We start from the raw sequence: 83,943 nt of genomic DNA, 5'->3' as shown, positions 1-83,943 counted from the left end.
GACCAGTTATGAGGGGTGGAATCCAAATTATTTATGAAAAAACTAGATCAACATATATTGGATTTGCAAGACGGTAGAGAAGCTGCATTAGCATCCCTTATTGATGAGTTTAGTGAGAAACTGCTTTTTTTTGCCTATAAAATTGTAAAAGACAAAAATATTGCAGAGGAAATTATTTCGGATTCATTTATTAAGTTATGGGAACGCAGAGGCAATTTTAGTTCTATCGAATGCATCAAATCTTTTTTGTTCTTAGTGACTAAAAATGCTTGTTTAGATGCTTTAAAACAAAGTAGATCCAAATTTGAGCATAGCGAATCTTTTTTAATGGATCTTAAGACAGATACACAGGATGTTTTAACGAAAATCATTTATTATGAGCTTATTGATTTAATTGCCAAAGAGATCGAAAAATTTCCCAAAAGGCAGGCACAGATCATACAGTTATCTTTAATAGAAGGTAGATCTACAGAAGAGATTTGTGAAGAATTGGAGACTACTCCGAGTACGGTTTATTTTGCCCGGTCAAAAGCTATTTCAACCTTAAAACAAGTGTTCAAACAGAAGAATATTTCATATTATCAAGTTAGCTTTTTGCTTTCCATGCTCTGGCCCTAATAGATCGTAGTTCCTAAAAATGAGGAAATTTTTGGAGAAGAGGGGGGAGGCAACAGTTGTTTGTAAAGCTCTCAGTTTAATAGGGCCCCAACTTTGAAGCTAGCATTGGTTTGATTTGTTGAAAGGAGAAGAGATATAAAAAAAGGCACATCATGTCATGTGCCTTTTTTTTAATATGTTAAAGATTATTTTACTTATCTATTTAGCAGTTGCTGCCGCTCTATCGATGTGGAACTGTACCAGGTCATCGATAGGAGAACGCAAAATCTTGCCCACTTTCATTCCATATTGTTCAGCCTTTTCAGCCAATACATTTCTGAAATTGTAACCTACGGAACCAATGCAATTGAAAGTATAGCTTTGATAATTAGGATATTTACTTACTAAATTTCTGAAGAAAGCTTCAAAAGCTTCATCGACAATATTTCGTGTATATTCGATATTTACATTGTTATCATATACGAATTTACTGAAACTTGCACAGAAACGATTAGGCATAGGTTTGGTATAAACCGCGTCCATGATTTCATCTTTCGTCATTTTATATGTGTTCCAAAACACTTCCTTTACATCTTTAGGCATTAAATTACGAACATAATCTGCAAGTAATTTTTTACCAATGTAACTACCCGATCCTTCATCGCCTAAAATGTAAGCTCCGGAATCAATATTTAATGTAATTTCTTTGCCGTCATAGAGACAAGAATTTGTTCCTGTACCCAAAATCGCAGCAAACCCAGCTTCTGATCCTAGCAATGCTCTTGCTGCAGCAAGTAGATCATGTCCCACTTCCACTTTCGCTGTAGTAAATACGTGTTTTAGTGCATCAACTACGATCTGAGCTTTTTCTTTATTATGGACCCCTGCACCATAATAATTTACTTCCGCGATTTTTTCAAAGGGTAAATCCTGCGGTAATCCTTTTTTTAGGGAGTTTACAATGTATTCACTGTCAACAAAATACGGGTTGTACCCTTCTGTGTTGAAGTAGATTTTTTTATTTGAATCGTCTAACAAACACCAGTTTGTTTTTGTTGATCCCCCGTCAGCAATGATTATCATTATTGAGTAGTTTTAATTGTGTTTATCGTTATAAAATGAGTAATCAATTCATTAATCAATTCCCCGAAAATACATTTTTTAATTTTAAATATCATAATTTATCCGAGTATTTTTGAAAAAATAAATTTTATGAATTTGCTCATAATATAAAAAAACTGGCTTAACAGTGTCGTTAAGCCAGTTTTTGGGTCGTGTAATAAAATTGATTAAATAGTGTACTATTTACAATTAGTTGATGTTTTTAATGTGCTCCTTCAGCCTCGATTTCATCAATATTGATTCCTTGTTTAGTTAAAATTCCTTTGACAAATACAGCAAAGAAAACAATATAACAGAATCCGATCAATGGTAGGATATAGGAGTTGTGTATTCCAATAAGATCGGCCAATTTTCCTTGGATAGGAGGAAGGACGCCACCACCAAGAATCATCATAACTAAGAATGCTGAGCCCTGAGCAGTATATTTTCCAAGACCAACAATTGATAAACTGAAAATAGATGACCACATAATTGAACAAGCAAGTCCTCCTGATAAAAATGCATAAATCGCGATTGTACCTGAAGAGAAAAGGCCGATTAACATAGCGATTATTCCAAATAAACCGAAAATGATCAATGTACGGGCTGGTTTCTCTTTACTTAGATAGAAAGCAACGATTTGCAGAATAATACAGACCACATAGTAATAAAGGTGTGACATTTCGAAGCCCGCAAGGGTGTTCACGCCAATAATAATCGAGAAAGCAATTAAAGGGACAATAATCAGTAGTCCATTTTTAGCCGACTTGCTTAGGTTGAATGCTGTAATAGCCCCTGCCCATCGGCCAATCATCATACTACCCCAATACATGGATACATATGGTGTGATTTGTGAAGACTGTAGGTGGCCAAATTCTTTTAATGTAAGCAACTCACCTAAGTTACTACCAATAGCAACTTCGATACCTACATAGATAAATAATGCAAGCATTCCCAAAGCCAGTTGCGGATATTTCATTGCTCCCCAGCCTTCAGGGTTCTTTTTCGCGCTTCTGTTGGAGAAAAGTAAACCGCCGATAACAACAATTAATGCACCTGCTAACCATAGCATACGTTGTGTTTCAAGTGGTTTGGCAACTTCTTTAATATGTGCTTTTAATTGATCGATTTGTAGCTGATCAGTGAGGCTTGATGCTTGTTGATGTAGCTGTTCGATATGCAATGCAAGGTCACTTTTGTAACTTAGGAATACTGGAGTGAACATACCGAATAGTAGAACTGTCATGATGATCAAGGTACGTAAAGCCTTATTGGCCTTTTCCATGGGTTCATTGCTAATTCCAGCTGGAACTTTTTTACTGAAATTGAACAATGCTGCAGCTAAAAGAAACAACAAACCAACACCAACATATAGGTATACAACCTTATTTAAAGGGAGATTGGCAATTTCAGAATCTGAGATCGGCTCAAATGTTCCAAATAGAGAGAAACCAATAACCAATGGTCCTATTGTTGTTCCGAATGAGTTGATACCACCTCCGAGGTTAACACGTGAAGCTCCCGTCTTTGGGTCACCTAATAAAACAGCGAAAGGATTAGCAGCTGTTTGCTGTAAAGAGAATCCAAGTGCAACCACAAATAGACCCAACAACATTCCAATATATAAATTTACCTCGACCGCCACAATCATTGCTGCTGCTCCCAACGCAGAAAACAGTAGACCATAGACGATACTTTTTTTGTAACCCCATTTTCCAACAAGGTCTTTACCACCAATTGAACTGAAGATAAAGAGGAGTAATGCACCAATGTAGTAGGCCGTGTAAAAAGCAAAGTCAATGAGCTGCGATTGAAATTGATCTAAGTGAAAATAATTCTTGCAGAATGGGATAAATACGCTATTTCCCGCTGCAATGAACCCCCAAAAGAAAAACACAATAATCAATGTGTAGAGTGCGGGGTAATTGGTTTTAGTTTGTTGCTGTTCCATATAAGGGATCTAAAAACTTAAATTTTGAAAGGTACGAACTTATGAAAAAAAATATAAAATTCAATCTAAAAATGTCGTTAAATCGTTTTACTAGCTACAATAGTAAATATTTTTTTTGAAATATTTTGAAATAACAAAATTTGTTTTTTTCTTTGTCTAGGTTCTCAAGATTTAATCCACTTCGGGTTTAAAAGAAATCATTAAGTTCTTCATTCACTTAAGCAAGGAAACATGTTTAGGTGTATAATCAGAATAAAGCTCAAAAGAAAATCCAAAAATCATACACAACACATTAATGGATATTAACGAATTAAACGCTAAACTCGTATCGGAATTGCGCGAGATTGCTAAGTTGATCGGTATCGCGGATGCTGATAAATTGCGTAAGCAAGAATTAATAGAAAGAATTAGCAATACCGGTGGGGAAGAAGAAGCAGCTCCGGCTTCTGTAGAAAAAGTTGCTAAAGTGGAGGAAGATAATCAGGAACAAGGTGAACGCACTCGTAAGCGCGTAAGAACGGTGAAGACCGTCGAGCCTGTGACTGTCAGAAAACGTGAGCCTGTTGAAAGTGAGGAAAGCAGTCCCGCGGTAGAAAGTACTCCTACAACAGATAAAGGTTCCCAACCTGAAAAAACACCTCAAACTCCTAAAGCTGAAAATACTTCTTCTAGTACAGATTTCGACAATGTTATCGTTAATGAGGGTGTGTTAGAAATTATGCCAGATGGCTATGGTTTCTTGCGTTCATCAGACTATAACTATCTGACATCTCCAGATGATATCTATGTATCACAGTCTCAGATCAAATTATTTGGTTTGAAAACAGGAGATACCGTTCGTGGTTGTATTCGCCCTCCAAAAGAAGGTGAGAAATATTTTCCATTGGTTAGAGTAGAGGCCATCAACGGACAGAATCCTGCAGAGGTGCGTGACCGTGTGCCTTTTGACTACTTGACACCTTTATTCCCAGATGAGCGCTTAAATCTGGATATGGGTATGGGTAACTACTCAACTCGTATTATGGATTTGTTTACGCCAATCGGTAAAGGTCAACGTGGATTGATCGTTGCTCAACCAAAAACGGGTAAAACAAATTTATTGAAGGAAGTTGCTAACGCAATTGCGAAGAATCATCCTGAGGTATATCTTATTATCTTGTTGATTGATGAGCGCCCTGAGGAGGTTACGGATATGGCAAGAAGTGTACGTGCCGAGGTTGTATCATCTACTTTTGATGAGCCAGCTGATCGCCATGTGAAAATTGCTAATATTGTATTGGAGAAAGCGAAACGTATGGTAGAGTGCGCTCATGATGTTGTAATCCTATTGGATTCAATCACTCGTCTGGCGCGTGCTTACAATACTGTTGCTCCTGCTTCAGGTAAAATCTTGTCGGGTGGTGTGGATGCAAATGCACTACATAAACCAAAACGTTTCTTTGGTGCGGCTAGAAATATCGAAAACGGCGGTTCATTAACAATCCTTGCAACAGCTTTGACAGATACTGGTTCCAAAATGGATGAGGTGATCTTTGAAGAATTTAAAGGAACGGGTAATATGGAATTGCAGTTGGATCGTAAATTAGCGAATAAGCGTATCTTCCCTGCTATCGACATTACAGCGTCAAGTACGCGTCGTGATGATCTATTGACAGATAAAGAATCATTGCAACGTATTTGGGTACTTCGCAATCACTTGTCAGATATGAATTCTACAGAGGCAATGGAATTCTTGCAAGGGCAAATGCGTGGTACTAAATCAAATGAAGAATTTTTGATCAGTATGAATGGGTAATCCCATCAAATTTTAATATTTTAGCCATCATTTTACTAAAATGATGGCTTTTTTTGTGTCCGATCGTATGATATGGTTAAGTATAACTCAATGTTGAGATATTAAAACGATATTGAGCTGCTAATACATACAAATAAGCCACTTTGAAAATTGCAATAAGTACATAAATATAATATTGATGAAAAAACATATTCCAAATCTGCTGACCTGCCTAAATCTCTTTAGTGGTTGTATTGCTGTACTGATGGCGTTGGATGGCAACATAAAAGCGGTAACTATATGTGTGCTTGCTTCTGGAATATTTGATTTTTTTGATGGTATGGTCGCAAGGCTGCTTCATGTAAAGTCGCCTATTGGAAAAGAGCTGGATTCACTTGCCGATATGGTCAGCTTTGGATTTCTACCAGGGGTAATTATGTTTACACTATTGCAAAAAGTGTTTCCCGGTGGATCTTTATTTCCTTATCTAGGCTTTATTGTTACTGTATTTTCTGCTTTGCGTTTGGCTAAGTTTAATTTGGATGAGCGGCAAACAGCAGATTTTATTGGACTTAATACACCAATGAATACTTTTTATGTACTTTCATTGCCTTATATTGCGGATAAGTATCCTGAACTCATTATAAATCCAATATTTTTGATTTGTAGTGCACTCTTGACCAGTTACTTGTTGATTAGCGAGATTCGACTGTTTTCGATGAAATTCAGTTCAATGGACTGGGCGACGAATAAATATCGCTTTATTTTTCTATTCTTAACTTTGGTTTTATTTGCAATTGGACAGTTTATGGCTTTGCCAATTATTCTACTTTTGTATTTTATACTTTCAGCATTGCATTTTAATAAAAAAACGATCTAACTTAGATCGTTTTTTCATATTGTTCGAGTTCAAATAACAGTTCTTTCATTTCGATGTCCAGCACCTCAAAAGTTGCTCTAAGCCCCTCTAAGGATTCCTGATTTTTGGCACTTAATTCCAAATTCTCAAATTTAGCTTTTAAGTGAAAAGCTCCGATATAATCCATAGTCGGTTTAATATGATGAGCTGCATCTGCAATTTTTTGATGATTACCTGTATTTAGGGCATTTCGCAAGTTGTCTAAGTCTACTGGGGTCTGGATAAGATACATTGATACAAATTGTTTGATCAAATCTGTATTGTCAAACATATTCTGGTTGATCAGGTCAATGTCGATATGATTCATCGTCGCTAATTTTCTTTACGGGTAATTCGTCCTTGCAATTATGCAATAAAGATACATTATTTTTTTTGTAAACGGGGTGTATGTATGTTGGGGCTATTTCTGCTAAGGGCTCCAGTGTAAAGCGTCGTTCTGAAATAAAAGGATGTGGTATAATCAGGTCGGGGTGGCTGATGACTTCGTCGTTGAAATAAAGTAAATCGATGTCTATTGCCCGCTCTCCCCATTTCTTCAGTCGTATTCTTCCCAGGTCTAATTCAATCTGTTGGGTAAGATTTAAACATTCAAGTGCAGATAAATGTGAGCTTATTAGGATAACTTGATTAAGAAATGAAGGTTGATCCTCAACTCCCCAAGCTGCAGTTTCATAAATTGAGGATTCTTGCAAGATCATTCCAATCTGTTGTTCGAGGGATTGTTTTGCTAAAGAGAGTTGTTGTAGGCGATCTCCTAAGTTAGTTCCCAATAATATAAAAATCTTGTTCATGTCGCTAAATTAAGTCTTTATGAAATAAAATACTGGGGGAATAAAAAATATTGCATTACCTTTAGCGTAAAATAAATCATTCCCTTTGCAAGAACTGCATAAACTGGAATTAATTATAAAATATGAAATCATTTTTTAAGTATGTATTGGCAACGATTACAGGGATTGTTATATCTTTTGTGATTTTGTTTATTGTTTTTATGGGTATTATCGGTGCGATTATTAGCTCTGCTTCCTCTGATCAGGAGGTCGTTGTCAAAACCAATTCGGTGCTGTTTCTATCTTTTGACTATGATATTAATGAACGGAATGATAATAATCCTTTTGGAAGCTTAAATCTTCCGGGTTATTCTACCAAGAGTATCGGGTTGGATGATATTCTAGCAAGAATAAGGTATGCCGCAACAGATGCGAATATTAAGGGGATTTATATGGATGCGGGTAGTATTGGTACTGGTTTTGCAAGTTTAAAGGCAGTGCGCGATGAACTGTTAACATTTAAAAAAACAGGGAAATTTGTTGTTGCCTACAATGCAGGGTATAATCAAAAAGCATATTATGTAGCCAGTATTGCAGATAAGGTATATGTCAATCCCCAAGGTACCATAGATTTTAGAGGTCTTTCTAGTTCGACAATGTTTTACAAAGACCTATTGGACAAAGTTGGGGTTGAGATGCAGATTGTGAAAGTAGGGACGTTTAAGAGCGCGGTGGAGCCTTACTTCCTAAATAAGATGAGTGATCCAAACCGTTTGCAGGTAACATCGTATCTGGGAAGTATATATGATACTTTTATCAATGAAATCGCTGCAAGCCGGAATATTCCAGCAGATTCATTACGAGGTATTGCCAATGATTACTTGGTCAGAAATGCCGATGATGCAGTGCGATATAAGCTTGCTGATGCAAAGATATATAAAGATGAGTTATTGTCGGATTTGAGAAAAAGATTGAAGATAGGTGAGAAGGATGAGATATCTTTTGTTTCATTGTTCGATTACAATAAAAAGGTGAAGGATGATGCCAGTGGATCTGAAATAGCTGTACTTTATGCTGTTGGCGAGATTGTGGATGGTGAAGGTACTCGTCCGGGAGAGATCGGAGGGGATAAATTTTCAAGAGAATTACGGAAGCTGCGAGAGGATGATGCAATCAAAGCTGTTGTGTTGCGTGTGAATTCACCTGGGGGTTCGGCACTTGCTTCAGATATTATCTGGAGGGAGGTGATTTTGACTAAAAAAGTTAAACCAGTAATTGTTTCTATGGGAGATGTTGCGGCTTCAGGTGGCTATTATATTGCTGCGGCTGCTGACTCCATATTTGCTGAGCCAACGACCATCACCGGATCAATTGGTGTATTTGGTGTAATACCGAATTTCCAGAATCTGATGAACAATAAAATTGGCGTTCACTACGATGGTGTAAAGACGGGTAAATTTGCAGATTTGATGACTACTTTTGATCGCCCATTGACCGCTGAAGAAAGGGATATTATCCAACGCGAGGTTGACAAAGTATATGCTACTTTTACAAAAGTTGTGTCCGAAGGTAGAAAGATACCATTGACGAATGTTGATAGTATTGGTCAGGGCCGTGTTTGGACGGGTACACAGGGGCTGAGTAACAAATTGGTGGATCGTCTGGGTAATCTTGATGTTGCCATTCAGGCAGCGGCTAAAAAGGCGAATCTAAGCAAGTATAAAGTTTCACAATATCCTGCGAAGGAGGATCCGTTTACCTCGATATTGAACAATTCAAAGGAAAAGGTTCAGGCTTGGGTAGCGAAGGAGCAAATGGGCGAATACTATCGTTATTTTGATGTGATGCGGAAGGCGACAGCACAGAGTGGGGTTCAGGCGAGGTTACCTTATACTGTTGAAATCCATTAATGATAATTTAATCCGATAAAAAGGCATTTATTTGATGAAAATAAATGCCTTTTTTCTATATTTAGCTGTTCGTTTGGCAAACGACAGATCCTAAAACATTAAAGTTACATAATGAAAACAGTAGACGATTTAAATTTTGCAGGTAAAAAAGCCTTGGTTCGCGTAGATTTCAACGTTCCTTTGGATGAAAATTTCAATATTACGGATGATAATCGTATTCAAGGAGCTGCTCCAACAATAAAGAAAATTTTGAACGACGGCGGAAGCGTGATATTGATGTCCCATTTAGGAAGACCAAAAGATGGTCCTACTGATAAGTATTCATTAAAACATATTGTGGCTCATCTATCTAAGGTATTAGGTACAGAAGTTCAATTTGCCGATGATTGTATTGGAAATGAAGCTGTAGAAAAAGCTGCTGCATTGCAGGCTGGCCAAGTTTTATTACTTGAGAATCTACGTTTTTATAAAGAAGAGGAAAAAGGTGATGTAGGATTTGCTGAAAAGCTTTCAAAATTGGGTGATGTTTATGTGAATGATGCCTTCGGTACCGCGCATAGAGCACATGCTTCAACTGCGATTGTCGCACAGTTTTTTCCATCAGCTAAATATAGCGGTTATTTGATGGCTGCCGAGGTAGGGAATGCAGAGAAAGTTTTGAATAATCCGGTTAGACCTTTTACAGCGATTATGGGGGGAGCGAAAGTTTCTGATAAGATCCAATTGATCGAAGCTTTATTGGATAAAGTGGATAACCTACTGATCGGTGGAGGTATGGCTTATACTTTTATCAAAGCAAGAGGTGGTGAAATCGGTAAGTCATTGGTTGAGATGGATAAACTTGATTTGGCTAATGAACTGGTTAAGAAAGCGAAAGAAAAAGGGGTAAATCTTGTTATTCCTACGGATGCTCAAATTGCTGATGCGTTTTCTAATGATGCCAATGTATATGATGGACCAAATGATCAAATTCCTGCAGACCATCAGGGCTTGGATATTGGTCAGGAGTCAGCTGAGAATTTTGCGGCTATTATCAAGGATTCAAAAACAGTTCTTTGGAATGGACCTATGGGTGTTTTTGAATTTGATACTTTTGCAAAGGGTACGAAGGCTGTGGCTGACGCTGTTGTGGAAGCAACAAAAAATGGTGCATTTTCTTTAATCGGCGGTGGAGATTCAGCTGCAGCAGTAAGTAAATTTGGTATGACTGAAGATGTCAGTTATGTCAGTACAGGTGGGGGAGCACTATTGGAATATATGGAAGGTAAAGTTCTTCCTGGTGTAAAAGCACTCGAAGACTAATAAAACAAACAGAATATAGAAAAGGGATAATGCTAAGTTATCCCTTTTTTTATGGGGAAAGACTGCCTTAAATCTATTGCGTTCTTTTATTGACGTTGGTAGGAGCTAATGACTTGTGAAAAAAGCTTTCTATTTATTATAGCTGCGATCCGTTTGTTAATGTCAGATTTAAATCAATTATCTGTTAAATATCTGTATAGTGTTGGTGAGTGTTTACCGTATTTGCTAAATTTATCACAACATGATTATATAGGTTTTATTGATGGATGCTAATCACAAAAAAGAAAAAGATAGTTCGGGTTTTTTTTCGGTGTTGACATACAATGTAGCGGGATTGCCAGGGTTTATTTCTTCTGCAATTACAGGCAGGAGTAGGAGTATCGCTGAGATAGGCAAAAAGATTAATCCTTTTGATATCGTAAATGTGCAGGAGGATTTCAATTATAACAATAGTCTTTATTTGGGAGGAAACCAGCATCCTTATCGGACCAAGCCTAAGGGGCGTGTGCCTTTTGGCGATGGTTTGAACACGCTGTCTCGTTTTCCGATGTCAGATGTAATCCGCGTTCCCTGGAAAAAACGCACGGGGGCTGATTTCCTGACGCCTAAAGGTTTTACCTTGGTCAAGGTGGAAATAGTTGCGGGGATATGGCTGGATGTCTATAATGTACATGCAAACGCTCAGAACAGTAGGCGTGCCTCTAGTGCTAGAAGGGACAATCTCAATCAGCTGCGCGATTATATAGGTGAGAACTCTAGTGATAATGCACTGATTGTTATGGGGGACTTTAATGCTCATTATAGTTTCGGTGATGATAATCTACATGATTTTATGGAGTCAACCACATTGGTGGACAGTTGGGTAGAACTCCAAAACGGCGGACTGGTGCCAGAAGCGAAGCATGCGTTCAAACCTCCTCATATGTTATCAATTGGTAATCAGAACGAGTCAATAGACAAAATTCTTTACCGTAGCAACGGTCATCTAAATTTGGCTGCGCGTGACTATAATATAGAAAATAATCTGTTTACGAACCTCAGGGGTCTACCTTTGTCAGATCATTATGCGCTAGCTGCTAATTTTAATTGGGCTATTCATCCTTAGTAGGTGTAATTTAAACTTACCGTTGGAACGACGCGCTGCGTTGCTGTATTATCATTGATGTAGGTTCCTTTTACGACAAACTCAAAGTCGGGTAATGGATATCTAAAAGCATTGAAATCAAAGGAAAGGTATCCTCCAAAACTCTTCGGTGCCGCTTCTTTATGTTTGTGGATATTTTGATAGTCTGCAAATACACCACCTTTTATACGTTTTATATAGGTTAGTGATCCTATATTAAAATCAGGATAGGCGATTGGAAAACGATAATTGACTAATAATGTATTTTTTATCTTTTCATATTTGTAATAACTAAACCCGCTGACGAGCGGGATATCGTTAATGTATTCATAAATTCCCGTTCCCGCCTGTGCGCTCAAGCGAATTTGAAATCCATGATTGTTTACAAAGCCGGGTAGATAAAATACTGTTCTCGCAGATAGAATTTCACCTTTGGCCTTGTTTTCAAAAGGTGTGTGCCTATAAGTTATACTGAAATTTTGTCCCCATCGCGGGTATTGATCCATATTTGCCATTCGGGCATTTCGGTTGAAATAAAGTTGGTACGTTAACGGAAATGCAGTTTCGTAATTAAAGTTTTTGAGGTCATTCCGACTTAGGCTGTAACGTTTCAAATAAGCTGTTGCAAAATTGAATCCTGTGGAATAATTGTAATCAAGCCTATAAAAAGATAGGGGGATAGAAATTTGTGAGGAAACGTAATGTTCTCTCCAATCGAACCTTACACTGCTGTCTGGTTTATTGGGCACGCTTGCTGCTGCGATCTGCCCTCTATTTTCGTAGCGAAGTGAGAATTTCGGAAAATACTTGTTGTAAGTAAGTTCGGCCGAATAAATACTTTTTCTGATGTCTGTATCGTATTCATAGCCAAGCGCAATTTGGGTCGTGTTTAAAATGTTATTTGAAAGCCAAAAAATGCCAGGTTTGAAATTATCAAAACTTTCAAAGTTACTACTACTTAAAGAAAGACTATGGAAGTTAAACGTTCGTCCAAGTCCTTTGTACGGCTCAATGGTGTAATGCTGGCTGGAATCTGGTGCTGTGGCAGCAATATTGAATATGCTGTCTTTCTTTACAGCGTCAGCATAGTAGTGGGAAAAATAATCAGTTTCTGGTTTTATATCGAAGGTCGTATCTATACTTGTCTGGCTGATTTTATAGCCATTGTATTGATAGTTGTTAAAAAGCAATTGCTTAGTTTCTTTATTATAAAAAGGATTAAAAGCGCCGAATGGAGCTTTGGTCAGGAGATTTTTCGCTTCCGATTGACGATCTATTTTGTAAATGTTATCAATACCATTAAAGTTGGCTTTGACAAGTATATTCATACCTGAAAGGTATTGTGGTCTTTCGTATTGTTGATCGCCCCATGAGGTGATGTTTGTGATTTTATCATTTTTGAGATCTATTTCGCAGAGTGCAGTTCCAATTTCTGATAAGCGGATAGCAATTACTTTGTCTCCTGTTGGGTTAAAAGCGGGATGTTGAAGCTGTTCTGAATCCACTGTTTTTATCCGCTTGATTACAGAGCCGTTTTTAAGGCTTATAAGCGTAAGGTAACTTGTGTTGGATAAATCCACTTCAATACAAGCAATAGATTCGTCTACGGGGCTAAATACGGGTGAATAATATCTAGACTGCTTGGTCAGTGTTTTGATTTTTCCTGTTTTCCGATTCATTAAATTGATGACACTATATGTTCTCTTGTTATAACGTGGATCTTTTCGGAGTTCATCCCATACAATATATTCTTTGTTGATGTCGAAATGTGGGGTCAACTGGATACCCGTTTTTACAAGTTGTGATTCCGACTTCTTATCGTTGTCATAAGTATATATTGCATTTGTTTTTTCGGGATTTTGCTTGATGAAATAAATTAAATTTCCCTCTGATTTTGGTAATAAATTGCTGTTATAATAGCGGTTATTTTGACCGGAAATTTCAGTGTAATTTTGGGCTAAATAATTTACTGTTTTTTGCTGCCATATTGAGTCTAGTTTTGTGATCGTTTTATTGAATAAATAGCGGCTATTTCCACCTATTTTTTTCTTCAGTACACGGTTGATATTATAAGGATAGAGTGGCCGTTTGTTGAGCTCTGAAAATAAATCTGCTTCGTAATTTGGTGGCAGTTCCGATTTAAGTGTTGATGTCATCAAGTAGCCAATTGTGTAGTAACTGGGGACAATATCCTTAAAGGATCCGAGTAGGTATTTATCGAAACTATAGTTCTGTTTAGATTGGAAGTTGGCTTTGATCGGCATTTCAAAAGAAGGCAATCGACCTCTTCCTCCGCGAGAATAAATGGTTTCAGTCAGCGTAGCATCGCCTTCGAAAAACCAGGAAGGAACTGTAAGTCCATAATAAGCCAAGGCCAATTGTTCGAAAAAGGGAGCTCTTAATTTTCCTGTCAATTTGTCAAATTGGTTAACATGTCTTGACTCATGGAGGATCAGATTGGGTAACCAAGTTTGGTTATCAGGTTCGGCTCCGGCAGTGCTATATAGCTCGGATTTTCGAGGAGATAACTGTACAAAGCCGTTTGTCTCTAGGTTCGTATTGTGTATAATGAAGGGGATCTGTCGCGGCGTTATTTTATAATTTCTACTTGTTGTACGCAAAGAGTTGTGGACCTGATTTGCTAGGGTAGGGGCTTTACCTTTCATCTCTTCAGGGAAAATGAGTTTAAAATTCGGGGTCTCGATTTTGAACCATTTCTGACTTAAAGGGGCTTGGCTGTCTTCAAAAAATTGTGCAAATGTTTTTTCTGAATATATTGTTAATATTATTAATATTAAAGTGTTGGTAATTACGTTTTTATATTTCATATATATGGCAAATTTATGAATTGCTATTTTTTTTAGCTAAATATTTTGGTTTTATATGAATCTTATGTTTTTTTGAAATTATTAAATATATTGATTTGTATATAGTTATGATTTTATTGCGTTTGTGTTTTTTACTGTTTATTTATTGTTTTTAGTTTGTTTTAAATGCTTGCTTTCGCTGTAGAAATTCGTTGTTCAACTGGAAAGAAGCACGTGACGAATATACTCAAATATTCAGGTATAAGTTAGGTGCTGCTGAAAAATATTTGGACATTTTTTATGCGTACGAATTTTATGCTTACGAAAGGGAGAAGGTTTTTTGTCCGGAAAGCGGGATGTGTAGATAAATTCTTCTTTATGTTTTTTTTTTGTAAAGATGATAGTCGAGCTATGGTGTTCTTATGATGGTTCGTTTTGTTTGTTTTTTTTATTGGATCGTGGTGCACGGGAGGAAATATTCGATAGTGACAAAATGTCTTGTTTCAAGAAAAGATTGGTCGGCTGTTCGCTCATTGAAGATAAAATATGAATGAAGTTTTATGGTCTTTTTATTATTTATTTTTTTATTCAGAATTTACTTTAAAAAAGCGATTTTTGTAACATATAATTTTGTACCGATGTAGGATTTTAAAATCGAAAGGAAGATATGGAAGAACTGGAAATGCAGGTAAGTCAAATAGAACAATTGATAGCGAATGGTGATTTTGTTGGGCTGGAAGAATTTCTAAATGAATTGAATATTTCTGAGGTAGAGGAGTTGATTGATGAGCTGCCTGAACATGGTTCACTCTTTATAGAATCCTTAAATTTGAATCGTGCTGTAAACGTTTTTCGGATCCTTGATTTTCCCACCCAAAATCGAATTTTTAAAAAGCTTTCTAAAGCTAAAATAAGTGCTTTAATTAACGAATTACCACCTGATGATCGGACTTCTTTTTTCTCCGAAATGAAGGATGATATAAAGCATTTAATATTGCTCCTGCCACCAAAGGATAGGGTGGAAGCTTTGGCTTTATTGGGCTATCCCGAAGATAGTGTCGGGCGCTTGATGACACCAGATTATATTACTGTAAAAGCACATTGGAGTATCGAAAGAATACTAGGACATATTCGTCGATATGGAAAGGATTCTGAGACTATTGATGTGCTTTATGTCATAGATTCAAATGGTAAGTTGATTGACGATATTCGTATCAAAGATGTGCTGATGGCAGAGCCCGAAACAATAGTGGGCGATCTCATAGATTATCGATTAATTTCTTTGAATGCCTATGACCCGCAGGAGGAGGCAATTAATATTTTCCGTATGAATAATAGGGTTGCGCTTCCGGTTGTCGATGGACAGGGGGTGATGCTTGGGATCATTACTGTAGATGATATCTTGTGGGTAGCCAATGAAGAGTATACCGAGGATATGCAACGTATTGGTGGTACAGAGGCTTTGGATGAACCCTATTTGGATGTTTCCATCAAAAATCTTGTTAAGAAACGCGCGGGCTGGTTGATTGTTTTATTTCTAGGACAGTTATTGACAGCAACCGTCATCGAACATTTTGAGGAGCAAATGGCGAGCGCAATTATGTTATTTGCGTTAATGCCAGTGATTATATCCAGTGGTGGTAATAGCGGTTCGCAGGCTTCTACATTAATTATACAAGCGATGGCATTAGGGGAGGTAACACTTTCGGATTGGTGGCGCGTAATGCGAAGGGAGATATTGTCTGGTCTGTTGCTTGGGCTTATCCTGGGTGCCCTTGGTTTTTTGAGAATCATGGCTTGGCAGTCCTTTGCACATAGTTATGGTGAATACTGGGTACTGGTTGCTTTGGTGATTTCCTTGTCCTTGATAGGTGTTGTCCTTTGGGGCTCGCTTATGGGATCTATGCTTCCTTTTGTGATGAAGAGGTTAGGGGCCGACCCTGCGAGTTCATCAGCACCATTTGTATCAACTCTTGTGGATGTTACAGGCCTTTTAATATATTTTACCGTAGCCACACTAATTCTCAAAGGAGTATTACTTTAATCAGGCGTTGAGGGTTGATTTGTTTGAGGGAATCAGACGAATAACGCTTACTAGTATTTAAGTAAAAGAAGAATTATGCTGTTAGCGTTGCTTAAAGAAGGTTTTTAGCGAGGACAGGAGAAAAGAAAAAATAAATTATTCTAGTTGGATTTTAGGAAGTTGTAAAAAATGTGTTCAAAAAATTTGTAGTATTCTAATAATCTTCCGATACTTGCATCACGGAAACGCGATAGGGTCTCCGGAAAAATTGAAGAAAACATTCCTGAATAGCTCAGCAGGTTAGAGCATCTGACTGTTAATCAGAGGGTCGCTGGTTCGAGCCCAGCTTCAGGAGCAATTTAATAACTTACATAACCGGAGTTTTTAAAAGTATTCAATTTTTCATTCCTGAATAGCTCAGCCGGTTAGAGCATCTGACTGTTAATCAGAGGGTCGCTGGTTCGAGCCCAGCTTCAGGAGCAACAAGCAAATGATAAAATTATTTGCGAATAATATAAAAATGTACTATTTTTGTGCATTCAATGAGAAAGGAGTTTCTCGGAAGATTAAACATTCCTGAATAGCTCAGCAGGTTAGAGCATCTGACTGTTAATCAGAGGGTCGCTGGTTCGAGCCCAGCTTCAGGAGCAATATTGAAACCGGCTTTATGCCGGTTTTTTTGTTTACCATGCTTATTAAAAAACTATGAGTTTAGTAATTATTGGTACGGTGGCTTTCGATACAATTGAAACACCGTTCGGTAAAACTGACAAAATTCTAGGTGGTGCCGGTACTTTTGCGAGTTTAGCGGCGTCCTATTTATGTGATCAAATCAAATTGGTCAGTGTTATTGGAGAAGATTTTGGAAGCCGTAATCTTGCTGTTATAAAGGATCGTGGCATCGATGTATCGGGTGTTCAGATTGTTCCAGGGGGACAAACGTTTTCGTGGTCTGGAAGATATCACAATGATATGAATAGTCGGGATACGCTAGCAACGGACTTAAATGTATTGGCGGATTTCGATCCAATTATTCCTGATAGTTATCAAGATTGCGAATATCTTTTGTTAGGCAATCTAACTCCACAAGTACAGTTAACAACCTTGGCCCGCCTGAAAAGGAAACCAAAACTCGTTGTGCTGGACACGATGAATTATTGGATGAATGTTGCTCTGGATGATTTAAAGAAAGTTCTTCAAAAGGTGGACGTCTTGACGATCAATGATGCTGAGGCTAGACAACTATCCGGTGAATATTCATTGGTTAAAGCTGCAAAAGTTATTTTGGCTATGGGACCAAAATATTTGATTATAAAAAAAGGTGAGCATGGCGCATTGCTTTTTGGCGAGAATCAGATTTTTTCTGCTCCGGCTTTGCCTTTAGCCGATGTATTTGATCCGACAGGTGCAGGAGATTCATTTGCCGGTGGATTTATTGGTTATTTAGCCAAAGTAAAAAGCATAAATTTTACGAATATGAAGAATGCACTGATCTTTGGATCCGCACTGGCTTCTTTTTGTGTTGAAAAGTTTGGTACAGACCGTCTTGTGGATCTTACCGAGGAAGATATACAGAAGCGTCTTAATGCTTTTGTAGCACTGTCTCAATTTAATCTATAGATTTTTATTAACTCTTCAGGATTCCGACAACCTGAAATTTTGAAAATACACTGTCTGAATGAGGAGCGTCTTTAAGCTCCTCAGTTAGATCTTGGCCTGCCCAATGCTCATAATGCATGCCATTTTTCCAAAGTCTACTGTCACTCACATCATAAATATAACCTTTGTAAGCAACCCAGATCTGGGGCTTATCCTGACCATTTCGCAATGCGAGCTGACTCTTGCTATATTCGGGTAATCCTTCTTTTGTCATCACGATCTATCAGAAGGCGAAGATAGAAAAAACTAGGCTACTTTATAAGCAGATAGTGATCGTTTCATTAATTTCCGGGCAACATGTATCCTCGTTTTTACAGTTCCAATAGGGATGTTTAAATGCTCTGATATCTCATGATATTTAAATCCTTCGAAATAAAGCGAAAAGGGGATGTAGTATTCTTCTGAAAGATTGGATAGCGCTTCATGAATATCCTCCATAACAAACTTACTTTCTCCGTGGTTACTTGAGGCGGATATCAGGAGATTAGAATTGGAAATGTCTTCATCTTTTGTTATGAAAGAGTTTGTTTTTACGATCCGCCTATAGTTGTTTATAAACGTATTTTTCATGATGGTATAAAGCCATCCTTTTAGGTTAGTCCCTTCTTTGAAATTTTTGAAATAGGTTACAGCTTTAAGGATAGTATCCTGTACGAGGTCGTTAGCATCCTCATAGTCGCTGGTAAAATTTCTGGCGTAGAGTTTTAATGAGTCTGATTGCTCAATAACCATGGTGTCAAATTCATTCTTTGTCATAGCTTAATGAATTATAACTGTTCTTTTTAAGAAACAGTAAGTTTATAAAATGCGGTTCATTAAGTATGAGGCAAATAATGAGCCAAAATCGAAAGGAAGGGATTTCTTAATGTAATTTTAAGATTATTTTAAGAAGTGCAATCGTGTGCGTATTTTAACCCTGAGTAAATAGGGTTAGTTTTAAATGATGTTGAAGCGAAGTGGGGCTATATTATTTTGTTTTGAGTTTCAAATATGCGCAAATGTTTTTTTTTGAATCTTTACAATAAATTAACTTCGCGTTCAAGTATAATTCCAAATTTGTCCTGTACATCTTTGATAATCTGGACAGAAAGGTCATAGATTTCCTGACCGCTAGCATTTTGTCTATTTATTAGTACAAGCGCTTGATTTTTCCAGACACCGGCTTGACCATATTCTTTTCCTTTCCAACCGCACTGTTCTATTAGCCAGCCCGCAGCTAGTTTTGTCTGGTGATCGGGCATTGGATAATGTGGGATGGTTGGGTACAAAGCAGCTAACCTTTCAAAGTTGTCTGCAGAGATCACCGGGTTTTTAAAAAAGCTTCCCGCGTTGCCCACGGTACTTGGATCCGGTAATTTTTCTACTCTAATTTTTGATACAACAGTAGCAATATTGGCGATAGTGGGCTGGGTTATATTTTCTTTAATTAGTTCTGTTTCGATAGCACCGTAGCTCGTATTTATATCGGGGGTAAGACTAAGTTTGTAGGTCACTTCTGTAATAATAAAACGCCCTTTGTGTTCTGTCTTAAAAATACTGTCTCGATAGGAGAAATTACAGTCTTCCTTTTTGAAGGTTTTAAATGTACCCAGTGTGGTGTCAAAGGCTTCACATTCGTGAAAAACATACATTAATTCAGTGCCATAGGCACCAATATTCTGTACCGGGGATGCGCCGACGGTACCCGGAATAAGGGCCATATTCTCTATTCCTGCGTAATTATGTTCGATACAATACCAAACAAAGTCATTCCAAACCTCTCCAGCTTTTGCTGTTACATATACGTGATCCGATTCGATTTTTGACTGTATACCTTTGCTAGCCATTCGGATAATGTATCCCTCAAAGGGTTTAGTAAACAACACATTGCTGCCGGCGCCAAGAACAAAAAAGTTCTCTTTGAAAAGTCCCTTTTTAAAAATTTCAGTCAGTGTTTCATTATCATTCACTTCGATTAAGAAATTTGTCTTTTCCTCTATTCCAAATGTATTGAAAGGTTTCAAAGATATATTCGATTGAATGTTTAATTCCATGTTGACTTTATTTTTCAGAAATTCAAAAAAATCAGCTATCTTTAGCATGATAATCGGTAAAGATAGTATAAACCGTTTATTTAACGATAAAAAATGTAAGTTTAATGGGTAATGCAGATGTAAAAAGGATCAAAATTCTAGAAGCTGCAACAAGGCGCTTTGCACACTTCGGAATGGCTAAAACCACGATGTCGGAGATAGCTAAAGATCTTAATTTTTCAAAAGCGCTGCTTTATTATTATTTCCCTGATAAAAACAGTTTGTATTCTGCTGTTTTCGAGTATGTTATTGATAAAATGATTGAAGAGATCGAGGAGGTCATCGACAAAGGTGGCAACTTTGAGGAAATCATGATGTACTCTATCGATATGCGTGTCAAGGCAATCAATCAATACTACAATTTATTCGAATATACCATGAAAATGGTCAAAGAGCTTCCGGATGAATTGGAGCAGGTATTCAAAGAATCTTATCTACGTGAGGTTGAAATTATTGAAAAAATTCTTAAGATCGGCATAGATGCTGGGGAGATTCGGGTAGATGATCTTAACGAGACGGCTCGTATTCTATTGTATTCTTTATTTGGCATGCGTATGGGGATATTGAAAGATATGAAAAATATGCTGTTTCCAACCAAAGAAGAATTTGATCATATTCTCAGTTTGCAAAAGAAAATGATGAAAATCTTCTTGAATGGATTGCGTTATCAACGTAGTTAAATCGACATTGATTGTATATGTGCGATGATCTGTTTAGCGTGGATACGTGAATTTTCAATAAACCAAAGGTGGGTATTTAAACCTCCACATACTACACCTGCCAAGTATAGGCCTTTAATATTGGTTTCCATCGTCTGTTCGTTGTGATGGGGGATACAGGGTGTCTGGTTTGGGATATCAATTCCTACCTTCCTTAAAAAATCAAAATTTGGCCGATATCCAGTCAGCGCAAGTACAAAATCATTCTCGATCTCGATGATGCCTGTCGATGTTTGGATAGTGGCGCTCGTTTCGCTAACCGCTGTTAATTGGCTATTGTAAAGAACATCGATTTCCCCGGCGGCAATTCTATTCTCAATGTCTGGTTTTACCCAATACTTGACCCTTGGGCTGATTTCATTGCTCCGGATCACTAAGGTAACCTTTGCTCCTTTACGAAATGTTTCCAAAGCAGCATCTATCGATGAATTGCTTGCTCCTACGACAATCACTTTTTGGCCACTATAATAATGAGGATCATCATAGTAGTGTCTTACCTTGTTCAGTTCTTCCCCAGGAATATTGAGTAGCATGGGGATGTCATAAAAGCCAGTAGCAATGATAACTTTTCTTGTTGTGTAACTACGTTTGCTTGTTGTGACATAAAAGTTTTCGGACTCATTTTTCTTGATATCCAGGACTTCTTCAAACAGGTGGGTATCCAATTCAAATTTCTGTTGAATGCGTCTGTAATATTCTAAGGCTTCCGTTCTTCGGGGCTTTGGATTAGTTGTCACAAAAGGGATATCCCCAATTTCAAGCCGCTCAGAAGAAGAAAAAAAAGTCATATTTTGGGGATAGTTATAGAGCGAATTGACTAAACATCCTTTTTCCAAAATGAGGTAGTTGAGATTAGCCTGTTTCGCTTCCAAGGCACAGGCGAGGCCGATAGGTCCTCCTCCAACGATAATGATGTCGTAGAGGGCTGTTGTGTTTTCGCTCATAAATGTAAATTTCGCTAATTTTTAGAATAAACTAGCTTGCTAACTTAGATAATTCTGCTGCTTGTTCGGCAGCGCTTTTGTCATGGAGATCCTGAACAATCTTATTTAAGTCCTGTGCAATTTTATACAAGAACTCTAATTGCTCTTCCAGGAGCTTCCCATCTGCAGAATTGATGTCGCTGTTGTCAAAACGATGATTGGATATCTCTATTTCCATAGGTGAAAATACTGCACTGGAATCTTGTGAATATAGTAATTGAATAGATTGATCCAAGCTGTTTAATATTTTTCTTATAGTCCTGACATGGTCTTTGTTGAGGTAATTGTTATCCATTTCATCCAAGTGATTCATCAGTGTAACAGAAAACGAAGCTAGAATATGATTGAATATGACAAATTTATTGACCTCCTTGCTGTATTTCTGTCTTTTTTTAGGTTCAGTCAGCATACGTTGAAAGGTAGATCCCATATTAGCGGTTTCGACATAAACGGCTTTTCTTGCTAATTTATAGTCAGTAATCGATGGGGCCTGTCCTGCAATTTCTTTTAATGCCTGGAAGATATAATTGTAATTGGCTATCAAAAGCTTTCGCATAGATTCCTTTACCTGCATACTCTCCCAATTTGGAAAAATAATATAACTGGATAGGAAAGCAATCATACCTCCGATGAATGTATCTAAAATGCGTTCTTTGGTTACTTCCAAGGTATTAGAGCTTACAAAGCTGAGCATGATCAATACATAAGGTGTCATAAATAGAACAGCGATGACATAATTGACTCTAAATAAGCTATAGGCTGTCAGGAAGAAAAAGACCAGCAGCACGAATAGTATCGTTGGATCATGTATTGTCAATAGGATGACGGCGCCGATTAGCCCGCCGATGGTGGTTCCAATAAGACGTTGTATATTTCGCTCTTTTGTAAGACCAAAGCCAGGTTTTAGGATAACCATGATTGTCAGTAATATCCAATAGACATTATTGGTGATATTGGTTGTCTCAAAAACATAATACGTGACTGACATAACGATTGCCATACGACAAGCATGTCTAAAGATTGTCGATTTTAAAGTAAGGTTTTCACGAAATTTCTTCAGGTCAATGGCTGAGCTTTGGACAAAACGTTTGGCGTCATCAATTTCTTTCCTTTTGATGTCATCGGGTTGTAGGTTTGAATAGCCGTAGATATTTTTTATACGACGGACCAGATCACGTAAATTGATCAGAACTTTACGTAAGGCAAAGGTACTGTATTGATTTTCTTTGTCAAGCTGATCAATTTTAGCATGAAGACGTGTGAGGTCCGCATCGAAATCATACAGTGGTTTGGGCTGAATATTCGTGTTGAGCTGATAAGCTAAATTGTCGAGCTCGTTTGTATATTTTAAAATAACGTTCTTGAAATCATCTAGAATGCCTGTTGGGCCAAAGCGTTCGCTAATTGTATTGTAATCATAGTGTGCAGCCATACTTTGCTCAAACAGATCAACAATATCATTAAAGATCAGTGTAAGGTAGCGGCCCACTTTTGTTGTATCCTTAATGGATCTTTTACTTTGAAACAGCAGATCTCTAACGTTTTCCTGATGCTGATTTACTTCAACTTGTTTGTCAATCAGTTTGAGGTAATTTTTATCGTTGTCGATTTTGGAATCATAAAAGTTTGCTTTTAGCCGAATATAATCTGCCACATAACGAATGGTTTCTGCGAGTTCCTGTTCGGCTAATCGATAGGGACGTACTTGTGTGATGGAGAGGCTGATTGCAATATACCAAAGCCCACCAAGTGTGTAGAACCCGAGGTAGTTAATGGCTTGCTCAAGGGGGTAGTGTATCTGTACGTGGATCAGCATCATCAGTATACACATCAAGCCTACATTGGCTGCCCGACCATTGAATACTGCAAACATTGCAAAGATAAAACAGGCTATTCCTATAAAAATAGCGAGGAGATATACATTTTGATTGACAAGATTGGTGAGAATAAATGTCAATGTGGTCAGTATTGCTCCTGCAATCATACCTTTGCGTCTATGGCTCGGAGCCCCTGGGGTGTCGGATAGTCCAACTAAAAGGGCTCCTAAAGATACAATGGTTCCATTGGTAAACTGTCCGATGGTAGCAAAGATGAGGACAGGCACAATGCACCCGATGGTGATCCGGAGTCCATCCGCAAAATATTGACTGTAGAAAAAACTTTTTATTTCTTGTGTCTGTTTCATAATGTATAGCACAAATATACGAGATAAGGCTATATTAGCCTGTGGTTTCTCTGTTTGCTGTAATAATATACTAAAAACGAAAAATTACTAAAATTCATTAATATCTTTATAATATTTTGATGTTTTTTTTGATTAATTTATATTTTTTTATTTGTTTAAATATAATATTGCTATATTTGGCACATAGGGTAATTTCAGATATATTACAAAAACTCAAGAGTCACCTAAACTCTCTTGACCATTTTTCAAAGATTTAAATATGAAGCAAAGTAAAAATGAGGCCGTCTTTCAGGACGAGGTATTGACACGCTTTGAACTTTTCAAAAGTTTGTTTTTAACATTACCATTTCAACGTGTTAAAGATACAGGTACTTTATTGCCATTTTTTGCAAAGCAGTGCGAGAAGGGGGTTGACCAACATTTGACTCCAGATGAGATTATAAAGAGTTTTTTTGATCAGCATGAAGAGTTTTCTTCGGAAGAACAACGTATTGACTTACTTTTTCGTTTTGTCCAATATATAGAACGTCAGGTCGTATTATTTGATGCGATAGAGGATTCGTCATTTCAAATGGTCGGCCGTGGTGATGATGAAAATGTCTTGGGAGCGTTGATCAAGAATGCTGAGGGGAATGGTGACATGCGACGAAAAATCGTTTCCAAATTAAAAGATTTCTCGGTTCGTCTGGTACTTACTGCTCACCCCACTCAGTTTTATCCAGGACCGGTATTGGGGATAATCAATGATCTGATCGATGCGATAAAGACCAATGATATCCATAGTATACACTTATTGTTACAGCAATTAGGTAAAACGCCATTCATCAATAAAAATAAACCTACACCCGTAGACGAGGCTGCTAGTTTAGCCTGGTTTTTGGAGAATGTATTTTATAAGGTAGCTTCGGAGATCCAGTCTTTCATTGATGATGAATTGGATGTTGATACTGAAGAGGTAAAACAGCTTATTGAATTGGGCTTTTGGCCAGGAGGAGATCGTGATGGAAATCCGAATGTAAGCGTTGAAAGTACCAAGAAAGTAGCCGCTTTACTGCGTACTATTTTGTTTAGATGTTATTACCGCGATTTCCGTATTGTAAGACGTCGTATCACGTTCAGGGGAGTCGAGGAATACATGGAAAACTTGCAGACCCTGTTTTACGAAAATAGCTTTAATCCAGTCGAACATCCGGAAGATGAAACCGACAATATCATTACAAATTTAAAAGCGATTAAAAACGTACTGGAAGAATATCACAATGGTCTCTTTGTTGAAATTGTCGATGATTTGCTTCGTAAGGTAATGACATTCGGTTGTTTTTTCACGACTTTAGATATCAGACAAGATAGCCGTATACTACGTGATGCAACAGATTATTTGATTCAACAAAATCAGGAAGCTACTGGTGTTCCATTAAATTACTTGGAACTGAATGAAGCGGATAAACAAAAGGTGTTGAAGTTTAAGGAATTGGATTTAAGTGTCGGAGATGATGCGGATCCATTGACAAAAGATACATCTGGTGTGATTAAATTGCTCAAGGAAATCCAACGGTCGGGTTCTGAGCGCGCTGCACAGCGTTTTATTATTAGTAATTGTCAACAAGCAAGTGATATCCTTGGATTGCGTCAGTTATTTTTGTGGTCTGGTTGGAAGAAAGATGCATTAACAATTGATTTCGTACCTCTATTTGAAACAGTGGATGATTTGACCAGAGCTGCCGATGTCATGAAAACGCTCTATAGTAATAAAGAATATAAGGCGCATCTGAAACGCAGAGGAAACAAGCAGACCATTATGCTGGGCTATTCGGATAGTACAAAAGATGGAGGATATCTGATGGCAAACTGGTCAATCTATAGAGCAAAAATAGAGTTGACGGCCATCTCGCGTGAATACGATGTTGATCTTGTCTTTTTTGATGGACGTGGCGGACCTCCGGCACGTGGAGGAGGTAAAACACAACGTTTTTATGCTTCCATGGGTAAGGAAATTGCCAATGATCATATTCAATTAACGATACAGGGACAGACTATCAGTAGCCAATATGGCTCGTTGGATACGGCTCGATTTAATATAGAGCAGCTCCTACATGCGGGTATTATCTCTGATTTAAAACAACGGGTAGGTGATACGCTGACCAAACATCAGCAAGAAATTATTGATAAATTGGCCGAATTGAGCCATCATAAATTTATGGATCTTCGTACCAATAAGTTGTTCCTGCCTTATCTGGAAACGATGTCTCCGTTGAAAGCACTTTCATCCATCAATATTTCAAGCCGACCTGTAAAAAGGAATTCAGGCCGGGAATTACGCCTCGAAGATCTGCGTGCGATCAGTTTTGTTACTTCGTGGAGTCAATTGAAGCAAAATATCCCTGGGTTTTACGGGGTTGGGACAGCGTTACAGTGGGCCGAGAAGAATAATCTATGGAAAGATGTACAACAATTGTATGTTTCTTCGGGATTCTTCCAGACCTTGATCGACAATTGTATGATGTCCATGACCAAATCTAATTTTGATATCACAGCTTACATGAAGGACGATAAGGTGTATGGCGAATTCTGGAAAAATCTTCATGCGGAATACCAGATTACCAAAGAGTATTTGTTAAAACTCAGTGGGACATCTAAATTGATGGAGAACTACCCCGTAGACCGTGAGTCAATTTTGGCGCGAGAAGGCATCGTATTGCCTTTGTTGGTGATCCAACATTATGCAATTCGTGCGCTCAATTCCGATAAATTGGATGAGGCACAACGAGAGGATTATTCAAAGTTGATTGCACGGACAATATTCGGTGTCATCAATGCAGGAAGGAATGTTGCTTAATTTTTGTTTCTTTTCGCGGATTAGGTTTCGCAGAAAGTATATTTTATCTACTTTTGTATAGTTAACAAAATTGATATGAAGATTAATAAGTTATTTATTGTAGCTGCTTGTGCGAGTACTGTATTTGCGTCTTGTGGTGAAACAGCTGCAAATAGACAGCGTCAATATGCCAATGCATCTTTAGCAGATGGTGATGCTTTTACAATGATTAAATTCGTTGGCGAGGAAGGTAACTATTTAGTAAACCTTGCTGATGTAGCGGCAAAACAATCAACTTCAACAGAAGTTAAGAATGTGGCGGCTAAAATTAAAGAAGCTTATGCGACTGTATTGCCTGAGTTGGATGGTTTGGCAAAAGAGCTGCATGTCGGCGATGCACAACGCGGTGTACCTGCGTTTCAAACTCCGGCTTCAATCGGATCAGATAGCACTGCTGCATTCAATGATAAAGCGTTTTTAGTATTGGTTCTTGAAAAACAAGGTGAGATCAATAGCAGATTGACCCGTGAAGAACATAACACCAATCATAGTGTTATTCATGTTTCTGAGGAATCTTTGAAAAAAGTTGAAGAAATCTATAAATTGGCTGGTGGAAAAGTGGAAGGTCACGGTCATCACTAAATAGCAACTTATATAGGAAGAAAAGGAATATTCAGTTAGCTGAATATTCCTTTTTTTTTGAAAGCGGCTGTTTTTATTGATTCATATTCTTTTTTTAAGGTATCAATGAGCTCGCTACGCCCAGTTTATTGATCAGAAAGTTCATAGCTGTTGTTGCCTTACCACTCTTTGTTGATAATAGAATGATCTATAATAACAGCAAATAAGACAGCTGAGAAGATGATAAAACTGTACTGCTAGTTTATGATGGGATTTTCAAAAGTATTTCTGAGCACCATTTTAAATGCTGTAATTCAAAATAGGTTTTATTTTGTGACGAAATAGATGCGGTTTTCCATAAAAATAAGGGAATCAAAAAGAGAAATAATTTGTTGAGTTGTTAAATTAATAATAACTTAACATTACTATAATACAGTTATTAATAACTGTGGTTATTTTAGCATGATTTAATCAAATAATTATAAGAAACAATATAACGTGAGATACGCTGCTATAGATATAGGCTCCAATGCGGTCCGTCTTTTGATCGCTGATATCATTGGCCAAAAGGATCAATACAATTTTAAAAAAAATACGCTTTTACGGGTTCCTTTACGCCTGGGCGACGATGCATTTATTCAACAGGAAATTTCTCCCAGAAAGGCAGAGAGCTTGATAAAAACGATGAAGGCATTTCGCGAATTGATGGATGTTTATCATGTGGAAGACTATATGGCTTGTGCAACGTCTGCGATGCGTGATGCAAAAAATGGTGCTGATATTGTTGCGGAAGTTAAGAAAAACGGGATCAATATAGATATTATAGAAGGGGCAAAGGAAGCTGAAATTATCTACAACAGTCATTGGGATAATAAGATGGAAAAAGACAAGGTATATCTTTATATCGACGTAGGTGGTGGTAGTACCGAATTGTCTTTATTTGCGAATGGTATTCTGGTGAATTCGAGATCCTTTAACTTGGGCACGATACGTATTTTGGATAATCAGGACAAAGCAGAGACCTGGGATGAGCTCAAAGAATGGGTCCGAAGCAACACACATATGTATAAACAGGTCATTGGGATAGGAACTGGTGGTAACATTAATAAATTGGCCCGCTTGTCCAATGAGAAACTGGATAAGCCATTGTCTTACGCAAAATTGAAAGCGGTGTATGAACATTTATCGTCTTTCTCTTTAAAGGAACGTATTATTTTACTGGGTCTCAATGAAGATAGGGCGGATGTAATTATCCCTGCAAGTGAGATTTTTCTGACGATTATGAAGTACGGTCGTCTAAAACAAATCATTGTTCCCCGTGTAGGATTGGTCGATGGTGTAATTAGAACCTTGATCAATAGGAATTTAGTGAAATAAAGCATTAAAAAGCATTTTTCGACTTGCAAAAGAAGGAAAAATCTTTATTTTTGTGATACCAAAGGCGAATATGAGCCCAGGTGGCGAAATTGGTAGACGCACCATCTTGAGGGGGTGGCGCTCGTATGGGCGTGGCAGTTCGAATCTGCTCCTGGGCACTTAAAAAAAAGCCAAATCTTAATTTTAAGATTTGGCTTTTTTTGGCTATATGCTCTTTGTTTGTGAATAAATAAACTCTTTAAAACCTTATTCTTCACTGATTTCTTTGAGAATTTGTAAAGCTTTTGGCCACGATTCGTCAAAATATTCAATATACTCTTCATTGGTGTCCACATCAACTTTTAATAATGTTTTACCATCAAGATCTGTAAAAGTATAATTCTCCAATGAGCCGGCCCAATCTTCGACAGCCGGTCCTTCGGTAATCTCTTTGCCTTTGTCTAATATACCGTAATGGCGGATGGATATGTATTTATTTGGAATATTTTCGGCTATCTCTGCCACCATACCTTCTTTTTCACCATCTTTATTAATACCGGTAAAATAAATCTTGGCACCCTTTTCCCAGCTACCTTCAAAGTCAGAAGTTGGGTTAAAGGCAGCTGTCCACTTTTTATACGTTTCTTTATCAAGCATTGTCTTAAATACATGATCGACAGGGGAGTCGATCGTGATCTGATAATTCATTTTTTTCATGTGCTTATTGTTTTGGAAAGTTAGGGTCTGCTTTTACTTCTTCAATCTGTTTGGTATGTCGGGCACAATGTGCTGCAATAAACATCAAGCCTTGGTAACCATCTACGACACCTGTCGGATAATCGTTGATATGGTTGCGGAGATCCTTTGCATCTGCATTTTTTATGTAGTCAATGACTGGCTGCCTCGCGGTCAGAAAATCAGCTAAAGCTGTTTTTGAGTCTTTGTATATACCGGTTGGTTGAAGTTCTTTAGGCGCCTGAAATTTATGGCTTCGATCTGTAATTGTCGTTTTTAGATTGTCGTCGGTCATTTGCACTTCGCCTTTTCTTTCTGGTTGGGGAGCTTTTGTTAATGATGCTTTTGCCATATCAAATATCATTCGTTCAGAAAGTACAATATGTTCCAGGCATTGACTGATTGACCATTTGTCTGGGGCTGCCTTAAATTGCAGCTGAGCTTCACTAAGACCTGAGACTTGTTTTTCGAGTTCTTTGGTTGTCTGGTCAAAGTATTGCAATAAGGAATCGGTACCTTCTACTCCTTTTGTAAGTGGGGCTTGCTCGATTGCTTCGGTGTAGTTTTTATGAGCTACACTTTGCTGAGGTACTGGCGTTGATGAAAGGAGTACTGCGCTAAAGCCGGCAATCGCTATCATATTCATAATCTTGTACATGTTTATAATTTTTAAATTGTCAAACGTCACTTTCTCATTACAATTATAATGTATTTTTGTTTTTTTATTCTTTTCATAAGGCAAGAAAAAATATCCTGAGCAGCGTGTAATTAAAAATTACGTTTTTTGAAATGGCGAATCTAAAACTACCTGCGAAATGTTAAATTTAACCTGTAGCAGGAATATGGGGGTTGGTATATAAATTGAGTATCAACTTGCTGGTTGAGATTGCTAAATAACAGTATTCATTTTATATATTTTCAATTTTCAAACATTTTATTAAAATGTTTGAAAATTGAAAATATATAACTAACTTTAATTCAGATGAACAAAAAGGAACAGGTTAAGGAGCGGATAGGTCAGGCCGCAATGGAGTGTTTTGAGCGATATGGTTTAGAGAAGACGACATTGGATGATATTGCGAAAGCTGTGGGACTGAACAAAACTTCGCTTTACTATTATTATAAGAACAAGGAAGATATTTTTATAGAAGTTGCGATCCGCGAGGGTGAGTCTTTTATAAATACATTGCAACAGAGTACCTTAAAGAAAAAAGGAGTGGAGAATCAGATCGGGTTCTATTTAGAGTCGAGATTGAACTATTATACAAATGTACTCAATATGAATCGGGTGTCGGTAGAATCACTTGACAAGATTTTACCCCGTTTTTTTGAACTATATGATGCGATGATGGTACAGGAAAAGGATTTTTTAACAAAGCTTTTGCTGCAGGCCATCGCTCGGGAGCAGCTGGATATGGAAGATCCAGAAAATACAGCTTCTGTACTAATCAATTTTGCGAATGCACTAAAACATAGTACGGAGCAACAAGCGATCCTAAAGAAGCAAGTCGAGATTGACTATGCACAAAGTCTTCGGGATACTAAATTTTTGGTTTCCTTGATTTTCAAGGGAATCAGAAAGCAAGGATGATGACCTGTCTCAGGGAATCATGGATGGGTAAAGTGAGGCATTGAAGCGAATATTATACGCTAACCAATATAAACTATGAAAAAAATTACCTTATTAATCCAGATTCTCTGTATCTGCGCTCCATTTTCTTTGTTTGCGCAGCAGACGATAAACGGGCGCGTTAGTAATAGCCTGACCGGGGAGGCCGCTTATGCAATCTCCATACGTATAAAAGACAGTAAGGAAGGTGCGTTTTCGGATGATCGAGGTCGTTTTCAATTGAAAACGAATAAACCTTTGCCCCTAATCCTTTCTATTTCCGCGATCGGATTTGAACCCCGTGAGGTCCTTGTCGAGAGTGTAGCCTCTCCCTTAGAAATTCCGCTTAATGTTTCGCCTATACTGGGGCAGGAAGTGGTTGTGTCTGCAAGCCGAACAGTCCAGACCAAATTGTCCTCCCCTGTGACCATCGAACAGATCAGTAACAAAGACATCCGTAATTCTGCTCAAATAAGTTATATGGATATGCTTCAGGGGCTGCGGGGAGTCGATGTTACTGTGTCCAGTATCGGTTTCACCAGTGTAACGACACGCGGGTTCAATACAAGTGGAAATACGAATTTTACGCAAATTGTCGATGGTATGGACAATCAGGCTCCGGGATTGAACTTTCCCCTGGGCTCAGTTATTGGTTTGACCCAACTTGATGTTGATAATATTGAGCTTTTATCGGGCGCTTCTTCTGCGTTATATGGCTCACGGGGACTCAACGGAACGATGATTGCGACAGGTAAAAATCCATTCAAATATCAGGGATTAAGTGTATTGGTGACTCAGGGAGTCAATCATATAAACGCTAAAAAGAACAATGATCCTGTTCCCGCATCGCCGTATTATGATTGGACAATTCGCTATGCTAAACAACTGAGCAATAAGATTGCTTTTAAGGTCAATGGTCAATATACCCAGGCAAAAGATTGGGTGGCCAATGATGAGACGAATAAAAATGGTTTGGGTACGGCGCTAACGAACCCCAATTATAATGGTGTCAATATGTACGGTGGTGCAACATCAGTAGATATCAACCCTTTCTTGGAAGCTGCACTGGCTGGAAATCCAGATTTGGCGCCAATTGTTGAACCCCAGCTTGCTCATTCAAATTATGTTTCCCGAACTGGCTATGCTGAGTATGGGTATCTCGATAATAGGGCAAAGCTTTTTAAAGTAAATGGTGAATTTCGCTATAAGATTTCACCTGATATAGAAGCTATTGCTTCGGCGACTTTTGGCACTGGAAACATCGTGTACACCAATGATACCCGTTATCAGTTAAAAGGATTTAAAGTGGGCCAATATCGTTTGGAGGTACGAAGTGACAAATGGTTTGTCCGGGCTTATACGACTCAAGAAAATTCAGGAAAAACACTTGTAGCAGGACCTACGGCCCAATACATCAATGAGTCCTGGAAAACAAGTTACGATGGTAATGTAGGGGGCTGGTATCCGGAGTATACAGCTGGTCTTCTTAATGCACTTGCCACTGGCACTTCGCTTACAGATGCCCATCTCCAAGGACGTACTTTAGCTGACCAGGGCCGGGCGGAACTTGGTAGCGCATTATTCAATAAACTTAAAGACAGCATTAGCAATACGCCAATTTCAGAGGGTGGAACATTATTTCTAGACCGCAGTAAGTTATATAATGCTGAAGCGCAATATAATTTCTCAGATCATATCAAATTTATGCAGGTCATAGCGGGTGTCAATTGGCGCCTGTATAGGCTCAATTCTAAAAATACACTTTTCCCAGATAAGGATAAACCAATTCATGTCAATGAATACAGTGCTTATCTTCAAATGGCAAAGAGAGTCATGGACGAACGGTTGAATATCGCGACTTCTTTTCGATATGATAAGAATACATTATTTGCTCAACCGCGGCTTACGTCACGTGCATCATTGGTCTATGATATGCAAAAACAGAATTATTTGCGTTTCTCTTATCAGAATGCATATAGTTTTCCTTCTAATATTCAGGCGCTTCAAAATACATTGAATGGTTATAATAGTTTTTCATCCGGTGGATCTTCGCTATTACTGATTGATAACTATCAATTTGACCGCTACCCACCCTATACATTAGAAAGTGTACAAAAATTTCAGTCAACAAATGATCCGAAAGTACTTCAGCAATTTAAGTTTGATGATATCAAACCACAGTCAGTCAATGCTTTTGAATTAGGATACGCAGCGATGTTTGGTAAGCGTGTTATGGTTGATGTGCTTGGTTATTTTTCAACATGGAAGAATTTTATCGGTTATGCCAATGTAGCCAATACACCGGGGACTGACGATATCAACGCTTTTAAGGATCATGCTACCTATGTTCAATATAATGTCGCTTTTAATGGTGGAGAAACAGTAAATACATACGGCTATGCTGCAAGTGTGAGCATAGATCTGGGCAAGAATTTTATGACCAAGGCAAACTATTACTCGGACTATCTTAAAAATAAAAACAATAGCCAGATCAATAACTTTAATACACCTAATTATCACTTTAATTTTGAATTTGGAAATAGTGGTTTTGGAAAAAAACAAGTCTGGTCTTTTAGTACATCACTTCGTTATAAACCCGGTTATTATTATGTTGTGTCTGGAGGACTTGCGGCGGGGCAGGTACCTAGCTCGACTGTAATTGATGCACAAGTTAGCTATAAGCTTATTAAAGCTCGTTCTGGCATTCGTATCGGTGGAACGAATATTACGAACAAATATTATTCTACTGGTATAGCCAACCCTCGTATTGGTGCGGTGTATTATGTCACCTATGCCTATAATATTTTTTAACCAAAATAAATCATAAAAAGATAAATCATGAAAAGACATGTAAAAAACAGGCTCATAATGGTGTTCATAGGACTCGTCTTTTGGAGCTGTAAGAATCAACAAAGTACAGACTATAATGTGTTGACTTTTGGTCCGGGGCAGGAGGAAGCGATTGAGGAGGCTTTTCTGTCGATTAAAGATAGTACAAATATACACTTGAAAGCAGGTAAATATCGTTTTGACAATCTGAGTATCGCCCAGGTAAATCATATTAAAATTGAAGGCGAGGGGCATGATAAAACAATTGTGGATTTTTCGGGACAGACACAGGGAGGTGAGGGGATTCGTATCACTGATGTCAAAGGACTAACCATCGGAAATATGACGATCCGGGATTCAAAAGGTGATTTATTGAAGATAAATAACAGTCAGGACATCATTATTGCAGATCTACATAGTATATGGAGTTCGGCTGATTCTACCAGTGGTGGTTATGGAATTTATCCTGTACTCTGCAAGAATGTACTGATTGAGAATTGTTATGCAGAGGGCGCTTCTGATGCGGGTATCTATGTAGGACAGACCAAAGGAGTGGTTGTAAGAAAATGTAAGGCATTCAAAAATGTAGCTGGTTGTGAAATTGAAAATACAACAGATGCCGAAGTATATGACAATGAGTTTTATGGCAATACAGCGGGTTTTCTGATTTTCGATTTACCCGATCTGTCACAGCGCGGTGGCCATGTGAAAGCTTATCGAAACAAGATCTATGATAACAATTTCAGAAATTTTGCGAAAGGAGGAAGTTTTGGGACTTTTTGGGGCGTAGGAAACGCCTCTCCAGGAAGTGGAATTATTATCCTTTCCACCTCAAATATCGAAATATATGACAATACGATTGAAAAAAATAATACTTCGGCGATTACTATAGCTTCTGGTTTTGCTGTAGATGAAAAAGCTGCTGAACGTATCAATGCCAATTACTCGCCAATACCGACGCATATTAAGATCCATGGCAACACCATAAAGATGGAAGACAAGTTCCCACAACCGGCTTATGAACATCGTATTGGCCAATTAATTATTGCTACTGAGGCACAGCTGAATGCCGTTGAACCCAATCGTTCTGTGAAAAGAATCCCTGCGATCCTATACGATGGAATCACCAGCAACATTATGACCAATGGTACTTCCTTAAATCCGGATTCTATTTGTATTGACCAGCCCGGTGAAAATATGTTTGTTTCGGCAGATTTTAAACATGCGGGGCAAGCAGATAAATGGAAACCATCAAGTAATGTGAAACCATTTCAATGTAAATAACTGTGAGAAATATAAAATTGACCATTGCTGTTATCATCGTTTTGACTGTATTCTCTTTGACGTTGCAACAAAGCTGCCGACAGGGAAAAAATAAATCAGAACAAACCAATACATCTTTCGTATTTAAAGAAAAACTGTCTGATTATGGGTTTTTCAAGGGAAAGCTAAGTAGTCTATTACCGCAAGAGGGGGTGCTTCCGTACGACCTAAGTACGCCTTTGTTTTCAGACTATACGGTTAAAGATCGTTTTATTGTTCTTCCACAGGGAAAATCAATGGAATATACTGCACAGGGACCTTTGGATTTTCCTGATTCAACCATAATTGTTAAAAATTTCTCCTATATCAATGTTCAGGGACAAAAGGTGGTCATCGAAACCCGCTTGTTGGTTAAAGATCCGATGGATCATAACTGGAAAGTCATGAATTACCTTTGGAATACGGAGCAAACGGATGCAGTTAAACATATTAGAGGATCGAAACTGGCAATCACGTTGGTCGATAACTCTGGTAATAAACATACAACAAATTATATGGTGCCGAATACCAATGATTGTAAACGTTGTCATAATAATGCATCGAAACTAATGCCAATAGGTCCTAAAGCGCGTAATCTGAATTTTGTGCGCGCCGGCGATTCTATCAACCAATTGACCCGTTGGAGTTCTTTGGGATTGTTGAAAAATATGCCGGACTTGAAGAGTATTTCACAACTCCCGGTATGGACCAATACGGAAAAATACAGTATTGAAGAACGTGCCAGAGCTTATTTGGACGTCAATTGCGCACACTGTCATACGAAAGGCGGTGATGCATTTAATACAGGGTTATTTCTCAATTATGAAGAGAACGAACCGGCACATCTGGGTGTGGGTAAAGCGCCCGTATCTGCAGGAGGTGGGGCTGGTGGTTTAAACTTTGATATAATACCCGGAGATTCAAAGCATTCGATCTTGCTTTATCGGATGAATAGTACCGAACCGGGTACGGCAATGCCCGAATTGGCCCGAAGTATTATCCATAAGGAAGGTGTGTATTTGATCCGGCAATGGATAGATAATATGCCCAAGAAAAAATAAAAATATCATCACCTTTCAATTTATATTAATTAGAACAGTATGATTGAGCAAATAGATTCAATATTTCAGCAACAGCAACTCTTTCAAATCGAATTACGACAGAGTGATGCCCAGCAACGGATAAAAAAGCTGCGTAAACTGCGTAGTGCGATTGAAAGTAACGAAGATTTAATTTATGATGCATTAGCGAAAGATTTGCGTAAATCAAGAAATGAGGCCGCAATAAGTGAGGTACTATTTATCTATGGTGAAATCGATTTTGCTATTCGCCATTTGCAAAAATGGATGCGACCCAAACGCGTAGGGAGATCGGTGACAAACTTGCTGGCAAAAAGCTCGATCGTCTATCAGCCCAAAGGAGTAGTTCTGATTATATCGCCCTGGAATTATCCTTTTCAGCTTACAATGAGCCCCTTGGTATCTGCGATTGCTGCTGGCAATTGCATCGTACTGAAACCCTCTGAACATAGTCCATACACAGCAGCAGTGATTCAGAAGATGATATCCGAATCATTTGATGTGAAAGAGATTGTTTGTATTGAGGGTGAAAAATCTACAGCGGAAACTCTTTTGAAGCTTCCTTTTGATCATATTTTCTTTACGGGAAGTTCTATCGTTGGTAAACTGATTATGAAATCAGCCTCTGATCATTTGAGTTCTGTAACCTTGGAGCTCGGAGGGAAATCGCCAGTGATATTGGATGAAACTGCCCATCTTGAAAAAGCAGCAAATAAAGTAGCCTGGGGAAAGTTGATCAATGCCGGTCAGACTTGTATTGCACCAGATTATGTTCTTATTCCGGAAAAGCGACGTGACGAATTTGTTAGATATTATTTAAATGCTGTAAAAAAGATGTTTTTTACAATAGATGGTAAAATAGATCCTACTGTCTACGCGAAAATTATTAATCAGAAGCATGCTGATCGTCTTCTTACATTGATCAGGAACTCGGTCCAAGGAGGAGCCCGATTAGTTGAAGGAGGTGTACTGTCTGAGGATTTAACGTTGAGTCCGACATTGTTATTAGATGTTTCATTGGATAATGCTATCATGGGTGAGGAAATCTTTGGACCTATTCTTCCAGTGATAACGTATGGAAAATTGGAAGAAGCAATTGCTATCGTAAATCGAAGTGAAAAGCCTCTCGCATTGTACATATTTAGCGAAAACAAACATGGTATCCAACTGGTAGTCCAGCAAGTAGCATCAGGCGGTGTTTGTATCAATGACGTACTTATCCATGTTTCCAATCCTCACCTGCCATTTGGTGGTGTTAACGGTAGTGGCCAGGGAAGTTGCCACGGTTTTTTTGGCTTCAAGGCATTTTCACATGAACGAGCTGTGATGCGTCAATCCAGATACGCACTTTCTACATTGATTTATCCACCCTATACAGGAAAAAAAATAGTATTTAAATTGCTGAAAAAATGGATTTAGGTAGCTTAATTTTTTATACTTGTATATGAATAAAATCAAAAGCATTGTTGTGTTTTGTGCTTCCAGTTTAGGCAATTCCAGCATATATGAAGATCAGGCAAAATATGTAGGTTATACTTTTGCGCAGCGAAACGTTCAGCTGGTGTACGGGGGCGGCCGTGCAGGATTAATGGGCGTGGTTGCCAATGCTGTTTTAGAAAAAGGTGGTGAGGTCATTGGCGTAATTCCCCACTTTCTAAACTCAAAGGAAAGGGAACATCGCGGCGTAACAAAATTAATTACGGTGGATAGTATGCATGATCGTAAACGAATCATGAATGATCATGCTGAAGGAATAATAGCTTTGCCGGGAGGATTCGGAACCCTTGAGGAGCTTTTTGAAATGATTACCTGGGGACAACTCGGTCTACATCGTAAGCCAGTGGGAGTATTAAATATTAATGGCTTTTATGATCATTTGATCAAATTTATGGATCATATGGTTATTGAGGGACTTTTAAAACAGGAGAATAGAGAAATGCTGTTGATAAGTGATTCAATTGAAGATCTATTAAATAAGATGGAAAACTATGAGGCGCCAGAGGTAACAAAATGGATTGACAAGAATGAGATTTGAGCGGACCTTATTGTTTTAATGACCACTTAATTTCTAATTGCATCTTAATATTGCTCTTATGGTTTGTTAAGATGGTTCTTATTGTGTTTTAATGTTGTTTTTGGATTTTTGTAACAAAAATTCTTTATCTAATTATGTTACAATTCAAAGGCCTTGTTACACCTTTATTAATTGCTGCTCCTTTTTGTCTTAATGCACAGACAGTTTCATCTGACTCCTTAAAATCATTGAAAATTGATGAAATAGAAATCACCTCTAAGTATTACAGGCGGTATAATCCAAAACAATTGTCTGAAGCATTGCGCTTGGAAACTTCTTTATTGAATGTTCCGCAGCATATTCAGGTCATTAACAGCGAGATTTTTCGAGATCAGGCGGTATTGAACCTGAATGAGAGCGCTACCCGCAATGTAAGTGGAACTTTTAGAGAGGAATTACATAATGGTATATCCCCTGATATATACTCGCGTGGGGGCTATATCAGTGCACAACGTAATGGCGTAGATATGCGTCCATTGGGTAAGGGGCCAATCGCCGATGATCTGGCAATTATTGAAAGAGTGGAATTTGTAAAGGGACCGAGTGGCTTTATGCATGCCATTAGTGATCCATCCGGTTCCTATAACATCATTACAAAAAAACCAACAGGAGAAACCAAAAGGAGTTTCGATTTGCTAACTGGAAGTTTTGGTTTGTTGCGTGCCGCTGTAGATTTGGATGGGCAACTTGATAAACGTAATAAAGTCCAATACCGTTTAAATGTCATGGGCATGCGTGGTAATGGATTTCTTAAACATGATCGAAATAATAGATTGTTGTTTGCTCCCTCATTAAAATGTCAATTTAGCGATCGCACATCAATAACGGCCGAATACATCTATCAACAATTGAACTATCTTCTCCTCAGTGAAGCACAGATGTCCCCCTACGGTTATGGTACACTCCCGAAAGATTTTACCATTACCGACCCAAGTATACGACCTTTTGTAGGTAATGACCATAATGCATTTTTGACATTTCAACATAGATTTAAGAGTGATTGGCAATTGACAACAAAATTGGCGTACATCCGTAGTGGCTATAATGGTACATTGTTTTGGGTGAATGGTGCGAATGCTCAAAATAAAGATATTTTGGATAGAAATCTAGTTTACGATTCGAATAAGTACAGTATCTTTTCTACGCAGGCTTACGTGAATGGATATTTTAAAACTGGAAATGTCGGCCACCGTATTATCACTGGAATTGATATCAATAATAAATTATCCCGAAGTTGGGATACATGGGACGCAGCGACAGCAGTCTATCCGCTGTCCATTACGAATCCACAGTATTCAGAAACGATCCTCAATACTGGTGTAGGCGGCGATTCTGCTTCGGAGAATGATTTTACTTCCGAGGGAAGTAAAATACACCGACGGCTGTTCTATGTTTCGGCTTATGCAATGGATGAATTACTTTTTTTGGATGAAAAACTGCGGATTACCCTTGGTTTACGTGTCACTGCATCAAATGGCAAAACAAATGATTATGGAGCAAAGAGTAATTCCGAAGATGTTGTTTTAACCCCACGGTTGGGAATCAATTATGCATTGGATCAAAATACTTCGCTCTATTTCCTACATGACCAGAGTTATTTGCCACAAGCAGGGATTTCCGTGGATGGTACAGCGTTAAAACCTTTAGAAGGAGTAAACTATGAATTAGGGATAAAACGTGACTGGATGGAAGGAAAATGGAATACAAGCGTTTCAGTGTATCATATTGAAAGAAATCGTCTGATCACACCTGACCCAGTATCCAATCTGATCTATCAGACCGGGGAAAGTAAATCCAGAGGAGTTGAGTTTGACCTTAAGGGAAGACTGGCAAAAGGTCTGAATGCGGTGATCAACTATGCTTACACGGATTCTAAAATCTCTGCCGACGAAATGAAATCAGAAAATATTGGGATGGCCACGCCCAATCGGGTAAAGCATATTCACAATACTTGGTTGAATTATCTGTTGCCTATTGAGCGCGTAAAAGGTTTAACAGTATCCTTGGGATATCAGTTGCTCATTGGTCGAGCTGAACGTTTTACATCAACGAATCCTGTAGCCCTAAAAGATATCTTTCGATTGGATGCAGGAGCAGGATGGAGCAATGACAAGTATCGTATTAATCTAATCGTCAATAATCTATTGAACGAAAAAATGTATTCTACAGCTTGGCGTAATGGTAGTGGAAATATGTACTATTGGGTACAAATGGCACCTATACATGCAAGGCTCTCATTCGGAATAAATCTGTAAAAAAACGATGAAAATAAATTTTATAAAAAAACTTATAGTGATCCTATTTCCTATTTGGATTGGCTGTAGTGGCGAAAATCAAACAGGGAAAACGAATGGAGTGGCTGTAGAGGTAATCGATGCACAAGGGCAACTTATTGCGCTAGAGAAACCGGCAGAACGTATCGTATGTTTATATGAACCTGGATTGGACGCGCTATATATGCTGCAGGCTGAGCATAGAATTGTTGGGCTATTTAATGATGTTTATTCCAGTGATGAGCTATTTCCTTTCTTTTCGAAAATGGATAGCCGGATACTGGAGCGAAAACTACCCGTGGTGGGCGCAAATAATCAGGGAAGTGTTGAACAGATTGTTGGACTCAGTCCAGATTTGGTAATCGTACATGCTGGTCAGGCGGATTTAATAGAAGGCTTACGAAATGCTGGAATGAAGGTGTATGCAACGAAAGCCGAATTGAAAGCAGAGGTGTTTAAAACGGTGGAGGATATTGCAACACTTACAGCTAGTACAGAAAGAGGGATGGAGTTGATTTCCTATGTAAAGCAGAAAGAGGAGCTGATCAAAAAACGTTCTGATACCATTTCAATGAAACGGCGGGTATATTTTACCTGGGCTTATGGACGTGTTTTTTCGACAACAGGTACAAAGAGCATGATGCACGCTTGTCTGGAAATGGCCGGTGTCGAAAATGTCTGTCCTTTTGAGTTGGATCAACCCAATATTAACGCGGAAACATTGATCAGCTGGAACCCAGATATGATTGTTATGTGGAATGATAGTCCACACTTATTTTATAAACGAAAAGAGTTTGCGGATATTCCTGCGATAAAGGAGAAGCAGATTTTTAATCTATTGCCAATGTTTGTCTACAATCCACATACGTTGAAAGCGCTTTGCACAGCAACGGCAATACATCATTGGGCGTATGATAATAAGCAATTAGGTCAAAAGGGGCAGGTTGAAGAAATTATTACCCATCTTTATGGAAAGCAAAAAGCTGATAAAATTATAGATTTATTATGATAATTAACAGGATTACATCGTACTGGGACAAACAGAGTAAGATTTGGCGTGAAGAGAAAGAAGAGGCTTGGTCCCAACCAGAAACAGCAAATTGGTTGAATTTCTTCGAAGAGATATTGCTAGACCCAAAGTTGGGAGGAAAGAATATTCTGGAGATAGGGACTGCTTCAGGATACTTTGGTAATATTATGACCAAGGCAGGCTTTGATGTGACCGCTATTGATCTCTCGCCAAACATGATAAATGAAGCAAAACAGGTTTCTAATGTATTAAATCTAAAAGTGGATTATCATGTAATGGATGCTCAAAATTTGACATTTGATGATGATAAATTTGATCTTGTTTTTACACGTCTTATGACCTGGACGATTCCCGATTTATTAAAATGTTATGGTGAAATATTTCGGGTATTGAAGCCCGGAGGAATATTTATAAATTTTGATGGTGATTTCGGAGCGACAGTTTTCAGTCAAGAGGGACATAAAAGATATCCTAAAGAAATTATGGAAGAGGCAAATGTCATCAAATCTAATTTAGATATAAGTAAACATAGCCGACCTGAAAGAGATTTATATCTATTGGATAAGGTAGGTTTCACTGATTTGAAAACCGATAATGAAGTTCACAATAAAATCTATTCGAAAACAGAAGCAGGAGGTGGATTATTCATGCTGAGTGCTGTAAAACCGATGTGCTAGTCTTCTATTCTATCCTGTTTTTTTTTATTAAAAAACTGATAATGAGGTTGCAAAATTTTAGAGTTGCGGCCCCATTGTGGTAAAGTCCTTGATTTTTTAAGAGTTATGGTTTGATCAAAATTTTCTACGAAATGATCAATAGATATTTGGGAGATGAGCTTTATTTTTGAAATGGTTAATTCGTTGGTTTGACTTGACCGCGGGGGATAACATATATTCCCCATTGCTAACCGTATCATAGGTATCCTTATTTTAACCGGTAGGATACCTATTGCGGTTAGTTTTCCCCGGTGTTGAAAGGGGACTTGTTACTCCTTTTAGCAAAAAAGAGGCTCGATTGGAAGATCGAGCCTTTCTTATTTTATTTCGTAATTTCTGAGCCGAAACTTTTAAAGTTTATTTGCGCGGGCTGTTATTTCAGCAATGTCGAGCACTTCGATTTCGGACTCTTTCTCCTTTATTTTGACACCATCCTTTAACATCGTCATACAGAAAGGACATGCAGCTGCAACAACATTAGGCTGTACCGCAATGACCTCTTCAATACGTTCAATATTAATATCTTTTTTGCCTTGTTCGGGTTCCTTAAACATTTGGCCACCACCGGCACCACAGCATAGTCCATTACTTTTGCAACGTTTCAATTCAACAAGTTGCGCATCTAGACTTTCAAGCACTTTTCGAGGTGCTTCATATACTTCATTTGCCCGTCCCAGATAGCAAGGGTCATGATAGGTTATTTTTTTACCTTTAAATATGTTATTGTCAGCTGGTTTTAATTTGCCAGTATCGATGAGATCCTGGATCAATTGGGTATGATGGATGACTTCGTAGTTACCACCCAGAGCTGGGTATTCATTTTTAAGTGTATTAAAACAGTGCGGACAGGCGGTTACAATTTTTTTAATTTCATAGCCATTCAATACTTCGATATTCATCATGGCCTGCATCTGAAATAAAAATTCATTTCCACTTCTTTTTGCGGGATCACCAGTGCAGCTTTCTTCAGTTCCAAGAATCGCATAGTTAAGCCCAACATGCTGGAGAATCCGACAAATATCACGTGTTATCTTTTGAGCGCGCTCATCAAAACTACCAGCACAACCCACCCAAAATAATATATCGGGAGTTTCTCCCTTAGCTAACAGTTCTGCGACTGTTGGAACTTTTAATTCATTTTCCATCCTTAAACTATTGTTGTTGAGTCCAATTTGCACGGTCCATTTGCGCATATTTCCATGGAGCGCCATTATTCTCAATGTTTCCAAACATATTATTGATACTTGCAGGGGCCTGAGATTCTTCCATAACTGCAAAACGACGAAGTTCGATGATAATATCCAATGGATTAATATTGACAGGACATTGCTCGACACAGGCATTACAGCTTGTACATGCCCACAATTCTTCCCGGCTGATATAAGTATCTATAAGAGATTTTCCGTCCTCAACGAAGCTACCATTTGCCTTAATATTATTGCCCACTTCAGCTAATCTATCCCTTGTATCCATCATTATTTTTCGTGGGGATAGAAGTTTTCCCGTGATATTAGCTGGACAAGAAGAGGTGCAGCGACCACATTCGGTACAAGTATAGGCATCCAGTAGGCTTTTCCATGTTAGATCTTGAACATCTTTGGCTCCAAAGCGGGCTGTGGCATCTGAAGAAGGCGGAGTGAAGCTTGGATCAAGCATCGCTTTTACTTCATTGGTTACCGCTGTCATATTGGATAATTTCCCCTTGGCGTCCAAGTTTGAAAAATATGTATTGGGAAAAGCAAGAACGATATGTAAGTGTTTTGAATAGGGTAGATAGTTTAAAAAAGCTAATACGCCTAATATATGGAACCACCAACAAAATCTTTCGATCATATACAGCGTAGTAGTGGAAGTCGGAAGATAAGGTAATAAATAATGACTTACCGGAAAGGAGCCAACAGCATTAAAATGTTCAAATCCATAAAGCTGTAATTTGAGATCTGTGGCATTCATTAGAAGGAAAGCCGACATAAGCAGAATCTCTGTAATCAAAATAATATTAGCGTCTGTTTTTGGCCAGTTGTTAAGCTCTTTGCTGTTCAGACGATTTACTTTGACTACATTTCTTCGAATAAGGAAGATCACACAAGACAGTAGCACACCAAGTGCTAGCCATTCAAATGACCCAATCAAGAAGTTATAGAAGCCTCCTAAAAAAGAAAATACCCGATGAGTTCCGAATAAACCGTCGATAATGATTTCCAACATCTCGATATTGATGATAACGAAACCCAAATAGACAAATAAATGTAGGATGGCGGGAATAATCCGCTTAAACATCTTTTTTTGTCCTAAGGCAATCAAAAACATTGTTTTCCAACGTTCTGAAGCCCTGTCGGAACGATCTAAATCTCTACCTAACTTGATATTACTATAGATCTGTCGTGCATTTTTACCAAAGAAAAATAATGCGCCTAAAAAACAAACTGCGAATAGTAGCTGACCTATCATATGCTCGAATATTGGTTACATAAACAAATATACCATAATATTTTTGTTATGCTAACATAATAAAAATAAATCAGAAAATAGGATCGATCAGCTAATTTTCTAGAAAAATAATGAATAGGAAAAGGGGAAATCAAGAAAGAAGCCTCCAAGAAATCGCCGGGATTTTTTGGAGGCAAAGATTATTTGGATAAATCTATATCAGCAAATGCTTGCTTAAGAATTTTTTCGACAGTTTTTTCAATACGGGCCTTTCCTTCTTCTGTATTGATATCAATACCGCAGAAAGTACTTCCTGTCGATTTAGCCTGTAGACTTAAGTAGTAAATTCCACTGACAAGTAATGCAAGTGTAGCTCTTATGTCAGTTTCAGAATGCTCAAATTTTGGATCAAAGTGTTTAAATAATTCTTCACCGAGAACTTCGCGCCTATCCGCTATATTTTTTAAAGCTTTTGTTTTTTCACCCAGTCCCCAATGGATGATTTTCTGTTTGGTTTTATCTTTTAAAAATGTATTCAACTGGGATTTAAGTAATTCGTTGACCAAAGCAACATCAATATCGGTTGGATTTGATATCATTTGCTCTAAAACTCCTTTATCTCCGATTTGCCAAAAATCCTTTTGTGTTAAGTAAGCTTCTACTAGTTGATCAAGACCTCCAAAATAATTCCAGATAAGCGCTTTATTTAAGCCGCACTCCAGTGCAATATTCGGGCCGTTCAGCGCATGGTAGCCTTTCTTTTGGATGACTTTTCCCACTGCTGCGATCATCCGCGCCTTGGTACGTTCTTTGTCTCGGATGGGACCGGATGTTACTTTTCTTTCTTTCTTTGGATGATCCTCAGTTACTTTCTTTTTCATTAGAATAATTTGTTTATTCATTACCAGTTTGTTTTCAAAAGCATTTATACTGCCTTTGGCGGTATTATTAAGAATGAAACTATCATAGACTCAATCGTGTAAGTCTTTGAGCTAAATTTAAGCTCATGATGATTTCATACGAATAAAACCATTTTAGCAACGAAGCTTCCATGAGTTATCCTATTCGTTCGTTAATAAACAAATTTGAGCTCATGATGTTTTCATTAGGGTAGATGTATATTTTTTCTACAATATCTAAATTTTAGCTGGTAAAAGCAAGAAATCGTATTGTAGATTTTTATTCCTACTGATAAATCCATTTTATTCGATCCTCAAATAATCATTTTGAGAGTTTTCTAGCGGATTATCTTAATGCATGAATAGTGGGAGGGGCAATAAAAAAAGGGATTATTCACGTGAATAATCCCTTTTTTTATCGTATATAATATGTTATTATTTTTTCGCTGGTACAGCAGGAGCTGCTGTTGCTGAGATACCTAGTTTTGATTTAACAGCTGCAGTCAAATCTTCGCCACCTTGGAAATAAGGAATATTTGTGCTTGAGATGTCAAATACATAAGCCATACCTTTTTCTTTGGATACTGCGCTTACAGCATCAGCTACTTTTCTTTGAATAGGAGTGATCAACTCATCTTCTTTTTTTTGCAATTCTTCTTGAGCAGTTTGTTGTGAAGTTTGAATACGCGTTTGCATATCTTGAATTTCTTGACCTAACTTGTTAAGTTCAGGATCTAGCGTTTCTTTGTTTGCTTCACTTCTAGTACGTAATTTATCAGTTCCTTCTTTCTGTTTGGCCTGTAACATCGTCACCATCCCTTGAATTTCCTTTGTTTTAGTCTCACTCAATGTTTTCAATTGACCTTCAGCTGTTTTATAATCTGAAGTGGCTGAAATGATTTCAGCAAAATTGATGTGACCAATTTTTTGCTGCGCATTCGCAAATTGAGTTGAGAAAAATACTGCCACTATAGCAACCGCACCTTTTAATAAGTTTTTCATGCTTTTCATTTTAATCTAATACGCCATCTCTATGGCAATCTTTTTAGTTTTCTAATTAATTACTACTTTTATTACTTGTGTCCACAATGATAATAAACTCCTGCTTAGTTTGCAAGACTAGGATTAGGTTTATAACCTAATTTTGTAATGACATCATTACTTTTGTTCAATTTTGAATTCGCATAAAGGAAAGTAGACTCTTTGCCTTTGTCCATGATGAAGTCAAAATTCTGTGCCGAGGCAACATCCTGTATTGCTTTTGCAACGCGGTCTTGAATAGGTTTAACCAATTGAACCCGTCTTTTGAACAGCTCACCTTCAAATCCGAATTTTTGTTTTTGATAATCTTTTACCTCTTTTTCTCTGGTAACGATCTCATCCTCGCGACGACGACGCATATCCTCGTTTAATAAAACTTGATCTTTTTGATAAGCCTGATATAACTTTTCTATTTCAGCATATTTTTGATCGACCTCTTCCTGCCATTGTTTAGAAAGATCATCTAATTGTTTTTGGGCAGTGGTATATTCGGGAATGTGTTTTAGGATATATTCTGAATCTACATATGCAAGCTGTTGAGCAAATGTCGCTGTAGCACTCACGACTACAAAAGCTATAACTAACAATATTTTTTTCATATTTCCTGTAAGTTTTATAGACTATAATTTATTATTTAACATTAATTTACTTTATGACAATGGACAAGCCCAAAAGTTTAATCTGAGAAGTCGTCTTAAATAAATTTACCGCTCAAAAATAACAAAAAAGATGCAATCTAACAGATATTTCTCGGGTTTAACACTATTTAACTTGTTGGCCGAGTCTCTCTATACTTTTCCAAAGGGGGCTTTATGGCTAACCTTTGTTGCTAAAAACAAGCTTGCTTCAATATAGGAAGATTTATGATATATTCTGCGTTAAATCGAATAAATAATTTTGTGGGCCGTATATAAAAAAAGCTATCGCAGAAACTGCAGATAGCTTTTTCATCCCAATAAGGATATATCTTAGTGATTGGATCAACCTGAGTTAAAATCCGCCCATATTTTGCATAATACTGAATGTGAAGTTTTGTTTCCACGTACTGCTTGGTAAACCTGGAATAGGATCAAATGCGTGACCGTAGTCAATCCCCAACATACCGAAGATAGGTAAGAAGATACGTGCACCTACACCTGCCGAACGACGAACCTTAAATGGGTTGTATTCTGTGAATTTGTTCCAGGTATTACCTGCTTCTGCAAAGGCCAGTACATATACTGTTGCTTGGTCATTTAACATAACAGGGTGACGCAATTCCATTTGATACTTGGTGTAGATCGGGCTACCTGAGTTTCGTGCTACGTTTACATTTTGAGTACCCTCTGGGATAATTACACCATTTGCATAACCACGCATCGCGATGATCTCAGAACCTTGAAGGTAATCGAATCCTTGCATACCGTCACCACCGACCTTGAATCGTTCGAAAGTAGAAATTTCTGTTTTGCTAGAATATTTTCCTAAGAAACCAAACTGTGCCTGAGCTTTGAAAACTAATTTACCTACAATTTTTGCATACCATTGTGAATCGAATTTCCATTTGTGGTATTCAGTCCAGCGATAACGATCTTGAGGTGTACCATTCTTATAATCAATGTTATTGAATAGTGAATAAGGTGGCGTTAATTGCACAGAGAATTTGATATTCGAACCCGAAGTAGGGTAAATTGGCGCATCAATCGAGTTACGGCTAAATTCTTGTGTTAAGTTGATATTGTATGCTGTACCATTATCAAATAAGAAATAGTTCCCGTAATTCTGAAGTTTATACCGTTGGAAAGACAATGAGGTATTTGCTTGGAACCAGTTGTCTGGCCACTGTAGGCGTTTACCTAAAGTCGCAGTAATACCCGTCATCCAAATACGGTTTAATTCCGAATCTTTTACAATTTGTTCACCTGTATAGTAGTTGAACCCGCCATACGATGAACTAGAGGTATAAGCACTCAGACCAAAGTATATGGGTTTTTTTCCGCCTAACCAAGGTTCAGAAAAGGAGAAGCTATAGGATTGATAACGTTTACCTGATGTCTGACCACGTACACTTAATTTTTGGCCATCACCACGAGGTAGCGGTTTCCATGAGCTTTTATCAAAAAAGTTACTTGTAGAGAAGTTATTGAAAGTCAAACCTAGTGTACCTATGATCTGTCCGGCTCCATAACCTCCTGAAAGTTCTACCTGATCGGATGGTTTCTCCGTTACATTATAAACGATATCTACTGTTCCTTCCGCATAATTTAAATTGCTCGGAACTGGATTTGTTTTTTGTTCATCAAAATTTCCCAACTGTGCAATTTCACGAACACTACGCATAATTTGCTCTTTTGAGAATTTTTGTCCTGGTTTTGTATAAATGGAACGTAATACAACCCGGTCATTTGTGACATCATTACCTTTTACAATAACGTTGTTGATTGTATACTGTGCTCCTTCATAAACACGTAAATTTAGATCGATAGTATCGTTATATACACGTGTTTGCTCAGGGTCTACTGAGAAAGTCAAATACCCATCATTCATATAGATGGATGATATATCATCCGAATTTTTGCCTCCACCTAACAACTTAGTGCTCAGTTTTTCTTCCGAGAAGACATCACCACGTTTGATTCCTAGAATTTTATTTAATAAGGTGTCCGAATATTTTGCATTTCCTGTCCATACAATATTACCAACATAATATTTAGGACCTTCATAAATATCAAAATTTACCAATACATTTTTTTCACCATCTCGGATGATCGTATCTTTTAAGATCTCAGCATCGCGATAACCCTTGGCAGCCATTTTTTTGATCAGGTTTTCTTTACCTTCTTTGTATTTCTCTTCTTTGAATTTACCTGGACCAAACACGCGGTACCACATTTTTTGCTTGATTGGCTTTGCCATTTTCCGCAGATCTTTTTGCGAAAAATGTTCGTTGCCTGTAAAAGTCATTTTTTTGACTCTTACCTTATGTTTTTTATCCACATCAGCAATTAAGATCTCATTGTTAGCTTGCGCCGAATCCTTAACTGTTTTTAGTGTAATTTCTGGATATAAAAAAGCTTTTTCTTTTAGAAAACGTTGAATTGTTGCACGAGTGGTATTCATCAAATTTTCATTGACAATTTTACCTGTATTACTATTTAAACGTTTACGGACTTCTTCCGTTTGGCTTTTACTTAGTCCATTAATATCAATACGTGTCAAACGAGGACGCTCTACTACACGGATGGTCAAAAAGATGTTTTCGCCTTCAATTTTTTCTGCCCATAATTCGACATCATCGAAGAGGCCTTGAGCCATCATGTCTTTTACTACTTTCGCAGTCGCTTCACTTGGGACTTCCAAATATTGACCTACAGACAATTTAGATATGGTAATTAATACATTCTTATCCAAAAATTGTGTTCCAGTTACATCAACAGCACTAATTACATAGTTTTTAGGGTTGAGATAACTGATTTTTTCGGGGTCATTTAAGTTGAACGCACCATTTTGCTGTCCATAGACAAGTTGCATTGATGAGAGACCAAAAAATAGTATTACGGGTAGTATACGCTTCATTTATCTTTAATTATTGGCGCTAAAGTACACCAATCAGTTGTTAATTTTTGTTAATTAAGAAAATTTAACCAGCTTGTTTTTTATTCAAATCAGTTGACAAATTTAATAAAATCATTTATAACTGTTCACTTGTTTTTCCAAACCTTCTTTCTCGTTGCTGATATTCTACAATTGATTTATATAAATCTTCTTTTGTAAACTCTGGCCACATCTTGTCTAAGAAGCATAGTTCAGAATAAGCAATTTGCCACAGAAGGAAATTACTAATCCGAAGTTCTCCACTAGTTCTGATCAATAAATCTGGATCTGGCAAGTCTCGGGTATAGAGATTGGCAGAGAAAATATCATCGTTGATCTCTTCTATGTTCAATTCTCCTGCTTTAACTTTTCTAGCCAGATTTCGGGTGGCTTCCACAATTTCTTGACGAGAACTATAGCTAAGGGCTAGGGTTAGGGTACAGTGTGTATTGTCTTTGGTAGCGTCAATTGTTTCCTGAAGCTTTTTTTGTGCGTTCGATGGAAGCTTGCTGATATCTCCGATTGCGTTTAATCTGACACCATTTTCTTGAAATGTCTTGATTTCCTTTTTTAAAGAGGAGACCAAAAGCTCCATCAGCGCTATTACTTCTAATTTTGGTCGATTCCAATTTTCAGCTGAAAATGCATAGAGGGTAAGAAATTTAATGTTGGCCTGAACACATCCTTCTAGAGCCTCTCTTACCGCTTTCACGCCATTTTGGTGTCCAAATACACGAAGTTTGCCTTTCTGCTTTGCCCAGCGACCATTACCATCCATGATAATGGCAATATGTTGGGGTAATTTAATGTTATCAATTTGATCTAAAAAGCTCATTGTTGCTATTTTCAATAAAATTAACACCTTTAGCCTTTTACAGCTTATTTGTGTGTTAAAACCAGGTACTGGCTTTCTGTATGTTACCTTCAAACGAATTTTTACCTCCCAAGGTTAATCTGTTTGATCATTATTTTTGAAACCTTAATATAGATACCATATGTATCTTATCTGTATTTAGTTCTTCCAAATATCGATTTTTAATTGGTAATTCAGAAGCACAATATAATAAAGATTAGTAGTTTCTGACATCGATGCCCCAAAGCAGTTTTTCCCTCAATGTGCTGAAAAAGCTCTCGTGTGGAAGACGAATTAGATTGATCGTAAATGGAGCTTGTTTAATTGTCAGTTTAACTGAGGTATCGATAGACTCATTTTTGGAGTCACAACTGAGTATGTATTGATTGCTTCTGCTCTCAATTTCAAGTTCAAGCGTGAATTGATTTGAAATAACGATCGGTCTGACGTTAAGGTTATGGGGAGAAATCGGTGTAATGACAAAATTCCCGCTTTCAGGCATAATGATCGGTCCTCCACAGCTCAAGGAGTAGGCTGTGGAACCAGTAGGGGTAGCGATAATCAGCCCATCTGCCCAATAAGAATTGAGTAGTTCACCATTAATCCGTGCATTGACTGTGATCATTGCTGAGCTGTCATAACGAAATACTGTAATATCATTAAGGGCATAATGATTACCCTGGAATAAATTGATCTGTTCAGACTCCACGGAAAGGAGAACACGCTTTTGGATATCATAACGATTGGCTAATATATCCTCTATAGCATGTTCGAAGTCATTTTTATTAATAGAGGCCAAAAAGCCTAAACGGCCAAAATTAATTCCTGCAATGGGAATACCAGAGTCTCTAATGAGCGATACTGCTGACAACATTGTTCCATCGCCACCTAAACTTAGCATGATATCAACATTGTCTTTAATTTCCTCATACTTATGATAAGTAGGGAAACTAAAACCACATTCAAACTGCGTTGTCAAGAACTTATAAAAAGGATCATAAACCCAAATATCGACGTTTTTACCAACGAGATATTTAAATAAGTGCTTCACATGTGCTATAACGGAGGGTTGAAACTCTCGTCCATATATCGCAATTCTCATATTTTTTGAATTTATGGGGCAAAGATGAGAAAAAAACTAATCTTAATTAATTAAATATTGAGGTAATTCATAAGCTGTTGATAACGTTCGGCTGTATCATCAAATGCGGCAACAGTATTGTGTGTCTCCATAATTATATAATTATGCCTTAAGAATGAATTAAGTAGCGCATTGATATTGGATTTGTCTACCTTCAAAGTGACTTCAATCGACTCACTTTCGAGATTTATTTTTGTAGCACAATTGAGAATTCTACAGTTGTCACTCTCTACCAGATGTGCAATCTGAGATAATGAAAAGTCATGTAGTCCAATTGACAATACAATAATAGCCCCAGATTCATTTTGAGATTGGATTAACGAAATTGCCTTTAAAATATCCAATTGTGTAGAAACACCAATATATTTGTTATCTTGATCCAAAATAGGGACTAAGGAACTATTATATACGGTTGTCATTACCAATGCATCGTAGGGATGCTGATTAAATCTGAGCTGTATCGGTGCTGTGTTAATTTTAATGGAGGAGATCGGAGCTTCGTCATTGTCGGCATCCAATAAAATAGACTCGTTGACGAATCCAATATATTCATCCCCATTTAAAACAACCAATTCTTTACAAAGCATGTCTTGTAGTTTTTCTAATGCCTGCTGTATTGAATCAGCTTTTTGAATGCTGAAATCTGCGTTTGAAAGAAATTGTCCTATTAACATATCCAAACTTAATAAAAAAAATGATGTGAAAGGGAAATTTTTGTAGATCAGAATCTTTAAGAGGGTGGGAACTTTTTTGTGTTTGGTGGATAAATTAAAAGTAAGTAATCACATTATTGCAAATAAGTACAATTTTAATGTTTAAAATTGTACTTTTATTAGCATTCTGTTAGTATTTTTGTCCGCTATTTGAGATATGCTTAAATGGGAGGCAACTAGTTTTTTTAGTCAGAAAAATAAGATTGATGGTTACGAGTGAGAATAAAAAATTTATTGATATACGCGAGGTTATTCACAAAAAAAATGCGGGACTAGCAAAGTGGATTCCGTCCTTCCTGTTAAACTATCTTAAAAGAACCATCCATGAGGATGAGATCAATGATATTATGACACGTTTTGCTGATTTGCAGGGCCTGGATTTTGTTGATGCGTTAATCAATGATTTGGGCGTGACTGTGAATTTATATGGCGCAGAAAATATTCCTGAGTCTGATCCTGTAATTTTTGCATCCAATCATCCTTTGGGAGGTTTAGATGGTATTGCGTTTATGCATGCGATAGGAAAGCATCGTCGGGATGTGAAATTTTTGGTTAATGATATCTTATTAAATATAGGTAATTTGAGACCTTTATTTGTAGGTGTAAATAAACTAGGTGGTCAGGGGAAACAGGCTATATCGGCAATTGAGGAAGCGTACGGGGCGGATGATGCCTTACTTGTATTTCCGGCGGGTTTGGTCTCCAGAAAGCAAAAAGATGGGCGTATTGAGGACCTGGAATGGAAAAAAAGTTTTATTAGCAAAGCGAAAAAATATAAAAAAGATATCATTCCGGTACTTATTGACGGCAAAAACTCTAAGTTTTTTTATAATTTTGCAAGGCTTAGACAAAAAATAGGTCTTAAGGTAAACATTGAAATGTTATATTTACCCGATGAAATGTTTGCCCAGCGCGGGCACACCGTTAACATTATAGTAGGAAAGAGAATCCCTTATACAGCGTTTGATCAATCAAAAAACGAAAAGACTTGGGCTGAAGAAGTGAAAAGAAGGGTTTATGGATTAGCTCAAGAAAAATAGAATTTATGCAAGAAATTATACCTCCAGTTGATAGAGAACTATTGAAAGCCGAATTGAACAAGGACGTTTTCTTACGCTATACCAACAATGGAAATAACGAGATATACTTAATCAACTATCACAACTCGCCCAATGCTATGCGCGAAATTGGACGGTTACGAGAGTTGACATTCCGTGGTGCAGGAGGAGGTACAGGGCTTTCAATTGATATTGATGAAAATGATACATGTGATGATTGTTATGATCAATTGATCGCATGGAATCCTGAAGATGAGGAAGTCGTTGCAGGTTATCGTGTGATTAAATGTACAGAAGCCGGAGAAACAAATGGTATTCCTAATTTATCTACAGCTCATTATTTTCAGTTCTCGGATCAGTTTACAAAAGATTATTTGCCGTATACCATTGAACTCGGGCGGTCTTTTGTTCAACCTAGATACCAACCCGCAATTGACAATAGAAAGGGTATCTTTTCCTTAGACAACTTATGGGATGGTTTGGGCGCTTTGGTGATGCTTAATCCAGAAATTAAGTACCTTTTTGGGAAAGTGACGATGTATCCACATTATAATAAGGATGCACGGGATATGTTGCTTTACTTCATGGACTATTATTTTCCTGATCAGGATAAATTGGTTACTCCATTACCTGATTTGGAAATCAAAAATGACTACGATCGTTTTATTGGTGTTTTTGATGGGTTAGATTATAAAGAGGGATACAAAATATTAAACAGTCATGTAAGAGCATTGGGGGAAAATATTCCACCATTAATAAATACATATATGAACCTGTCCCCAACGATGAAGTCTTTTGGTACAGCTCGAAATGATGAGTTCGGCACTGTTGAGGAAAAAGGTATTCTGATTGTTATTGAAGATGTTTATCCTGTTAAAAAAGAAAGGCATATGAATACTTTTGAGCGGGATCGTGAATATGGTCATCGAAAGCCAAAACGAGTATAAAATAATAAAGGGATTCAATATTGAATCCCTTTATTATTTTATTAAAGTATAGAGTACAAATGCTAAGATCGCCCCAATAATTGGTCCAATAATAGGGATCCAGGCGTATGACCAGTCGGAACTTCCTTTTCCTTTAATTGGCCAGAGTGCATGAAATAATCGTGGACCAAGATCCCTGGCGGGATTAATCGCATAGCCTGTTGTGCCTCCCAGTGACAAGCCAATAGCCCACACTAAAAAAGCAACAGGTATAGCGCCTAGAGATCCCATTCCGATGGGTTCAGTCTTTCCATTGATCGTAACATCTTGACCTGTTATAAAGAAGATAACAAAAATTAGGACGAAAGTTCCAATGATTTCACTGGCTAGATTTGTTGACGTATTTCGAATATTTGGGACGGTAGCGAAAACACCTAATTTTGTGGTCGGATCGGCTGTAGCATCAAAATGATCTTTGTGTATAACATACGTTAATAATGCCCCGCAAAATCCACCGGCAATTTGGGCGAGAATATAACCGGGGACCTCTGTCCAGGGTAGCGCGTTGTTAAGTGCCATAGCGATTGTTACCGCTGGATTAAGGTGAGCGCCCGTGTAAGGTCCTGCAAAGACTACTCCGACATATACGGCCAAGGCCCAGGCGGTTGTAATGACAATCCAACCGCTATTTTCCCCTTTTGTTCCTTTTAATATAACATTTGCAACAACACCATTCCCAAGGAGTAGAAGGAGAGAGGTTCCAATAAATTCAGCTAAATAATGGTTCATAAGTATTGGTTAGTTTTCTGTCCAGAATTGTAATGCTTTAACGCCTTTGGTCCATTGTTTAATGATTTTCTGGGTCTGTTCTTCTTGTTCTTTTTCGGGTTCAAAGAGACGGTCTTGTGCCCAGAATTTTGAAAGTTCTTCTTCATTTTTCCAGAAGCCAACAGCCAGTCCTGCTAGGTAGGCTGCCCCCAATGCTGTTGTTTCGGTAATTTTGGGCCTGATGACATTGCTGTCCAGTACATTTGCTTGGATCTGCATTAAAAGGTTGTTTGCCGTTGCTCCACCGTCCACACGCAGTTCCTTGATAGGTATTCCACTGTCAGCTTCCATTGCCTGTAAAACATCTCTTGTTTGGAGAGAAATAGCCTCTAGTGAAGCTCTCGCAATATGTCCATTTGTTGTAGCTCGCGTTAATCCAAATATAGTACCTTGAGCTCTGGCATTCCAATAAGGAGCCCCCAGTCCAGCGAAAGTTGGGATAAATGTCACTCCGCCATTATCTTTTTCGGAAAGTGCCAATTGTTCAATATCTGCAGATTTATAGATAATATTAAGGTTGTCCCGTAACCATTGGACCAATGCACCACCAATAAATATACTTCCCTCTAATGCGTATTCTGTCTTTCCGTTGATCTTCCAGGCTACAGTTGTCAATAAATTGTTTTTGGACATGATTGGCTTATCACCAATATTCATTAACATAAAACACCCTGTACCGTAAGTGTTTTTTACCATTCCCTTTTCTATGCATTGCTGACCGAAAAGAGCTGCTTGCTGATCTCCTGCAATCCCCGCTATTCTAACTTTATGAGCGAAAATCGTTGTTCTAGACTCACCATATATTTCGCTACTTTCCTTAACTTTGGGTAACATGGAAGCCGGAATGTCGAATAATTCAAGAAGCTCCGTGTCCCAATCCATCGTATGTATATTGAATAAAAGTGTACGGGAAGCATTGGTAACATCGGTAATATGAACATCACCGCGCGTCAGATTCCATACTAGCCAGGTATCAATCGTGCCACAGATCAGCTCTCCGTTTTTTGCTTTTTCTCTCGCTCCGTCCACATGATCAAGAATCCACTTTATTTTTGTTGCTGAAAAATAAGGGTCAAGGATGAGTCCCGTTTTTTTCTGTATCATTTCATGTTTGCCAGATTTACGGAGCTCGTCACAGTAATCTGCTGTGCGCTTATCTTGCCATACAATAGCATTATAGATTGGTCTACCGCTTTCTTTTTCCCATACAACAATTGTTTCCCGTTGATTGGTTATCCCGATGGCAGCGATATTTTTGCCGTTTAGTCCGGCTTTCGTTGTGGCTTCGGCAGTGACGCCTGCCTGCGTGGACCATATTTCATGCGGGTCATGTTCCACCCATCCTGGTTGTGGAAATATTTGTGTAAATTCTTTTTGCGCAATTGAAACGATATTTCTGTCCTTATCAAAAATAATGGCTCTGGAGCTTGTCGTACCCTGATCCATCGCCAAGATGTATTGTTGTTCCATAATTTGATTACTGCTGGTTATTTTCTATTAGTTTAAGATATAATTTTTTGCAACTTTCTCGAAATTTTCTATTTGTTTTTTTTGCCAGTTTTCGTCTTTACCTAATTCTTGAGCGAGTATTCTGGCGACTTCGGGTGCGGCGATAATTGCTGCTTTTGCATCGAGGAATAGGATGCGTACACGGCGTGAAAGTACATCTTCAACGGTCTGCGCGAGTTCGTTGCGCACTGCCCATAGTACCTCTGCTTTTTTAAATTCCAGGTGTTCGACTAATTTTTCACCCCATACCGGATTTTCTTGTTCAAGCGCATGAATTGCCTCCTGGTCGGAGCCATAAATATACATGTGGTTACTTCTATCGGTGGTCGGAATGGCGCTATAGATTTTTTGTGTTGCCGAGGTACTTTCCTTTTTTGGTAAACAGCCAATTTTAATTGCTTTATCAACGGTGTCTTGTCCCATTCGGCGAAAGGTAGTCCATTTTCCTCCAGTCAAAGTTAGTAAATTTGAGTCGCTGACGATTACTTTATGACTTCGGGAGATTTCTTTGGTTTTGTTGGAATTTCCTGTTGGAGCCGCCAACGGTCGAAGACCGGCAAATACAGCTAATGCATCCTGACGGGTTGGTTGTTTAGTGAGGTAACGGCCAGCAGTTTTTAAGATAAATTCGATCTCTTTCTCTAGTGCTATCGGTTCCAGACTGTGTTCATCGATTGGCGTATCTGTAGTTCCTGCGATGACGCGATTGTGCCAAGGGACAAGAAAAAGAACGCGACCATCATCTGTTTTTGGGATCATGATTGCGTCGTCCCCAGGAAGAAAAGATTTATCAAAAACAAGGTGTACACCCTGGCTTGGTCTAACCATTTGTTTTGCTTCGGGCTTATCCATTTTGAGTATATCATCAACAAAGATCCCCGTTGCATTGATAATGGCTTTACCCTGAATTGTGAAAACTTCTCCAGTATCAGTATCTTGCGCGATAACACCATTAACTTTACCTGCGCCGTTTTTGGTTAGATTAGTTACCCGCATATAATTAAGTGCTACGCCGCCCATTTGAATACAGGTCTGCGCTACATTGATAGCGAGTCTTGAGTCGTCGAATTGACCATCCTGATAGACAACTCCGCCATATAATCCCTTTGTTCTCACTGTGCTGATTCTGCGTTGGGTTTCCTCCTTATTAATATGTATAGATTTTCCTAAACTCAATTTACCAGCTAAGAAATCGTATATTTTCATGCCTATGGTATAGAAGGGGCCGTCAAACCAGCTGTAATTAGGGATCACGAAGGATTGATTTTTAACTAGATGGGGGGCGTTTTGCTGTAGGAGCCCTCTCTCATGAAGTGCTTCTCTAACAAGAGATATATCGCCCTGAGCGAGATAGCGGACACCACCGTGAACGAGTTTTGTCGCTTTGCTCGAGGTGCCTTTCGCAAAATCAACCTGTTCTAATAATATAGTTTTGAATCCTCTGCTCAATGCATCCAATGCAACACCCAAGCCACTTGCTCCGCCTCCTATGACAATAACATCCCACTCGCTTGTGTCTTTTATTCTTTCTATTAATTTTGACCTTTTGAATTCTTCTTGTTTCATTTTGTTTCGTTTTTGGTCTTAAGGTATTGTCCTTTCTATTGCTGATATAACCTATTGATACTAAGTTATAGTATATTTGTGGATTTTTAAAAGAATTTTATTAAAAAATAAAAAATAATGTATGTTTGTTTTTGTTTTGTTTTGTTTTGTTATCCATGTTTTTTTAAACAATTCGTTACCACTTTTAAAATAATTGGGATAACATCATTACTATGGCCTTATTGTATATTCTTTGTTGTTTCGTAGCAAAGAACTATATACTGATTAACCATTATAATAGGCTTATGTTTTGGTTTGGTAAAATGATTTTGTAATTTTAAATCATATAAATAATTTGTTGGATAATGAGAAGGATTAAATTATTGTTTTTTGGAATTGGCGTATTCTTGGGAAGCCAATTCGTACATTCAAGTGTAGTCGCTCAGGAAGTTTCAAAAACTCAGAAAGAGCTTTCAAAGCCTTATAACCCAGAAGCGGACGCGCAAAAAGATATCGATGGCCTTCTGCAATTGGCTAAGAAGGAAAAAAAGAATATCGTTATTCAAGCAGGGGGGAATTGGTGTGTATGGTGTCTACGGTTTAATGATTATATCCATAAAACGGCGAGCGTAGACAAATTGTTGAAAAGTCGTTTTCTCTATTATCACCTAAATTATTCGAAAGAGAATAAGAATGAGGCGGTTTTTCAAAAGTATGCACCTGAAGGTAGTAAATTAGGTTATCCGTTTTTTATCATATTGGATAAAAATGGAAAGACACTTCATGTACAGGAAAGTGGCAGTCTGGAAAAGGACAAAAGCTATGACGAAGAAAAGGTATTGAAATTTTTCAATGCCTGGGTGGCGAAATAGAAAAGAACCACAGCTGAATTTCTTAAGGAAAATCATAATAAATTAATGGAAAATACACCATGAACAGGCTCCTAAATAAGGGGCCTGCTTTATTTTGTGGCAAACTGACATAAAAGATATATTACTATACTACATCCGGTGTTTAGCGTTGTATCTGGATGGAGACAGCAGGAGAAAAGCTTGATTATTGATATGGGTTTAATTATGATATTATACGGAGATAAAACGAATTTTATACGGTTTTATCCGAATGAAGTCCGAATAAGGTCCCTATTAGGTCCGAATGAAGTCCCTGTTAAGTGATGACTTGTTATGAGGTTACATGCTGTCAGTTTAGTTGATTGGCAGGGGAAACTTAGATTACAAATGATTGGAAGAGTAGGGGTTACTTAAAAGAAAAGGTCTCGATCCTAAGATCGAGACCTTTCTCTCTATGATTGATTAGCATATCTTCTTTCTAAAAAGATACGTTAAAATTTATTGCATCATTTTTTTAGGTGGAATATCTTATTGATAACCCAATAGCTTCATGACTTGTTTGGAATTTTGTTCCTCTCCAAATACTTCGTAGTTGAAAGTCTCATCTCTATTTCTGCGCACCAATACATGTTTAGGTGAAGGAAGTAGGCAATGATGAATTCCGCCGTATCCACTCAATACATCTTGGTAAGCTCCAGTATGGAAGAATCCCAAATATTGTACTTTACGTGTTTTAGGCATAAAAACAGAGTTCATATGTGCTTCCTGGTTGTAATAATCTTGACCATCGCAGGTGATTCCACCCAAATTGACGCGTTCGTACTCCGAATCCCAATTGTTGATTGGTAATAGGATGTATTTTTGGTTTAAAGCCCAGACATCTGGCAAATTCGTTATAAAAGATCCATCAATCATAAACCAACGCTCGCGGTCATTCTGTTGCTTACGTCCGAGTACTTTATATAGGATACCCGATGCTTCAGCCACTGTGTATTTGCCAAATTCTGTAATGATATCTGGTTCCATCACTTCATGGTGTGCACAGATCTGTTTGATCCGATTGACGATTTCGTTGACCATGTATTCATAATCAAAATCGTGCACCAATGAATCTTTAAAAGGCATTCCACCACCAATATCCAAAGTATCTAAATCAGGATTTATCTTTTTGAATTTACAATAGAGGGTAACGTATTTCTCTAGCTCATTCCAGTAATATGGCGTGTCTGATATACCTGAATTGATAAAGAAGTGAAGTAGTTTTACTTTGAAGTTGGGATTGTCCGCTATTTTGTTGTTATAGAATTCTACAACATCTTCTTGGCGAATGCCCAGTCGTGATGTATAAAATTGGGAATCTGGTTGTTCCTCTGAAGCTATGCGGATACCCAGAGCACAAGGTTCATCCAATTCAATTTCATCATCATAGAGGTTGAATTCTTCTTTGTTGTCTAATACCGGTATAATATTTTTATATCCATCATGGATCATATCAACAATATACTGTTTGTACTGATAGGTTTTAAATCCATTACAGATGACTGTGATGTCTTTTGTCACGGTACCTTGTCTCTCCAGTGAATCAATCATCGGCATGTCAAATGCAGACGAAGTTTCAAGGTGGATGTCATTTTTCAAGGCTTCTTCTACGATGTGCTTGAAATGGGAAGATTTGGTGCAATAACAGTATTTGTAAGATCCACGATAGTTATGCTTCAGAATAGCGGTCTGAAACAAGATTTTCGCTTGTTGAATTTTTTTGCTGACGATAGGCAAATAAGTAAAACGTAACGGCGTACCGTACGTTTCTATCATTTCCATTAAATTCAAATCGTGGAAATACAATTCGTCGTCGATGATTTCGAATCCGTCTTGCGGAAAACCAACACTTAAGTCAAGAAATTCCTGATAGCTCTGCATTTTTTATTATTTTTGCAAAGATATACTTTAATGGTGAATACCTAAATAAGGAATGTTATTTATTTCCAGTTCACTATCAGGAAGTTGTAAAATTTACAAAATCATTAAATGGCAAATTCTATTCAAAGGCGACTTGTTGAAGTCACTGTACAGGCTGTTAAGGAGCTTTACAATGCAGATATTTTAGAACATCAAATTGCTTTACAAGCGACTCGAAAGGAGTTTGAAGGGCAAATTACAATCGTAACTTTTCCCGTAACTCGCTTTTCGAAATCGTCTCCAGAGCAGACAGGTGCAGCGATCGGTACCTATTTGCAACAGCATATTACTGAAATATCGGACTTCAATGTGATAAAAGGCTTTTTGAATATTGTGCTTTCCGACGACTATTGGGTCTCCTTGTTGAATGAAACGATTGTTGCCAAAGATTTTGGTGTTTTCCCAGCGAATGGAAAGAAGTTGATGGTTGAATATTCTTCGCCAAATACCAATAAACCATTGCATTTGGGGCATATACGAAATAATCTGTTAGGTTATTCCGTTGCTGAAATCTTGAAAGCTTATGGTTACGAAGTCATCAAGGCAAATTTGGTGAACGATCGTGGTATACATATTTGTAAATCCATGCTGGCTTGGCAGAAATTCGGTGCTGGAGAGACTCCCGAATCTACTGGAATGAAAGGCGACCACCTTGTGGGGAAATATTATGTAGTCTTCGATAAAGAGTATAAGAAAGAAATTGAAGCATTGAAAGCTGAAGGGCAGTTAGAAGATGAAGCAAAAAAGAATGCCCCACTGATGAAAGAGGCTCAGTCTATGCTTCAAAAATGGGAGGCAGGAGACGAAGAGGTTATTACGCTTTGGAAAACCATGAACAGCTGGGTCTACGCTGGTTTTGAAAAAACCTACAAGCAATTGGGCGTAGACTTTGATAAATATTATTACGAATCCAATACCTATCTTTTAGGGAAAGATATTATTCAGGAAGGATTGGACAAAGGTGTTTTCTTTAAGAAAGAAGACAACTCCGTTTGGATAGATTTGACAGATGAAGGACTGGACCAAAAATTGGTGCTCCGTGGAGATGGTACCTCAGTTTATATTACACAGGATTTAGGTACTGCGCAGCTTAAATATGATGAGTTCAAAATGAGTGAATCCATTTACGTTGTTGGTAATGAACAGGATTACCATTTCAAGGTATTGTTTTTGATCCTCAAAAAACTAGGTAAATCATGGGCTGACGGTTTGTTCCACTTATCTTATGGTATGGTTGACTTACCTTCCGGTAAAATGAAGTCGCGTGAAGGAACGGTGGTGGACGCTGACGATTTAATGGCTGAAATGCTTAAAACAGCACAGGAGCGTACGGAAGAACTTGGGAAAACCGAAGGTTTGGCTGAAGATGCCAAGGCTACACTTTATAATACTATTGGGATGGGGGCATTGAAGTACTTTTTATTAAAAGTAGATCCCAAGAAACGTCTATTGTTTGATCCAAACGAATCTGTAGATTTTCAGGGACATACTGGACCTTTTATCCAATACACACATGCACGTATCAAGTCTGTTTTGAGTAAGGCTGAATTCGATGCCAATAACCCTGTTTCAGTACTGACATCCATTTCACCTTATGAACGTGATCTGATTCAACAGTTGGGAGCATTTCCTGAAACGATTGAGGCATCTGCACAGGAATTTAGTCCGGCGCAATTGGCAAATTATATTTACGAGGTTGCCAAGTTATATAATAAATTTTATCACGAAGAGAGCATATTGAAAGCCGAGGCCAATGATGTAAAGAATTTTAGATTACATCTTTCCGCTGCTGCAGCGAAAGTTATCGCCAAGGGAATGGGTTTGTTGGGTATATGTGTGCCAGAAAGAATGTAATGATATGAGGAAGATTCGTGTTGGCCTTATAGGCTTTGGTATTTCGGGACAGGTTTTTCATGCTCCTGTCATGCGTTCGGTTGCGGCATTGGAACTTGTAAAGGTTACTGCGCGTAAGGCTGAGCAGCAGGTGTTATTGAAAGAGCGTTTTCCGCAAGCGGAAATTGCACTGTCTGCTGATGAAATTTTTGCCGATGATACGATCGAGTTGGTCGTGGTTGCTACTTCTAACGATATGCATTATCCAATGGCAAAACGTGCTTTAGAGGCAGGAAAACATGTCGTTGTTGAAAAACCGTTTACAAATACTGTAGAACAAGCAGATGAGTTGATCGCCTTGGCGAAAGAAATGAATTTGGTGCTTGCTCCTTATCATAATTTGAGATTTACTTCGGATTTCCGTACACTCGTGAAAATCATAAAAGGTGGACGATTGGGAAGGATCGTAAATCTGGAATCGAGATTTGACCGTTTCCGGAATTATTTGCGGCCAAATGCTTGGCGTGAGGAAAATCTGCCTGGATCGGGTATATTTTACGATTTAGGCCCACATCTGATCGATCAGGCTTTGCAGTTATTTGGAAAGCCGAATGCTGTATTTGCAGATCTCGCTGTACAACGTGATCATGCAAAGACCATTGACAATTTTGACTGTATCTTGTATTACGATAACCTGAGAGTTTCGCTAAAAGGATCGATGCTTGCGAAAGAACCGACCCCACGATATCGCCTCTTTGGTATGAATGGCAATTTTGTGAAAAATGGCGTTGATCCCCAGGAAGCATTATTGCGGGACGGTAAGTTCCCCGATGAAGACCCAAATTGGGGTGAAGAGGATCCAAGTATTTATGGTAAACTAAACATTGTCGAAGATGGTAGAGATGTAGAGGAAATCATTGCATCGGAACGTGGATCATATCCTGATTTTTATCAAAATGTTGCGGATACTATTTTAGGTCAAGCTACTTTAATAGCTTCACCGGATCAGGCGCGAGATGTGATTCGTATCATCGAACTCGGCTACCAGAGTCAATCGGAACGACGCGTCATTTCAACTGAAGATCAATTGATTGCTTATTAATATAAGACTGTGGATATATACGATGCTATTATCATTGGTGGTGGTGCCTGTGGTTTAATGTGCGCAGCACAAGCAGGATTGCTGGGAAAGAAAACGTTGCTATTGGAGCGTAATGATAAGGTAGGGGCAAAGATCTTGATTTCAGGTGGTGGAAGATGTAATTACACAAATACCGGAACTACAACTGCTAATTTTATCTCTGAAAATCCAGATTTTTTGCACGGGATATTTAAGCAATGGACCGTCGAGGATACCATCGTTTTTTTTGAAGCATACGGCATTAAAGGACAGGAAAAGACCTTAGGACAACTGTTTCCCGAAACCAATAAAGCCAAAGATATCGTTGCGATATTTTCGAAAATTCTTTATGAAACTGAACAGGATATAGCGCTCAATACGCTTGTGAAATCCGTGGAAAAGAGCGCCAATGGATTTATCGTTCAAGTAGAGAATTCAAAAGGAGAGTATCGGTATGAAACTAAGAAACTGGTGATTGCCTCGGGAGGACTGCCGGTTCAAAAACTAGGCGCTTCTGATTTTGGATTGCGTGTTGCAAAGCAATTTGGACTAGAAATTGTGAAAACGGCTCCAGCACTGGTACCATTGACAATTACCGGTAAAGATGCGGATTGGTATACTTCTCTGGCCGGCAATTCGGTATTTTCGAAAGTCTCCACAGCCAATATGTCTTTTGAAGAGAATATATTGTTTACGCACTGGGGGTTGAGCGGTCCAGCAATTCTTCAGATATCAAGCTATTGGAAACCGGGACAGGAGATTACGATAGACTTGCTCCCCAATTTTAATCTGGAGCAGTTGATCAAAGAAGAGCGGCAGCAGGGCGGGAAGCGATTGGTCTCACAATTGCTGAATGACTATTTTAGTCGAAAGCTGGTGGATGCGCTTGGCAAATTCCTCACATTGGATATCAAAATAGCATCTTTAAGCAAAGCTGACGCTAAGTCGATTGTAGATACGGTTCATCGTTTTAAGGTCAAGCCCGCAGGTGATAAGGGCTATGATAAAGCCGAGGTGATGCGTGGGGGTGTTGCTACGGCGGAACTGCGGGGCAAAACATTAGAATCCAAGAAAATACCCGGTCTTTATTTTGGAGGTGAGACTGTCGATGTGACGGGCTGGCTTGGCGGATATAATTTCCAATGGGCCTGGGCAAGTGGTTATGCGATTGCGCAAGCTATTTAGAGGCCATTAACCCTGATCTCAGTTAGCCACATTTGTGCTGCAGCGGTCTATATGTTTCAGGTCAGTTTCTGGTTTGCCGGAAAATGTCTTGAAGGTGAACTGAGGATCGATCAGGAGCTCGAGATTATTAAATCCAGATTTTTACGAAAGACGATTGAAAGCTTGGTGGTTCTATACAGAATCAGATGACTTTTCCGACCGATCAGGATATAATTGAGCTGCTGCAACCAAACGTTGCCTTATCCGACTTTGTAAATTGCGTGGAGCAATTACCTTGATCGCTTCACCAAATCCTAAAATTTCCCGTTCCAGTTCAAAGTTCAGGACAACATCAATACGAATTAAGAGGGAGCCGTCGTCTTTTTTATCCAGGATCTGCTGAGAAGGATGGATAGGCTTGGTTTCTACATAAGGAGCGTTTCTTGCATTTATTTCCAGAATAACACGATGGCCACGATCTTTATGTGTTTTTGAGACACCGATCGTGTCGGAAAAGTAGCGTTCAAAATCTATCCCTGTATATTCTTTATACGAATTTTTCCCCATTTCCTCTATCGTTTCGATCCGATCTAAAGCAAGTGTCATTAATCCCTCGCTTTTTCTGTGGTGCCCAATGAGAAACCAACGGTTGCGATATTCTTTTAATAGGTAGGGGGAGAATACCAGATCTTGTTTTTGTAGTGCTTTAAAAGATTGATAGCCTATTAGAAGTGGTGTTTTTTCACGAATAGCCTGATGGAGCTGGCTAATAAATGATAAGCCTTTCAGAAGATTATTGCTCTCCATTTGGATAATGGAAGGCTGATTATCTTTTTTAGTATGAATACTATCTTCAAGGCGTGCGACAATATCGCTCATTTCATCAAAACTCGAAAAGCCACTGACATGTTTTAAAACCTCTACAGCTTCCTTCATTTTTTGCATATCGCCGACGGAAATAGGCGAGTTGCTTATACTATAGTTGGGATCTTCGTAAGTATAAAACTTACGATGTGTGACAACAATAGGTGCATTATAACCTAATTTATTACTCCGCATCAACTGTATATCGCCCTGAACAGTACGTTTACTAATGCCATTTTTGATGCCTTCAAATTCATAAAGCGCATCAGAAACCTTTTCCATTAAGTCTTCTAAAGTCCACTTACGATGTCTTAACCGAAGACAGTTGTCGATAGTTTTGTAACGGATCAGTGCGAGTTTGTTTAATGCCATGTTTTGTTGAAGCAAGTTTAGATGAAAATACAAAAACTTTATGTTATCTACGCAAGAGTATTGCGTAATTTTTGTAATGCGTAAAGCCTTATGCCCAGCTTTGTTGAAATTATAAAGAAATTGGCTGTTTATCCAAGTAAAATCGCTACTTTTGCGCAGAAGCAAACTGGTTCTATCGCTGCTCTTTTTGGGAGGAGAGGAAAGTCCGGGCAACATAGAGCGACACGCTTCCTAACGGGAAGGATGTTATTTTAAATAGCAGACAGAAAGTGCCACAGAAAATATACCGCTTTTCGGAGTAAGGGTGAAAACGTAAGGTAAGAGCTTACGGTCTTGTATGGTAACATATATTACGGTAAACCTCGTGTGTTGAAAGACCAAATAGGTTGCGAAATTCGAAGGCTGCTCGTCTTCTTTCAATTTATTGGAATTCGTAATGGGTAGGTTGATTGAGTTTGTCAGCGATGGCAAATCTAGATAAATGATAGAAATTCCACTTCGGTGGTCTACAGAACCCGGCTTACAAGGTTTGCTTCTTTTTCGCTAATTGCTAAAAAAACCTTATATTGATTTCCGTAATTGAAAATAGCATAACGCTGAATTTATGAGTACAATTTTAATCATTGACGATGAACGCGCCATCAGAAGCTCTTTGCGTGATATCTTAGAATACGAAGATTATACGATTTTAGATGTTGACAATGGTCGTGATGGATTGGAGATCTTAAAAAAAGAAAAGGTCAACTTGGTTCTATGTGATATCAAGATGAATAATATGGACGGGATGGAAGTGTTATCTGAGGCACATCAGAGTAGTCCAGATATTCCTTTTATAATGATCTCTGGCCATGGAACGATTGAAACTGCGGTTGAGGCAGCAAAAAAAGGAGCTTTTGACTTTTTGGAAAAACCACTGGATCTAAACCGATTGCTCATTACGGTTCGGAATGCGTTGGATAAAAGTTCTCTTGTCACTGAAACCAAAGTATTAAAACGTAAGGTCAGCAGTTCAAAGACCAAAGATATATTAGGAGAGTCGGGGGCAATTAAACGTATCAAAGAAACGATAGATCGTGTGGCTCCAACAGAAGCGAGAGTATTGATTACCGGTGCAAATGGTTCAGGTAAAGAGTTAGTGGCCCGTTGGTTGCATGAGAAATCAAATCGTTCACAAGCGCCATTGATTGAAGTAAACTGTGCTGCCATTCCTTCGGAATTGATCGAATCAGAATTGTTTGGACATGAAAAAGGATCCTTTACTTCGGCAATTAAGCAACGTATCGGTAAATTTGAACAGGCCAGTGGCGGGACATTGTTTTTGGACGAGATAGGTGATATGAGCCTTTCCGCTCAGGCTAAGGTATTGCGTGCTTTACAGGAACATAAAATAACCAGAGTAGGCGGTGACAAAGAAATTGATGTCAATGTACGTGTTGTAGCTGCGACCAATAAAGATTTGTTAAAGGAAATTGAAGACGGCAATTTTAGAATGGACTTATATCATCGCCTCTCGGTGATTTTAATCCATGTGCCAGCGCTGATAGATCGTGTTGATGATATTCCATTGCTTTCAACAAACTTTTGTGAAGAAATATGTATGGAATATGGTATTCCTGTAAAGGAAATCACAAATGCAGCGATGAGAGAGTTAAGCCATCTTCCATGGACAGGAAATATTCGTGAATTGCGTAATATGATTGAACGACTTATTATTTTGAGTGATAAATCTATTACCGATAAGGATGTTGTTGCATTTGCTAATCCTTCACGTGAACCGGTAAATGGGATTGCCCACGAAAAGGGCACGGTGAATTACGGCCTAGATATGGATTCATTTGACTCATTCCAAGATTATAAGGATCATGCGGAAAAAGAATTTATAAAATATAAATTGGAGAAAAATAACTGGAATGTTTCCAAGACTGCAGATGATCTGGATATACAACGGAGTCATCTCTATAGTAAGATTGAAAAATTTGGTCTCAAAAGAGACTAGTAAAAAATAAGGGCATCCAAAAGAAGCCCTTATTTTTTATAACCTTTGTAATAGTTTCTTTGTATTCAATTGAAGAAACACTGTTGAAATGATCCTCGTATGAATTAAGTGATCATTTTGTTAAGCGGACCTTCTATTGTAATATTGCTTTCACATTAGCTACTGAAATTTCAGTATAGTTTCTGATATATGTATCGCTAGCAGGAAGTTCCTCTTTTTTGTGGGTTGATAATACGGCAACAACCTTCATCCCCGCATTTTTGGCAGCTGTAATGCCCGAAAAAGAATCTTCAAACACAATACATTTTTCAATTGGCATACCCAGGTTTTCCGCTGATTTCAAATAAACTTCGGGATGAGGTTTGTGAAGTTTTACATCTTCACTGCTCAAAGTTGATGAAAAAAGATCACGGATCTTTAGTTCATCCAAAATCAGATCCATATTTTCTTTAGGAGCCGATGTTGCCACCGCAAGTTTGAAGCCTTTGTCTTTTAAATCTTTCAGAAATTCGATCAAGCCTTTAATAGGAGCAACATGTTCTTTATAGATCACCCTAAAAAGCTGCTCTTTTTCAAACTCAAGCGTACGCAATTCTTCAGGAGAGATCGGGCGTTGAAAAAAATGTTGCATGATATAGCTGTTGTGTTTGCCATACATATGCTGTTCGAATTCTTCTTCAGTAGCCTGTTGTACGTTATGGTTCTTAAAAAAAGCTCTGAAAGCTTCTGCATGAAAGGGGTTTGTGTGGCTTATAACCCCGTCCATATCAAAAATTGCCGCGTATTCTGTCATTTGGCTAATATACAATAATTGCTTTATTTGATTGTTTGACAACTTTCATATTCTGGTAAATATTTTAAGATGATATTACAATATGCTCAGATTATAACGCCCTTTATCGGAACCACTCACTTCTTTATGAAACTGAAAGAAATCTTCATAGTTGCTTGCTGGATAATTTCCTTCGAAGAGCTCTAGTTTTCGATACGTGAAAAGTTTATTCCCTTTTATCTCCGACTTAAATTCATATTTACCAAATGGTTTTTCGATAATCTTTTGTTCGGGGGGTATTGTTTTTAAAATGTTATTTGGCAGTGCAATACTAATGCTGTCAATGTCAACAAATCCACGTTCTATAAAAATATCTTCCGTACGATTTTTATTCTCAGATATGCTGGATTGTGTATTGAAAATATTGGGCTGAATCAGCATTTTATTGCCGTTTTTTACCGCATAATTTTTAATGGAAATTGACAAATTCTCTTCAATAAATGGTCTATCTTTTTTGTGTTCGGTGTATTTTACCTGTTCAAAATTAATGTTGTCGATATTATAATATTCTGCCAGCAGTTTAGTTTTTTCATTATTGCTTGCCAAAAGAATTTCCATATGATTTTCATACTGTGTACCATAAAATTTGGTGTTTAGAGAGCCTTTTATACTCCCATCATCGGATAAGCTAAGATCGGCGTTACGAAGCTGAAGATTGATGGCATTGCTATATTTTGGTGTATGCATAATCACACCGCCATTTTCGGTACAGGCAATGACATCTCTGTCATCTGTAAAATTGCTTAGGAATCCAAAAGGGAGGTTCTGGCTGGTGCATTCCAACCAGGTCGTATCATTTTTGAATGGCAGGCATAGGATTGCATGGTTTCCATCCTGTACATTTGCAAATGTTTTATGAAAATTCTCCTTGCGTTTACCCGCTTCAACCATACAGTAGTAAGAAGGTATACCTACAGCAGATAACATGCTTCCCATATAGTTGACCAAGGCTTTACAGTCACCATAACCTAAACGGTCAACCTCAGATGCCGGAAATGGCTCAAGTCCACCAATTCCAATCTGAATACTGATGTATCTCGTGTTTTTTTGCAAATAGTCGTATAGGATCTTCGCTTTTTCTTGATCCGATGAAGCGTTCTTTGTAAGTGATATGAATTTCTGTTTTGAGGCTTCAGTAAGATCTTGCTTTTTGCTTAATAATTTAGTAGCAAACCAGTCGCCATACTCTTTCCAATCGCTAAAATTGCCTTCTTTTCCATAATAAACAAAGTTTTTAGGAACGATCAATACGCTTGTTCTTTTCAGATTGGGATTGGGACTATAAGATTCCTCTTTTTTAGCTGGGATTTGTTCCGCATTCCAGGTTTTACTAACAGTTTTATCGGTTTTCTCCTCTTTGATATTACCTTTATAGTTTTTTGACTCGATCCGGAATTCACTACTGATTGGAGTTATAAATTGATAACTGCTTTTTTCAACGGAAACATTGTTTGAAACTTCAGGAGTCCATGAAGGAATGATTAAGTTTTGTTTATGCCTTACTTCGTATTGATATTCGATGGTATAGGGGTAGCTGTGATAATCCGGGATATAGACTTTCATCCTCGAATCAGCAAACATTGTACTGTTGTCAACTGCACTTACATCTTTAAAATCCTTGGTTGCTATTTTTTTCTGCAATATCCCCATTTCATTATAGATAGCACCCTTTATGCTCTTGATTTCATTTGATTTGTTATAATGTATCGGAAGGGCGGCATAGTAATCCCCGTTTTTATTATAAACGGTAATGACACGTGTGACCGTTTCAGTGACCTGCTCAGGGGATTTTACTTCCACCACAGTTTTATCATTTCGGACTGTTGCTACTGCCCGGCTTTTTAGCGTACCCGGAATCTGGGCAATATCGTAGTTCTCCTGAGCAATTGCAGCAATTGGAATAAGGAAATAGGCTAAATTGGCAAATAACGTTTTCATTTTTTTGTGGTTAATCTAATGTCTAATTTCTGCTGTTGTATAATGCGTGAATAAAGCTCTTTTAAAGAGAAATATTCGTCTACCGTAAATATTGGTTTATTAAAACTAAGGCTCCCCAGAACCTCTAGTTTGGTGCCAGTTAGCTGTGTTATGTATTTATATCTTGCAGCAGACTCAGGAAGAGCCAAAGATATATTTTGTGGTTTATCTGTTACTTCGTATTGTTCCGGGATTTCCAATTGGATATTGTATTGGAGTTTAGACTTAAATCCCATATCTACCGGATAAGTGCGGTCTTGAATTTTGAACGGATTATAGGATATGCGATCGATGACGTTTGGAGCGAGTGATAATATATTGTTTTCTTGTTGTTTATTAACATCTAACGTAATATCAAACGTCTCGTTTAGTATCTGATCGAGTTCGTTAAGATGTTCAATTTTGGCATTGGTAAAACTGATGTTGGGCATCTCTTCATCCAGTTTTTCCCAATATTCTTCGAGAGAGTTGAATTTGGCTATATGTTGCCTTTTTAAGAGCGCTTTATTACCTTGACTGCTAATGATAAGTGTGCCTTTAATTTGACCTTGGTTATTCAGTACGCCCGTCAACGTATAGTATTGTTCGGATATCTCCTCAGAGGCTAGTGGGAACCAATCTGAACTTTTTTTGGAGTATATGATTCTGCCACGCTCATTGAGACATTGCAATGGCAATGAGCCAAAGGGAAGATAGCTATTCGATGCGTCCAATTTGTATTTGATTCCATCGATGTCCACACAGGCGATTACATAGTCAAAATCAGATAATACAGGAAATAGCGAATTGGGGTTACCATTTCGTCTTGTCGATAAAATAATTGGATAAGCATCTAAATTCGCTGCTTGTAGGGCAGTAATCAGCGATAAATTTATATCACCAATATTACCAGTTCTTTTTTCTAAGGCTTTTTCGATTCCATTTTCGGAATATTTTCCAACGTAGTTATTCCATTTTATCTGTTTCTTGATGTAGTCGTAGATTTTGTTGGCCTTTACCAATTTTGAATCATCTGGAGATAAAAGTGTTGACAGCGTAGTTTTGAATAGATCTGTTTTTTTCAATTGGCCACCAAAGGTCTTCTCATTCATTAATTCTGTGTCAACATCTTTCCATGTCTTGCTAAATGTTTTTTTGACACCAGTGCTTGGATAGAATATGGATTCGAGCTCGTAATATATTGCGGATTTAAAATTTTGGGGAGAAGTCATAAAGTCTTCTTCAACAAAAGCTGGAATATTGGACATTGCATAGGTGAGCTTTGAACAATCCATTCTTACTCCATCCAAAAAAAGATATTCCTTCAAAACTTCTCCTTTTTTTTGGTCATCAAGTTTATAGGGACCACGTAATACCACATTATAGGTAAAAGATGCCGGTATAATAGCAATGTATTGGCTATGTAATTTGGGAATATCATCCTGAAATTCCCATGTCTTAAAATTAAATAGATCCTGTTCGAGAGTTCGATACGAAACTTCTATGATGGATCCTTCTTTAATATTTGGAAGTGTGAATTTGTTCAGATCGAGGTAAGTAGAGTAGTTTTCTTTAAAAACCTTTTTACTTTCAAGTTCTGTTCGAATGATCTGTCCACTTTCCAAATTGTAGGTAACAGCTTTCAATTCGTCCAGGTGGTCACGGATATAACTTCCTCTTTTATAGGAGGGGATTTCGAAATTGGCTTTTTTAAAACCCTCTTTATTATTTATACGAATGAGGACGTGGTATTCGTGCATTAATTTTATTCGATGATCATAGTCATCGACGAAAACTGAGCTTTGCCCAAATTCTTTTAGGACAATAGCATTTGCATTGCTATCGAGTGCTGTAGTCGAGAAATCTGAAACGTTTACTCTACCAAAATCGAAATTTTGCCCAAAGATGTTCGGACAAAAATAAAATATTAAAAATAGCGTTAAAAAATGGCGCATAACTTAGACGTAATTTGTATACGAATATAAGTTTTTAGCCAAAATTAAACGATACCTCTAAAAAATATTATTTGTCTAGTTATTTATCTATTTGTAGCAGATTGTCAATGACTTCGGTAATATTATCAATATCCTCACCATCTTCTAGCATTGAAAATGCGAGGTAGGTTGCGTAGATCTCAGGACTAAACTTAACATGTTTGTCTGAAATGAACTTATCAATCTGTTGTTCATTGCATTCAAAATTGATGCTTTGCAATTCATTGAACAAGTTTGTTGAGATAGTCTGGTGATTTTCTCCACAGGCAAATCCCGCAATAATATGGAATAGAAATTTATCGGTTATTTCATCATCTTCCTTTTTGAACATAGCACGAATATGCTTATAATCGAATTTAGTTTTTGCACTATTGACGATAGTGTCCCAAATCTGATACTCCGCTTTTGTCTCCATAACTCACTTTAAATTTATATTGGTATAAGCAATATACTAAAAATAATTCTATTCTAAGCAAGGATGACAGCAAGATTTGTCTGAAAAAGACATACACGCTGTAGTTCTTTTCTTTTGTTTCATCTGAACGAAGGTTAAGACTGTAGAAGTTTGAAAACCATTTCACCCAACAGGCAACCCAATAGAATTCCAAAAAGAATGGATAGACTTACTTTGAACCATACAGGGCTTGTTTTTAATGCTAATTTCATGGTGCAAAAATGCCTTAAAAATATCCTTTTATAAAGAAATTCAGCTAGGAAAAAGCCTCCTGTAGTGATATGATGACAAGATATTTTAGGCTTTGTGGTATGATAATTGAAAATTAATATTTGAATTCGATTTTTTTAGTAATTTAAGTCGGAAAATGAATTTTTGGAAAAGCCTGATTTATAATTATGATGACACGAATAGTATTGACAGTATTTCTATTTACAATAGCAAAGATGGGACTGGGACAGCAGCTGAATATCGATAAGATCCGAAAAGATTATGCGGAGGCAGTAAAGGACGAGGATCTGTGTGAACGTAATTTTGATATACTCGATGACGGGGCTAAATCCACTACAGAGAAGGTCTATCGTGCCGCCTATGAGATATTAATAGCAAACCACATGGGCAATCCATTTAAGAAAGTCGGCCAATTTAAGGAAGGTAAGAAGCATCTGGAGGAGTTGATCAAAGATAACCCCAATCATATCGAAGCAAGATTTATTCGATGGAGTGTACAGGTCCATGCACCGTCTTTTTTGGGTTATAAAGATAATATCATAGAAGACAAAAACTTCTTGGTCAAAAACCTCCGTAAGTTGCCCAATGAAGAGGCAAAATCAATTATTTACAATTATCTGAAAGGAGCTAATCCTTATTTGAAAGGTGAGCAGATATTCACTAATGTGGAATTAAAGGAGTTAGGACAATAGACGTTAAAGGATGTTAATTTGGTAGGATACTATTTTTTTGGCTGAAATATTGCTTTATCTTGGTTCAACGAATTAATTCAACATCTACAAAATTAGAATGCTATGAAGAATATAGTTTTTCCGATGTCCATACTGACCGCAAGTTTGTTTTTTACGGGATGTGGTGTCAGTAAAAAAACATATGTAGGTTTGCAGACAGAGTATAAAAATCTGCAAACACAGTATCAGGATAGTCAACTTCAATTGACTGAAAGTCGGTCACGGATTAAGAGTTTGGAAGACCAATTAGCTTCAGAACGACAAAATAATGCTGATCTTAAAGCTGCTTATGCTGCATTGCAGGGTTCTTTGGATAAGAGTATCAATCAAAACTCACAGGGAAACGTCAATATTTCTAAGCTTGTTGATGAAATCAATGCTTCAAATAAATACATTAAACATCTTGTTGAGACCAAGAACAAGTCTGACTCGTTGAATTTGGTGTTGACAAATAATCTGACCCGGTCACTGAGTCGTGAGGAATTACAAGAAGTTGATGTGCAGGTGTTAAAAGGTGTCGTTTATATTTCACTGGCAGATAATATGCTGTACAAGTCTGGAAGTTATGAAATCAGTGATCGTGCTGATATGACTTTAAGCAAAATAGCGAAGATTATTCAAGATTATAGAGATTATGAAGTGCTGATAGAGGGTAATACAGATACAGACCCGATTTCGAAACCAAATATTCGAAACAATTGGGATTTAAGTACATTGCGGGCTTCTTCTGTCGTTCAGGCATTGCAAACCAAGTATGGTGTTGATCCGAAGCGACTAACAGCTGGTGGTAGGGGAGAGTATAATCCTGTAGCTGATAATTCAACAGCTCTTGGAAAACAACGCAACCGAAGAACACAGATTATTATTACACCTAAGTTGGATCAATTTATGGAATTGATCGACAAAGCTCCAGAGCCGACTGAGGTTACACCGACACAATAATGAAAATTAGATAAATAGTTGTCACCTCGATATTGTGTACAGTAAAAAAATCCTTTCCAGCTTTTGGAAAGGATTTTTTTTATCCAAAGAATTTAGTTGGATCGAAACCATGTTCTTTCAGCACATCGTCCGGAACACCATTCCATACGCCAGGTTTATTACCAGCATATCCGATATCTTTGATCCCAATTTCGCTGGTATAGAATCCAGAAGACGTCAGGTTGCGCATCAATGAGAAAAATGCTGCTCCTTGCTGCATTTCAGGTTTTGCCAATTCAGGATAAGCAATTTCATCGATGAGCGCGAGCTGATCCTTTGCATCGCATTTTATAAATACATTACCGTGCCGCCTTTTAGTCTGAAGATCAAGCCAGCGTAGTCCACCGCGCATAGGGATTTTATTGTCGGGCAAATCCTTTACTATAAACTCGATAAAATCCGGAACCCCCGCCTCGGAGGCACTGCCTGATTTGCTGTCCTTTGGGATAATGATGTCAGCTAAAACGGTAATTGTTGCCATTTCATGTTCATCAAAAAACTTTTCTTCTTTTAGCCGAGCTGTCCGTTCATATTCAAAATCTTGGACACCGGGTAGTTTATCAGCATTTGCGGCTGTTGTATTTTTAGCGTCTTTTGTGTTACAAGCTGCGGTTAAAAGACCTGATCCAGCAGCAATAAAGCCTAATGCTTTTAGCGATTCTCTTCTATTCATGCTTTAACCATTTAATTTTTTCTTTTCCTGCAATATATATTCTGCGGTACGCATCGATAGCGCTAGAATTGTCCATGTAAGGTTTTTATCACCTTGTTGTACAAATGGTCCAGCATCGACCACATAGAGATTTTTACAGTCATGTGCCTGCCCCCATTTGTTTAATACCGAGGTTTTCGGATCGTTACCCATTCTGGTGGTGCCACCTTCATGAATAATTTTTCCGGGAGCCTCCAAACCATATAAGGTGTCTGCACCTGGAATTTTCGATGTGATGACAGCTCCCATTTCATGCATAATAGATTGGAATGTCTCTTGCATATGCTTTGCTTGGGCGATTTCTTCATTTGCCCATTTGTAATTGAAACGGAGTACAGGTATTCCAAATTTGTCAACTTGGCTCGGGTCAATTTCACAGTAATTATCTTTTCTTGCCAATGCAGTGCCACGTCCAGCCATGCCAACATTTGCGCCATAGTAACTACGGTAATCTTCTTTAAGCGCTGTGCCATATCCACCCTTTGCTTTTGTTTTTCCATCGCCAGCTTTTCCGGCGTCATTTACCTTTGGTACCCAGTTTAGGAATCCATAGGATGGCATATGTAGACCGCCACCATATTCGATATGGTATCCTCTTGGGAAATTCAGTTTCGCGTTGTCTTCCCACCAAGGTGAATAGATATGGACACTTCCAACGCCGTCTTCGTTGTATCTTTTGCGATCGAGCAATTGTGGTAAATAACCAGACAGACTAGCACCAGTGGAGTCGTGGAGATACCTCCCGACTAAGCCGCTGCTATTACCAACACCTCCCGGATGTGCTTTAGATTTTGAATTTAACATAATCCGGGCGCTTTCACAGGCACTGGCTCCAAGAATTACAGTTTTTCCTTTTACCGTATATTCCTGTAAATCTTTTGTGTCAACATAGGACACACCGATAGCCAATCCTTCGTCGTTGGTCAATACTTCTCGTACCATTGCATTGTCGATTACCTTTAAATTCCCTGTTTTCATTGCGGGAATGACCAAGCACGATGAGGATGAGAAATCGCCATATACTTTACATGCACGACCACATTGGCCGCAGTAGAAACAAGTGCCTCGGTCTTTAATATCTTTGGATACTTCGGTCAGCACGGCACCTCGTCCCGGAATGACAGGTACGCCAGCTTTCTTTGCCCCTTTTGCAATATATAGTTCATTAAGACGAGGCTTAGGAGGTTTCATAAAAATACCATCAGGTTCGTTATGTATACCCTCGGCTGTACCATAAATACCGATCATACGGTCTACACGATCATAAAATGGTTTGACTTCATCATAAGTGATGGGCCATTCATCGGTGATACCATCTTTAGGTTTGAAATCATCGGGACCCATACGCAATGAAATGCGCCCCCAGTGATTGGTTCTACCACCCAGCATCCTTGCTCTGAACCATTCGAATTCGGTGCCACTAACCTTACTGTAAGGTTCTCCTTCGATTTGCCAGCCACCAAAGGCCGCATCGAAATCGCCAAAAGGTCGTGTGGTACCAGCACCTCTCCGGGGTGATTCCCAGGGCCAACGTAACTGCAACGAATCTTTTGCGGGATCGTAAAATGGGCCAGCCTCCAGCATTAATACTTTGAGACCCGCATGTGCCAGGATATATCCGGCCATACCTCCACCTGCACCTGAGCCTACGACGATAGCGTCAAACAATTCGGGATTCTCTTTAATTTGATAATTTGACATAATTAAATTGAGTAATTAATTGAAAAGCCTGCGAGATACATTTTTTTGAGAAATTCTATATCTGCGGGGAGGTTCAACTAATTGATGGTTATTGTTTCATGTTTAAAATCATCGTGAATATATTGATAAAATTTTATTTTTTTTCAATTTAATTTATCGTTTTAGCATTATTCTAAATAAAGAATAGGAGATTGTTACAAAATAAGATGTAATTTGCTGGAATGAAACTCGATTGGCCGGGTATACTGGGATAAAAATTGAGCCGATATCAAGGCATCAGAAATATCGGCTGTTTTTGTTTTACCTAATTTTTTAAGCTGATCGTTCTGTCTATGCCGATATCATCTTGAAACATTTCATCATGGGAGATGACAAGGAGCGTGCCTTTATAATGTTGAATCGCTCGGGTGAGGATACGAATGTTTTGAATATCCAGATTATTGGTAGGTTCATCTAACACAATGAGATCCGGAGTCTGTTGTCTAATCGTTAAGCAGCATAGGATCAGGCGCATTTTTTCGCCGCCACTTAAAAGTCGACAAGGCTTGTCCCAGTGATCCTTCCCAAATAAAAAGCGATTGAGTCTGATTTTGATCTCATGTTCTGGTAGCGATTCACCATTATAATATTGAGCCTGCTCATAAACACTCAACCGAAGATCAATAAGCGAATACTCCTGGTCAAGATAGATAGCGCTAAAGTGCTGTCGCTCAACCTGACCTTGAGAGGGGGTGAGCTGACCTAACAGGATTTTGATCAATGTGGTTTTACCGGAACCATTTTTTCCCTGCAAAATAATACGCTCCCCGCTGAATATTTGCAGATCAATATTTTCCTGCCAAAGTTCAGCTGTATTGTATTTGAAATTGATTTTAGTCGCTTTTACCATACTTTTTCCGCGAGGGAAGTCGCTGTTTCCTAAATCAATTTTCATTTCATCTAAGGCAGCTTTCGTGCCTCTAAGTTCTTGCAGATTGGATTTCATGTCTCCAATTTTGTCCTGATGGACACTTTTGATTTTGGCCGTACTTTTTTCGGCATTATTCCGTAGTGTATTCATCATGATGCGGGCTACACCTGCTTTTTCTTGTTTTTTTTGACCACGATTGTTTAATCTGTTTTGCCGTTCAATCGTTTCTCTTTCTTTCTCTTTGGCTGTTCTGATCGCTTTTTCCTGATGATGGATATCCTGTTCTAGCGCATTTCGTTCTGTTTCTTTTTGAGATTCATAAAATGCATAGTTTCCACCGTATCGTTTTATACCTCTCGGCGTCATTTCTAGTGTGTCCTCCAATAGATTGAGCAGTGTTCGGTCATGGCTGACAACAACAATGGTTTGTTTTGAAGACTGTATCCATTGATAAAGCAGCTTTTTGCTGTCAATATCCAGGTGATTGCTGGGTTCATCCAACAGGATAAGCTCAGATTCGTGAATCTGGATCCCTGCCAATAAAACTTTTGCCTTTTGGCCACCACTGAGATCCGACATTTTCTGCGTCAAATGAATTTCGGGCAAATTCCAATAGCTAAAGGCTTCTTGGCAGCGTTCTTCCAGCGTCCAGTCATCTTGAAGGATATTAAAATTTTCCTCTGAGGCATTGCCGGCTAAGATGGCATAAAAAGCATTCAGCTTTTTGTCAATGCCAAGTGCCTTTGCGACCGTTAAATCATCGTATTGCCCGGTAATTTGTGGCACATAAAAAGGGCGGGTATCATTATGCATATCGCCTGTTGTGGGCAATAGATCTCCGGCGATAAGACGCAATAATGTTGATTTGCCAACACCGTTGTTGCCAATTAGTGCTATTTTCTCGTGTGAGTTGATTGTTAGACTTATGTTTTCAAACAATAAATCTTTATTCGGATGTATATAGGATATCTGTTGTAATGAAATCATGCTAAAATTCTTTATAATGTTAAAAACGGGCCATTTCGGTAAGTTATTTACCGTTGGTATTTATTACGCTCTAAAGAATTTTAATCTTACATACAGTTTTTATTTGAGTTTAAGAACTACAAATATACCAGTTTATTTCTAATCTCAAAATAGCTGTTTTTATCTATAGTCAAATTCCTTAATGTTTAAATACAAAATTGTATAATAGTGTGCCAAATTTCGAATGTAAATTATTGCTATTTGCGTTGAACAAATCGTAATTTTGAAAAAAAACATGGTGAATAAAATACTTCTTATAGATGACGAAGAGAAGCTTCGTAAACTGCTTGCTAAGATCATCAACTTGGAAGGCTTTGAAGTAATCGAAGCTGCTGATATCAAATCTGGTTTGAAAAAGCTTGATATTTTCGACATCGATGTAGTATTATGCGATGTTAAGTTGCCTGATGGTAATGGTGTTGAGACTGCAAAATTGATTAAGGAACGCTATCCAATTGTTGAAATCATATTATTGACTGCCTTTGGTAATATTCCTGATGGGGTTCAGGCGATTAAAAATGGTGCTTTTGAGTACATTACCAAAGGTGATGACAACAACCGGATTATTCCTTTACTCTATAAAGCCTGTGAGAAAGTAGCTCTGGCGCGCAGAGTAAGACAGTTGGAGAAACAATTAGGCAATAGGCTTTCATTTGACAAAATTATAGGGAGTTCTGTTGCGATTAAATCGGCCATTGCACTTGCGCAAAAGGTATCTGTAACAGGTACGACTGTGCTGTTAACCGGAGAAACAGGGACTGGTAAAGAGGTGTTTGCACAAGCGATTCATCAGGGCAGCCCACGCAAACAGCGTAGTTTTGTCGCCATTAATTGTGCAGCTTTCACAAAGGATCTACTGGAAAATGAACTGTTTGGACATAAAGCAGGGGCTTTTACAGGAGCGACAAAGGACCAGCGCGGTCTATTCGAAGAGGCTCATTTGGGAACTATTTTTTTGGATGAGATCGGTGAGATGGCGATTGAACTTCAAGCCAAAATTCTGCGCGTATTGGAGACCGGTGAATTTTTAAAGGTCGGTGATTCCAAGCCGACGAAAGTAGATGTCCGTATTATCGCTGCAACAAATCGAGACCTTGAAGCCGAAATAGATTCAGATCATTTTAGAAGCGATTTATTTTATAGATTGTCAGTATTTACAATTCAACTACCACCGTTGCGTGAGCGTGTTGAAGATATTCGATTGCTGGCTCAATATTACGCAGATATTTTTGCGGCAAAATCGAATCTCAAACCGCTAAAAATGACGGCTGAATTTGTTGCTGCTCTCGAACGAAATCCTTGGCGGGGAAATATCCGTGAATTGAAAAATGTGATTGAACGTAGTGTCATATTGAGTGAAGATGGACTGCTTGATCTGAGTAGCCTTCCATTTGGAATGAATAGTTTGAAATCGGAACAAGCGCTGTCTTCCGGTTTCTCCATGGCAAATATCGAACGTCAACACATTCAGCGTGTATTGCAACATACAAATGGGAATAAAGCTGAAGCCGCACGATTGCTGGAGATTGGTGTAGCGACACTATACCGGAAAATTGAGGAGTATAAAATGCAATGACCTTCAATAGATCCTGCGGCATGTCAGCCAGCGGCCGCAGGATCGGCAAACCGCTAAAGTTTTATCTCGTTATCATCAATAAGTTTAGCATCTCGTGTATTTTTCTGAACTGCGATCGCAGAAAATATACTTAGAGAAAAAGACATGGCGTAGAATCCTTTTTCGCTCAGTAGCAGATCAGCATTCCATAATCCTATAATCAATAATACTACCGCAGCAATTGTTGCAAACCAACTTAGACCATAGTAAAGTTCGGTTACAGCAAGTCCTTCAACTTTATCTCTGACACTTTTTTGAACAGAAATAACAGCAAATAGGGCAAACAATAGAATGGTAAAATAATATCCCTTTTCATTGAGAGCCATAGTAGCATTCCATAATCCGACACAGTAACCAATAGTTCCTACCAATAGAGCTGTCCACGATGCGCCAATGAAGGCTCCTGTGGGTTTGAAAGGATTTCTTGTGTTCGAATCCTTTTTTGAAATTTTTTCTTCAATCATGTTTTTTAGCGGTTCCATAATTTTAATTTTTTATTGTTGTTTTTGTTATTTGTTGATTCAAATATCAGGAGTATCCACTATGATATAAAATCAATTTGTTTAAAATACTGATGATATATTTTTATTTTTTAAATTTGATTTTCCACTAAATTTGACGATATGGATTCAATTGTAGAGCTTATTAGTGTGTTAGATAGCGATGATATTAGAGATTTTAAAGGGTTTTTAAAAAAGAAAAATAAGCGTAATGATGTCAAGAATATCAGGTTGCTCGAAATTTTAGAAACTGATGATATAAATAGATTAAAAAAACTATATGGATCTTCGAAAAATAAAGATGCTTATCATGCATTAAGGAAAAGATTACATGATAGTCTACTATTGTTTATTTCAAATAAAACATTTGAAAGGGATAACAGTGAGGCTCATGAAGCCTTGAGATTGCTTATTGTTGGACGTTTTCTGTTGGAGAATGATCTGACAAAACCTGGATTTAAATGTCTTCAACGGGCCGAACAAAAAGCTTTACTTCTGGAGCAGTTTAGCTTGCTCAATGAAATCCTGCAACTGAGGTTACAATATGCATATTTGGAATCCAGGCCTAATTTAGAACTGCTGATCGATCGTCTGATGACAAACCAACGTAAAATGCAGCAAGAGGTGAAATTCCAAATTGCCTATGCATTTCTAAGGGTCGAATTGCAAGATATTCATTTGAAGGGGAAGATCGTTGATCTAAATCGATTGGTGATCGATACAATTGGCAAGTATGATATTTCATTGCGGGAACTGCTGTCTTTTAAGTCACTATATCAGCTATTGTTTATCGCCAATGAATATGCTACGATACATCAGAATTATGCCTTAGTTCGGTCGTTTTTGAAAACAAGTGATGAATTTATAACAAGGCAAAAGGTAAATTCGGTGCATCACCTGTTTTACTACCTACATATTCTCTATTATCTCGCTAATTTCAAATTGCGGAATGGATTATTTCACGAAAGTTTAGCGTATTTGGAGCAGCTGATTGCTGGTTGTTCTCCGGGGAGTGTTCTTCGGGTTCAGTTTCATTTACGTTATTATTTGCTCAAGGCGCTAAATTACCATTACATGGGAGAGGGGGTAAAGGCACTCGCTATTTTACGTTTAGGGATCCAGCAATCGACATTGAAGTCCAACGAGACTGATATTGCGGACCTGCAATTATGCCTGGTTATGTTTCTGACACAATTTCAAGATAAACTTGCATTGACAGAATTAAGAAAGTTGATTCGAACGGATGCTTGGTATGAGAAGAAAATGGGCATGTTATGGACGATTCGTAAGA

The 83,943-nt window shown here is 38.0% G+C and carries 66 protein-coding genes, 4 tRNA genes and 1 other RNA gene (1 of these 71 running past the window's edge); 37 read left to right on the top strand and 34 right to left on the bottom strand.

The genetic code is table 11. The features are described from left to right. Window positions 1-33 precede the first annotated feature (33 nt). Window positions 34-618: an RNA polymerase sigma factor gene (locus AC07UV_RS03390; RefSeq protein WP_495182726.1), complete on the top strand. Its 585-nt coding sequence runs from the start codon at window positions 34-36 to the stop codon at window positions 616-618. A 198-nt stretch (window positions 619-816) separates the two neighbouring features. Here the strand turns inward: AC07UV_RS03390 and AC07UV_RS03385 are convergent, their stop codons facing one another. Together AC07UV_RS03385 and AC07UV_RS03380 are read right to left on the bottom strand one after the other, a co-directional pair. Beyond that, a complete protein-coding gene (locus AC07UV_RS03385) occupies window positions 817-1,680 on the bottom strand; it encodes an N-acetylglucosamine kinase (protein ID WP_077432461.1) in 864 nt (287 codons plus the stop codon). A 241-nt stretch (window positions 1,681-1,921) separates the two neighbouring features. Continuing rightward, window positions 1,922-3,649, bottom strand: coding sequence for an MFS transporter (locus AC07UV_RS03380; protein ID WP_282253418.1), 1,728 nt, complete (start codon window positions 3,647-3,649; stop codon window positions 1,922-1,924). Between the two features lie 295 nt (window positions 3,650-3,944). On the opposite strand from AC07UV_RS03380, the gene rho reads away from it, so the two are divergent. Then, complete coding sequence (gene rho, locus AC07UV_RS03375; protein ID WP_495182725.1) at window positions 3,945-5,444, top strand: transcription termination factor Rho; 1,500 nt, start codon at window positions 3,945-3,947, stop codon at window positions 5,442-5,444. Window positions 5,445-5,622: 178 nt separating this feature from the next. Continuing rightward, window positions 5,623-6,303, top strand: a complete 681-nt coding sequence (pssA, locus tag AC07UV_RS03370) for a CDP-diacylglycerol--serine O-phosphatidyltransferase (protein WP_282253420.1) — start codon at window positions 5,623-5,625, stop codon at window positions 6,301-6,303. A 1-nt stretch (window position 6,304) separates the two neighbouring features. On the opposite strand, the gene AC07UV_RS03365 is transcribed toward pssA, so the two are convergent. Together AC07UV_RS03365 and folK are read right to left on the bottom strand one after the other, a co-directional pair. Further along, complete coding sequence (locus tag AC07UV_RS03365) at window positions 6,305-6,649, bottom strand: Hpt domain-containing protein (protein WP_120260587.1); 345 nt, start codon at window positions 6,647-6,649, stop codon at window positions 6,305-6,307. Beyond that, window positions 6,630-7,133 (bottom strand): 2-amino-4-hydroxy-6-hydroxymethyldihydropteridine diphosphokinase, encoded by a 504-nt coding sequence (gene folK / locus AC07UV_RS03360; protein WP_282253421.1) that lies wholly within the window; start codon window positions 7,131-7,133, stop codon window positions 6,630-6,632. The genes AC07UV_RS03365 and folK overlap by 20 nt, the downstream gene beginning before the upstream one ends. 122 nt (window positions 7,134-7,255) lie before the next feature. Between folK and sppA the strand changes: the two genes are divergently transcribed. From sppA to AC07UV_RS03345, 3 genes are all read left to right on the top strand, one after another. Further along, window positions 7,256-9,022, top strand: coding sequence for a signal peptide peptidase SppA (gene sppA, locus AC07UV_RS03355; protein ID WP_495182724.1), 1,767 nt, complete (start codon window positions 7,256-7,258; stop codon window positions 9,020-9,022). A 111-nt stretch (window positions 9,023-9,133) separates the two neighbouring features. Continuing rightward, window positions 9,134-10,324, top strand: coding sequence for a phosphoglycerate kinase (locus AC07UV_RS03350; RefSeq protein WP_495182723.1), 1,191 nt, complete (start codon window positions 9,134-9,136; stop codon window positions 10,322-10,324). 262 nt (window positions 10,325-10,586) lie between these two features. Then, entirely contained in the window at window positions 10,587-11,429 is an 843-nt protein-coding gene (locus AC07UV_RS03345; protein WP_495182722.1) for an endonuclease/exonuclease/phosphatase family protein, read from the top strand. Here AC07UV_RS03345 and AC07UV_RS03340 read toward each other — a convergent pair. Next, complete coding sequence (locus AC07UV_RS03340) at window positions 11,426-14,113, bottom strand: TolB-like translocation protein (RefSeq protein ID WP_495182721.1); 2,688 nt, start codon at window positions 14,111-14,113, stop codon at window positions 11,426-11,428. The two genes, AC07UV_RS03345 and AC07UV_RS03340, sit on opposite strands and share 4 nt — an antisense overlap. Window positions 14,114-14,921: 808 nt before the next feature. On the opposite strand from AC07UV_RS03340, the gene mgtE reads away from it, so the two are divergent. From mgtE to AC07UV_RS03315, 5 genes are all read left to right on the top strand, one after another. Beyond that, complete coding sequence (gene mgtE / locus AC07UV_RS03335) at window positions 14,922-16,298, top strand: magnesium transporter (RefSeq protein ID WP_120260594.1); 1,377 nt, start codon at window positions 14,922-14,924, stop codon at window positions 16,296-16,298. A 260-nt stretch (window positions 16,299-16,558) separates the two neighbouring features. Further along, a tRNA-Asn gene (locus AC07UV_RS03330) sits at window positions 16,559-16,632 on the top strand. A 51-nt stretch (window positions 16,633-16,683) separates the two neighbouring features. Beyond that, a tRNA-Asn gene (locus tag AC07UV_RS03325) sits at window positions 16,684-16,757 on the top strand. A gap of 94 nt (window positions 16,758-16,851) precedes the next feature. After that, window positions 16,852-16,925, top strand: a tRNA-Asn gene (locus tag AC07UV_RS03320). 57 nt (window positions 16,926-16,982) lie between these two features. Further along, complete coding sequence (locus AC07UV_RS03315; RefSeq protein ID WP_495182720.1) at window positions 16,983-17,897, top strand: PfkB family carbohydrate kinase; 915 nt, start codon at window positions 16,983-16,985, stop codon at window positions 17,895-17,897. Between the two features lie 7 nt (window positions 17,898-17,904). On the opposite strand, the gene AC07UV_RS03310 is transcribed toward AC07UV_RS03315, so the two are convergent. The 3 genes from AC07UV_RS03310 to murB form a co-directional block, all read right to left on the bottom strand. Continuing rightward, window positions 17,905-18,150 (bottom strand): cytochrome b5 domain-containing protein, encoded by a 246-nt coding sequence (locus AC07UV_RS03310; RefSeq protein ID WP_282256116.1) that lies wholly within the window; start codon window positions 18,148-18,150, stop codon window positions 17,905-17,907. A 32-nt stretch (window positions 18,151-18,182) separates the two neighbouring features. Next, on the bottom strand, window positions 18,183-18,692 hold the full coding sequence (locus tag AC07UV_RS03305) for an RNA polymerase sigma factor (RefSeq protein ID WP_282253427.1): 510 nt from the start codon (window positions 18,690-18,692) through the stop codon (window positions 18,183-18,185). A gap of 260 nt (window positions 18,693-18,952) precedes the next feature. Further along, complete coding sequence (gene murB / locus AC07UV_RS03300) at window positions 18,953-19,969, bottom strand: UDP-N-acetylmuramate dehydrogenase (protein ID WP_495182719.1); 1,017 nt, start codon at window positions 19,967-19,969, stop codon at window positions 18,953-18,955. A gap of 104 nt (window positions 19,970-20,073) precedes the next feature. Here murB and AC07UV_RS03295 point away from each other — a divergent pair, with 104 nt between their 5' ends. Then, on the top strand, window positions 20,074-20,688 hold the full coding sequence (locus tag AC07UV_RS03295; RefSeq protein WP_120260598.1) for a TetR/AcrR family transcriptional regulator: 615 nt from the start codon (window positions 20,074-20,076) through the stop codon (window positions 20,686-20,688). Here AC07UV_RS03295 and AC07UV_RS03290 read toward each other — a convergent pair. Then, complete coding sequence (locus tag AC07UV_RS03290; protein ID WP_495182718.1) at window positions 20,685-21,671, bottom strand: YpdA family putative bacillithiol disulfide reductase; 987 nt, start codon at window positions 21,669-21,671, stop codon at window positions 20,685-20,687. The two genes, AC07UV_RS03295 and AC07UV_RS03290, sit on opposite strands and share 4 nt — an antisense overlap. A 31-nt stretch (window positions 21,672-21,702) precedes the next feature. Beyond that, complete coding sequence (locus AC07UV_RS03285; RefSeq protein ID WP_495182717.1) at window positions 21,703-23,895, bottom strand: FUSC family protein; 2,193 nt, start codon at window positions 23,893-23,895, stop codon at window positions 21,703-21,705. A 259-nt stretch (window positions 23,896-24,154) separates the two neighbouring features. On the opposite strand from AC07UV_RS03285, the gene AC07UV_RS03280 reads away from it, so the two are divergent. The 4 genes from AC07UV_RS03280 (at window position 24,155) to AC07UV_RS03265 (ending at window position 28,866) form a co-directional block, all read left to right on the top strand. Continuing rightward, the gene (locus AC07UV_RS03280; RefSeq protein ID WP_495182716.1) at window positions 24,155-26,731 is read left to right on the top strand and encodes a phosphoenolpyruvate carboxylase; all 2,577 of its coding nucleotides are present in this window, start codon (window positions 24,155-24,157) and stop codon (window positions 26,729-26,731) included. A 75-nt stretch (window positions 26,732-26,806) separates the two neighbouring features. Then, on the top strand, window positions 26,807-27,352 hold the full coding sequence (locus tag AC07UV_RS03275) for a hypothetical protein (protein ID WP_495182715.1): 546 nt from the start codon (window positions 26,807-26,809) through the stop codon (window positions 27,350-27,352). A gap of 477 nt (window positions 27,353-27,829) precedes the next feature. After that, complete coding sequence (locus AC07UV_RS03270; protein WP_223582223.1) at window positions 27,830-28,708, top strand: Ppx/GppA phosphatase family protein; 879 nt, start codon at window positions 27,830-27,832, stop codon at window positions 28,706-28,708. A 74-nt stretch (window positions 28,709-28,782) separates the two neighbouring features. Beyond that, window positions 28,783-28,866, top strand: a tRNA-Leu gene (locus tag AC07UV_RS03265). An 88-nt stretch (window positions 28,867-28,954) separates the two neighbouring features. Here AC07UV_RS03265 and AC07UV_RS03260 read toward each other — a convergent pair. Then, window positions 28,955-29,404 (bottom strand): SRPBCC family protein, encoded by a 450-nt coding sequence (locus tag AC07UV_RS03260; RefSeq protein ID WP_282253432.1) that lies wholly within the window; start codon window positions 29,402-29,404, stop codon window positions 28,955-28,957. 4 nt (window positions 29,405-29,408) lie between these two features. Beyond that, complete coding sequence (locus tag AC07UV_RS03255; protein ID WP_282253433.1) at window positions 29,409-30,080, bottom strand: DinB family protein; 672 nt, start codon at window positions 30,078-30,080, stop codon at window positions 29,409-29,411. A gap of 324 nt (window positions 30,081-30,404) precedes the next feature. Here AC07UV_RS03255 and AC07UV_RS03250 point away from each other — a divergent pair, with 324 nt between their 5' ends. The 9 genes from AC07UV_RS03250 to AC07UV_RS03210 all read left to right on the top strand — a co-directional run bounded on the left by AC07UV_RS03250 (window position 30,405) and on the right by AC07UV_RS03210 (window position 42,295). Next, entirely contained in the window at window positions 30,405-31,013 is a 609-nt protein-coding gene (locus AC07UV_RS03250; RefSeq protein ID WP_282253434.1) for a TetR/AcrR family transcriptional regulator, read from the top strand. A 75-nt stretch (window positions 31,014-31,088) separates the two neighbouring features. Next, a complete protein-coding gene (locus tag AC07UV_RS03245) occupies window positions 31,089-33,842 on the top strand; it encodes a TonB-dependent receptor (protein ID WP_495182714.1) in 2,754 nt (917 codons plus the stop codon). A gap of 27 nt (window positions 33,843-33,869) precedes the next feature. Beyond that, window positions 33,870-35,144, top strand: coding sequence for a parallel beta-helix domain-containing protein (locus AC07UV_RS03240; RefSeq protein WP_282253436.1), 1,275 nt, complete (start codon window positions 33,870-33,872; stop codon window positions 35,142-35,144). Window positions 35,145-35,146: 2 nt separating this feature from the next. Next, window positions 35,147-36,223, top strand: a complete 1,077-nt coding sequence (locus AC07UV_RS03235) for an SO2930 family diheme c-type cytochrome (protein WP_495182713.1) — start codon at window positions 35,147-35,149, stop codon at window positions 36,221-36,223. 39 nt (window positions 36,224-36,262) lie between these two features. Next, window positions 36,263-37,660 carry an aldehyde dehydrogenase family protein gene (locus tag AC07UV_RS03230; RefSeq protein WP_495182712.1) on the top strand — a complete coding sequence of 466 codons (1,398 nt, stop codon included), beginning with the start codon at window positions 36,263-36,265 and terminating at the stop codon, window positions 37,658-37,660. A 25-nt stretch (window positions 37,661-37,685) separates the two neighbouring features. Beyond that, window positions 37,686-38,276 (top strand): LOG family protein, encoded by a 591-nt coding sequence (locus AC07UV_RS03225; RefSeq protein ID WP_495182711.1) that lies wholly within the window; start codon window positions 37,686-37,688, stop codon window positions 38,274-38,276. A gap of 134 nt (window positions 38,277-38,410) precedes the next feature. Then, a complete protein-coding gene (locus tag AC07UV_RS03220; protein ID WP_495182710.1) occupies window positions 38,411-40,570 on the top strand; it encodes a TonB-dependent siderophore receptor in 2,160 nt (719 codons plus the stop codon). A gap of 7 nt (window positions 40,571-40,577) precedes the next feature. Further along, window positions 40,578-41,597: an ABC transporter substrate-binding protein gene (locus AC07UV_RS03215; RefSeq protein ID WP_495182709.1), complete on the top strand. Its 1,020-nt coding sequence runs from the start codon at window positions 40,578-40,580 to the stop codon at window positions 41,595-41,597. After that, window positions 41,594-42,295, top strand: coding sequence for a class I SAM-dependent methyltransferase (locus tag AC07UV_RS03210; RefSeq protein WP_282253442.1), 702 nt, complete (start codon window positions 41,594-41,596; stop codon window positions 42,293-42,295). The genes AC07UV_RS03215 and AC07UV_RS03210 overlap by 4 nt, the downstream gene beginning before the upstream one ends. A 389-nt stretch (window positions 42,296-42,684) precedes the next feature. On the opposite strand, the gene AC07UV_RS03205 is transcribed toward AC07UV_RS03210, so the two are convergent. The 9 genes from AC07UV_RS03205 to AC07UV_RS03165 form a co-directional block, all read right to left on the bottom strand. Continuing rightward, a complete protein-coding gene (locus tag AC07UV_RS03205; RefSeq protein ID WP_282253443.1) occupies window positions 42,685-43,479 on the bottom strand; it encodes a (Fe-S)-binding protein in 795 nt (264 codons plus the stop codon). A 7-nt stretch (window positions 43,480-43,486) separates the two neighbouring features. Then, complete coding sequence (locus AC07UV_RS03200) at window positions 43,487-44,785, bottom strand: 4Fe-4S dicluster domain-containing protein (RefSeq protein WP_282253444.1); 1,299 nt, start codon at window positions 44,783-44,785, stop codon at window positions 43,487-43,489. Window positions 44,786-44,964: 179 nt separating this feature from the next. Further along, window positions 44,965-45,645 carry a TetR/AcrR family transcriptional regulator gene (locus AC07UV_RS03195; RefSeq protein ID WP_282253445.1) on the bottom strand — a complete coding sequence of 227 codons (681 nt, stop codon included), beginning with the start codon at window positions 45,643-45,645 and terminating at the stop codon, window positions 44,965-44,967. A gap of 453 nt (window positions 45,646-46,098) precedes the next feature. Beyond that, complete coding sequence (locus tag AC07UV_RS03190; RefSeq protein WP_223582251.1) at window positions 46,099-46,665, bottom strand: OmpH/Skp family outer membrane protein; 567 nt, start codon at window positions 46,663-46,665, stop codon at window positions 46,099-46,101. A 104-nt stretch (window positions 46,666-46,769) separates the two neighbouring features. Next, window positions 46,770-47,303: an OmpH/Skp family outer membrane protein gene (locus AC07UV_RS03185; protein ID WP_282253446.1), complete on the bottom strand. Its 534-nt coding sequence runs from the start codon at window positions 47,301-47,303 to the stop codon at window positions 46,770-46,772. 391 nt (window positions 47,304-47,694) lie between these two features. Beyond that, on the bottom strand, window positions 47,695-50,259 hold the full coding sequence (gene bamA, locus AC07UV_RS03180) for an outer membrane protein assembly factor BamA (protein WP_282253447.1): 2,565 nt from the start codon (window positions 50,257-50,259) through the stop codon (window positions 47,695-47,697). A 115-nt stretch (window positions 50,260-50,374) separates the two neighbouring features. Continuing rightward, complete coding sequence (gene uppS / locus AC07UV_RS03175) at window positions 50,375-51,112, bottom strand: undecaprenyl pyrophosphate synthase (RefSeq protein WP_223582256.1); 738 nt, start codon at window positions 51,110-51,112, stop codon at window positions 50,375-50,377. A 235-nt stretch (window positions 51,113-51,347) separates the two neighbouring features. Further along, a complete protein-coding gene (locus AC07UV_RS03170; RefSeq protein ID WP_282253449.1) occupies window positions 51,348-52,232 on the bottom strand; it encodes an NAD kinase in 885 nt (294 codons plus the stop codon). A 50-nt stretch (window positions 52,233-52,282) separates the two neighbouring features. After that, entirely contained in the window at window positions 52,283-52,945 is a 663-nt protein-coding gene (locus AC07UV_RS03165) for a CBS domain-containing protein (RefSeq protein WP_223582266.1), read from the bottom strand. A gap of 245 nt (window positions 52,946-53,190) precedes the next feature. Here AC07UV_RS03165 and glsA point away from each other — a divergent pair, with 245 nt between their 5' ends. Continuing rightward, the gene (gene glsA, locus AC07UV_RS03160) at window positions 53,191-54,024 is read left to right on the top strand and encodes a lyso-glycine lipid O-acyltransferase GlsA (protein WP_120260633.1); all 834 of its coding nucleotides are present in this window, start codon (window positions 53,191-53,193) and stop codon (window positions 54,022-54,024) included. Between the two features lie 5 nt (window positions 54,025-54,029). Continuing rightward, the gene (glsB, locus tag AC07UV_RS03155; protein ID WP_223582271.1) at window positions 54,030-54,989 is read left to right on the top strand and encodes a glycine N(alpha)-acyltransferase GlsB; all 960 of its coding nucleotides are present in this window, start codon (window positions 54,030-54,032) and stop codon (window positions 54,987-54,989) included. Between the two features lie 33 nt (window positions 54,990-55,022). On the opposite strand, the gene AC07UV_RS03150 is transcribed toward glsB, so the two are convergent. From AC07UV_RS03150 to AC07UV_RS03140, 3 genes are read right to left on the bottom strand one after another with little or no spacing between them, the layout of a single operon-like run. Further along, window positions 55,023-55,757, bottom strand: coding sequence for an MIP/aquaporin family protein (locus AC07UV_RS03150; protein ID WP_495182708.1), 735 nt, complete (start codon window positions 55,755-55,757; stop codon window positions 55,023-55,025). A 9-nt stretch (window positions 55,758-55,766) separates the two neighbouring features. Then, window positions 55,767-57,266 (bottom strand): glycerol kinase GlpK, encoded by a 1,500-nt coding sequence (gene glpK / locus AC07UV_RS03145; RefSeq protein WP_495182707.1) that lies wholly within the window; start codon window positions 57,264-57,266, stop codon window positions 55,767-55,769. Window positions 57,267-57,293: 27 nt separating this feature from the next. Next, a complete protein-coding gene (locus AC07UV_RS03140; RefSeq protein WP_282253453.1) occupies window positions 57,294-58,871 on the bottom strand; it encodes a glycerol-3-phosphate dehydrogenase/oxidase in 1,578 nt (525 codons plus the stop codon). 344 nt (window positions 58,872-59,215) lie between these two features. Here AC07UV_RS03140 and AC07UV_RS03135 point away from each other — a divergent pair, with 344 nt between their 5' ends. Beyond that, entirely contained in the window at window positions 59,216-59,722 is a 507-nt protein-coding gene (locus tag AC07UV_RS03135; RefSeq protein WP_282253454.1) for a thioredoxin family protein, read from the top strand. Between the two features lie 507 nt (window positions 59,723-60,229). Here AC07UV_RS03135 and AC07UV_RS03130 read toward each other — a convergent pair. Then, window positions 60,230-61,621: an arginine decarboxylase gene (locus AC07UV_RS03130; RefSeq protein ID WP_120260639.1), complete on the bottom strand. Its 1,392-nt coding sequence runs from the start codon at window positions 61,619-61,621 to the stop codon at window positions 60,230-60,232. A gap of 108 nt (window positions 61,622-61,729) precedes the next feature. Between AC07UV_RS03130 and argS the strand changes: the two genes are divergently transcribed. Genes argS through AC07UV_RS03115 form a run of 3 tightly spaced genes read left to right on the top strand, consistent with a single transcriptional unit; the run spans window position 61,730 to window position 65,798 of the window. Next, window positions 61,730-63,514: an arginine--tRNA ligase gene (gene argS, locus AC07UV_RS03125; protein WP_495182706.1), complete on the top strand. Its 1,785-nt coding sequence runs from the start codon at window positions 61,730-61,732 to the stop codon at window positions 63,512-63,514. Window positions 63,515-63,518: 4 nt separating this feature from the next. Beyond that, window positions 63,519-64,595 (top strand): oxidoreductase, encoded by a 1,077-nt coding sequence (locus AC07UV_RS03120; protein ID WP_282253456.1) that lies wholly within the window; start codon window positions 63,519-63,521, stop codon window positions 64,593-64,595. Between the two features lie 15 nt (window positions 64,596-64,610). Further along, entirely contained in the window at window positions 64,611-65,798 is a 1,188-nt protein-coding gene (locus AC07UV_RS03115; RefSeq protein WP_282256117.1) for a BaiN/RdsA family NAD(P)/FAD-dependent oxidoreductase, read from the top strand. A 171-nt stretch (window positions 65,799-65,969) separates the two neighbouring features. Here AC07UV_RS03115 and AC07UV_RS03110 read toward each other — a convergent pair whose 3' ends face one another. Next, window positions 65,970-67,013 carry a helix-turn-helix transcriptional regulator gene (locus AC07UV_RS03110; protein WP_282253457.1) on the bottom strand — a complete coding sequence of 348 codons (1,044 nt, stop codon included), beginning with the start codon at window positions 67,011-67,013 and terminating at the stop codon, window positions 65,970-65,972. Between the two features lie 159 nt (window positions 67,014-67,172). Here AC07UV_RS03110 and rnpB point away from each other — a divergent pair. Both rnpB and AC07UV_RS03100 read left to right on the top strand, forming a co-directional pair. Continuing rightward, window positions 67,173-67,552: RNase P RNA component class A (gene rnpB, locus AC07UV_RS03105), an RNA gene on the top strand. Window positions 67,553-67,617: 65 nt separating this feature from the next. Next, window positions 67,618-69,009: a sigma-54-dependent transcriptional regulator gene (locus AC07UV_RS03100; RefSeq protein ID WP_120260643.1), complete on the top strand. Its 1,392-nt coding sequence runs from the start codon at window positions 67,618-67,620 to the stop codon at window positions 69,007-69,009. A gap of 133 nt (window positions 69,010-69,142) precedes the next feature. On the opposite strand, the gene AC07UV_RS03095 is transcribed toward AC07UV_RS03100, so the two are convergent. From AC07UV_RS03095 to AC07UV_RS03080, 4 genes are all read right to left on the bottom strand, one after another. Then, complete coding sequence (locus tag AC07UV_RS03095) at window positions 69,143-69,802, bottom strand: HAD family hydrolase (protein ID WP_282253458.1); 660 nt, start codon at window positions 69,800-69,802, stop codon at window positions 69,143-69,145. A 75-nt stretch (window positions 69,803-69,877) separates the two neighbouring features. Beyond that, window positions 69,878-71,779 (bottom strand): DUF3857 domain-containing transglutaminase family protein, encoded by a 1,902-nt coding sequence (locus tag AC07UV_RS03090; protein ID WP_495182705.1) that lies wholly within the window; start codon window positions 71,777-71,779, stop codon window positions 69,878-69,880. Next, window positions 71,776-73,557: a DUF3858 domain-containing protein gene (locus AC07UV_RS03085; RefSeq protein ID WP_495182704.1), complete on the bottom strand. Its 1,782-nt coding sequence runs from the start codon at window positions 73,555-73,557 to the stop codon at window positions 71,776-71,778. Before AC07UV_RS03085 ends, AC07UV_RS03090 begins: the two co-directional genes overlap by 4 nt. 274 nt (window positions 73,558-73,831) lie before the next feature. Next, window positions 73,832-74,206 (bottom strand): hypothetical protein, encoded by a 375-nt coding sequence (locus tag AC07UV_RS03080; protein WP_223582293.1) that lies wholly within the window; start codon window positions 74,204-74,206, stop codon window positions 73,832-73,834. Between the two features lie 437 nt (window positions 74,207-74,643). Between AC07UV_RS03080 and AC07UV_RS03075 the strand changes: the two genes are divergently transcribed. Continuing rightward, a complete protein-coding gene (locus AC07UV_RS03075) occupies window positions 74,644-75,168 on the top strand; it encodes a hypothetical protein (RefSeq protein ID WP_495182703.1) in 525 nt (174 codons plus the stop codon). A gap of 102 nt (window positions 75,169-75,270) precedes the next feature. Further along, window positions 75,271-76,149 carry an OmpA/MotB family protein gene (locus AC07UV_RS03070; protein WP_495182702.1) on the top strand — a complete coding sequence of 293 codons (879 nt, stop codon included), beginning with the start codon at window positions 75,271-75,273 and terminating at the stop codon, window positions 76,147-76,149. A gap of 79 nt (window positions 76,150-76,228) precedes the next feature. On the opposite strand, the gene AC07UV_RS03065 is transcribed toward AC07UV_RS03070, so the two are convergent. The 3 genes from AC07UV_RS03065 to AC07UV_RS03055 all read right to left on the bottom strand — a co-directional run bounded on the left by AC07UV_RS03065 (window position 76,229) and on the right by AC07UV_RS03055 (window position 80,498). Then, window positions 76,229-76,861 (bottom strand): gluconate 2-dehydrogenase subunit 3 family protein, encoded by a 633-nt coding sequence (locus AC07UV_RS03065; protein WP_495182701.1) that lies wholly within the window; start codon window positions 76,859-76,861, stop codon window positions 76,229-76,231. Window positions 76,862-76,864: 3 nt separating this feature from the next. Further along, the gene (locus AC07UV_RS03060) at window positions 76,865-78,601 is read right to left on the bottom strand and encodes a GMC family oxidoreductase (RefSeq protein WP_495182700.1); all 1,737 of its coding nucleotides are present in this window, start codon (window positions 78,599-78,601) and stop codon (window positions 76,865-76,867) included. Between the two features lie 304 nt (window positions 78,602-78,905). Beyond that, the gene (locus AC07UV_RS03055) at window positions 78,906-80,498 is read right to left on the bottom strand and encodes an ABC-F family ATP-binding cassette domain-containing protein (protein WP_495182699.1); all 1,593 of its coding nucleotides are present in this window, start codon (window positions 80,496-80,498) and stop codon (window positions 78,906-78,908) included. A gap of 274 nt (window positions 80,499-80,772) precedes the next feature. On the opposite strand from AC07UV_RS03055, the gene AC07UV_RS03050 reads away from it, so the two are divergent. Beyond that, entirely contained in the window at window positions 80,773-82,113 is a 1,341-nt protein-coding gene (locus AC07UV_RS03050; RefSeq protein WP_495182698.1) for a sigma-54-dependent transcriptional regulator, read from the top strand. Between the two features lie 53 nt (window positions 82,114-82,166). On the opposite strand, the gene yiaA is transcribed toward AC07UV_RS03050, so the two are convergent. Further along, window positions 82,167-82,634 (bottom strand): inner membrane protein YiaA, encoded by a 468-nt coding sequence (gene yiaA, locus AC07UV_RS03045; protein WP_495182697.1) that lies wholly within the window; start codon window positions 82,632-82,634, stop codon window positions 82,167-82,169. Between the two features lie 141 nt (window positions 82,635-82,775). On the opposite strand from yiaA, the gene AC07UV_RS03040 reads away from it, so the two are divergent. Further along, on the top strand, window positions 82,776-83,943 hold the 5' portion of the coding sequence (locus tag AC07UV_RS03040) for a hypothetical protein (protein WP_495182696.1). The gene runs 341 nt beyond the window's last position; 1,168 of the gene's 1,509 nt are visible here — the first part of the coding sequence; its start codon is at window positions 82,776-82,778; the stop codon falls past the right edge of the window.

This window comes from Sphingobacterium sp. GW821-FHT03E03 (assembly GCF_059420745.1).
The sequence above is the reverse complement of the archived record's forward strand: the minus strand, read 5'-3'. Positions and strand labels throughout refer to the sequence as shown.

Coding starts and splice junctions, on each gene's coding strand:
- AC07UV_RS03390 (WP_495182726.1), top strand. CDS start 34: ATGAAAAAACTAGATCAACATATATTGGATTTGCAAGACGGTAGAGAA.
- AC07UV_RS03385 (WP_077432461.1), bottom strand. CDS start 1,680: ATGATAATCATTGCTGACGGGGGATCAACAAAAACAAACTGGTGTTTG.
- AC07UV_RS03380 (WP_282253418.1), bottom strand. CDS start 3,649: ATGGAACAGCAACAAACTAAAACCAATTACCCCGCACTCTACACATTG.
- rho (WP_495182725.1), top strand. CDS start 3,945: ATGGATATTAACGAATTAAACGCTAAACTCGTATCGGAATTGCGCGAG.
- pssA (WP_282253420.1), top strand. CDS start 5,623: ATGAAAAAACATATTCCAAATCTGCTGACCTGCCTAAATCTCTTTAGT.
- AC07UV_RS03365 (WP_120260587.1), bottom strand. CDS start 6,649: ATGAATCATATCGACATTGACCTGATCAACCAGAATATGTTTGACAAT.
- folK (WP_282253421.1), bottom strand. CDS start 7,133: ATGAACAAGATTTTTATATTATTGGGAACTAACTTAGGAGATCGCCTA.
- sppA (WP_495182724.1), top strand. CDS start 7,256: ATGAAATCATTTTTTAAGTATGTATTGGCAACGATTACAGGGATTGTT.
- AC07UV_RS03350 (WP_495182723.1), top strand. CDS start 9,134: ATGAAAACAGTAGACGATTTAAATTTTGCAGGTAAAAAAGCCTTGGTT.
- AC07UV_RS03345 (WP_495182722.1), top strand. CDS start 10,587: ATGGATGCTAATCACAAAAAAGAAAAAGATAGTTCGGGTTTTTTTTCG.
- AC07UV_RS03340 (WP_495182721.1), bottom strand. CDS start 14,113: ATGAAAGGTAAAGCCCCTACCCTAGCAAATCAGGTCCACAACTCTTTG.
- mgtE (WP_120260594.1), top strand. CDS start 14,922: ATGGAAGAACTGGAAATGCAGGTAAGTCAAATAGAACAATTGATAGCG.
- AC07UV_RS03315 (WP_495182720.1), top strand. CDS start 16,983: ATGAGTTTAGTAATTATTGGTACGGTGGCTTTCGATACAATTGAAACA.
- AC07UV_RS03310 (WP_282256116.1), bottom strand. CDS start 18,150: ATGACAAAAGAAGGATTACCCGAATATAGCAAGAGTCAGCTCGCATTG.
- AC07UV_RS03305 (WP_282253427.1), bottom strand. CDS start 18,692: ATGACAAAGAATGAATTTGACACCATGGTTATTGAGCAATCAGACTCA.
- murB (WP_495182719.1), bottom strand. CDS start 19,969: ATGGAATTAAACATTCAATCGAATATATCTTTGAAACCTTTCAATACA.
- AC07UV_RS03295 (WP_120260598.1), top strand. CDS start 20,074: ATGGGTAATGCAGATGTAAAAAGGATCAAAATTCTAGAAGCTGCAACA.
- AC07UV_RS03290 (WP_495182718.1), bottom strand. CDS start 21,671: ATGAGCGAAAACACAACAGCCCTCTACGACATCATTATCGTTGGAGGA.
- AC07UV_RS03285 (WP_495182717.1), bottom strand. CDS start 23,895: ATGAAACAGACACAAGAAATAAAAAGTTTTTTCTACAGTCAATATTTT.
- AC07UV_RS03280 (WP_495182716.1), top strand. CDS start 24,155: ATGAAGCAAAGTAAAAATGAGGCCGTCTTTCAGGACGAGGTATTGACA.
- AC07UV_RS03275 (WP_495182715.1), top strand. CDS start 26,807: ATGAAGATTAATAAGTTATTTATTGTAGCTGCTTGTGCGAGTACTGTA.
- AC07UV_RS03260 (WP_282253432.1), bottom strand. CDS start 29,404: ATGAAAAAAATGAATTATCAGATCACGATCGACTCCCCTGTCGATCAT.
- AC07UV_RS03255 (WP_282253433.1), bottom strand. CDS start 30,080: ATGTACAAGATTATGAATATGATAGCGATTGCCGGCTTTAGCGCAGTA.
- AC07UV_RS03250 (WP_282253434.1), top strand. CDS start 30,405: ATGAACAAAAAGGAACAGGTTAAGGAGCGGATAGGTCAGGCCGCAATG.
- AC07UV_RS03245 (WP_495182714.1), top strand. CDS start 31,089: ATGAAAAAAATTACCTTATTAATCCAGATTCTCTGTATCTGCGCTCCA.
- AC07UV_RS03240 (WP_282253436.1), top strand. CDS start 33,870: ATGAAAAGACATGTAAAAAACAGGCTCATAATGGTGTTCATAGGACTC.
- AC07UV_RS03230 (WP_495182712.1), top strand. CDS start 36,263: ATGATTGAGCAAATAGATTCAATATTTCAGCAACAGCAACTCTTTCAA.
- AC07UV_RS03225 (WP_495182711.1), top strand. CDS start 37,686: ATGAATAAAATCAAAAGCATTGTTGTGTTTTGTGCTTCCAGTTTAGGC.
- AC07UV_RS03220 (WP_495182710.1), top strand. CDS start 38,411: ATGTTACAATTCAAAGGCCTTGTTACACCTTTATTAATTGCTGCTCCT.
- AC07UV_RS03215 (WP_495182709.1), top strand. CDS start 40,578: ATGAAAATAAATTTTATAAAAAAACTTATAGTGATCCTATTTCCTATT.
- AC07UV_RS03210 (WP_282253442.1), top strand. CDS start 41,594: ATGATAATTAACAGGATTACATCGTACTGGGACAAACAGAGTAAGATT.
- AC07UV_RS03205 (WP_282253443.1), bottom strand. CDS start 43,479: ATGGAAAATGAATTAAAAGTTCCAACAGTCGCAGAACTGTTAGCTAAG.
- AC07UV_RS03200 (WP_282253444.1), bottom strand. CDS start 44,785: ATGATAGGTCAGCTACTATTCGCAGTTTGTTTTTTAGGCGCATTATTT.
- AC07UV_RS03195 (WP_282253445.1), bottom strand. CDS start 45,645: ATGAAAAAGAAAGTAACTGAGGATCATCCAAAGAAAGAAAGAAAAGTA.
- AC07UV_RS03190 (WP_223582251.1), bottom strand. CDS start 46,665: ATGAAAAACTTATTAAAAGGTGCGGTTGCTATAGTGGCAGTATTTTTC.
- AC07UV_RS03185 (WP_282253446.1), bottom strand. CDS start 47,303: ATGAAAAAAATATTGTTAGTTATAGCTTTTGTAGTCGTGAGTGCTACA.
- bamA (WP_282253447.1), bottom strand. CDS start 50,259: ATGAAGCGTATACTACCCGTAATACTATTTTTTGGTCTCTCATCAATG.
- uppS (WP_223582256.1), bottom strand. CDS start 51,112: ATGAGCTTTTTAGATCAAATTGATAACATTAAATTACCCCAACATATT.
- AC07UV_RS03170 (WP_282253449.1), bottom strand. CDS start 52,232: ATGAGAATTGCGATATATGGACGAGAGTTTCAACCCTCCGTTATAGCA.
- AC07UV_RS03165 (WP_223582266.1), bottom strand. CDS start 52,945: ATGTTAATAGGACAATTTCTTTCAAACGCAGATTTCAGCATTCAAAAA.
- glsA (WP_120260633.1), top strand. CDS start 53,191: ATGGTTACGAGTGAGAATAAAAAATTTATTGATATACGCGAGGTTATT.
- glsB (WP_223582271.1), top strand. CDS start 54,030: ATGCAAGAAATTATACCTCCAGTTGATAGAGAACTATTGAAAGCCGAA.
- AC07UV_RS03150 (WP_495182708.1), bottom strand. CDS start 55,757: ATGAACCATTATTTAGCTGAATTTATTGGAACCTCTCTCCTTCTACTC.
- glpK (WP_495182707.1), bottom strand. CDS start 57,266: ATGGAACAACAATACATCTTGGCGATGGATCAGGGTACGACAAGCTCC.
- AC07UV_RS03140 (WP_282253453.1), bottom strand. CDS start 58,871: ATGAAACAAGAAGAATTCAAAAGGTCAAAATTAATAGAAAGAATAAAA.
- AC07UV_RS03135 (WP_282253454.1), top strand. CDS start 59,216: ATGAGAAGGATTAAATTATTGTTTTTTGGAATTGGCGTATTCTTGGGA.
- AC07UV_RS03130 (WP_120260639.1), bottom strand. CDS start 61,621: ATGCAGAGCTATCAGGAATTTCTTGACTTAAGTGTTGGTTTTCCGCAA.
- argS (WP_495182706.1), top strand. CDS start 61,730: ATGGCAAATTCTATTCAAAGGCGACTTGTTGAAGTCACTGTACAGGCT.
- AC07UV_RS03120 (WP_282253456.1), top strand. CDS start 63,519: ATGAGGAAGATTCGTGTTGGCCTTATAGGCTTTGGTATTTCGGGACAG.
- AC07UV_RS03110 (WP_282253457.1), bottom strand. CDS start 67,013: ATGGCATTAAACAAACTCGCACTGATCCGTTACAAAACTATCGACAAC.
- AC07UV_RS03100 (WP_120260643.1), top strand. CDS start 67,618: ATGAGTACAATTTTAATCATTGACGATGAACGCGCCATCAGAAGCTCT.
- AC07UV_RS03095 (WP_282253458.1), bottom strand. CDS start 69,802: ATGACAGAATACGCGGCAATTTTTGATATGGACGGGGTTATAAGCCAC.
- AC07UV_RS03090 (WP_495182705.1), bottom strand. CDS start 71,779: ATGAAAACGTTATTTGCCAATTTAGCCTATTTCCTTATTCCAATTGCT.
- AC07UV_RS03085 (WP_495182704.1), bottom strand. CDS start 73,557: ATGCACGAATACCACGTCCTCATTCGTATAAATAATAAAGAGGGTTTT.
- AC07UV_RS03080 (WP_223582293.1), bottom strand. CDS start 74,206: ATGGAGACAAAAGCGGAGTATCAGATTTGGGACACTATCGTCAATAGT.
- AC07UV_RS03075 (WP_495182703.1), top strand. CDS start 74,644: ATGATGACACGAATAGTATTGACAGTATTTCTATTTACAATAGCAAAG.
- AC07UV_RS03070 (WP_495182702.1), top strand. CDS start 75,271: ATGAAGAATATAGTTTTTCCGATGTCCATACTGACCGCAAGTTTGTTT.
- AC07UV_RS03065 (WP_495182701.1), bottom strand. CDS start 76,861: ATGAATAGAAGAGAATCGCTAAAAGCATTAGGCTTTATTGCTGCTGGA.
- AC07UV_RS03060 (WP_495182700.1), bottom strand. CDS start 78,601: ATGTCAAATTATCAAATTAAAGAGAATCCCGAATTGTTTGACGCTATC.
- AC07UV_RS03055 (WP_495182699.1), bottom strand. CDS start 80,498: ATGATTTCATTACAACAGATATCCTATATACATCCGAATAAAGATTTA.
- AC07UV_RS03050 (WP_495182698.1), top strand. CDS start 80,773: ATGGTGAATAAAATACTTCTTATAGATGACGAAGAGAAGCTTCGTAAA.
- yiaA (WP_495182697.1), bottom strand. CDS start 82,634: ATGGAACCGCTAAAAAACATGATTGAAGAAAAAATTTCAAAAAAGGAT.